Source organism: Nitratidesulfovibrio sp. HK-II, from assembly GCF_003402415.2.
Taxonomy (GTDB): domain Bacteria; phylum Desulfobacterota; class Desulfovibrionia; order Desulfovibrionales; family Desulfovibrionaceae; genus Cupidesulfovibrio.
The window spans coordinates 3,075,873-3,191,215 of sequence record NZ_AP036014.1; the positions used below are offsets into that span (position 1 = coordinate 3,075,873).

A 115,343-nucleotide genomic window follows, 5' to 3' on the forward strand; every position below is an offset into this window, starting at 1 on the left:
GGTGATCTCGGATTCCATGGCCTTGAGCGAGGTCGCGTAGGCGGCATTGGACGCCCGGAGGGTCTCCGCAGTGCTCTGCGCCTCGGAAAGTTCGGCCCGGAGCGCCCTGATCTGCATTTCGCGGATGTAGAGCGCCCCGCCGAGAGCGGCGACAACAAGGGCCACCGTACCGGCTGCTAGGAGCTTGCGACTCAGGCTGCTGGGCAAAAGCGCCATGGCTAGGCCCTCTCCACCGCCATGCCGACCCCGCGCCCGATGGTGGCCGTGTCATAGGGGTGCTGGCCGTTCTCGTGCCGGATGATGCAGGCGACGAGGGTGGGCAGCACATCGGCTACGACAATGGGATCGTCAGGGCCGACGCCGAGACGCTCCGCGACGTGGCGGATGTAGGCTTCGGTGTTGTTCTCGGTCGGGGGTGCCCAGCGCGAGATGATCTGCCGGACCGTCTTGAGCCCGTGCTTGCGCTGGTAGTTGAGCAGGATGACGGCCATCGCACGGATGCCGTCTTCGGGCGTGGCGAACGTGCAGAAGTCGGGATCGCCCTGGATCGGGGCGAGTCCCTTCCACTTGTCACCGTGGCGGATGTTGCCGGGGTTGTTGTTGCGGATGCCGCGCGGGATAGCCATGGCTACGCTCCTGTTTGGAAGAAGCGTAGCGCGGGGAGGCGGGAGAGAGGCAAGGAAAGGAGAGTTGGAAACCCCTGTTTCCAACCACAAAACAGGAGACCCCCTTAACGGGGGGCCACGCATAGTTTTTTAGACATTGTTAATCTTCCATCTCAAGCACACGGTACTCTCCTGCATCGCCATCGTACACTTCAACTTCAACGCCATATCTCGTAGCGCGCACGTCTTCTACATCAACATCTTTATATTGCCCATCGGAGTAATCATAAATTTCTATGGTTTCTCCAGGGCGCACCAAGTTCCCCTTGTCAATCTCAACGTCCGCTCCTCGCTCTTGATCATACCCACTCCACGCATGGGCAACTCCTCCCCAAAAAATCACCATTACCATCGCAAGTAACATGTTACGCATATTTTACACTCCCTTGCCGAGGAGATACCAAACCTTCCCCGCAAAACGAAGCCCTTTATAGCGTTGGGAGTTGTGGGGTGATATTGAGTGGAGACGTCCACCGAATCCACTCGCCCTGAACCTGTTCCCGTCGATCTCCCACGCCCCCACACCCAGGACACGTATAGGTCACGTCCCTGTCGTCAGGCCCAGCTGGGCGTGTCTTCAGGACAAGCAACAGCGTCCCGCACTCCGGGCACCGCACGCCATTCCTCGGCCTCGCCATCAGCACTTCCTCCCGGCGCTCGCGCGCTTTCAGGTTTACCACTCTTTTTCCATACCCTGGCTTGACAGACTGAGCCTTCCCTCATAATTTAACGCTACACGGTAAACGCTGGACGGCAAATGATAGCTTCATTCCGCTGCAAAGAAACGCAGGCGCTCTTCGAGGAGGACGCGCCAAGCAAAAAATTTGGGAGCATAGCCAATCCTGCCCGCCGCAAGCTCGATATGCTTGCGGCGGCGACGCGCTTGGAAGACCTACGCTCTCCACCCGGCAATCGCTTAGAGGCCCTCTCGGGCAATCGCCAAGGACAACACAGCATCAGAGTCAACGACCAATGGCGAATCTGTTTTGTCTGGCTTGCTGGGTCAGCGCACAACGTTGAAATTGTAGACTACCATTAATGGAGGATGCCATGCGCATACGCACGCACCCCGGCGAAATACTGCTTGAAGAATTTCTTAAGCCTTTAAACATGACACCGCACGCATTATCTGTCGAAATACGCGCTTCTGCAACGCGCATAAACGATATTGTACGCCTGAAAAGAAACATTACAGCTGACACAGCCACTAGGCTTGCAAGGTTTTTTGGAACAAGCTCAGAATTCTGGATGAACCTTCAGGCTGCATATGACATATCAATAGTCGAGCATGAAAAAGAAGAAGAACTCTCTAAAATAATACCGCACACAGCACGTGAGATTGAGGCCCACACCACAGCCTATAAAGATCACGTCGCGTGGGAAAAGCCCAGCCACGCGAAAGAAACCGAAACAATAGAGTTGTACCGAGGCCTGCTCGGACAGATGCAGAGAACCATCCCTCTACCGACGAGTATCCAAAGCAATACCTGCGGGCTACAGCGTCCATTGGCTGCCTAGCACACGGATTACAAATGGAAATTAAGAATACCAGAAAGCCGCCCGTGGAAATCTCGGCCCACTTCTTTACTGAGGTCGAGGTTATCGCTGACGCCTCTGCAATCTCGGACATCAATGCCCGGAAACCAATTGGATATGAATTTAAACGAGATGTAGAGCTCGCCCCCCCAATACAGGGTTCAGAAGACTTCCTGGTGACTCTCACTGTTTGGACAGAAGAAGCAGAAGACATGATAAAGGCGTATAATGTCAGGGTTAAGGTTGTCGGCTTCATCAAAGTCGGCAACGAGGTACCCGAAGCAGAACGCCAAGGCATTGCAGCATGCATAGGAGCTTCTCTTCTGTACAGTGCAGCGCGAGAATATATATACACCCTGACCCAACGCGGACCGTATCCTCCAATATATCTCCCCACGGTCTCTTTCCTCCCCAATGGAGATGCACCAAGCGATCAACAGGAAGCGCCACAACTCCCCTCATCCATCTGAACATCTACAGGCCCCACCTCGGTGGGGCTTTTGATTACCCGCCCCTCCTCAACTCGCATTCCTAAATGCGCCTAGAACCTCTCCACGTCCCACTCACCGCGCTTGCCAGGCTTCACGGCCACGAATGTGAACCAGGGCTTCTGCTTGGCCGCGACCTTGATCTTCACACGGGCATCGTCTTCCCAGTGCCCCTTCACCTCGTGAAGCTCGACAACGCCACTCGCCCGGATCACGAGAAAGTCGGGCGTGTAGAACGTCTTGTCGGCGAGCCGCAGCTTGAGCCCCTCGTAGTCCCAGCCCACGATCTTGCCCGCCCGTTCGAGGGCGGCCAGATACTCGGCATACCGGGCCTCGGTCTGGTTCATCCCCTCGTTGCGGTAGGTCCGACCAGGCGCGGGAAGCCGCCCCTTGGCCTTCACCGGCGCCGGGACACCTGCCGGGCGCTGCACGGATGGCGCTGTCTGCACCGGCGCACGGTTGCGCATCCACTTCTCCAGCCCCCCAGCCGCCTTGATCTCTGCTGCGCTGACCGTGCTCATCGTGCGACCCCCGCCAGGGCTTCGGCGCGTGCCCGCTCGTGTTCCGGCCGCTCCTGCCAGTCCACGCCGCCACGCTCGAAGGCCCGCACCGCGCGCGGCACCGGCCCGCCATGGTTGCCCCTGTCCGGGTAGAGCCCGAGGCGTTCGCGCTCGAAGGCGACGGTGCCGCCCACGTAGCCGCGCGGCATGACCATGAGTCCCAGCGCCTCGATGTCGCGTCGGGTCTCCCCGTTGCCGCCGGGATGGCACCGGCACCGGCGGACCAGGCGCTGCCACGTCTCCGTTCCGGTGCGCGGATCGCGGGCCGGTGCCCAGGCGAAGATCACGCCCGGCACATCGCATTCCGGGCAGCAGCGGGAATCGCTGACCACCTGCTCGGGGTGGTTGGCCTGCCACTCCTCCCACAGCACGCGGATAGCCTGGCCGAGGTTGCGCGGCAGCGTGGCGCCGTCGAGCAGACGCTGCCGAATCCACTCCAGCGGTGGCCCCGACGGGACATGCCCGCACTGCTCGAACCAGATGTCGCGGGAACGCTCGCCGGGTGGGTTGCACCCGAACCCCGCGTAGACATCGCTGACCAGCGCCTCGAATGCCGTCCGGCCCATGTTCTTTGGCGTTGCCTTGCTCATGCCCGTACCTCCGTCTGCTCTGCTTCTCTGGCCAGCCTGGCCTCATAGTCGGCGGTGTTGATCTCGTGGAACGACTTGCCCCGCAGGTTGGCGTACGGGTCCGGCGACCGTGGCGGCTTATTGAGCCAAAACCGCCCTGCGAGGAACTTCTGGGGCGACGGGATGAACCGCCCGCCCTCCTTGGCCCACTGCTCGCTGCCCTCCCACTCGGACAGGGCATCGAAGAGCCGGGGGAGGCCGGGGTACGCCCTGGCCTTCTTCATGGCCAGCCACGACGGCAAGACGGCGTAGATCGGCTGCCGGGCCCGCTCAGGGTAGGCGTCGAGGAACTGCTCAAGCTCGATGTCCGGGACATGGCGAGGCGGCTCTGGCGCATCAGGCTCTTCGGGAGGGAGAGAATCGACCGGCCCCAACCCGTCTCCACCCCCCAACGGGGGGGTAGGGGGGGGCTTATCTCCTTCTGTCTCTGTATCTGTCTCTGTATCTTTGGTCCGGAGCGGCTCCGGAGCGACTCCGGAGTTCTTGACCTTCTTCCTCGACCATTCGTCGCGGTATTTCAGTATGTTGGGGATATCGATGGTGAGTGAGTTTTCGGAAAATTCCGCCGAGAAAATTCCAATTTTCGAGCAAATTTCAGCGAAATTCCGCAGTTTTTTCGGAGAAAACCCGGTGATTTTCCGCCAAAACGCAACCGGATAGGTCAGCGCGGTGCGATTGCTCCCGGCCTCGATTTGCCCGGCGATTGTCTCCAGGATGAGCCAATAGAAGCCGTACCCCTCAAGTCCGAGCTCGGACACGAGGCGCGCCATTTTCTCGTCTTGATGCGCACCGGTGAGATGCTTGAACCACCTCATGACAGCCACTCCTTGGTCACCAGCCGTGACCCTAGCCCCCGCGTCCTGCGTCTCATCTCATCCTCTTCCGCGCCGTGTCGGCGCATCCGGCCACGGTGCCCAAAGGTCACCATGGACAAGAGCCAACCATTCGTCGCGGCACAACCACAACCGCCCAGCGGATGGGAGGGAGTACAGCCGGGCCGCGCCAGCCAGCACCCTTCCGCCCCGTTCAAGCAGCACGCTCTGACCCACTTCGGGCAATGTGCCCGGCGTGCCGTCGTACCGCGTCCACGTGAGCGTCGTTTCCAACTTCATGACTATCCTCGCATGTCCGACCCCGGATTTCCGGAACCAGCGCAAGCTATGCAAACGAATTGCGCCCAGCCAAAATTTACTGAGGCTCTTTCTCGGCTACCACGCACCGACCCAGTGGCATTGCAGAACTTTGCCCGTTAATTCTCACACGCATCTCTGCCCTGCCGAATAGCTGTGACCTTGCCGCACGTCTTTTAGCGACGGCGAAAAAAAACGCCTTCCTACCGGACAGGGTGCCCCCCTCTCCCCCTCCCCTCCGGCTCCTGCCCCCTCCTCCCCCAGCAACGGGTCTTGCACCACTCGACGTGCAGCCACTGCCAGGGTGGCTTGGTGAAGGGGCACGGGCGCAGGTGGGGATAGCGGAGATACGCGGCGCGGGCAGCCTCCGGCGTCGTGTAGCCGATCTGCTCGGGCGACTTGGGGCGGTAGGGGCATCCACAGGGCACGCCCTGAGCATCGCCCCGCGCAGGGGAGCGACCAACCCCGGACGCACGCAGGCTTGCCACCCCTGCATCGCAGTGCCGGGAACCACCCGCCAATGGGACTTCACGCTGCCCGTACTGTCCCGTCACACGCGCCCCCTTCATGCATGGGCACACGGCGTCACCGCCGCGCTATCCCGCCTTGCGTATCCCTTTGTGGTTATTGCGCAACATCAGCAATTCATGTTGACCGCACCAGAAGTAGACACTACATCTCTTGAGAGCACATCACCTCCGATGTACTCCCTCTCTGAGGAGCCTCCGTCTGCACCACGGGGGCTTCTCTCTTTTCGGGCCAAGCACTACTGCGTCACAGCCAAAGTGGTTCCACAGTCCGCAGCCACACTACATGCCACAGTGAGCGCCTACCCCGCGCCGCTGTCCCGGTTTCTGGCACGCACAACCACGTCCTCCAGTTCCTTGAGTGCGGCGCGGAGCCTGGGCATGAGGTCGGTGTAGTGCCGCCCGGCCCGCGCGGCCTTGATGAAGTCGGTCACGGCCTCGTAGCCTTGGAGGCACTCGTCCTCCATGCTCCGGCCATCCGGCTCGCCGCCAAGGGGCCGCAGCCCGTAGCCCATGAACCCGGCCAACGCCTCCAGCGGGGCCACGGAGCCGCAGGCCCGCATCAGCGGCACCAGCGACTCGACGCCGAGCTTCGCGCCCGCGTCATAGGGGGAAAGCTCGCGCGAGAGCGTGGACTTGTGCTTGCCGATCTCGGCGGCGATGGCAGTCAGGGTCCGCCCCGAGTTCTCCACCATGTCCGCGATCACATCTTCCAACGCGCGCATTAAACAACCTCCTGACAAGTTTCATTTTCTCTTGGCGTTTGTCGGGGTAACGTGTGAGCATGGAAAAGAAGGTGCATGCCCACGTCACCAGCCGCCGGTGCCTGAACGGCAACCACGTCGCCCTGGTCCGCCTGACCTCGCCGGGAGACGTGGACTGGCGATCCGTCCTGCTCCCCTCCCCCGCGTTGTCCGGCTCGCTGCTTGATGCCGTGGTTGCAACGGCTCTGCGTCACCACGCGGGAGGGCATGGGGCGCGCCTGCGCGCCGAGTACCAGCTACGGCTGCCGATGCACCCTTGATGCAGGATGCTGCACCGCCAGCACCCGGCCAGCCTCCTCCGGCAGCAGCGCCCCGCGTCCTGTAAAAATCATGCTGCATAATTGACCTTGCCCGTGTGCCCGCCCTACCCCACAGGAAGAGATAACTACCCATCAGCACACTCATTCTCGCGGGGCACTTCATGAACGATCTCATCAGTACCGCCATCCGGAACCGCTGCTGCCTTTTCGTCCGCTGCGCAGAGCATGAATGCATGATCGAGCCACACCTTCTGGGACTCAGCGCCAACGGCAAGCTCCTGCTCAAGTCCTATCAATCCCCCATCCCGGACACGCCGTTCCCTGTTGCTGGCTGGCGGACCTACCGACTGGAGGACATCGAGGAGATCGAACTCACAGACATCCCGTTTCCCGGCCCTCGTGCTGACTATGACGCCACGCAACCGGGCCGCATCGCCAAGGTCATCTACCAACTGTAGCGGAGGATCACCCTCCCGCCCGCAACACCGGGGGCAGGTTGCTCCCGGCTGCGAACCCTCGGTATGGAGGCGGTAGCCACTCCAACCTTCTCAACCGAGGGAGGACTTCATGGACGCGAAACCCTACATGTCTGGCCTTTTTGCTCTCGCAGGGGCCGTAATCGGAGCAACAGCCGCCATTGGGACACAGGTATACGAAAGCCGTCAGGCTGATCTCAGGCATGTCCGAGGCCTTGCGTATGAGACCGCCATTGAGGAATGGCGCATTAAGGTTGAGACGATTCGATCCATGGGTGCATATGATTCGCTTCCCTACTTTGAAGACATACTTCTTCGCCATATGGCGTATGCATCACTTGTTTACCATCACGCACCTGACAAATTATCAAAGCAGAAGCGTGATGATTTTCTAGAATATCTTTTCGATGAAAATGCAAAACGCCACGATGAACGAATCAAGAAATCTCCATCCGCAGAAGAGATACATGCTTCCGAACAGGACTCCGACAACAAGACCAAGAAGCGCACTCACCCCTGACGTATGACATCCCGGCATGACAACCCGCCCTCTACACGCCATCGTGATGCAACGCAGAACTTCCTCCGCAATTGGGCCGGGAGCCTCGCCCACAGGCGAGTAACTTCAAGGTGCGTAGCGCCCGCCACAAGCCAGAGAAGTCCAAGGCCGGTGTCGTATAGCCGCCCGCGTGCCAGCCCCATTGCTCACGCAGCCACTCGATTTCCCGCTGGGACAGACCACCGCCTCGAGGGAGTGGCCCAACTTCCGGACGTGCTTCGGCTAATTCGTAGAGAGTGCGACGTACCTGCTTGAAGCGCAGCGAGCCCACGCCCTTCACGTGGAACCAGAACTCGGGCCGGTCTTCGTGCAGGAACTCGAAGTAGGCGTGGATGCTCGGCACAGGTGAGCCCTTGGCCTCCTTGCGCTCGAAGAAGTGGAAGCGCCCGAACATCTGCATGCTGCCTCCTGATGCCGCCCGCAGGCGGGTTGAAGTGACAACGCGGCCCGGCAGCATGGGCATGCCATGCCGTCAGGCCGCGTCGCGGGGTGGAGTGGGGGAAGGCGAGAGAAAAGCAGGGTACAGAAACGGCACCAACTTACCCAAAGTGCGCGAGCTCATGCCCTGTCGCCGTCCGAGCTGAATCCGTCGAATAATGTTAATGTTGACGCCAGATTCCTTTGCAAGGCGGTACGGCGTCCAACCTGACTCAGCCAGAAACCGGTCTATGTCTTGCTTGATGTCCATGGCTCAATGGTAGCCAAACGTAGAAATAGCATCAACACAAAATCTCATCATGGCTAGTAGCCAAGTGCCGACCAACATGTTCAATAGGAATATGGGATTCTACGAAGACTTCATCTCGGGTTTAAACCGCGCGATCGATGAACGGTTCGAGGGAAAGAAGTCTCGGCTGGCCAAGGCCGCTGAGACCCACACCTCCACTTTGTCGCGCCTTCTGGACAAAGAACGTTCCCAATGGCTCAACCAGATTGCCCGCTTAGCGGATAGCGCAGGCTTAACCCTCATTGACAGAGGAGAAAGCCCGTCCCCTCGCGAAGTCTGCTGGGTGGATGCCAAGGTCACCGCTGCCGGGAACGGCCTCCCCACGCCAGAGCATGAGGACTATTACGCCGTCCCGCTGGTGGACGAGGCCGGAGCCGGGCCGGGTATCATCCCTCAAGGACAGTTGCTCTCGTGGTTTCTCGTCTGGAGACATCAGGAAACCATCCGCCACAGGGCAGACCTGATCGCCGTCCGGATTGCCAAGGGGTCGGACTCGATGGCCCCAACGCTGGCCCCCGGCGACATCGTGCTCGTGGACAGGCAGGACAAGAACGCGGACAGGCCGGGGCGTATCATGCTTGTGATGGACCCGGATGGAGCGGGCAAGGTAAAGCGCGTGCATGCGCAACACCTGCCGGAAGAGAAGGACTACCGCCTCACCTACTACTCGGACAACGCGGCGGCCTACCCGCCCGAGGTATACAGCCTCAAGCGCGATTTCGAGGGTGATTGGCACCGGGCCATCGTGGGCCGGGTCATTTGGGCATGGAGTGATGTGAGCGGTAAGTAGCAAGCAAGCGTCTGTGCGAAATGGACATGTTACAAAATTATAAGATTTAATACAGAATAAAAACACACAATTAGATATGCTTGTGTAATTTTTCGTTTGACGCGTGATGCAATGTGTTCCAATGTTGAAAAATGCAGCACGTAACCGAACTTCTCGAAGAGCTCACAGCCATGGCGTCGCGCCGCAATGACCGCGAGGCCCTCACCGTTATTCGCAAAAAATTCAAAAGAATACACGCCGAAAACCCAGACCTTGCTGTGCGGCTCTCTCGCATCATCTCCACAACGGGCGGAACGGGGGCAACCCGGAGCTTCCAGAAGCTCGGCCACGAATTACGCGACCAAGACTCTGGTCTCGAATTAATACAGCGCTTCGAAGTACCCAAAGACTTCGAATGTCCCATCCTGCCCGCAAAAACTAAAGACGAAATATCCCGTTTTGTTTTAGAGAGACAAAACGCCCACCTTCTCAAAGCAAACGGCGTATTGCCACCATCCAGCTTAGCACTCATGGGCAGGCCAGGAACAGGAAAAACCAGCCTGTCCATGTGGCTTGCAAGCCAACTAGAACTGCCATTGCTCAGTCTGAATTTAGCGGCTGTTATTACTAGCTACCTAGGCCAGACTGGGCACAACATTAAAAAAGCTCTGGATGCGGCAAAATCTGAGCGCTGTATACTGCTTTTGGATGAATTTGACGCCTTAGGGGCACAACGTAATAGCGATAATGACGTTGGAGAAATGAAAAGGGTTGTAACCGTCTTACTTCAAGAAATAGAAAACTGGCCTGACGACTCAATAATAATTGCGGCAACAAACATGCCCGAATCAATAGATCATGCTTTCAAGAGGCGGTTTTCAAAATGGATAGAAATACCACTTCCAGACACAGATGTTCGACAAAAAATTCTACAAAAATATATATCAAACAACAAAATATCTCCGACATTGACCCATCTCATTGCAGAGATATTGGAATCATCAAGCGGAGCAGATATAAAAGAATATGCGAGACGATCAAAAGCCCGTGCTATCGTTGACAACATACGGATAGAAGAAGCAATGATGTCAGAAATAGCTGCTGAAATCGACTTCAATGAATTCTCAGAAACAGCAAAAAGATCTTTTGTCACAGCAGCAAGGTCCAGCAACCCTAGATTCTTTACTCTCCGAAAACTCGCAGAAATAATAGGCGTTTCACACACAACAATATCTAGAATTGCAAAATCAACGGAGTGAACAATGAATCAAGACAAGCTACCAATATTAGCCAAAGGAGAACAACTAGCCAGAGAAGTACCATACCAAGGCGGATTCAACGACAAAGACGCAGTATGGACCTACGAAGAGGCGAAAAGCAGACTCCTGCCCCAACTAGAAGCAACAACTCTAGCCGCAGAAGCCATTCCCCAAAACAAAAGAATCAAGAGCGGCGTTTTTTTTGCTGTCGACCTCGACTGCAATTACATTGCGAAGAGCTATTATCCCAAACAGTTCTTTGACAAAGCACAATGGGAACTTCACGGATCAATCGGAATAACCCAAACTGAACGAAACAACAGAATATTTGCAGATCCAAAAACCTCTAGAAGGCTTTTTTTTAAAGCTACCCCAGAAGCACTTAAAAAATCGCTCATCGCATTAAAAGATGATGCTTTCACTACAGACCAGGAAAGGAAGTCCATACAAAGAATATATAACATTAGGATGCATGAGCCTGCTGAAAAACTTATAAATATCAACACCGATTCCCCATCAATCCTAGAACTCATTATCCATCCTCTCGAAACTGACGACTGGAACACGCTCTTGGGAATTTTACAGGAAGAGCTAACGGATAAAACTTATCCCATGGAACTTTTCAAGTGGGATATGGGCGCACGACTCGGAGGCCCTCGCTTCCTCCCGATACGCGCATCAAAACAAATTGCTTTAGCGCTTGCGACACTCAATCCCATCAGATCGATTCGCCCAATGCCGCGAGTTTCATTCCCACGGTTTTCTTCATCCGGAAAAATTGCAGGACCAGAAATTGTTAAACCCATTGGCATACGCGCGGCAGACCTTCCATACATTGGCGTGTTTGACGGCGGCGTTGACACAACTATTCCCCAGCTTGGCCCTTGGGTAACCCAAGAAGAGATAACGCCACAGCCAGCAACCTATGAATCCATCGCACACGGCACAGCCGTGTGCGGCGCAGTCTTATACGGTGACAAGCCACAACTTGCGACAACCCCTCCAGCCTTCCGCGCAAAATCTTTTCGCGTTCTCCCACCCCCTAACCCCACATCGATTCCCGAACTCGACCTCTACGCATTGGTTGAAGCCATCGAACAGACAGTCCGTTCTGATGAAAATCAGAACATTAAAACATATGTTTTAAGCTTTGGCCCTGACCAGCCTATCGAAGACAAAGAAATTGACTACTTCACCTCCACACTCGACAGATTAGCGTTCGAGCTCGACGTACTTTTTGTTGTCGCAGCGGGCAATGCAGGCGAAGCCGCTTCTCCTTGGAACAGAATCCAACCCCCTGCCGACATAGTAAATGGCCTTGGCATCGGAGCCTTTGTACACACCCCAGACAAGAAGCCCGTCAAAACCCCATATAGCTGCCCAGGCCCGGGCCGATCAGGAAACTGTGTAAAGCCAGACCTTCACATGTTCGGCGGTGACGACAAACAACCTTTTACCGTTTTTTTGGCTGGAGACGCGGGGGGGTGCACAGCAACCCAGGGAACAAGCTTTGCCGCCCCACTAGCCTGCAATTTGGCCAGCCACCTTCTCTATAGAGTTGACGACTACTCAACGCTTACCCCGCAAACTGCAAAGGCTCTAATGATCCATAAGGCCATCACCCATGACGCCTGGAAACCTAATTGGGGATGGGGAGCACTTGATTACGACATCACAGAGCTTACGACATGCTCAAAGAACAAGGTCACAATACTTTATAATGGAGACCTCCCAATAGGAAGACGAACAGTTCTTCCCATACCACTTCCATCAGATACGATAGGGAAAAAAACTATACAACTCTCTTGGACAGTCGTGTACGCCACTGACATTGCTCCATCTATGCCTGATGAATACACACTTGGAGGTGCTGACGTAAAGTTCCGCCCACATTGTGACATATATACATATACAGTTGACAAACAACCATACACAGTAAACCGAGAGTTGGAAGCTGAACGGTTCAAAGCTCTTGTTGAATCAAATGTTATCGGTGAACACAAACTTCCAAAGCCGGAGTCAGTAAATTCTAAAAAATTCTACCTCACAGAGGCTGAACGGCGGAAATTTGGCGTATGGGACACCACAAAGCATTACTGGACGAAATTTAAACATTCTAGAACGCTAAAGGATCCCATGCTTGATATCCATGCGCAAGCTCGTTCTGACTGGCAGTACGACAAGTTCCGGCCTAGACATATCAAATACGCCTGCGTCGTAACCATTGAAACTCGCGCTCCTATCGATATATACAGCGCCATACAGGCTAAGATCCCTGCCTTAGTCCCCGTACAACTGAGATCGACGGCAAGAGTCCGGGTATAATGCGCCTCGGCGGGGCCCGCTACGTACCGCCTCCCCTTCATCACCGCCCTTCACCGGGCGGTGATTTTTTTGCCTACACTTTCTACGTATGGCAATTTCGCCTTGCGCAAAACTCTACATATGGCTACTATCTTTTCACCACCACCGAGGAACACCCCGCGAGCAGCGCCACCCCGGCAGAGCGGACGGAAGGAGCCGAGGGCGGTGGTGCCCAGCAAGTACCGAGCACGGCAAGCCGCAAGCCCTTGGGAGCGGGAAGGCACGCGACGGCAGGGAATGGGCCACGGTATCGAACCTGATTCATTACCGGCGGAGGGAACATGGCGACCATCATCACCAGAGTGAACGGCAAGCCCGTCTGGGCGAACAGCGCCGACATGCTGGCCCTGCTCATCGTGGCCATGCAGATCGGGGCGCTCAGCGCACAGGCCCGCACGTGGCAGCGCGCGCAGGGATGGAGGCAGTGACCATGCAGTGGTTCACCATCGCCTACACCCGCGAGGGCGCAGACCGCATCCACCTCGAAACGGTCGAGCACCCCAACGAAGTCGAGGCATGGGGCTACGCCGTGGACATGGCCGACACCGGCTGCGAGGTCGAGATCATGCCCCACTACTTCTGCATCCCCTCGTACCACGGCCACAGCTTCCGGCGCGAAGTCAGGGACGCCAGCGCCCGCGCCGATGCGGTCAACTGGCACCACAAGGGGCTCGCAGCCCGCGAGCGCCTGAAACAGGTGGCCCAGGCAACGGCGACCTAACGCCCCGCGCGGCCCCCACCCGCACCTTTCCCACATCCCTGTCACGGGAGGACAGCATGAACCAGGCACAGACTCTTGCGCCCATCTCGCCTCACGCCCCGGCCCCGGCCAACTACATGCCGGTGACCGACCTTGTGGCGCAGGTGGGGCACATCCAGCAGGTGATGCACGCCGTCATGAAGGACGGCGAACACTTCGGGAAAATCCCCGGCTGCGGCGACAAGCCCACCCTGCTCAAGGCCGGGGCCGAGAAGCTGGCCATGACGTTCCGGCTCGCGCCCGAATACGACATCCAGGAGCGCGAGATGCCCGGCGGGCACCGTGAGTACCGCGTGATGGTCCGGCTCGTGTCCATCCTCACCGGCGTCATGGTCGGCGCGGGCGTGGGCCTGTGCTCCACCATGGAGGGAAAGTACCGTTACCGCGCCGGTGATGGCGAGATCACCTCCGTCCCCGTGCCCAAGAACTACTGGGACACCCGCCGCAGCGACCCCACCGCCGCCGCCCGCATCCTGCGCGAGATCGCCAACAAGGCCGGTCTGCCTGGCTCCAAGTTCGGCACCAAGAAGGACGCGGAAGGGCGCTGGATGATCAGCACCCACGGCGAGCGCGTCGAGCACGACAACCCCGCCGACTACTACAACACGGTGCTCAAGATGGCGAAGAAGCGCGCCCTCGTGGACGCGGTTCTCACCTCCACTGCCGCCTCCGACATCTTCACGCAGGACATCGAGGACATGCCCGAGGTCATTCCCGGTGCCGGTGCCGCCACCTCCTCGCAGCAGCAGAAGCCCCAGGGCACGGGCAAGAAGACCACCACGCCGCAGCAGGGCAACCAGCAGCCCGCCCACAACCCGGACCAGCCCCCGGCCCCCTCTGCCGCACAACTCGCCATGCTGCGCAACGAGGGCAAGAAGGCCGGGCTCGATGAGGTGGCACTGGTCTCCCTCGCGCGCCACATGACCGGCGACGACTCGATCCAGAGCATCGACCAACTCACCAAGCCCGAAACCACCCAGATGATCGACGGCATCAAGTCCGGTGCGCTGCTCAACATCCCGCCCGATGCCAACCAGCAGATGGGCGACATGCCCTCGGGGTTCTAGCCATGACCGAACCGAAGATCACCGAAACCCTGCCCGCCATCTCGTTCAACGCCGAGGAACTCGAAGCGTGGGTGCGGGCCATCGTGGCCAACTACGAGGGGCTCGTGGTCACCGAGGACATGGTGCCCGCCATCAAGTCCGAGATGGCGGGCCTGAACAAGGTGCGCGACCGGCTCGAAGCGGCCCGCAAGGAAGCAGTGCGCCGGGTCAGCGCCCCGATCAGGGAGTTCGAGGACCGGATCAAGGCGGTCACCGCCATCATTGTGGAGGCCCGCGCCGGACTCGATGCGCAGGTGAAGGCGTTCGAGGAACTCCAGCGCGCGGACAAGCGCCGGGAAGTCCAATTCCTCATTACGGCCACCCTCGATGAACACGGGCTGCCCGGCCTCGACATCCCGATTCAGGATGCCTGGCTGAACAAGACCAAGCCCCTCAAGACCGTCAAGGCCGAGGTCGAGGCTATCATCCTGCGCCACATCCAGCAGGAGCGGGAACGCGCCGCCCTCGAACAGGCGCAGCAGGACCGGGCCGTGGCCATCGAACAGAAGGTCGAAGCACTGGCCGAAATCTACGGCTTCTCCCTCCCGGCCTCGTCCTTCCTGCGCTTGCAGGACTTGCAGGTGCCCCTAGCCGAAGCCCTGACCCAGATCGAGCAAGCCTACTCGGCGCGAGCGCAGGCCATGCGCATCGCCCCGGCGGCTCCCGCCGCCACCCCGCCCCGGTCCGCGCAGGTGCTCCAGCCCGTGGCCCCCACTGCCGCGCCCGGACGCCCCCTGCGCAAGACGCTGACCATCACGCTCGAATACGACGCCATGCGCGAGCCCGCTGTACTGGCCTCGCTCCGGCATCTCGAAAGCCTCTGCGCGTCGTTCACCCGCACCCCCGGCATGCGCGCCGCGTAGCCGGAAAGGAGGCCCCATGGCCCGCAAGAAGAAGGAAAAGGCCCCGGTTCAGGCCGATCTTCCCGAGAACACCGTCTTCATCACCATCACCGCCGACATCCTCCAGGAGACCGACGCCGCGATCCTGATCCGCTGCGGCGAGGTCGAGGACTGGTTGCCCCACAGCCAGATCGAATTCATCGGCACCAAGGGCGACACCGGCGTGGTCATCAACCTGCCCGAGTGGCTGGGCGACGAGAAGGGCCTGACCGACGGCATGGGCGCGGCCCCGGCTCCGGTCGATGCCGAGCAGGACGACGCCTCCGGCGAAGACGACGCGGCAACCGAAGAACCCGGCGCGTCGGCAGCCGCCAATGACAGGAACTGGCTGCGGCAGGAAACGATCACCGTCACGCAGGAACTGACGCAAGCCGAGAAGGCCGAGTACGCCGACGAGATGGCCCGGCTCGATGACGAGATCGAGGAACTGGAAACCGAGCGTGACCGGGTGAGCAAGGCGTTGAAGAAGCAGATCGACGCCAAGGAAGATGAACGCCGCGCCCTGTCCAAGGTCGTGCGCGAAGGCACCGAGACGCGCGAAATCTTCTGCGACCTAGTGGCCGACTACAACACCTGCGAAATGGTCTGGACCGACGCCCATCCGCCCCACGAGGAAGTGCGGCGCCGCAAGATGACTGCCGAGGAACGGCAACTTCCGCTGACCATGAACACCCGCCCGGCCCCGGCGGACCAACCTGCGGGCGACGAGGCCGACAACGGCGAGGAAATGCCCGAGGACGCCCCCGGCTTCGATGCCTACGACGACGGGGCAACCGGCGATCACGAGCCGGACGATGGCGGGCCGGATGATTCCGACCTTGATCCCGACTACCCCCACATTCCGCCCATGGCCGCACACGCCGAAGCCGAAGCGGTGCAGTAACCGACCACCCCTGACCCAAGGAGCAAGACATGACTGGTGAAGCTGGTTTTCTGGGAATTCTGGCCAAGATGGGGATGGAGGACTGCGCCTGCGAACGGAAGCGCGCCAACTTCCCGAAGTTCGAGAACGAAGGCGAGGCCCTTGCCTACGCCAAGCGCATCGCCACACTCAAGCCCGGCGAGATCGTGATGTTCGGCAATCAGGCCGAAGACCTCACCACCGCCGTGTACATGCGCCCCATTGAAGGTGGCCAACGGGCGTTTGTCCTCAAGCTGGACGGGGACAAGGAAGTCTCGGGAACGGCGTGCCCCTGGGCCGCCCTGTGGTTCCCCGACATGGTGAAGGCCTCCTGACCCGGCACAGCCGTGGCGACCGGGCATCCTCCCTTCCGTGCCGGGTCGTCACGGCCAACCGGGCAGCGATCACACGCAACTAGCAGGGCCTGTCTCGCTGTCCGGGCTTGAGGAGCCCGCCGGGGGGTGCAAGCCCCCCGGCAAAGGAGGTCACCTGAATGCATGAAGGCAACGAGGCCGCACCGGCCAAGAAGCCCCGCCCCACCAAGAACTTCGCCGCCATCAACGGGGCCTGCAAGATGGCCCGACTGACCGACGGCAGCAAACCCAGGGCATGCCCCCATTGCGGCACCAACTCCAAGCTCCGGACGTGCCCGTTCTGCCACCGCAAGAAATAGTTCCCTCCCCCCAACACCCGCAGCGACAAAACACCCCTCCTCCGTCGCTGCGGGCACTCCGGCCACACCGCTCCGGTATGGTCGGACGGGGGGGGCCAGCCCCCCCAAGCCGCTTGCCAATAGCCCTCAGCAAGGAGATGCAGGACATGAAGCCGACTGCCCAACACCACGACATGACCAAGGTTGCGGCCCTGGCCCTGCGAGTGGGGCAGGAGCGCCAGCGAAAGCTCAAGGCTCTGCGCACGGCGTTCAAGACCGGAGACACCATGCGGGCGTTGTCCATCGCTCGCGAGCTCTGCGGCATCGAAGAGAAGGAAGTGACCGAGCAATGATCCCCGTCGTTGAACTCCTGCGCGTCTCGACCCTTGAACAGGGGGGCGAGGACCGCGCGGGGATTCCCCGCCAGATCGAGGCGAACCGCCGGACGGTCGAACGCTGCGGCCTGAACGTCCTCAGCACGATCCGTCTCATCGACGTGTCCGGGGCATCCGTCATGCATGCCCCTGAGATCGGCGAGATGCTCTCCCTGCTCCGTACTGGCCGGGCGCAGGGCATCGTGTGCGCTGACTTCGACCGACTGCTGCGACCGGACGACTTCCGCTCCCTCGCCATCCTGCAAGACATCAGGGAGGCAGGGGCGCTCATCTACCTGCCCGACCAGATCATCGACCTGAACACCCAGAGCGGCTACCTCATCTCCGGCATCAACTCGATCATCGCCGGGAACGAACTCGCCCAGATCAAGAAACGCATGCACGGGGCCAAGGAGGAAAAGCGGCGCCAGGGGAAGCACCCCGGCAACCACCTCTCCCTCCCCTTCGGCGTGGGCTACGACAGGAAGGCCGAACGGTATTTCTACACCGACGACGCGGAGAAGGTCCGGCAACTGTTCGATCAGTTCCACGGCCACCGGGTGCACAACTACACCGAGTTGGCCCGGCGGCTTGGGTTCTCCTCGAACGTCACCGTGCGGAACCTGCTCTCGAACGAAATCTACATCGGATACCGCCACTACAAGCAGAAGCGCGCCCCCGAACGGAAAGTGCGAGAAGACGGACGACAGAAGGACAAACGGAAGGTGCCCCGCGCGCCGGGAGAGATCATCCGCGTGAAGGTGATCGATAACCCACTGGTGCCCGAAGAGGTGTTCTGGGAGGTTCAGGACATCATCCACAACAGGTGGAACGACTTCACGGACAGGAAAGGCGCGAGCAAGCGCCTCTTTCTCTATGCGGGCCTGTTGCGCTGCGGGATATGCGGCAGTCCCATGTACACGGTGCCAGGCGGAAAGGCTGGCCCCAACAAGGACTATTACTACTGCCGGAACAAGGCCCACCACTGGAGGCAAAAAGGCGTGCCGCCGTGCCCGTCCTCCTACCTCCGCCGTGAACCCGTCGAAGAGATGCTCGCCAGCTTCATTGCCGAGAACCTCTCGAACCCCGACTTCGTGCTTGCCGGGCTGGTTGCCTTGTTTGAGTCGCGCGACGGATGTCATGTCGAACACGAGCGCGCCGATCTCGACCGGCGTCTTGTCGCGCTCAAGCAGAAGAAGGCGAAGCTGGCCACCTTGGTGGTGGATGGGGTGTTCACGCTGGAGGATGTGGCCGGAAAGGCCAAGGCCATGCAAGAGGAGATCGGGCAGCTTGAGGCGCGCCGGGAGGCGTTGGCCGTGCCCCCTGAACCCGAGCGACCGGAGGACTACCGAGAGGCAGTGGAGGCCATGGCCGCCGCGTTCACCGAGTTCCCCTTCTGGTCCAAGGAAGAGCGCCGGGAATTCCTGAAAATTCAGCGGCCGGAGTTCTGGATCACCACCGAAGGGGTCACGCGGTACAGCATTCCTGTCTGCAAGAACTCAAGCCAGATGGGCAGGGGTTCATGGCCGCCACCAGCATGCTGTCCGCCGGGTAGGTCAGCGAGACGGCGGCGCGGGCGATGGTCACCACGCCGTCTTCCAGCGGCTGGCGCATCACCTCCAGCGCGGTCTTGCGAAATTCCGGCAGCTCGTCCAGAAACAGCACCCCGCGATGGGCCAGGGAAATCTCTCCGGGGCGCGGGTTGGCCCCGCCGCCCACCAGGCCGTAGTCCGACACGGTGTGATGCGGCGCGCGAAAAGGGCGGCGGGTGATCAGCCCCTGCCCGTCCAACAGGCCCGCCACGCTGTAGATGGTGGTCACGTCCAGCGCCTCCTCGAAGGAGAGCGGCGGCAGCACCGTGGGTATGCGCTGGGCCAGCATGGTCTTGCCGCTGCCGGGCGGGCCGATGAACAGCAGGTTGTGCGCGCCCGCCGCCGCGATCTCGATGGCCCGCTTGGCGTGCTCCTGTCCCTTCACCTCGGCGAAGTCCACGTGCCAGTCCGGGCCGCGCTCCCACGCGGCGCGCCCGCCCGAAGGCACGGCCGCAATGTCCGCCTGCCCGGCCAGGAAGGCGGCCGCCTCGCCCAGCGAGCGCACCGGGTACACCGGCAGCCCTTCCACCACGGCGGCCTCGGCGGCGTTGTCCGCCGCCACCAGCATGCCGCGCGCCCCTTCGGCGCGGGCGCGCACGGCCACGGGCAGAACGCCCGGCACGGGCTTCAGTTCGCCGGTCAGGGAAAGTTCGCCCAGCAGAAACCACCCGTCGGTACAGCCCTGGGGCAGTATCTCGGCGGCGGCCAGCAGGCCGATGGCAAGGGGAAGGTCGAAGCCGCTGCCGCTCTTGCGGCGGTCGGCGGGGGCGAGATTGACGGTGATGCGCGCGGGCGGCAGGCGCAGGTTGCAGGCCCGCATGGCGGCGAAAACGCGCTCGCGCGATTCGCGCAGCGCCCCTTCCGCCAAACCCACCATGACGAAGGCGGGCATGCCCTGGCGGGCAAGATCAACCTCCAGGTCCACCCGGAAGGCGTCCACCCCTTGCAGGGCGGCGCAGGCCACGCGAACGATCATCAAGCCCCCTGCGCGGAAAGAGTGAGGAGCGGGCGGAACCGGATGCGGACGGCGCGGGCACGACAGGACATGCCAAGACATGGCAGGGTGCGGCGCGGCCGGGGGCGCATCGCGGATGCAGGACATGCACCCGGCGATACCGAACAACCACTAAAGCAAAACGCCCCGCCCCGCAACGGCGCGCGGGACGGGACGAATGTGATGCGAATGCGAAGCGGCTGTCCGCTCCGGCGCGATGCTCTCCCCCGGCCAGCGGCACGGGGACGCGCACCGGTTAGTGCACGGCGTTGCCGATGCGGTCCCACCGCACGTTGCCAAGCCCTTCCCACGACCAGTAGATGACCCACGCCTTGCCACGGATGGCCCCGCGCGAAACGAAGCCCCAGAAGCGGGAATCTTGCGAATCGTCGCGGTTGTCGCCCATGGCGAAGTAGTGGCCCTCGGGCACGGTGACCGGCCCGAAGTTGTCGCGCACGGGCATGACGATGCCGGGCTGCGAATGGCGGATGTACGCCTCCTGCACTGCTTCGCCGTTGCGGTACAGCTGCTTGTTGCGCACCTCCAGCACGTCGCCGGGCACGCCCACGATGCGCTTGATGTAGTCGATGGACGGGTCGCCGGGGTACTCGAACACGATGATGTCGCCGCGCTGCGGGTCGCCCACGGGCAACAGCACCTTGTGGGTGAAGGGCAGCTTGACCCCGTAGCTGAACTTGTTCACCAGCAGGTGGTCGCCGATCTGCAGGGTTTCGAGCATGGAGCCGGAGGGAATCTTGTACGCCTGCACCACGAAGGTGCGGATGAGCATGGCCAGCGCAAAGGCGACGACAAGCGCCTCCACGTATTCCAACAGCAGGCTTTTCTGTTGCATGCGGGTGCCTCCGCCGTCCGTTCGCGCGGCCGCGCGGGGACGGGGATTTGCGGTTCATCGAAAACCCGCCAGGGGCTGACGCCCAAGGCGGGGCCGGTGCGCGCCACCGCTGATGCAGTGGCCGCAGGGGCATGCCCTGCGCCGCGCCCCGCAGCGTGGGGAGGCCGGGGACGGCGCGTTGCAAACTCCGGGCTGCGGCGCATGCTGCGCCTGCGGCCCGGCATTGTTCACGTCATTCTCTTTTCAAACCACCCCTGACCACCCACCGCAATTTCGCGGCAGGGGTTGCCAGGGCTTCGCTCACTTCTTCACGCAACGCACACGCCTGTAGCGGTGCGTACGGTCCGGCTGTATCCCGATAATTTTGCGTCAGGGGCGGCAAGGACAAGGAAAACGGTGGGGTCCGCGAGGGGAGCGTACTCTTTGGTACGTGACCCGAGCGGCACCTCCGTTTGACGCCGTCATTGCCCCCATGGCGCAAAATTACTCGTCGCCCACCTGCAGGGCGGCAAGGAACGCCTCCTGCGGCAACTCCACGTTGCCCATGCGCTTCATGCGCTTCTTGCCTTCCTTCTGCTTTTCCAACAACTTGCGCTTGCGGGTAATGTCGCCGCCATAGCACTTGGCGGTCACGTTCTTGCGCAGCGCGGAAATGGATTCGCGGGCGATGATCTTCTGCCCGATGGCCGCCTGGATGGCCACCTCGAACATCTGGCGCGGGATGGTGCGCTTCAGCTTCAGCGCCAGCGCGCGGCCGTAGTGGTAGGCCTTGTCGCGGTGCACGATGACGGCCAGGGCGTCCACGGCTTCGCCGTTGATCAGGATGTCCAGCTTCACCAGGGCCGACTGCCGGTAGTCGATGAACTCGTAGTCCATAGAGGCGTAGCCCTTGGTGCCCGACTTCAGCCGGTCGAAGAAATCGAACACGATTTCGGCGAAGGGCAGCTCGTAGGTGATGACCACGCGGTTGGAGGCGATGTACCCCATGTTCTTCTGGATGCCGCGCTTTTCCTCGCACAGCTTCAGCACGTTGCCCACGTAGTCGTTGGGCACGTGGATGTCCATGCGCACGTAGGGTTCGTACAGCGAGGCGATCTTGGTGGGGTCGGGGAGCTTCGAGGGGTTGTCGATGTCGCTGCTCTTCCCGTCCACGGTGTCGATCTTGTAGATCACCGAGGGGGCGGTGGCGATGAGCTCCACCTGAAATTCGCGCTCCAGCCGCTCCTGAATGATCTCCATGTGCAGAAGGCCCAGAAACCCGCAGCGGTAGCCAAAGCCCAAGGCCTGCGAGGTTTCCGGCTCGTACGAGAAGGCGGCGTCGTTGAGCTGCAGCTTTTCCAGCGCGTACTTGAGCTGCTCGTAGTCTGCGGAATCGGTGGGGTACAGCCCGCAGAACACCATGGGCTGCACTTCCTTGAAGCCTTCCACGGGCACTTCGGCGGGGCGGTCCACATGGGTGATGGTGTCGCCCACCTTGGCGTCGCCCAGTTCCTTGATGTTGGCGCACAGAAAGCCCACTTCGCCCGCACCCAGTTCGGTCATGTCCACGATTTCGGGCGAGAACACGCCAAGGCGGATGACCTCGTAGGTGCGCTCGGTGGCGAACAACTTGATGCGGTCGCCCTTGCGCAGCACGCCGTCCACGACGCGGAACAGCACCACCACGCCCTGGTACGAATCGTACCACGAGTCGAAAATAAGGGCCTTCAGCGGGGCGTTCAGGTTGCCTTCGGGCGCGGGCAGGCGCTCGACGATGGCTTCCAGCACCTTGTCCACGTTCAGGCCGGTCTTGGCGCTGACGGCCACGGCGTCGGTGCAGTCGAGGCCGATGCTTTCCTCGATCTCGTGCTTCACGCGGTCGGCGTCGGCGCTGGGCAGGTCGACCTTGTTCAGGACCGGGATGACTTCCAGGTTGTGGTCCAGCGCAAGGTACACGTTGGCCAGGGTCTGGGCCTCCACGCCCTGCGAGGCGTCCACCACCAGCAGCGCCCCTTCGCACGCGGCAAGCGACCGCGAGACCTCGTAGTTGAAGTCCACGTGGCCGGGCGTGTCGATGAGGTTCAGCACATACTTGCGGCCATCCTTGGCCGTGTACGGAATGCGCACCGACTGAGCCTTGATGGTGATGCCGCGCTCGCGCTCAAGCTCCATGCGGTCCAGGTACTGGTCGCGCTTTTCGCGGTCGCTGACCAGCCCGGTAACCTCAAGGATGCGGTCGGCCAGGGTGGATTTGCCATGGTCGATGTGCGCGATGATGCTGAAATTGCGGATGTGTTCCTGTCTGGGCATAGCGTGGGTGCCGCCGTGCGGCGGCGCGCCTCCTGAAATGTGTGCGGGATGGGTACGGGAGCGGGCTTTGGGCTAGACGCCCCGGAACGCCGGGGACGCGGTGCGCGGCTGGCCGTGGCCGCCGCATGCGCCGATGGTCCCTTGCGCGCGGACCGGCCAGCGGGTGGCCCCCAGGGTCACGGGGGGATCACGAAGAAGCCACGGGGCGGCATCACGATCCGGCGCGCATCGCCGTACCATTCGAATCGGCTTTCATACTGCATTCAGGGCCGGAAGTCCAACGGCCCCGCAGCCCATCGCCCCGGCGGCCAGCGGATGCCCGGCGGGCCGCGTTCGCCGCGCCGCCGAGCGGATTCCGGCTGGCAAACCCGCCGGGACTTTCTCCGGTCTTCGACCGCCCCTGATGGACACTGCCTGGCCACGCCTGGCCTTGCCTGTGCCTGGAGCCTCCACTGTCCAAAAATCGGACACTTTCACTCCAATTTGCACATCCTGCACATCCATATGTCCAATAATCATACACACGCCGGATGACAGGCGGGCACCATTCTCACATATATCCATTCATTTCATGATTTTGTGAAACATGCACAACATGGCACGGGCCTTGCCTTATGCACTGCACACACCCGGTAAGGGAAACAACACCCAGGAGCAGTTCATGAAGATCACCCGCATTCTCCCGGCCGCCCTGGCCATTTTCGCCATCACCGTCGGTTCGGCCTTCGCGGCGGGCAGCACGGGCGGGCACGATACCCACCCCACGGCCCCGGCCGCGCCTGCCGCCCCCGCCGACAAGGCGCCCGGCGACGCCCAGCCCGCCCCCATGGGGGGTTGCGGCTGCTGCAAGATGATGCAGGAAGGCCACGGCGGCATGGGGAACATGGACGGCAAGCCCGGCGGCGCGGGCCACATGATGCCGGGCAACGACGGCAAGGCCCAGGTCCGTCACAGCTAGGGGCGCACCGCCCGGTCGCCCTCCCCTCCGTTGCCCACCTCTCCGGCAACGGCATCCGGAAAGACCGCTTCCCACGGCAGACATAAGGATTCCCCCGTGGGGCCGCCACCTCCTCCTCGCGCAGGCCCCACGGTTCCGCCTCGCGGCGTATGCGCCCCCTTCACCGGGGGCGCGTTGCGGTGGGGCGGACGCGGTGGGCGGGCACCCCGCCACGCCCTCCGTCACGCAATCGTATGCGGGCGCGCGCCGTCAGCCATTGCCCACCGTCGGCCGGGGGTGCTATACGCACGGACAAGGTATGTGCCGCGCACGCTGCCGGACCGTTGCCGCCCCCTTGCCCTCTTCCAGCCAGACAGCCCGTGCCCGCACCGGCCGCGCGACATCACCCGGCTTTCCCCTTCCGCCCGGCACCAGCCCGGAGCGGCCCCTTCCCCCGCCCGCAGCCGCGCCATCCGGCGCAAGGAGGCATCATGCGTCGCAGGGACTTCCTGAAATGGCAGATTTCCGGCGCGCTGTGGCTGGCCGCCGGGGCGGGCCTGCCCGCCGGGGCATCCATCTTTCCGCCGCTTGCGGGCGAGGCGCGGGCCGCGTCGGCACAGTCCGGCGGCTCCCCCGACATCGTGGTGGCCAAGGGTTCGCCCGCCGCCGCCACCCATGCCTGCGTGGGCATGCTGGGCGGCATGGGCCGCTTCGTGAAAACCGGACAGAAGGTGGTCATCAAGCCCAACATGTCCTTCGCGGCCGACGCCACCATGGGCACCAACACCCACCCGGAGGTGGTGGCCGCGCTGGTGCGCATGTGCCGCGACGCGGGGGCGGCCTCCGTGCTGGTGCTGGACAACCCGCTGGCCCCGGCGGAGCAGTGCATCGAACGTTCCGGCGTCCGCGCCGCGTGCAGCGAATTCGGCGACATCGTGCAGGCCCCCACGGCCGAACGCTTCTACCGCGAACTGGAAATCGCGGGCGCGGCCCAGATGACCGCCAACACCTTCCTGCGCGACGCGCTGGAGGCCGACGTGCTCATCGCCGCGCCCACGGCCAAGTCGCACAGCTCCACCGGCGTGTCGCTGGGGCTGAAGGGCATGATGGGGCTGATCCGCCAGCGCGGGGTGATGCATTCGCGCTACGACCTCGACACCGCCATCGTGGACCTGAACACCAGGCTGCGCGCCGCGCTCACCGTCATCGACGGCACCTACGTGCTGACCACGGGCGGCCCCGGCGGCCCCGGCAAGGTGCTGCAGGAGAACACGGTCATCGCCTCGGCCGATCCGGTGGCCGCCGACGCCTGCGCGGTGGAATCGTTCGAGTGGTACGGACGGCGCTTCGCGGCGCGGCAGGTCAGCCACATCCGCCTGGCCCACGAGCGGGGCCTTGGGTCCATGGATCTGGCCGCGCGCGCCATCGCGCGGGTAACGCTGTAGGACCGGGAAACGCGCGGCATGAATCGGCAACGCGCGCGCCGGGCCAGCCGGTGGCTGTGCCTTACGGCCTTCGTGCTGCTGGCATGGGGGACGGGGCAGGCCCTGCCCGGCGACGGATGGACGCCCGGACGCGACCTGTTCGTGCGGCTGGACCCGGCCGTGGCGCTGGCCGCCAGCGTGGCGGGCCGGGCGTTCATTGCCGCCGCCGTGCCGGGGCTGGTGGTGCTGGCTTCCGCCATGCTGCTCGGCCGGGCGTTCTGCGGGTGGGTCTGCCCGTTTGGGGCCATGGTGGATGCCGGGGACGCCGCGTGGAGCCGCCTGATGAAGGCCCGGCGACGCCCCGCGCGCCGCAGGCAGGACGCGCGCCGCCGCGCCGTGCCGCGCATGCTCAAGTACGGGGTGCTGGCCTCGGTGCTGGCGGCCGCGCTGGCCGGTCTGGACCTGGTGTTCTGGGCCGCCCCGCTGCCGCTGGCCGCGCGGTTCTGGGCGCTGGCCGCATGGCCGCCCCTGGCCCGACTGGCCGAGGCGGGCCTTGCCTTGCTGGCCCCCCTGGCCCGCCAGACGGGGGCCACCGGCCTCTCTTTCGCGGAAATCGCCGTGCCGGGCTATGCGGCCACCGGGTACGTCATCGGATTTTTCGCACTGGTGCTGGCGGGCGGGCTGCTGGCCCCGCGCCTGTGGTGCCGCATGCTCTGCCCCGCCGGGGCCGCGCTGGGCCTTGCGGGACGCATGGCCCCGTGGCGCAGGCGGGTGGATGACACCTGCACCAACTGCGGGACCTGCGCGCTCCACTGCCCGGTCGGGGCAATCGCCGCCGACGCGCCGCAGGCCACGGACCACGCCGAATGCCTGAAGTGCTTGCGCTGCGCCGATGCCTGCCCCGTCGGGGCGGTGCGCTTCACCTTCCGGGAATCTGCCGGAACAAACGCGGTCACTGCGGCCTCGCAGCCCACTCCCACGCCCATTCCCGGCACCCTGCCGCCCCAGGCCCGCTCCCAGCGCCGCGCCCTGCTGGCGGGCCTGGCCGTGGGGGGCTGCGCCGCCGCGCTGGGGCACGCGGCTCCGGCGCTGGGCAGGCCGGAGGGGGTGCTGCGCCCGCCCGGCGCGCTGCCGGAACCGGACTTCCTGGCCCGCTGCGTGCGCTGCGGGCTGTGCGCCGCCGCCTGCCCCACCAACACCCTGCAACCGGCATGGTTGGCGTCCGGCGCGCTGGGCATGTTCAGCCCGGTGGTCACTCCGGCGCGCGGCTTCTGCGACCCGGCCTGCCATGCCTGTGCCCGCGCCTGCCCCACCACGGCCATACGCGGGCTGGCCCACGAGCGCACCTTCGCCAAGATCGGCACGGCCGAGGTGCTGCGCGACCACTGCCTGGCCTGGGCGAAGAAGAAGCGCTGCCTGGTGTGCGACGAGGTGTGCCCCTACGACGCCATCGCCCTTAAGCCGGAACCGGGCTACACCGTGGGCGTGCCCCACGTGGACCCGGCCCGCTGCGCCGGGTGCGGCTTCTGCGAGAAGCACTGCCCGGAAACGGTGCTGGTCAGCGGAGAGAAGGCCATCGTCATCCGGCCGCGCGACGCCCTGCGCATACGCGCGGGCAGCATGCGCGCGGCGGCCGAGGCGCGCGGGCTGCGACTGGTGTTCACGCCGAAAAAGCCGGGGGAAGGATATGGAACGGAAGGCGCGCCACCAACAGACAGCGACGCGCAGTACCCGTCGCCGGGTGCGGATACGGGTCCGTCGCCCGGCGGGCTGCCGCCCGGCTTCACCGAGTGACTTCGCTGTCGGTGAAGCCTAGCGCAGACACTGCACCCCGCCCAGACACCACGGGCAATGCCCGCAGGGCACGGCCACGCCGTGGCAGTCGATGTCGAATTCGCCCATGGCCCCTGTGATGTCGTCGCACGGCCCCGTGGGGCAGTTGGTGCAGTCCGGGTAGCGGTAGGCGCGCACCTCGTCGCGGAACGCCCGCCATGCAGCGCCATTCCACAACGCTTCCAGCGTTGCGTCGGCAAGGTTGCCGAAGGTGCGCGGAAAGACCTGCTTGGGCTCCCCGTCCAGGAAGCAGGCGTAGCGGTGCCACAGAAAGTAGCAGGGATGGACGCTGCCATCGGCGGTGACGAAGGCCGCGCCGTCTTCCACGAAGTCGCAGCGGCGCTCCACGCTGGGGCCGGTGCGCGGCAGGCGCAGTTCCATGCCGGTTTCGGCGGCCGCCGCGCGGGCCGCCTCGAACAGCGGCCCAAGGTCGGGCACGGGGGCGTCCATGCCGTTCACCAGACGTTTGACATGCAGCGAGATGCCCTGCTCCGCCGCGTCCTGCCGCATGTGCAGCACGAAGTCGACCAGTGCCTTTTCTTCCGGCGACTTGGCGAACTTCCACACCACGTCGAAATAGCGGCGCAGGTCCAGCCCCAGCCGGGCGGCATCCGCCGCGCGCCGGTCGAAGAAGGCCCGCGCCTCGTCCGTGTCGGGCACGAACAGCGACTGCGCGGCCGCCGCCGCGTCATACGGCAGCACGTGGGTGACGATGCAGAATTCCGCCCCACGCGCGGCGGCCCAGCGCACCACGCCTGGCAGTTCCTCCGCGTTGTCGCGCATGAGCACGAACTCCACCCCAAGCCGCAGCGGCCGGGCCCGCCCCCGCGCCGCCGCGCGCAGCATGTCCATGGCCCGGCCCACCGACCCGGCATCCATGCCGCCGTGCAGGCAGCCGGGCAACTCCTCGCGCGCGGTCGTCGCCAGCGCGTCCACCGACAGGCACACCCGGTCCACCCCGCCGTCCGTCAGGGCGCGGGCCATGTCCGGCGTCAGCGGCAGGCCGTTGGTCTGAAAGCCGATGTCGGCGTCCGGCCGCATGTGCCGCCGGGCCAGGCGCACCATGGCGGGCAGGTCGGGGTGCAGCAGGGGTTCGCCCACGCCGTTCAGCACCAGCGCGTCAAGGTGCGGCAGGCACGAGGCCAGCCGGTCGAACACGGCCAGCGGCATGTCGCCTTCCGGGATGCGGCAGCCCTCGGCCTGCTTGACGCACATGCGGCAGCGCAGGTTGCAGCGGGTGGTGACCTCTACGTACAGGCGGGCGGGAAAGGATGTGGGCATGGCGGCGTATCCGTGGTGAAAGCTCCGGTGCGGCGTGGCGGCCGGAGAGCAGGTTAGGCTTCCGGCAGGTTGCCGGGCAGGGCCAGGACGAAGGCGCGTATTTCGTCGCGCACGCGGCGGTAGTGGGCCATGGCGGTCTCTTCGTCCGGCGCGTCGCGGGCCAGCAGGGGCGGGTCGTCGAACCCGGCATGCACCCGCGCCGTGCGGGCCGGGAACCAGGGGCAGTTCTCCGCCGCGTGGCCGCACACGGTGACCACGTAGTCGAAGGGAATGTCCGGCAGGTCCGCCACCGCCTTGGACCGCTGGCCGGAAATGTCCACCCCGGCCTCCGCCATGACGCGCACGGCGCGCGCGTTCAGCCCGTGCGCCTCGATGCCCGCCGAATACGCCTCGAACAGGTCGCCGCGCAGGGCTCGCGTGAAGCCTTCGGCCATCTGGCTGCGGCACGAGTTGCCCGTGCACAGGAACAGGATGGTGCGGCGGGGCGCGCCCGGCTGCGGGCGGTCGCCCTGCTCGCCGTGGTTGTTTCGATCGCTCATGCTGCCTCCATGCACGGAAAAGTATCCGTCATTTTGCCAATTGTCCAACACATGAAACGCTCACGCCCGCTGCGCGCAAGGGGGCGGCACGCTCCCCCCTCCTCGCGAAAGCAAAGGGCCGCCGGTTTTCGCCGACGGCCCCGATGGTATCCAATGTTCCTTGACGCTGCCGTGTCGGCACGGCGCAGACACGCCCCAGCCCTCAGCACATGTCGTCGATGATCCCATCCAACTCCTGCGCCAGCCGGGCAAGGTCGCTCACGGCCCCGGCGGAATGGCGCATGGAGTCCGCCGTGTGCCCGGAAATGGAACTGATGCGGTCCACCGCGCGGGTGATCTGCTCGCTGGCGGCGGACTGCTGCTCCGCCGCCGTGGCGATGGCCCGCACCTGGTCCGCCGTGCGGTCCACGGTGCCCACGATGGCCAGCAGCGCCTCGCCGCTGCGCCCGGCAAGGCCGGTGGATTCCCCGACCAGGCGCACCGCCTCGTCGGTGGCGGCGCGGCTGCGCCCCACCCCGGTCTGGATGGCCTGCACGAAGCCCACCACCTCTCGGGTGGCCTGCATGGTCTTTTCGGCCAGCTTGCGCACCTCGTCGGCCACCACGGCGAAACCGCGCCCGGCGTCACCGGCGCGGGCCGCCTCGATGGCCGCGTTCAATGCCAGCAGGTTGGTCTGGTCGGCAATGTCCTCGATGACCCCGATGATGCGCCCCACGCCCTCGGCCTGCACGCCCAGTTCGGCCATGTCGCGCTCCAGCACGCGGGCCTGCTCGGCCACGCGGTTGATGCACGCCACAGCCTCGTCCACCACGGCCGAACCCTGCCGGGCCTGATCGTGGGCCGTCCCGGCCAGGTCTGCGGCGGCCCCCGCGCTGCTGGCCACTTCCATGACCGATGCGTTCATCTGCTCCATGGCCGAGGCGCTTTCCACGGCCAGCATGCGCTGTTCGTCGGCCCCGGTGCTGGCCTCCTCCACCTGGGCGGACAGTTCGCCGGATGCCGAGGCCACCTGCGCGGAAACCTGCCGCGCGGCGTCCGCTGCGCGGGCGATGCGGGCATGCTGTTCTTCGATGCTGGCCTGCTGGCGCTGCATTTCGGTGACGTCGGTGTACACGCTGAACGCGCCGATGAGGTTGCCGTCCAGGTCCAGCAGCGGCGCGGAATCGACCACCATGTGCACCTGCGCGCCCTTGCGGTTGGTCAGCGCCACGCGCTGCCCGGTCAGGGCGGTGCGTTCGCGCAGCACGCGCGCGGTCACGGTGTCGCGCCCGGCATCGTTGTAGAAAAGTTCGCCCACCATGCGCCCGGCGTGGTCGTCCGGGCGGCCATCCGCCCCCACCATGCCCAGCAGGGCCGCGTTGCAGTAGCTGACGCGGCCTTCGGTGTCGGCCACCAGAAAGGGCAGGGTCATGCCGTTCAGGATGCCCTTGGAAAAGCCCAGTTCCTTCTTCAGCCCGCCCACCATGCCGTGCAGGTTGGCGGCCAGGCGGGCCAGTTCGTCGTGGCCGTCCACGGCAAGGTCGGCATTCAGGTCGCCCGCGGCGATGGCGGTGCTGGCCTTGGTGATGCGGTGCACCCGCTGCACGATGGCCCGCCGGATGAACAGGATCACCCCGGCCAACAGGGCCACCAGCCCGGCCGCCGAAATGCCCGCGCTTTCCATGATGCGCCCGTGCACGCCCGCCAGCACCGGGGTGACGTCCTGCATCACCACCAGCTGGCCCAGCAGCGGCTGGGATGCGCCGTGGCAATGGTGGCACGACGGCTCGTTGCGGATGCTGATCACGTGCGCGAACACGGACCGCCCCCCCTGCTCGAACAGCAGCGAACGCTCCAGCGCCTCGCGCCGGGCGCTGACGGCCAGGTCGCGCAGGCCGGGGTCGGGCAGCACGTCGGCGATATCCCGCCGTTCGGCCTCGGGCCGGGTGGAATAGGTGACATTGCCGGTGTAGCTGGCCAGGTGCACCGTGGTGTCGGCGTAGTGGCGCGCCAGTTCGGCGAATTCGGCGCGGGTGCCCGCGTCGTTGCCGAGCAGCATGGGCCGGTCGATGGCCGTCTTGATCATGGCCGATTCGCGGGTGACCACCGACTCCAGTTCTTCCAGGGCCGCGTGGCGTTGCCGCCACGCCCCCATGCCGATGATGACCGCGAACACGGTGACGGCGATGACCGTCACCAGCAGGGATGTGCGCAGGCTGAGCGACCGCGCGAGGGTGCCCCCCATGTCCGCCCCCTAGTGCGCACCGCTGTGCAGCAACGGCTTGAAGCCGAACGAGCGCACCCGGCTTTCATTGTGGCAGCCTTCGCAGGTGGCCATGGTGGGCTTGCCGATCAGCGACGGGTCGCCCGCTTCGGCGTGCGCCGCGCCGGGTCCGTGGCAGGTTTCGCAGCCCACGTCGGCGAATTGCGGCGTGGTGGCGTAATCGACAAAGCCGCCCTTGCCGTACCCGGTCACGTGGCATTCGTAGCAGCCGCGCAATTCTTCCGGCGTCAGCTTGGGGGCCATGGTGGCCACGCTCTTCCACGACTTGGCCTTCTTGGAATACTTCTGGAACTGCTCGTATTCCCCGGCATGGCAGGGCTGGCACGCGGCGCTGCCCACGTAGGGCTGCGCGGCGCGCGCCGATGGGGCGGCCAGCAAGACCCCCGTGACGGCCGCCGCGAGACAGATGGCGATGATCGGACGCAACATGCGGCTCCCCTGAAAGATGCGGGGCACCCCTCTTGCGCCGCCCCGGCATATTGTGAAAAACGGCACAGACGATGTGGACCCGTACTAGGGGAATTGCCGCCACACGTCAATGTTGCGGCGCCACCTTCTTTTATAACGGCGCACACCAATGCCCGGCAAAAAAACGCGCGGCGCGCCTGTCCGGCGGGCCGCGCGCTGTCATGACGCACGGGGGTGACGGGTGCGGGCTTACGCCTGCTTCAGTTCATCCACCAGGCGCTTCAGCACCTGCGACTGGTTGGCCAGTTCGCTCACGGCGGTTGCCGCCTCGCGCATGGCCTGGGCCGTTTCCGCCGAAATGGCGCTTACCTGTTCCACGGCCCGGTTGATTTCCTCGCTGGCGGAGGACTGCTGTTCGGACGCGGTGGCGATGCCCCGCACCTGGTCGGCCGCCGCGTCCACCAGCCGCACGATCTCGTGCAGGGCCGTGCCCGAGCGCCTGGCGAGTTCCGTGGCCCCTTCGATGTTGCCCACGGAACGGTCCACGTGCTCCATGTTGGTGCGCGTGCCCTGCTGGATGCCCCGGATGGCCGCGCCCACCTCTTGCGTGGCGTGCATGGTCTTTTCCGCCAGCTTGCGCACCTCGTCGGCGACGACGGCGAAGCCGCGTCCGGCGTCACCGGCGCGGGCCGCCTCGATGGCGGCATTCAGGGCCAGCAGGTTGGTCTGGTCGGCAATGTCCGAAATGACGTTCATGATCTGGCCGATGGATTCCGCCTGCCGCCCCAGTTCCTCCATGTCGCGCTTCAGCGCCAGCGACTGCTGCTGCACCTGCCCGATGCCGTCCACCACCTGCCCCACGATGGACGCACCCTCGTCGGCCATGCGCCGGGCGTTTTCCGAAACGTCGGCCGCGCCGCCCGCGTTGCGGGCCACCTCGAGCACGCTGGCGTTCATTTCCTCCATGGCCGTGGCGGTTTCCGCCACCCGGCGCGACTGTTCCTCGGCCCCCCGGTCGGACTGCTCGATCTGGGCGGAAAGCTCTTCGGACGCGGACGACACCACCTCCACCACGCCTTCCAGCTTCTGCGCGGCCTGCAACATGCCCTCGCGCTTGGCGCTTTCGGCCTGGCGGCGGGCGTCTTCGGCCTCGCGCATGGCGACCAGGGCTTCCTGCTCCTTCACGGCGGCCTGACGGCTCTTTTCCTCCGCCTCGGCGATCTTGGCCTTCAGGGTGTCCACCATCTGCTGCATGGCGTCGTACACGCCCTTGTACCTGCTGGGCCGGAACTGCACCGCAAGGTTGCCCGCCGCGATCTGCCGCGAAACGTCGTACAGGTAGCCGGGGTCTTCGCCCAATTGAGACAGCGTGGAGCGGATGATGAAGAACGCCGCCGCAAGCCCCAGGCCCAGCGAGACCACCACCAGCACCAGGCTGACGGTGCGCGCCGTCGAAGCATTGCCCTCCGCCTCCACCCCGGACTGTTGCGACCCCTTGTCGTTGAGGGCGATGAGTTCGCGCAAACCGGCCAGCGCCGAGCGGAAAAGGGGCCGCCCCTTGCCGAGGGTCAGCGCCTGGGCCTCTTCCGTCTTCATGGCGCGGGACAGAGGAATAATCTGCGGCAGCAGGCCAAAGTAACTTTCCGCATCCGCCTTCACCTTGGCGAATATGCGCCGTTCCTCGTCGCTGGAAATAAGTTTTTCGTACTTGCGTGAACCATCTTCAAAAGCAGCACGTGCCTTTTCCATGGTACGTTCTTCTGCTTCCATCTGCTCGGGAGTCGATGATATGATATGCACCATCTCCGCCCGACGCACAGAATTCAGCGCGGATTCGACTTCTCCAAGCTGCTTGACGCTGGGCAGCCAGTTACTGGTCACATCCTTCACGTTTCCAAGAATCTCTCCGAACATGTAGTTGCCATACATTCCCATTATGAGCATGAGCACGAGAAGTGCGCCGAATGCTCCGGAAAGCTTGACCGACAATTTCATGACCAGTGCTCCTTGCCTGTGCATGCAACATGTTTCGCCCGCCAGCGCTCACCTTCACCACGCGGATTGCCAGAGCCTCTCCCGCGATGGGGCAACAGGCTTTCGGCGGAGACATTTCCATTTTCCATACTGACAAGGACCGTGGTTATTCGGAATTAGATTCTTGCCGCCATGCCGCGCGCGCCCGCAACAATACAAGCGGCCACCACACCCCGCGGCCCTGCACGCGGCCCTGCGCCTGCCCGCCGACCGGCGCATCGTCATCAGCCAGACCGCGGGCTGGCCCAAAAACTGGCCGCCCGCCGGAGGGAACGGCGGGCGGCTGGGGAGAACCAGAAGCTGTTCGCGGATTCGTGAGAAGCCGGAGCAACCTCCGGAACTGATATGGAACCAGGGGGGCTGTTTCCAGATCGGGAGACAGTCCCTAGAACTTGTAGGTAAGGCTCATGCCCGCCATGTGGGCATGGGCGTCCTCGCGGTCCAGTTCGTCGATGTGGTCGGCGCTGCGGGCGTCGTAGTGGCGGTCGACCATCCACAGGTACCCGTAGAACAGGTCCAGCACCCAGTTCTGGTCCACCTTCCAGCCCAGGCCCAGCGTGACGATCTGCCTGTCCGAGCAGGGCACGGCGAAGTCCTCGTAGTCGTCGTTGATGGGGCTCTGGTCGTAGACGTAGCCCGCGCGCAGATCCACGCTGTCGGTCAGGGCGTATTCCGCGCCGAACTGGAAGCGCCAGGTGTTGTTCCAGTTCTTGGTGCTGCTGACAGAGGAGTACACGCCCAGAAGCTTGGGGTCGTAGTTCATGGTCAGGGCCTGGTAGGCGCTCCAGTGGGTCCACACCACGTCGGCCTCAAGGCTCAGGCGGTCGATGGGCTTCACCATCACCCCGAAGGTGACCGATTCGGGAACGGGTTCGGTGCCGGAAATATCGGCCCGGGCGGGGGCGGGAAACACGCCCTTCTTGGTGAACTCGGAATGCCCGTCCACGGTCATGTCTATCTGGCTGCGCCAGGCCAGCCCGAAGGCCAGCCAGTCGTACGGCCGGTAGCGCGCGCCCGCGTTGAGCCCGTAGGCCCAGCCGTCGGCGTCGATTTCCTGCTTCACGTTCACCGGGGCGATGGTGTTGTCGTACATGAAGCGCAGGTAGGTGGCCTCCACCCCGATGGCCAGCGAGAACTGGTCGGAAAACTTCATGGCCAGGTTGGGATTGAAGGACATGGACTGGATGCCCGCGTACGAGCAGTTGTAGCGCCCGGCCCAGCCGTCGCCGCCGGCGTAGTCGGTGCCCAGGCCCACGCGAGAGAACATGCCGAACCCGAACCAGTAGTGGTCGTTCAACTGCTGGGTGTAGTAGGCGGTGGGCAGGCCCCAGATGGCGTCGGAAAAATCGCGGTCGGCAATGGAGGGGTCCTTGAAGTTCATGGTGGCCGTTGGCTTGATGGCCGTTGCCCCCACCTGCACCTGCGCCCCCGGCAGGTCGGTGATGTTGGCCGGGTTGTAGGCCACGGCCGAGGGGTCGGCGTCGCGGGCAACCATGGCCCCGCCAAGGGCGTTGCCCCGGGCGCTCCATTCGTAGACGCTATAGCCCGAGGCGCGGGCCTGCAGGGGAACGAGAACAAGACACAGCACGATCAACAACTTGCGCATGACAACTTCCCGTATTCGCAGAATGTGCCCGCCGGGAGCATGCGGATGCGCTCCGTATTGACAGGCCGACGGGAGTGTAGCAGGCAGAAGTACAGCGTCAATGAACGAAACATAAAATTACATTCATTTTTCATGAAACGGCGCGCCCGCCGTTCAACCGTGGTGAACCCATGACCGTCAACGATCTCTTGCGGTTCTATGCCCCCCGCCTGGATGCCATGGACGGCCCCGCCCTGCTGCTGGATGGCGGCGGCGCGGTGCTGTACGCCAACGAGCCCGCCCGGCGGCTGCACCGGGGCGGGGGCGATGCGGGGGAAGGAGACAGCGCGGGGAAAGGAAGCGATGACGACTATGGGACGGGCGGGACGGGCGGGCCGCGCGGGTCGGACGGGCCACGCGAATCGGGCAACACGGGTAGCGCCGCACCCGCCCACGGCTGGCGGCATCAGGAAGTGCCCCCCGTGCCTACGGACGGCGCGCCGGTGCGCGAAAGCCGCACCCGCATCACCCTGCCGGACGGCGCGGGCATCCGCCAGATAAGCTGGACCTGCGTGGCCGTGCCCCTGCCCCTGCGCGGGTGGGACGGCGTGCAGGCGGACACCGGCCCCGCCCCCCGCCCCGCCGCACAGGCCGGACATACCGGGCAGGCCACGCATCCACCCCACATCGCCAGCCCAAGCCCCGGCCACCTTCACGCCGCGTATCTGGCCTGGGGCCGCCTGCGCACCACCGAGGGCGGGCAGGAGATGGGCTTCACCATTTTGCCGAGCGGGGTCATCCAGGCGGTAAGCCCGGCGCTGTGCGCCATCTGCGGCTACACGCGGGACGAACTGGTGGGCCGGACCGCGCGGGAGTTCTACTTCACCTCCACGGCGCGCAAGCGCATCGTCAGCCAGCTGATCAAGCGGGCAGAGGTGGAAAACGGCGAGGTCACCCTGCGCCGCAAGGACGGTTCGCCCCTCACCCTGTGGTACACGGCGGAATCCATCCGCGACGCATCGGGCCGCATGGTGGCCTACAGCGGCTACTTTCAGGAGCGGCCGTTCGCCTTTTCATCCAAGCTGGCCAGCGACTTTTCGCGCGTGGTGGACGCCCTGCCCGGCCTTGCCTGGGTGTGCGGGCGCGACCTGCGCATCGTGGCCGTCAACGACGCCTACCTTGCCGCCTACCGCCGCACGCGCGACGAGGTGATGGGCCGCACCGAATACGACTTTCTGCCGCCGGAACTGGCCCGCTACCCCGTGGAGGCGGCGCTGAAGGTGTTCGAGGAAAAGCAGGAACTGGAACACCCGGCGGTGCCGCACCTGCTGGACCCATCGGTATGGTACCGGGTGATCCGGCGGCCCATCTTCGACGACAACCGGCAGGAGGTCATCGGGCTGCTGGGCATTGCGCAGGACATTTCCGCCAAGGTGGTGCAGGAAAACGCCTTCATCGAGCAGTTGCACGCCCACCACGGCGACGTGGTGGTGGTGACCGACGACCAGGGGCGGATACTGCGGCGGTCTCGCCAGACGCTGACCCCGGCCATCTTCGGGCGGCAGGAGCCGTACGACGCCTACACCCTGGACATGGGGCCGGTGCTGGACCTGCTGCACGCGGACGACCTGCCCGCCGTGCGCCAGGCCCTGCTGCGGGCCATGCGCGAACACCGCGAACAGCACTTCGAATGCCGCATCCGCAACCTGTCGGGCAGCTATTCCACCGTGCACGCCCGGCTGGTGTACAACGACACCATCTACGGCGAGCCGCGCGTGTACGTGGTGGCGCGCGACGTTTCCGGTGAGGTGGGGCTGCGGCAGGCACCCATGGTGCTGGAACGCCTGAAGGAGGCGGCGGGGGCACGTACCGACCGGGAGCTGGCGGCCTTCCTGAACGTGTCGGCGGCGTCCATCTCCAACGCCCGCAAGAACGGGCGCATTCCGCCGGACTGGCTCATTGATGCGGGGCTACGGACGGGGAGGTCGATTGACTGGCTGGTGCGGGGTGTTGTGGGGGGAGGGTAGAGGACCTCGCGCCCACGCACCAACCGCTACGCAGGCCATTGTCTATTTCACAGACACCTTTTCACCCAAAAAAGCACAAGGCACCAAAACAAAAGGCACCTTGTGCATAAGGGCAGAGGCGACTCACTCGGCAATACGAATCTCCACGCCGTCTATAACGCCATGCGAAGAAACGCAAATTTTAAACCTTTTAAAAAATCCAAAAAACTCTTCAAGCCGCATATCAAGGCAAATTTCACGAATATCAACATCTTCTCCGGAAGATATGCTATCCTGAAACGCATCAAATCCCTTTACATCAGCAACAAGCACAGAAACTGAAACATTACCATCTTGCACTCTACCATGAACTTCACCAGAAAACATTGAGATACCAACTATCAACTCCCCTTCCTGGACCAAACCCTTTTCTTTAATATATCCCTGCAACGTATGCCTGTCGTGTCCGTCCGCACATGCTGTGCCTTTGTAGTCCCCATACTGCACACTGGCCTGGAATTTTTCCGTCCGCATACTTCCTCCTAATTATTTCAGGACAAATGAAAACCTATTTATTTCATAAAGTATAAACTCTTATGAAATAAATGCAAACACATAAACATCGCCCGCAATGGCAACCTCCTACGATAAAAAAAACCTTGGCATCACACAAAGTGCGACACCAAGGAATCTACAAAATACTACATGGCGGAAGGGGAGGGATTCGAACCCCCGGTGGGGTTCCCCCCACAACGGTTTTCAAGACCGCCGCAATAAACCGGACTCTGCCACCCTTCCGCAGGTGGTGCGGGGCAGGCCGTACCAGAACCGATACGCCACTACCCTGCCTTGCCGGGCGGTTATGCCCTGACCGCCCGTGGCGGTCAAGACTGCGGGGCCGCACATGCCTGCGGCATGAAAATGTCCGTCCGGCGTGGCATCCTCTCGGCGGCCTTGCGGCCCTGGCATCCGCCCCCGTCGCCCGGCCCTGCCATCCCGGTCGCGGGGCACGCCCCAGCGCCCTGCCGTCTGCCCGTTACCCGCCCCGCGTCATCCGCTATCCATCCTCGCGTCAGCCGCTACCCGGCCCCGGTGCCCGCGCCAGTCGCCCCGCCCCGGCGGCACTTCTGGATGTGCTTCAGCAGCAGGCTGCGCAGGTTGTCGGAATTGATGGGCTTGCCGATGTAGTCGTCCATGCCCGCTTCCAGAAACTGTTCGCGGTCGCCCTTCATGGCGTGGGCGGTCATGGCGATGATGGGCACGCTGCTGCTGCTGGCCATGCCCTGCGCCTTGCGCACCATGCGCGTGGCCTCCATGCCGTCCATCACCGGCATGGCGATGTCCATCAGCACAAGGTCGAATTCCTGCCTGCGCAGCGCGGGCACCACCTCGCTGCCGTCCGTCACGGACTGCACCTCGTAGCCCTGCTTCAACAGGAATTTTTCGATGAACATCAGGTTCATGGGGTGGTCTTCCGCCACCAGGATGCGCGCCCGGCACTGCGGCTCCGGCGTCTGCACCGGCGTGCGGGCGGCTTCCTCGCCTTCCAGCCGCGCCGTTTCGAAGCGGGCGGTGAAGAGGAAGGTGCTGCCCTGCCCCGGCGCGCTTTCCACGCGGATGTCCCCGCCCATGAGCAGCGACAGCCGCTTGCAGATGGCCAGCCCAAGGCCGGTGCCCTTGTGGCGGCGCGACAGCGAACCATCGGCCTGCACGAACCGCTCGAAGATGTGTTCGCGGTGTTTGTCCAGAATGCCGGGGCCGGAATCGGTAACGGAAAATTCCAGCATCACCGATTCGGGCGTGGCATCCACGGCGCGCACGGCAAGGGATACGCGGCCCGCCTCGGTAAACTTCAGCGCGTTGTCCAGCAGGTTCACCAGCACCTGGCGCAGCCGCATGGGGTCGCCCACCAGCCCGTCGGGCACGTCTTCCGGCACAAGGAAGGCGAAGCCCAGGCCCTTTTCCTCGGCCCGGTGCACGAACATGGTGTGCAGGGTGGACAGGCGCTTGCGCAGGCGGAACACCTGGCTGTCCAGTTCAACCATGCCCGCCTCTATCTTGGAGAAGTCGAGAATGTCGTTGATGAGCGCCAGCAGCGATTCGGCGGAATTCTGCGCCGCCTCAAGGTATTCGCGCTGCTCCTCGTCCAGCGGGGTGTCCAGCGCAAGGTCGAGCATGCCGAGCACCCCGTTCATGGGGGTGCGTATCTCGTGGCTCATGGAGGCCAGAAATTCGCTCTTGGCCTTGTCCGCCGCCTCGGCGGCCTCCTTGGCCACGCGCAGTTCGCGTTCCATGCGGCGGGTTTCGGTCACGTCGCGCACGTATTCCGCCACCATGGCCACCTGCCCGGCCGCGTTGCGCACCGGAAACACGGTGATGGACCGGAAGGTGCGCAGGTCCGGGTTGTACAGTTCGATGACCTTCTGGCGGCCGGTGTCGAACACCTCGGCTATCTGGCAGGCATCGCAGTTCTTCTCGCCCCGGAAGTAGCAGCCGAAGCAGCTTCTGCCGTGCTGCTCGCCGCCCTGGGTCTCCCAGCGCACGTTGTCGCCCTGCCAGTTGCTGAACACCACCTGCTCCGCGCGGTCGTGCACGGTCAGCAGGTCGGGGATCGAGGTCAGGATGTCGCGCAGCGTGCGTTCGGCCGCAAGCGCCTCGTCGCGCTCGGCCCGCAGCCTTGCGATTTCCGCCTCCAGCGCCGCCTCGCGCGATGCTCCGGCATCATCGAACACCATCCCCATCCCCTGTACGAGCGCTTTCCACGCCGTCTCTTGCTCGCTCATGGTCAACCCGGAAAGTAAAAGCCCCGAAACATGTACCGCACCACAATTGCGCTCCTGTACCCCATTTCAACGGACATGAGCAACGGTTTTGCCAATCCGCGCCCGTAACGCGCCGCGCGGCGCTGCGGCGGCCGCATCCCCCTGCGGCGCAAGGCGGGCATCGCCGGTCCGCCGTCTGGACACCGCCCGCCTGTCCCCCGCCTGTCGCCCGGCCGTCATCGGCCCGTCATCATTGTGGACGCCGCCCCGGCACGACGTGGGCCCCATCCCCTCCAAACCCGCCGCAGTGCGGGTGCGCCTTTGGGCTTCAAAAAACCCGCGCGATTGGGTAAGCGCTTGGGGGATTCCACAGCATATCGGCACCGGAGGGTTCGTGCAGATCATCGAAACCGGCATTCCCGGCCTTCTTCGCCTTGAACCGCGCGTGTTCCGCGACGAACGCGGCTTCTTTCTCGAAACCTACCGCCGCGAACTGTTCGAGCGCCTTGGCGTTGACGCCGGGTTCGTGCAGGACAACCACGCACGGTCGGAACAGCCCGGCGTGCTGCGCGGCCTGCACTACCAGGTGCCGCCCGCCGCACAGGCCAAGCTGGTGTGGGCCACGCGCGGCTCCGTCTACGACGTGGCCGTGGACCTGCGGGCGGGGTCGCCCACCTACGGCAAGTGGTACGGGTGCGAACTGAGCGAGCGCAACTTCGTGCGGCTGTTCGTGCCGCGCGGCTTCGCCCACGGGTACATGACCCTCGAACCCGGCACCGAATTCCAGTACAAGGTCGATGCGTACTACGCCCCCGAGATGGAGGCGGGCATCGCCTGGGACGACCCGGACCTGGCCATACCCTGGCCCGGCATCGCGCCCATTCTTTCGGACAAGGACCGCCGCCTGCCCCGGCTGCGCGACCTCGCTTCGCCCTTCACCTTCGAGCCCGCCCCAGAGGCAAGGCCCGCATGACCATATCCCCCGCCAACCTCACCGCCACCGTCGCCCATTCCCCGGCGGATGCCGCAGCCGCAGCCATTGGCCGCTGCCACGCCGTCATTCTGGCAGGCGGCTCCGGCACCCGGCTGTGGCCCCTTTCGCGCGCGCTGTTTCCCAAGCAGCTGCTGGCCCTGAACGGCGACCTTTCGCTGCTGCAACAGACGGTGCGCCGCGTGCTGTCGCTGTTCCCGCCAGAGCGGGTGCATATCGTCACCAACGAGGAGCACGTGTTCGAGGTGCGGGCGCAGGCGCGCGCGCTGGACGAACGGCTCGATTCGCAGGTGCTGGCCGAACCCGTGGGCCGCAACACCCTGCCCGCCATCCTGCTGGGGCTGGACGCGGCCCTGCGCCACGCGGACGCAGCCGGAAGCGACGCCCCCAACGGCGCGCATGCCGACGACGCCCCCCTGCTGGCGGTGTTCCCGTCCGACCACCTGCTGCACGACGAGGGCCGCTGGCGCGCCGCGGTCACGCGCGGGGCCGGGCTGGCCGCCGAGGGCTGGTCCGTCACCTTCGGGGTGCCGCCCACCACGCCCGAGACGGGCTACGGCTACATCCGCCGGGGAGCCCCTCTGGCGGCCCCCGATGCCGCCGCGAAAGGCGCGGCCTTCGCCGTGGACGGCTTTGTGGAAAAGCCCGACCTGGAAACCGCGCGCGGCTTTCTGCGCCAGGGCATGCATTTCTGGAACAGCGGCATGTTCGTGTTCAACGGCGGCGTGCTGCTGGCCGCCGTGCAGCGCTTTCAGCCCGCGCTGGCCGCGTGGTGGGCGACCAGGGAGGACACCCCCCTGGCCCCGGCCATACCGCTTGCGCACGGCTACTCCACCCTGCCGTCCATATCCATAGACTACGGCATCATGGAGCACGTGGACCGCATTGCCGTGGTGGAAGCCGACTTCGGCTGGGACGACCTGGGCAGCTGGGAGGCGCTGTACCGCCTGGGGGCCAAGGACGAGCGCGGCTGCGTGGTGCAGGGCGATACCCTGGCCATGGACTGCGACGACTGCCTGCTGCTTTCGCGCGGGGGCAAGCTGGTGGCCATCGGGCTTTCCGGGGTCATCGCCGTGCAGACCCGCGACGCCACCCTCATCTGCGCCAAGGACCAGGTGCAGCGGGTGAAGGACGTGGTGGAGCGCCTGAAGGCCGAAAAGAGCCCCCTCGTGGACGTGCACCTTACCGTGCGCCGCCCGTGGGGCAACTACACGGTGCTCGACGAAGGCCCCGGCCGCAAGGTGAAGCGCATAGAGGTGAACCCCGGCGCGCGCCTCTCATTGCAGATGCACCATCACCGCAGCGAGCACTGGGTGGTGGCAAAAGGGGCCGCGCTTGTGCAGGTTGGCAACGAGGAACGCACTTTGACGGAAAATGAGTGGGTGGACATCCCCAAAGCCACCCTTCATCGGTTAACCAATCCGGGACGCATTCCTCTCGAACTCATCGAAATACAAAGCGGTCCGTATTTGGGCGAAGACGACATCGTCCGCTTTGACGACGTGTACGGACGCCGCAAGGAGGGCTGAGCGGCCGTTCAGGCGCTGTGGAATTTCACCTAGTTGCGCGAAATGGAAGCGGATTCGTGAAATATTTCACCTTGACAGGCTTTCAAACTGTCGCCTAGTAAGGTTGTCGTGGCAAGTGTGGGCATTCGTTATTCATCTCTCAAATCAGCTAATGAGGCGAAGGGTATGGAGGACAGGCAGTTAAACAGTTCAGGCTGCGGGACGGACGGCGGCAAATGCTGCGGCGGCGGCATCACACCGTTCCTCGTCGGCCTGGTCGTGTCGCTCATCTTCGGCTGGTGGGTGTTCCCGGACATGATCTACAGCAAGAAGGAACAACCGATACGCTTCAGCCATAAGGTGCACATGGAAGGCGCGGGCATGGAATGCAAGCAGTGTCACGTGCTGCGTGAGGACGGGACCTTCGCGGGTCTGCCCTCCACCGCCAGCTGTGCCGACTGCCATTCCGACGTCATGGGTTCCGACCCCGAGGAAGCCCGCTTCGTCAACGAGTACGTGAAAACCGGCAAGGAAGTTAAGTGGCTGGTCTACCAGATCCAGCCCGACAACGTCTTCTTCAGCCATGCCGCCCATTCCCTTGACGGCTGCAACCAGTGTCATGAATTCAAGGAATCGGAACTCTGCGCGCAGTGCCACCCCGACGTGGCCAATTCCGACAGCGCTCCGACCCACTTTGAAAACAAGCTGACCGGTTACAGCAAGCAAACCATGAAGATGTGGCAATGCGAACGCTGTCACGCCAATGAGAACCACTACGGCGTGACGAGCTCCAGCAATGCCTGCTTCGTCTGCCACAAGTAAAGGGGTGGTGCTATGGCTCTGGACAGAAGAGGTTTCCTGAAGTTCATCGGCGGCGCCACCGCGGGCATTCTCGCCACCCCCGTCGTCTGGAAAAGCCTGGACGACGTATCCATCTGGACGCAGAACTGGTCGTGGATTCCGCGTAACATCGACGGCGCCAACTCCTACGTGCCCACCGTCAGCAAGCTGTGTCCGTCCGGTGTGGGCGTGCGGGTGCGGCTGGTGGACGGCCGCCCGGTGCGCGTGCTGACCAACAACGATCATCCCCTCGGCGGCGGCCTTTCGTCCATCGCCGCGGCGGAAGTGCAACTGCTCTACAGCCCCTCCCGCATGAAGCGCCCCCTGAAGCGTACCGCCGACGGCGCGTACGTGGGCATCACCTGGGAAGAGGCCGAAACCATGCTGGTGGAGGGCCTGAAGAAGGCCAAGGGCGGCGACAAGCTTGCCGTCGTCTCCGGCGACGAAACCGGCACCATCAACGAACTGTTCACGGCGCTGGCCGCCGAGATGGGTTCGAAGTCCTGCTTCCTGATGCCCGGCGAGGCCCAGCCCGCCGCCAAGGCGTGGGAACTGATGGGCGGCGAAGGCCAGGTGGGCTACGACATCGAGAAGAGCGACTACGTGCTGGCCATTGGCGCCAACGTGCTCGAAACCTGGGGCACGGTCATCCGCAACCGCCGCGCCTTCAAGGCGGGCCGACCCCATGGCGAAACGCCTTCGGTGCGCTTCGCCTACGCGGGCCCGGTGCAGAACAACACCGCCGCCGGCGCGGACGTGTGGCTGCCCATCCGTCCCGGCACCGAAACGGTGCTGGCCCTCGGCCTTGCCAACCTGCTGATCAAGGCGGGCGCATCCAGCCCCGCCGCCGACTTCGCCGACTTCAAGGCCCTGGCCGCGAAGTTCACCCCCGAACAGGTGGCGGCGCAGACCGGCGTGGACGCCAAGCGTCTTGCCGCCGTGGCCCAGGAACTGACCAAGGCCAAGCGGCCGCTGGTCATCGCCGGGTCCGAGTTCGGTCAGGGCGGCGGCGCTGCCCCCGTGCTGGCGGGCCTTGCGCTGAACGCTCTGCTCGGCTCCATGAACCGCGAAGGCGGCATCCGCGCCCTGCCCTACGCCCGCAAGGTGGTTCCTGCCGCCATGGACCGCAAGGCCCTGCTGCAGAACGACCTGGTGGGCTGGCTCGGCAAGGTGGCCTCCGGCAAGGCCGCGGCCCCGCAGGCGATTGTCTTCTACGAAGCCAACCCCGTCTACGCGCTGCCCCAGGCCGACGCCATGAAGGCCACGCTGGCCAAGGTGCCCTTCAAGGTGGCCTTCACCAGCTTCCTGGACGAAACGGCCATGGCCTGCGACCTCGTGTTGCCGGTGCCCATGGGCCTTGAACGCTTCGACGACGTGGACACCCCCTACGGCTCCGGCCAGGTGGTGTACGCGCTTGCCGTGCCCGCGCTGGCTCCCCTGGTGGACGCCCGCCCGGCCGGCGACGTGGTCATCGGCGTGGCGAAGAAGCTGGGCGCCGACCTTGGCGTCGCCGCCTTCGCCGACGCCCTGAAGGCCAAGGCCGAAGCCCGCGGCGCGAGCTTCACCGAGCCTTCGGCCACCAACGCGCACGTAAGCGGCGCAGTGTTGCCGGTCAACGGCATCGCCCTGCGCGCCGACGTACTTTCCAAGGCCATCGACGTGAAGGCCCCGGCCTTCCCCGTCGCCCTCGCCCCGGTCGCCAAGCTGAACGTGGGCACCAGCAAGACCGCCACCCCGCCCTTCAACACCAAGACCGTCCGCCGCTGGGAAATCCAGGGCGCGGAACTCTACGTGATGATGAACGGGGTCACGGCCGCCAAGCTGGGCCTGCGGATGCACGACCGCATCGAGCTCTCGAACCCCGCCGGCAAGTTCATGGCGCGGGTGAACCTGTTCGAAGGCGTCATCAACGACACCGTGGCCGTGCCCGCCGGGCATGGGCACACCGCCTTCGACGAGTTCAGCAAGGGCAAGGGCGAAAACGTCATGCGCCTGCTCGCAGCTGGTGCGGAACCCGGCACGGGCCTTTCGGTCTGGAACAGCGCCGGCGTAAACATCGCCAAAGCATAAGGAACGTACGTCATGTCCTCATTCAAGGAATTCAAGATCAAGTGGGGAATGGCCATCGACCTGGACAAATGTACGGGTTGCGGCGCGTGCATGGTCGCCTGCCAGGCCGAGAACAACATCGCCCCCCAGCCGGACGCCAGCAACAAGCTGAAGTCGCTGAACTGGCTGATCGTATACGAACTGAACAACGGCAAGCCCTTCCCCGAGCATGAAGTGGCCTACCTGCCCCGCCCCTGCATGCAGTGCGGCAAGCCCTCGTGCGTATCGGTGTGCCCCGTCATCGCCACCGACAAGAACGAGGAAGGCGGCATCGTCAGCCAGATCTACCCCCGGTGCATCGGGTGCCGGTACTGCATGGCCTCGTGTCCCTACCATGCCCGGTACTTCAACTGGTTCGACCCGACCTGGCCCGAAGGCATGGACAAGACCCTCACCCCCGACGTGTCGGTGCGTCCGCGCGGCGTGGTGGAAAAGTGCTCGTTCTGCCACCACCGCTTCATGCAGGCCAAGGACAAGGCCCGCGTGGAAGGCCGTGACCCCAACGCGCTCAACGACGGCGACTACGTGACCTCGTGCACCGAGGCCTGCCCCAACGGGGCCATCGTGTTCGGCGACGTGAACAACCCCGCGCACAAGGTGCACGACCTCGTGAAGAGCAAGTACGCCTTCCGGCTGCTGGAGCGCCTGGGCACCGAGCCGCAGGTGTACTACCTGAGCCGTCGCGAGTGGGTGCGACGCCTTGGCGACAACTATCTCGAAAACGAAAAGGTCAAAGGGTAGGGGGCGGCCATGGATAAGAACTACGACCTTCCCATCGACGCCGCGCTGTTCCCCGAAGGCTGCACGCGCTGCTCGCTGTCCAAGTTCCTGGTCTGGATCGCGGCCGTCATGGCCGTGTTCGGGTGGGGCCTGTACGCCGCCTACCGGGTGCTGGCCGAGGGCCTGGGCGTTACCGGGCTGGACGACTACTTCGGGTTCGGCCTGTGGATCACCTTCGACCTCGCGGTCATCGCGCTGGGCGCGGGCGCGTTCTTCACGGGCCTCTTGCGCTACATCCTGAACATCGACCCGCTGAAGAACATCATCAACCTCACGGTCATCGTGGGCTTTCTGTGCTACTCGGGCGCCATGCTCGTCCTGGTGCTCGACGTGGGCCAGCCGCTGCGCGCCTGGTTCGGCTACTGGCACGCCAACGTGCACTCCATGCTGACGGAAGTGATCTTCTGCATCACCTGCTACCTCCTCGTGCTGATCATCGAGTACGTCCCGCTGATCCTCGAGCAGAAGCAGCTGAACCGCAACAAGCTGGTGCACGCCATCGCCCACAACTTCCACCTGATGATGCCCCTCTTCGCGGGTATCGGCGCCTTCCTGTCCACGTTCCACCAGGGGTCGCTGGGCGGCATGTATGGCGTGCTCTTCGCCCGCCCGTACATCGCGCGTGACGGCTTCTTCATCTGGCCCTGGACGTTCTTCCTGTACGTCCTCTCCGCCGTGGGCTCCGGGCCGGTGTTCACCGTGCTCGTGTGCACCATCATGGAAAAGATGACCGGCAAGCAGTTGGTAAGCTGGGAGATCAAGAGCCTGATGGGCAAGATCGCCGGCACCATGCTGAGCGTGTACATGGTCTTCAAGCTGGCGGACACCTGGGCGTGGGCCAACGACATCCTGCCCCGCTCCGGCCTGACCTTCGACCAGGTCTTCTACGGCTGGATCTACGGCAAGTGGCTGCTGTGGGCGGAACTGTTCGCCTGCGGCGTGCTGCCCGCCATCATCCTGATCGTTCCGTCCACGCGCAACAACCGCGCGCTGTTCTACACGGCGGCGATCCTGGACTGCATCGGCGTGACCATCAACCGCTACGTCATGACCGTACAGGCCCTGGCCGCGCCGGTCATGCCCTTCGACAGCTGGGAAACCTACGCCCCCAACTGGGCGGAATGGGGCGCCAGCGCCATGATCATGGCCTACGCGGCCCTGGTCCTCAGCCTGTCGTACCGCTACCTGCCGGTGTTCCCGCAGGAAGTGAAGCTGAACAAGTAGTCTTGCGGCCGCAAGGCCGTGATGCCATCGCCTTGCAGGGCGGGACAGGGCAACCTGTCCCGCCCTTTTTCATGACGGCAGGCCCGGAAAGCAGGGCCTGCAAAGGCACGCCCGCTCCGGCGCGCACGGCGGCAATCAAGCGGCGGCTCCTCCGCAGCGCCGCAACGGCCACACGGAAAGACTGTTCGGCGATGCGTCGGGGGGGGGGGGACAGGGCAACCTGTCCCCCCTTTTTCATGCCCGCCGCCGTCCCGGATGCACCGCCCACCTTGGCAGGGGGCGTGTTGCGGCGTATGCTGCGCCCCAGAATGGAAAATTCCCGACACGGCGGGGGCGGCGCGACCCCTTCTTGCTCCGGCACGCAGCCGCCTTCTGCACTGGCGTCCAGTCCGGCGTCCTGGTCGGCGTCTGGATCGACACCTGGGTCGGCGTCCGGCCAATCACCCGGCCATGCTCCCGCCGAAACGCCACCGGCCCGTTCCGGCTCCGCCCGGTGGGCCGTGGCCCGTGACGTGGCGCAGTACTGCTGCGTCATGGGGGCGCTGGCCTGGATTACCCTGCGCGGCACCGCCGCCTCGGGCTATGTCTGGCAATGGAACCGGCTGTGGCGGCACCTGTTCACCATCTCGGCCGACGGCGCATTCCGCGCCGGGCCGCTGCTGGAGGGCCTTGGGGTGACGTTGCGGATTGTGGCGGCCAGCCTTGCGCTGGCGCTGCTGGCGGGGCTGCTGGCGGCGCTGCTGCGCCAGTCCGGCTCGCGCGTGGGCCGGGCGCTGGCCGTGGGCTACGTTGAAACGGTGCGCAACACCCCGCTGCTCATCCAGTTGTTCGTGGTCTATTTCGTGTTCGCGCCCATGCTGGGCATGGGCCGCTACACGGCCGGAGTGCTGTCCCTTTCGCTGTTCGAGGGGGCGTACATCGCCGAGATCCTGCGGGCGGGCATACTTTCCGTGCCCACCGGGCAGTGGGAGGCCGCGCGCAGCCTTGGCATGGACGTTCCCGGAACCTATATGGAGGTGGTGTTGCCCCAGGCGGCCCGCACCGCCCTGCCCCCCCTGACCGGGCAACTGGTCTCGCTGGTCAAGGATTCGTCCCTCGTCAGCACCATCGCCCTGCACGACCTGGCCATGCAGGCCCAGGCGGTGGCCGCCGACACGTTTCTGGTGTTCGAGGTATGGTTCCTCGTGGCGGGCATGTACCTTGCCCTCACGCTGGCCCTTTCGGCCCTGGCGCAGTTGCTGGAAAGGCGTCTGCGCTACGAATTCTGACGCGTCCGGAGCAACGCCCGCACGGACCGGGCCCGGCCGGATGCGGCCAGGCCGCCGCCTTGTCGCACGGCTCTTGGGCGACCAGACGGCGGCCACACAACGGAGGCACACCATGCATACGTCCACTTCCCCCACCCGGCTCCACGCCCCGGCCGTCCTGCGGCCCGTGCTGACGGCCCTTCTGCTTCTGGCGGCTTTGCTGGCGACGCACGCCCATGCCTGGGCCGCCGACGCATCCGTGCGTCAGAAACTGTCCGAGGAAAGCGCCATCGCCGACGTGCTCGAGCGCGGCGTGCTGCGCGTGGGCTTTTCCACCTTCGTGCCGTGGGCCATGCAGGACAAGACCGGCAAGTTCATCGGCTTCGAGGTTGACGTGGCCACCCGCCTGGCCGAGGATCTGGGCGTGAAGGTGGAATTCGTGCCCACCAAGTGGTCGGGCATCATCCCCGCCCTGCTCACCGGCAAGTTCGACGTGATCATCGGCGGCATGAGCGTGAAGCCAGACCGCAACCTGAAGGTGAATTTCACCGTGCCCTACGACCACGCGGGCATGGCCCTGATGGCCAACCGCGCAACGGCCAAGGGCTTCGCCACCCTGGAGGACTTCGACAAGCCCGAAGTGACAATTACCGCGCGCACCGGCAGCACCGCCGCCGCCGCGGTGAAGAAACGCCTGCCAAAGGCCACCCTGCGCCTGTTCGACGACGAGGCCCCGGCCATCCAGGAAGTCCTGGCTGGCCGCGCCCACGCCATGGTCTCCAGCGCGCCCCTGCCCGCCTTCGAGGTGCTGAAGAACCCCGACAAGCTGTTCCTGCCCATGCCCGGCACGTTCACCAGCGAACCGGTGGGCTTTGCCGTGCGCAAGGGCGACGTGGACACCCTGAACGTGTTCGACAATTGGATCCGCCTGGTGGAGGCCGAGGGCTGGCTGAAGGAACGCAAGCATTACTGGTTCGAGACCAATGAGTGGGAAACGCGGCTGAAGTAGCCGCCACGCGGCGGCGCGCAGCCAGACGCGGCCGCCCCGGTCACCGTTCGCGTCACGCCGGGCTCCCATGGGGGTCCGGCGCGGCGCGCCACCACCCGATCCGCCGATGACGTCCCGGTCGGCCGAGGCGCGGGCCTCGCCCGGCAGCCGCCAGCCGCAGTCAGGAGTTGCATGGTCCCCAGGCCGTTTCCCGCCCTGCCGCCGGAACACAATGTACCGGCCTTTCCCCCGCGAGACGGCGACGGCGCGCGACGGTCCCGCGCGTCCGGCGCGTCCGGCGGATCAGGTGCGTCCGGTGCGTCCGGTGCGTCAGGCACCGACGCCGCCCCCCCGGCCGTGGAGGACTTCCTGTCGCCCGCCGCCGCGCTGCGGGTGGACATGGCCCTGCTGGCGCTGCTGCTGGCCGCCGGGGCATGGCTGGCCTGGCGGGGGACCGGACAGTTGGACTACCACTGGAACTGGAATCTGGTGGGGCAATACCTGCTCCGCCACGACACGGAGCAGGGGGCGCAGGCAGGCTGGGTGCCCGGCATGCTGGCGCAGGGACTGCTGGTGACGCTGCGCCTGGGCCTGTGGTCCACGCTGCTGGCGCTGGCCATCGGCACGGGCATGGGCCTGTTGCGGGCCAGCCCGCGTCTGTTCCGGCGCATGGTGGCGCGCACCTATGTGGAAGGGGTGCGCAACCTGCCCCCGCTGGTGCTGGTGTTCATCTTCCACTTCTTCGTGAGTTCCCAGTTGGGCGCGCTGGCCGCCCCGCTGGCCCCCCTGATGGAGGACGCGGCCGCGCTGCTGCCCCCCACCGCCCTGGCCTGGCTGGCCAGGGCCTCGGCCGTGCTGCTGGCCCCACCCGACCAGTTGCCGGTGTTCCTTTCCGGGGTGGTCATCCTGGGGCTGTACGAGGGGGCCTACATCACCGAAATCGTGCGCGCCGGACTGGAAGGCGTGGGACGCGGCCAGTGGGAGGCGTCCGCATCCACGGGCCTTACCCGCCGCCAGCAACTGCGCCACGTCATCCTGCCGCAGGCCTTCCGGTTGATCATTCCGCCGCTGGCCGGGCAGTTCATCTCCACCATCAAGGATTCCGCCATCCTGTCGGTAATCTCCATCCGCGAGCTGACCTTCCAGGGCATGGAACTGATGGCCGCCACCTACCTGACCTTCGAGATCTGGCTCACGGTGGCGGCCCTGTATCTGATGCTGACCGTTGTCTGCTCTCTGGCTGCGCGGCACGTGGAGCGCCGACTGCGCCGGACCATGTAGCCTCGGGCCGCCCGCCCCCCTTCCCCGCAGGCTACGCCATCACCTTGCTTACCCCGGTGGCCGGAATTTCCCCTTCTTCCGCACCCGCTTCCCCGCCCTCTTCCGCTCCGGTGTCCGCCCCGGCGCGAGGCGCAGCCGCATCCGGCACGTCCGGCGCGCGCCCCCCGGCGGCCGCCCCGTCACCGTCAACGAACCGGGCCAGCACCCGACGCAACACGGCCGCATCCACCGGCTTCTCCACGTAGTCGTCCATGCCTGCCGCCAACAGCCGCTCGCGGTCGCCGTCCATGGCATAGGCGGTCAGGGCTATGACCGGCACATGCGGACCGCCAGGGAGATCCGTGGCGGCACGGATGGCCGCCGTGGCCTGCATGCCGTCCATGACCGGCATCTGCACGTCCATCAGCACCGCGTCAAACCGCTCCGACCGCAACGCCTCCAGCGCCGCCGCGCCGTCGCCCACGGCCAGCGCCTGGTAGCCCATCTTTTCCAGCAGCCAAGTCACCGTCAGACGGTTCACGTGATCGTCCTCGGCCAGCAGCAGGCGTCCGCCGGAAACGGACGCCCCGCCCAATCCGTTTTCGGCCGCTCCGGCCAGGGGAGCCCCATCCGTCACGGCGGCGGGCAGGCGCAACACAAGGGTGGTGCCCTGCCCCTCCACGCTGGTCATGGACACCTCGCCGCCCATCAGGGCCATGATGCGCCGCACGATGGACAGGCCCAGGCCCGCCCCGCCGTGCCTGCGCGACGCGGCGTCCTCCACCTGGGTGAACGGCTCGAAGATGGTGGCCAGCATGGATTCTGGAATGCCTATGCCGGTATCCCGCACCTCGATGACCAGCATTCCGGGCATGCCGGAACTGGTACCGGCGCCGGGATTGTCGGCCGGACCGCCGCCGTCGCCGTCCTTACCGTCCTTACCGCCTGGGCCTGGCGCGGGCCGTGCCGCCCCCGTTTCATGCCGCGCCGTGAGCAGCACCCGCCCCACGTCGGTAAATTTCACGGAGTTGCCCACCACGTTCAGCAACATCTGGCGGATGCGCAGCGGGTCGCCCATCAGGCTCGGCGGCACCCCTTCCAGCGCCGCCTCCAGCAGGATGCCCTTGCGGTCGGCCTCTGGCCGCAGCACGGCCAGCACTTCGCGCGCCAGGGCCGTGAAATCGAACGGTTCCTCGCGGATGGCCAGCCTGCCCGATTCCACCTTGGCCAGGTCCAGCAGATCGCCCAGCAGGCGCGTCAGGTTGCTGCCCGCCGCGTGGGCCACCTGCACGTACCCGCGCTGCTCGTGGTCCAGGGGGGTGGCGTCCAGCAGTTGCAGCATGCCGAGCACCCCGTTCATGGGGGTGCGCAGTTCGTGGCTCATGTTGGCGAGGAAGGCGCTTTTGGCCCTGGTGGCGGTTTCCGCCGCCTCGCGCGCCTGGATCAGTTCGCGCTCGGCGCGCTTCCGCTCGGTAATGTCCATGCCGTAGATGTTGACGTAGCCGCCGTCGGCGATGGGGGTCACGGTCATGGCGTAAACGCGCCCGCTGCATTCGACCTCGAAAGTCTGCATGGCCCAGGTGCGCAGCGCCTCGGCAACGAATTCCGCGAACCGTGCGGGAAAGGGGCGCCCCACCTCGGCCCCGAAGCAGTCGAGAAAGGCGCTGCTGGATTTGTTGGCGTGCAGCAGCGCCAGGTTCGGATCCACGCGCATGACGGGGTGCGGGTTCTCGCCCGGAAAGCGGGCCAGGTCGCGGATCTCGCGTTCCGCCCGCAGCCGTTCGCCGATGTCGCGCACGAAGACCAGCGCTCCGTCCTGCGTCCCCATGCGGAAGGGGACGGCGGATGTCTCGGCGTCCACGATGACGCCGTCCCTGCGCCGGATGCGTACGTGCCCCTGCGCCACCGTGCGCCGCTCCTCGTTCAGCAGGCGGATGCGCTCGACCACCCTGTCGCGGTCGTCGGGATGGATGAAATCCAGCACGCCCCGCCCCATGATCCCCTTGGGGTCGTCCACCCCGAACAGGGCCAAGGCGGCCGGATTGGCGTAGGCGAACCGGCCCTCCTTCTGCAGGAATATGGCCTCGGGCGCGTTCTCCACCACCAGCCGGAAGCGCGCTTCGCTTTCCGCCAACCGGCGCTCCGAGGTCTTGCGGTCCTGAATGTCCTGGACCACCGAGATGAAGTAGTCGGGCGTGCCGTCCGGCTTGCGCACCAGCGCCACGGTCAGGTTGATCCACACCGGCTCGCCGCCCTTGCGCAGGTACCGCTTCTCCAGGGTGTACGTATCCGTCTCGCCATCCAGCACCCGGCGTGTCTGCGCAAGATCGGTGTCGAGGTGCTCGGGGTGGGTGATGTCCTGAAAGCGCAGGGCAAGCAGTTCCTCCGCGCTGTAGCCCACTATGGCGCACAGCTTGCCGTTGACGCGCAGCCAACGCCCATCCGGGGCCACCATGGCGATGCCCACGGCCGCCTGCTCGAAGGTGGCGCGAAACCGCGCCTCGATCTCGTCCAGTTCGGCCTTGTGGCGGGCCCGCTCCTTGAGTTGTCCCTGCACGTTGGCCAGCAGTTCCCCCGCCGTGAAGGGCTTCTGGATGAAGCCCTGCACCACCCCGCGCAGCAGGTGCGCGCGCAGTTCGTCATCGGCCTTGGCGGTCAGCATCAACACCGGCACGTCGGCCATGCCGGGGTAACGGCGCATCTGTTCCACCATGCGCCTGCCGTCCACGCGGGGCATCATCACGTCGCACACGATGAGGTCGGGCCGCAGGTCCAGCGCCTTGCGCAGCCCCTCCTCGCCGTCATAGGCCTTGGCCACGTCATGCTGCGGCCGCAGGATGCCCGCGATGTGGTCGATCATGTCATGGTTGTCCTCCACCACCAGAACCAATGCGCCGCCGCGCCTGGCAGGCGGGTCATCCGACCCGGCCAGCGCCACGCTGGTCCACCCCGCCACGGAGGCATGCAGGACCGCGGAAACCCCCGGCGAATCCGCGGCTGCCACCTCGGCTCCCGGCGGGGCGGCGAGCGGCAGTTGCACCCGGAACAGCGCCCCCCCTTCCGCGCCCTGCCCCACGCTTGCCTGCCCGCCGTGCAGTTCTGAAAATTCCTTGACGATGGCGAGGCCAAGCCCCGTCCCGCCATGCAGCCCCCGTTCACCTTCCCCGCTCTGCTGGAACCTCTCGAAGACGGCGCTGCGCAGGCTTTCCGGAACCCCCGGCCCATCGTCGCTCACCGCAAGCATCGCCTGGCCGTCGGCCCGTTCGAGCGATACGGCCACGCTGCCGCCGTCCGGCGTGAACTTGAAGGCGTTGGCCAGCAGGTTGAGCAGGATGCGGCGGAACTTGTCCGGGTCCACCTGCGCGGGCAGACGCAGCGGCACCTGCACCGCGTACCGCATGCCCCGCTGCGCGGCCATGGTTTCAAAGTAGGCGCACGTGGAGCGCGCCAGGGCCGCGAGATCGACCTCGGCGTAGCGCATCAGCATGGAACCGGCATCGACGCGCGACAGGTCGAGCAGGTCGTCCACGTGGCGGTGCAGCAGCCGGGCGTTGCGCATCATGGCGCCGAACAGGCGCTGGCGGTCGTCGTCCTCGGGCGTTTCGCCCAGCAGGCGTTCCAGCGGGTCCAGCAACAGTGTGAGCGGCGTGCGCAATTCATGGCTGATGTTGGCGAAGAAGCGGGTTTTCAGCGCGTCGAGTTCGCGCGTCTTCTCGTACAGGGCCGCCAACTCGGCATTGGCTTCCACAAGGCTGGTGTTGGCCTCGCGCAGGTGGGCATGCGCGGCGCGTTGCGCCTCCAGGGCCTTGGCGGCCCGGTGGGTGGATTCGCGCAGGCGCTGCTGGAACAGGCTGAACAGAACCCCCATGCCCAGAAACATGACCACGGCAACCAGGCTCATGGGCTCCGTCACCGTCAAGGACATGACCGGCGGGATGAAGAAGAACACCACGAGCACCGCCGAAAGCACGGTGGCCATGATGCCCCCGGCCATGCCCCCCGCCCACGAACTGAAGAATACCGCCGGGTAGAACAGAAACCACACATAGGGCCTGATGTAGGACCACAGCGTCCACTGCAGGGCGAGGGCCGCAAGCGGAATGGCCAGGGCCGCCAGCAGGCCGTACCGTGACACGGGAGGGGCCTTGCCGAATGGCGGCGTGATGCCGGGCTCGGAGGGGGGACCGGGAACAGGCGGAGCGGCGGATGGCGTGGCGGACATCGGGCCTCCTTCAGGCGACAATGCCCGAAGCTAGCCCCCGAAAAATCGGCTCACAATTATTACTCTGCCGGTCTGGCCATGCCTGCCCGCAGACCGTGCATGGCCGCACGGGCGGCAGCGGGTGGCCAGGGGACGGCAGGAGGGAATACCGTGGCAAACACGGCGTGCGAACGGTGCGGAAACCGCAGGCTGGCGGCGGCTACCGGGCGGCCGACGCCGTGCCCGCGCCCGCTCCGGCGGTGGACTTCGCGGAGGCCGCAGGCTTCTTTACCGAGGCCGCCTGCGTCTTTACGGAGCCCGACTGCGGCTTGGCGGAACTCGACTGAGGCTTGGCGGGGGCGGCCTGCGAAGGCCTTCCCGCCACCTTGTCCGCCAGGGCCAGGATGGTGTTGGCGTAGGCCGCGCTGTTGTTGTAGCGCTTCAGCACGTTGTAGCGCGCGTCGCGGCGCATGCCGGGCTGCCAGCCGTGCCTGTCGAGATAGTTGGACAGGCTGAACACCGCGTCGCCCACCGAATACAGGTCCACCTTGCCGTCGCCGTCGCCGTCCACCCCGTAGGCCGGGATGTTGGTGGGCATGAACTGGCAGATGCCCACGGCCCCGTAGATGGAGCCGGGCATGGTCAGCGGGTCCTGGCCCAGCGCGTCGGCATGGCGGATGAGGGCCTTCAGTTCCTCGTAGGCCCAGTCCGACTTCTGGCGCATGCGCAGCGAAATCCAGTCCAGGTTGGCGTCCGCGCCGGGCAGCGCGGCGATGTAGCCGGGCACCATGTCCGGCCTGTCGGCCGCCGCCATGGATGCCAGGTTGCGGAAGGCGTTGCCCTTGCCAAGGGCCGTGCCCAGGCGCGTTTCCACGAACAGCAGCGACACGGCCACCTCGCGCGGCACGCTGAAGCGCGATTCCGCCAGCGAGAACCAGCGGGCGTTCTCGGCCAGAAAGGCGCGGCACTTGGCCGCGTTCTCGTCGGTGACCACGCCGGGGTACATGGGCGGGCGCGCGGGCTTGGGCTTCTGGCCGGGCGGGGTGGATTGCGGCACGGGCCGCAGGAACTTGGTGGTGTACAGTTCCTTGACCTTGCGGCCCATGGGGTCTGGCGAAACCTCGTCGCCCAGTTGGGCGAACAGGGCATCCACCCTGCCGCCGGACACGCCGTCCGATGCCAGCCGCCCCAGCAGCGGGCTCCAGCAGGCGGCGGGCCTGCCGGGGGGGTGGGGGGCGCCGGTGGCGGGGGCGGCTGATTCCACGCGCACCTCGCCGGGGGCCGGGGGTGTGGCGGCGCTTTCGGAAGGGGTGGGGGCGGACGCCTGACGGGTGCCGCTGCAGCCCGTCAGCAGCAGGGCGCACAGCGTGGCGGAAGCCAGCGCGCGCCATGCCGCGCGAAGACGGCGCCCCCCGGTGGTGGACGCACTGTCCGTCGTGTCCGTCAAGTGGGGCGCGTGGAGCGCGCACTGCTCGCGCGGCGCGCGATTGCCTGCATCGGGCCCGGTCTGATACGCTTGCATGGGACCATGGTACGAACAGTCCCGGCTCATGGCAAGGGGCTCCAGCGACCCGCGCCGGTCTACCCCCTTTCGGCCCTGTCTGGTCCTGTCTGGTCCAAACGGGGCGGGAAATCCCTGGCGTCGCCGGTCCTCCCCCGGCCGCCGGTCCCGCGCCCTGCCCGCAACCCACAGGAGGCCGGATGCACGGACACACCCTGCGCGACCGCGCCCGGCGCGTGCGCCGCTACGTGACCAGCGACGTGTGGCAGGAGCGCGCGGAAACCGGGCCGCCCGCCCGGCGCGGCGTGATCTGGATGGTGCGGCGCGCCTTTCTGGCGGCGCTGGGCTTCGTGGACGACCAGTGCCTGCTGCGCGCCTCGGCCCTGACCATGACCTTCGTGCTGTCCATGGTGCCCTTCCTGGCCGTGATCTTTTCCATCACCAAGGGCCTAGGCGTACAGAACGCCGAGGTCACCCAGATGTTCCTGCTGCGGCTTGCCGCGGGCAACCAGGACACGGTGACGCGCATCGTCGAATACGTGGAACGCACCAGCGCGGGCCGCATGGGGGCGGTAAGCGCGGCCTTCCTGCTGGTGACGGCGGGCATGCTGATGGCCAACATCGAGCGCTCGTTCAACGCCATCTGGAAGGTGCGGCGGGGCCGCAGCCCGTGGCGCAAGTTCACCGATTTCTTCTCGGTAATGCTGGTCTGCCCGCTGCTGATGGGCGCGGCGGTCACCCTGGGGGCCTCCCTGCGGCGCGCCGACGTGATGGGGCGGCTGCTGGAGGTGGCCCCTGTGGGCGAGGCGTACCTGCTGCTGCTCAGGCTGCTGCCGCTGTTCATGGTCTTCGTGGTGCTGCTGTTCCTGTACTCGTACATTCCCAACACCAAAGTGCGGCCGCGCGCGGCCATGGCCGGGGCGCTGCTGGCGGCGCTGGCCTGGCAGGGCGCGGAATCGGCCTACATGCTCTGGCAGGCCCGCTTCGCCGGATACGGGCTGATTTACGGCAGTTTCGCCCAGGTGCCGCTGTTCCTGATGTGGCTGTACGTCTCGTGGGCGGTGGTGCTGTTCGGCGTCGAGGTATGCCACGCGGTGCAGAACGCGCCCACCTTCGAAAAGCACCTGCGGGCCGGACGGGTGAGCCGCCTCGAGCGCGACCGGCTGGCCGTGCTGGCCATGCTGCTGCTCACCCGCGCCTTCGTGCGCGGCACGGGCGCGGTGCCCGGCCACCGCATGGCCGCCCTGCTGGACGCCCCGGACCACGTGCTGGACGACGTGCTGGACCGCCTGGCCCGCGAGGCCATGGTGGTGCGGGTGTGCGAGGATTCCCCGGCCTGGGTGCTGGGCGCGCCGCCCGACAGCCTGCGCATCGCCGACGTGCTGCTGGCACTGGCCGGGCGCACACGCGGCGAGGGCGAGGAGCGGGTGGCCACGGCCTTCGAATTCATCAACGACACCATGGCCCGGCTGGCCGGGGACATGGCCGCCAGCCCGGCCAACCTGACCCTGCGCGCCTACCACGACACGGCCCTGCCCGACTGGTTCGACGCGGCCCCGGCCGACGCGGGGGACGAGAAGCCTGGGGATGATGCGGGCGATGGCGGCGACGGGGACGGCCCCGCCCTGCCCCAGGCCGGGTTCGATGCCGATGGGCTGCCCCCGTTGCCGCGCGGTCTGACCGGCGGCGACAGGGAATAACGCGGCGGGTACGGAAACGCGCCCCCCGGCGCGCGGGCGCGCCGGGCGAGGCGACACGGGCAAGGCGCGGGAACGGACCTTGCGGAAAATGCTGACGGCGCGGCGGGATGCTTCCCGCCGCGCCGTTTGTCGCTCCGTTGCTGTCGCCTTTCGTGGCCGGGGCTGGCCGCCGGTGCGTCCCACGGGCGTCGCAGTCGCCCGTAGGTGCAATCCCGGCGGAGTGGTCCCTAGGCCGCATGCAGCGTTTGCGCCGGACCCGGCGTCGCAGTCGCCGGGGTCCGTGGCCCGCTGGCAGGGCGCGGCGCGGGATTACGCCATGCCCACCTCCCCGGAATTGCGGGGACGGCCATTTCCGCCGCCCGCATCATGGGCGGCGCGCCACTCCGCCAGCGCCTGCACGGTGAGCACGGGCATGTCCCGTTCCTCCGCGAAGGCCAGGATTTCCGGCAGGCGGGCCATGGTGCCGTCGGGGTTGGTCAGTTCGCACAACACGCCGCAGGGGGCGAACCCGGCCAGGCGCATCAGGTCCACGGTGGCCTCGGTGTGGCCGCGCCGCTCCAGCACGCCGCCGGGGCGGGCGCGCAGCGGAAAGACGTGGCCGGGGCGGCGCAGGTGTTCCGGGCGCGCGCCGGAGGCCACGGCGGCGCGCACCGTGGTCACCCTGTCGGCGGCGGAGACGCCGGTGGTGACGCCCTCCGCCGCCTCGATGGTCACCGTGAAGGCCGTGCCGGTGCGGCTGGTGTTGCACGCCACCATGGGCGGCAGGTCCAGCGCGTCGGCGTGGCCGTCCGTAAGGCACAGGCAGACGATGCCGCTGCCCTCGCGGATCAGCAGGGCCATCTGGGCCTCGGTCAGGGTTTCGGCGGCGAAGATCATGTCGCCTTCGTTCTCGCGGTCCTCGTCATCCACGACAAGAATGCCGCGCCCCGCGCGCAGTGCTTCCAGGGCCTGCTCGACCGTAGCCAGAGGGGCCTGGCGCGGCTGCGGGGCAGGCCCGGCCAGCGGCACGGGCGTGACGGGGAGGCCGGTGGTCCCGGCCTGACGGGGAGAGGGGGACGGCTGATTCATGGCGCATCTCCTTGGCTGGAGGTCCAGAATCAGGGCGTGTGGAAACGCGGCGGAACGGCATGCCCCGCTGGCGCGCAACGCGCCGGTTCACGGGCCTTCGGTGCGCGCGTCGCAGCCGCGCCAGCCGAAAGGCACGTGGTCCGGCACGCCGCACGGGCGGCCATGCCGTCACGCGAATCGCCACGCCAAAACCGCACGCGGAAGGCCCACGGGGTTGGCTGGCGTTGCGCCGCTTCCTCTTTCATCCGGACTGTTACCGTCGGCCCCGGCATCTCACCGGGTCTGCTGACCCCGCTCCACGACGGAGCAGGCGCTCGCGGGCTCTCCGGCGCGGCATGGCCGCGCGGGAATACCGCCGGTGGGGACTTTCACCCCGCCCTGAGGATACGGGCCGGATGCTACATCCGGCGAGCGCGGCAGGCAAGGGGCAATCCGGGCCGGGCACGGCGGAGGGGCCGTGGGGAAACCGCGCGCGCTGGCCGCATGCGCCACGGGTGGGCGTGAGGAACAGGGACGAAACACGGACGGGCGCGCGAACCTGGGAATATCCCGAGCCGCGCGCCCGCTCCGCAAAAGTCGAAAGCCTCCTGCGGGACGGGGGGGTGTCCATGCAGAAGGCTTCCGAAAGGGGGGATCTGAAGTAACACCCCGGAACCTCGGACGGATGGGGGGGGGGATATCCGTCGGGTCCGGCACATCAGAGCCTGTGTCTGACTGCGGGGGTCGGGGGGGGGGGACCGCCGATACGGCTTGTGTCCCGCAGTCGTCTTTTATTTTAGCAAGCCGCGTGCCAGGATGTGAACGGCCACTAGCAGCAAAAAATACTCTTCAAAAACAGTGTATTGCATGAAAGAAAAAGAATCCTGGCCCCCGCCACCATCCGGCGCGCGGCCCTACCGTGCGCAATCGCACGCGCGATTTCGCACGGTAGGGCGTTCCCGCACATATACGGAATGCACCCATGCAAAAGGTAGGGAGCACCGGACAGGCGAACACCCTTCCGCTACTTGGCCAGCCGCCTGTGCAGGGCGAAACGCGAAATGCCCAGATGGGCCGCCGCGCGGCTCTTGTTGCCGCCGAACCGTTCCACGGCCTTGCGCACCAGCGCGTCCACCAGCGCCTCCACGTCGAAGGGGGCGTCGGGCAGGGTCAGGTTGTCGGGGTCCAGCCGCCACGCGCCGGGCTGGCCTTCGCTGCGCCGGGTGGCCAAGGCCGACTCTCCGCTTGCGTCCTCGTCCAGAAAGCCCAGGTGGCGCGCGGTGAGCGCGGGACCGTCGTGCAGCAGCACGGCGCGCTCCACGGCGTTTTCCAGTTCGCGCACGTTGCCGGTCCACGGGTGGCGGCCCAGCAGGCGCAGGGCGTCGGGCGAGAGCGCGGTGAAGCGCTTCTTCTTGCGCACCGCCTCACGCTGCAGGAACAGCCCGGCCAGCACGGGGATGTCCTCCGGCCGTTCGCGCAGGGGAGGAATGCGCAAATGCCCCACCCGCAGCCGGTGGTACAGGTCGCGCCGGAACTGCCCGGCCTCCACCATGGCCGAAAGGTCGCGGTTGCCCGCGCAGACCACCCGCGCCCGAAATTCGCGCCGCTTCACCCCGCCCAGGCGGTAGAAGCCGCGATCCTCCAGCACCCGCAGCAGCTTGGGCTGCAACGACAGGGGCATTTCCGCCACTTCGTCCAGGAACAGGGTGCCTCCGGCCGCCAGTTCCAGCTTGCCGGGCGCGCCCCCGGCGCGGCTGCCGGTGTAGGCCCCCGGCTCGTGCCCGAACAGTTCCGACTCGAACAGTTCATGGGGGATGGCCGCGCAGTTCAGGGCGATGAACGGAGCGTCGTTGCCCGATTCGCCGTAATGAATGAGCCGGGCCACCACTTCCTTGCCGGTGCCCGTTTCGCCCTCGATGAGCACGGGCACGGAAGGCTCGGCGTGGAACACCCGCGTTTCGTCCAGCAGCGCGGACATGGTGGGCGAGGCCGCCACGATCTCGCCGATGCCCGCCACCTGGCGCAGCCGGGTGCGAGCCGATTCCAGCTCGCGCCGCAACGCGTCGGCCCGCTCCTCCACGGCCTCGTCGAGATGCTCGCGCAACTCGCGGTTTTCCATGATCAGGGCCTGGTGCTCTGCGCAGCGCTCCACCACCGCCGCCAGTTCGCGGGCGTTGATGGGCTTGTTCAGGTAGTCGTAGGCCCCGCGCCGCAGCGCCTCCACGGCGGTTTCCATGTCGCCGTGCCCGGTGATGAGCACCACGTCCGCCTCGGCGGTGGAGGGGTCCTCCTTGAGGTGCGAGAGCAGCGTCAACCCGTCCATGCCGGGCATGCGGATGTCGGTGATGATCAGCGGAAACCAGGTGGTGCGGGCCTCGGCCAGCGCGGCCAGCGGGTCTTCGAAGGGCGTGGGCTCGTGGCCCAGGTCGTGCAGGACGAGGCTGAGGCTCTGGAGGCTTGGCAGGTTGTCGTCGACGATGAGTATGCGCATGCGGGATGTCCTTTTGGCGCATTGGTCTGCACCATGCTGTGCACCGGCGCGTGCGTCAGGGCGCGCCCCATGGCGCGCGCCGTGCCGCAAGCGATCCATCCCCCCCGGTTCGCATCTGTTCCGTTTGCCCCCCACCGGCCGGCAACCGGCCGCAGGGGCACGCGGCCACGCTGGCCGCCAGCCGCGCCGCCCCCCGGCGGCGCGACGGTTGACATTCTGGGCCGACTACACGCCGCCCGCACCACCGCCATGTTCCGGCAGCCCGGCCCCATCGCCCCCGGCGTGGCCGTGGCGACTGTCGCGGGTCCGCCCTTCCGCCTCGCCGCCGCCCCCCGGCGGCGAGGCCTGACGCAGGGCCAACGTGAACGCGGCCCCGCTCATGGGCGGCACGCCGCCCGACACGGAAATCTCGCCGCCCCACGATTCCACGAAGCTGTGCACGATGGCGAGGCCGAGGCCGAGGCCCTTGTGCGGATCCTTGGTGGTGAAGAAGGGGTCGAACACCCGTTCCTCCAGCCCTTGCAGGCCCGGCCCGTTGTCGGCCACGGTCAGCAGCACGCGCCCGGTCGGCGCTTCGCCGCTGGCGGACGGGGTGTCCGCCCTCTCGGGCCTGTCGGCAATGTCGGCTCGCTCCGCGCCCCCGAGCCGCGCGGGCCGGTATGCCGCCTCGATGCGGATGCGCCGGTCCGGGCCGTCTCCCGCATCCAGCGCATGCATGGCATTGACCACCAGGTTGATGACCACCTGCTCAAGTTGCACCGGGTTGGCGCGCACGGCGGGCAGGTCCGGCGGCAGGGCGCGCTCCACGGTCACCCGGTGGGCGCGCAGTTGCGCCCCCACCAGGCTGAGCGCGCGATCCACCGCCGCCTCGACCAGGGTGGGCGCCAGCGCCACGTCGCCGTGGGCCACCAGCGCCCGCATGTGATCGATGATGTCGCGAATGCGCGCCGCCTCGCCAAGGATCAGCGACAGGCGCGCCAGCAGGATTTCGCGGTCCGGGGCGCGGTCCTTTTCCGCCAGCATCTCCAGGCTGCCCGCATACAGTTGCAGGGCCGAAAGGGGCTGGTTGATCTCGTGCGCGATGCCCGCCGCCAGGGTGCCCATAGCCTCCAGCTTGCGGGCGCGTTGCAGCCGCTCTTCCACACGCAGGCGGTCGGTTTCGTCCTCCAGCATGACGATGACCGAATCCACACCCCCGTCGCCTGCCAGGATGGGGCACGAGGTCAAGCGGTACGAACGCCGCCCGCCGGAGCGGGCCGTGGCCTCCAGCCGCCATTCGTGGGTCTGGCCGTCGCGGAAGGTGGCCAGGCACGCGCAGCCGGGGCAGCGGGCGTTGTCATCGCCGCAGTGCTCGGCCAGCATGTGGCACAGCAGGCCGCCGGGCGCGGCCGACTCGCCGAACCATTCGCGCAGGCGCGGGTTGGAGGCGGTGACGCCCAGCGCCCGGTCCAGCACGGCAATGCCCAGGGTCAGGTTGTCGGTGATGGAGCGGTAGCGCCCCTCGCTGATGGACAACGCCTCCTGAGCGCGCACGCCGGAAGTGATGTCGATGCCCAGCTTGAGCACCAGGGGCGAGCCGTCAACGTCCTCGAAGGGGTAGGAATAGATGCGGAAAGCCGAGCGTCGTTCCGGGCAGGCCCATTCGCATACGCACAGGGTGCGCGAATCGAACACGTCGAAAGGCGGGCACAGCGTGCAGGGCTGGTTCTGGCCCCGGATCACCTCGTAGCAGGGGCGGCCCACGCCGGGGCCGAACAATTGGCGAAAGCCCCGGTTCTCGTAGCGGATGGAATAGTCCGGCCCCAGCAGCACCACATAGGCGGGCAGGCGGTCCAGCAGGTTGAGCAGGCGGGTGCGTTCGGTCCAGGCCGGGGCCGGGCCTTCGCTGGACAGGGGGGTGGCCGTGAGCGTGGCGCAGAACAGCGGCGCTTCGTCTTCGCCCAACCGTGGCCCGGCGGGGGGGCGCAGGGGGCGCGGGGTGACCAGCAGTTCCACCGGAGTGCCGTTTTCGCCGCGCAGCGACAGGGAATACGGCGTGGGCGCGCCGCCTGCCTGGCGATGCATCTCGCGCTCCAGCACGGAAAGATTGCCCGGCGAGGACAGCTCGCCCACCAGGCGGGGCAGGAATTCCGCCGTGGGCCAGCCGGTCTGGGGCAGGATGGCCGACGCGGCATACGAGAACGCGCCCGGCGCGGCGGCGTCCTGCGGATATGGAGAACCGGGCGGGCGGGCGGAACCGGACGGCTCGGCGGGCGGCGCGCCCGGAGAGACCTGTGGCGGCCAGGTACCGGGGGTGTCGGCTATCTGGGCCAGCAGGGCCGCCACGGGCGGGGGAAGGCGGCGCGGAAGGCGCATCACCCGGTCTGACAACGGCAGCCCCGCCGTTGCCAGACCGGCAAGCCCATCGCCGGGCGCGGCGGCTGCGCCAGGCACGTCACCAGGCACGTCACCAGGCACGTCACCAGGCACGTCACCGGGCACGTGCGGTGAAAAGGGCGCGTCATCCCCCGTGGAATGGGCGGGCGGTGCCGTATGATCGTCCTGGGTGCGCATGGCGATGCGGCATAGTGTTCTTTTTCGCACACAGCGTCAAAGTCTTTTCCACGGCCAGCGCCGCCCGGCGTCGACCATTGTCACCCAGTCCCGATCGGACACGCGCGGCATGCGCCAGCGCCATGCCGCAGCGCGGCGCGGACCGCAGGACGGCGGAGCCAACGGACCAGGGAGGGGAAAGAGTAAGGAACGCAGTGCGGGCGAAAGGCCGCCTACCCCGGCCGGGCCTGCTCCGCCATCCGGGCCACCCGCTCGATTTCCTCGTGGAAGGCGGCGGGTTGGATGGGCTTGGCGATGTAGCCGTCCATTCCGGCGGCCAGCATGCGCTCCCTGTCGCCCGCCAGGGCGTGGGCGGTCATGGCCACCACCGGCAGCACCGGGCTGACGCCGGGATGCATGGAATTGCGGATGCGGCGCAGCGTTTCGAAGCCGTTCATGCGCGGCATCTCCACGTTCAGCAGCACCATGTCGAAGCGTTCCGCCGCAAGCCGGGTCAGGGCCGCCACCCCGTCCTGCACCGTGGCGCAGGTGTGCCCGCGCCGCTGCAACAGGCGCGCGGCGATGGTGCGGGCCACCTCGCTGTCGTCGGCCACCAGCACGTGCAGTGAACGGGCTGGCTGGTCTTCGCCCGCAAGGGGAACGTCCGTGGCATGGACGGGCCTGACGGCGGAGGGCGCAGCCGGCTGCGGCAAGGCCCCTGGGGGCGCGTGCCGGAGCGGATCGGCGGCGGGCGGCGCGTGCTGGACGCGGACCGGCGATGGCCGCGCCCCCTCGCCGTGCACCGAGGGCACGGAACGCAGGCGGCAGGTGAAATGAAAAGAACTGCCCGCATCCGGCGTGCTGCGCGCCCAAATGCTGCCGCCCATCATGCCCACCAGTTGACGACAGATGGCCAGGCCCAGTCCCGAGCCCCCGTAGGTGGTTCCGGTGTCGTCCGAAGCCTGGGCGTACAGGTCGAAGATGGATTCCAGCCGGTCTTCGGCGATGCCGATGCCGGTGTCGCGCACGGTGAACAGCAGCGTGGCCCCGCCAGGCTCGCCGGGTGGGAACAGCGACTCGAACAGGCTCGGCGGCGAGGGCACCGGGGCCACCTCCACCGAGACCACGCCGGCGTGGGTGAACTTCACCGCGTTGCCCACCAGGTTGGCCAGCACCTGAGTCAGCCGCACCTGGTCGCCCGCCAGCACGGGCGGAATTTCCGGGGCCACCCGCCACGACAGGGCCAACCCGCGCCGGGCCGCCTCGGACTGCACGGAGCGCATCACCTTGCGCACCACGGCGGCGGGCTCGAAGGGGCGCTCCACCAGGCGTATCTGACGCGCCTCGAGCCGCGAGAAGTCCAGCACGTCGTTCAGCAGGGCCAGCAGCGTCTCGGCCGATTCCAGCACCGTCACCAGGTAGTCGCGCTGCTCCTCGTCCTCCGCCGTTTCCAGCGCAAGGTCGGTCATGCCCAGGATGCCGTTGAGCGAATTGCGTATCTCGTGGCTCATGCCCGCGAGAAAGGCGCTTTTGGCGATGCTGGCGTTTTCCGCCACGCGGCGGGCCTCGTCCAGATCGCGCACGGCGCGGTGCTTGAGCAGGGCCACCTCTATGGTGGAGTGCAGTTCGCGCTCCTCGAAGGGTTTCACCAGAAAGCCGAACGGCCCGCAGGCCTTGGCGCGCTCCAGCGTTGCCGCGTCGGAAAAGGCCGTCAGGAACACCACGGGCACGCCGAACTCGCCGGATATGCGCCCGGCCGCCTCTATGCCGTCCATGGCCCCGCGCAGGCGGATGTCCATCAGCACGAGGTCGGGCCGCAGTTCGCCCGCCACGCGCACGGCGTCCTCGCCGTCGGCGGCCATGGCGGGCACGGCGTATCCCAGGCGTTCCAGGGTGCGCCGGATGTCCAGCGCCACGATCTGCTCGTCATCGACAATGACCACCGATGGGCGTGAAGACTCGTGAGTGGGCTGCTGCTGTTGCGTCATGGCGCGCTGTCCGGCGGAAGAAAGGTGGTGCGACTGGGCATCGGACCGGCGGGGGACGCCGCATGCTTCGGGTTCATCACAGCGTATGCCGTGTTTCCCCACTCAACGCAAGGGACGTAGCCGCAACAGGCCACCCCGTACCGGGTTTCCCCCATGCAAAAAAAGGGACCGCGCCGCGTTCGCGGCACGGTCCCTTCGGATTGATCTGGTCATGCTCCATTCCCGCTGACCTTGCGACACCGCGGGAAATGGGGATCAGAACCGTTGCAGCACCCAGGACACACGGCCCACGATGCGTTCGGCATGCTTGTCCACGGGCAGGTATTGTTCGGGATGGGCGGGGTTTTCGGAACGCAGCACGAAGCGCCCCTTTTCCGCATCGAGAAAGATGCGCTTCAGCGCCACGCCCTCATAAGGGACGTACACGCCATAGAGTTCGCCGGAAACAACGTTCTTCTGCGCCGTATCTATGCCCACGTAAGCACCCTTGCGCACCAGCGGCTCCATGCTCGAAGCGTCCATGCGCACCACCTGCATGGTGGGGCCGGAGTAAGACTGCGGCACGGACAGCTTGCCGATGGGCTTCAGCGGTCCCCCGCCCTGCTCGGTGACCTCGCAGTGCATGGAGTGCACGGTTACCACGCTGCTCTTGGCGTCCGGGTCGCCGTAGCGGGCCGGATCTTCCAGCACCATGCCCGCCGCCGGGGCGTCCAGCGGCTGGTAGCCCTGCTCGGTGCGCAGGTACATGGGGCCAGAGGCCTTCTTGAGCCAGTCCGGGTTCAGCCCGAACTTCTCGAACAGCTTCATGTACCAGTCGGAGGGCACCGAATTGCGGCGCTTGGCGTCGGATATGCTGGACTGCCGGATGTCGAGCACCTCGGCGAGTTCCACCTGGGTGCGCGTATTGGTGGAAAGCTTGATGCGTTCAAAAACTTCTTCAAAGGTGGACACGATATTCTCCCATTCAAGAATTACGGCCCCCGGCCGCTGCCCGGCGCGATGGAAACCGGTCCCCGGCACACGTACGCCTCACATTCCGGAGGGTTGAGGCACTCCGAGAGTAATGCCTCGCACGGAACGAGCGACACGTCAATGCCATGATGCGGATACTCGCTCGCAAAAACGTGTATCTCCGCTGGCACCGATGCGCCGCTCATCACCGCCCGCAGGCCGGGTCTTTATGTTCAGGATAATACAAGAACGGTGCCACCACTGGATAGGGTCCATGATTTCCAGCGGTAACATTCTGTATAGCGCAACGCGCTTTTCGGTATCGCGCCGCCGGCGCGTAACATGTTACACAACCGTTCCGCAACGAGTGTAACAATGTTACGCTAGCGCCCCTGGAACTGTTTCAGGAACGGGTCGCCGGGGGTAAGTATGATGCGCGTGTTGTCGCGGAACACCTTTCGGTAGGCGTCCAGACTGCGCTGGAAGTCGTAGAACTCCGGCGACTGCGAGAGGGCTTCCGAGAAGATGCGGGCGGCGTCGGCGTCGCCTTCGCCCCGCAGAATTTCGGCCTTGCGGTTGGCCTCGGCCATCAGCACGGTGCGCTCGCGGTCGGCGGTCGACCGGATCTTGGTCGATTCCTCCTGCCCTTCCGAGCGGTACTGCTTGGCCTGGCGTTCACGCTCGGCGCGCATGCGGCCGAAGATGGCGCGCTGGTTTTCCGTGGGCAGGTCGGTGCGCTTGATGCGCACGTCGATGATCTCCATGCCGTACTCGCGCAGCAGTTCCGAAGTGCGGGCCGTGACGGCCCCCATGATTTCGGCGCGCTTGGAAGAGACCACCTCGGTCAGGGTGTTGCGCCCCACGAAGACGCGCAACTGCGAATACACCGTGTCGTCCAGCCGGGCCTGCGCGCCGGGGATGGTGCGTACGTTGCGGTAGAAGGTCAGCGGGTCGGTGATGCGCCAGCGGGCGTAGTTATCCAGCACGATGGCCTTCTTGTCGCTGGTCAGGGCCTCGGCCGAGCGGGCGTCGTAGTCCAGGATGCGCGCGTCGAAGTACACCACGTTCTGCACGAAGGGCAGCTTGAAGTGCAGGCCGGGCGCCACCACGCCGCCCACCGGTTCGCCCAGCTGCAGCACGATGGCCTTCTGGGTCTGGTGCACGGAGAACAGGCACTGGCTGCCCACCACCAGCAGCGCCGCCAGGGCGATGAGCACGGTTATGGTGCGGCGTTCCATGCTATTCGCCCCCCTTGCGCGCCGCTCCCGCGTCGCCCCGGGGCCGCGCCCCGTCCAGCGGCAGGTAGGGCAGCATGCGCGCTCCCGCCTCGCCCGGAATGATGATCTTTTCCATGCCGGGCGCGGAAAGCACCTCTTCCATGGCCTCCAGATACAGGCGTTTGCGGGTCACGTCCTTGGCCTTGTTGTATTCCTTCAGCACGGCCAGAAAGCGGTTGGCCTGGCCTTCCGCCTCGCGCACGCGGGCCTGGCGGTACGCCTCGGCCTGGTTGATCACCTCCGCGGCAAGACCGCGGGTGCGGGGAAGTATCTCGTTCTGGTAGGCCTCGGCCTCGTTGATGATGCGACTCTTGTCCTCACGGGCGCTGGCCACGTCCTTGAAGGCGTCGATGACCTCTTTCGGCGGATGCACGTCCTGCATCTGCACGGCCAGCACGCGCACGCCCACCTGATAGATGTCCAGAATGTCCTGCAACAGCGTGAGGGTCTCGTTCTGGATGAGCTGCTTGCCGTCGGTAAGCGCGGCGTCGATGCGGCTGTTGCCGATCACCTCGCGCATGGCGGCCTCGCCCGCGCTGCGCACCACGGCGGTGGGATTGGTGACGTTGAACAGGTACTGGACGGGATCCTTGATCTGGAACTGGATGCTGAACTGCACGTTGACGATGTTCTCGTCGCCCGTGAGCATGGCGGCTTCCTCGGGCACTATGCGCCCGCCGCCCTGCTGGAACGAGGCGCCCTGCGCCACGGAACGGAAGCCAACCTCGGCCCGCTGCACCTGGGTCACCTTGGGGGTGTACACCGTCTCCAGCGGGAAGGGCAGGTGATAGTGCGGACCTGATTCCACCGTGCGGTCGTACTTGCCGAAGCGCAGCACCACGCCCAGTTCGTCTGGCTCCACGATATAGATGCCGGAGGCCGCCCACAACAGGACGAACACCAGCACCACCACCTTCCCGGCGGGGAAGGGGTATTCGCGGAACTTGCGGAAGGTTTCGCCGAGCTTCTCGAAGTCCGGGCCAGAGGGGTCGTCCCACCCGCCGGGGCCGCCCGGTCCACCGGAACCACCCGAACCACCGGACCCGCCGGAGCCGCCGTCGTCCCCGTCGCCGGAGCCGCCGGAACCACCGCGCCACCCGGAGTGCCGCTGCCGTTTTTCTTGCAGTTTTTCCCAATCCCAGTTCATAATGCCGCAAAAATAGGGCAGATGTGGAGTGCGGTCAAGGCATGACGCCGATTCGAGGCATTTCGCCCACCTGCCGGAGCACCCATGAAACCGATTTCCGACCGGCCGTTCCGGGCCTATGACATACGCGGCATCGTGGATGCCGACTTCGACGCCGAATGGGTGGAGCGCCTGGGCCGGGCCTGCGGCACCTACCTGCTGGAGCGCGGCATCGACGCCGCCGTGGTGGGGCACGACTGCCGCCACAGCTCCCCGGCCTACCACGACGCGCTGGCCGCCGGGCTCATCGCCTGCGGCATCGATGTGGTCAGCGTGGGCATGGTGCCCACGCCCCTCTTGTACTTCGCGGTGCGCCACCTGGAACGCCAGAGCGGCATCATGATCACCGCCAGCCACAACCCTCCGGAATACAACGGCTTCAAGGTATGGGCCGGGCAGACCACCATCCACACCACCGAAATCCGCCGCATTTACGACATCCTCGCCGCCGGGCGCTTCGCCTCCGGCAAGGGCGTGGGCTGTTCCGTGGACATCGTGCCCGCCTACATGGAGGCGGTGACGCGACGCATCCGCCTCGCCGCGCGCGCGGGGGGGCCACTGAAGGTGGTGGTGGACGGCGGCAACGGAGCGGGCGGCGAGATCTGCGCCGAACTGCTGCGCCGCCTGGGCGCCAACGTCATCGAACAGTACTGCGACCCGGACGGGACCTTCCCCAACCACCACCCCGACCCGGTGGTGGAGGCCAACATGCGCGACCTGAAGACGCGCGTGGCCAGCGAGGGCGCGGACCTGGGCATAGGGCTGGACGGCGACGCCGACCGGCTGGGCGTGGTGGACGCCAACGGCCGCCTGCTGTACGGGGACGAACTGCTCTCGCTCTACGCGCGCGACCTGCTGGCCCGTCTGCCCGGCGCCACGGTGATGGCCGACGTGAAGTGCTCGCACCGCCTGTTCCGCGACATAGAGGCGCACGGCGGCACGGGCGCCATGTGGATCACCGGGCATTCGGTGATGAAGGCCCGCATGCTGGAAACCGGCACGCCGCTGGCGGGCGAGATGAGCGGTCACATGTTCTTCAACGAGGGCTGGTACGGCTTCGACGACGCCATCTACGCGGCCGCCCTGCTGCTGCGCATCCTTTCGGCATCGCCCGTGCCGCTCGCCGAACTGCCCGGCTGGCCGCCCTCGCACTCCACGCCCGAACTGCACATGCCCTGCCCCGACGAAATGAAGTTTGCCGTGGTGCGCCGCGCGCAGGAACACTTCCGCGCCCTGTACGACGTGAACGAGATCGACGGCGCGCGCATCACCTGGCCCGATGGATGGGCGCTGGTGCGGGCTTCCAACACCCAGCCGGTGCTGGTACTGCGCTTCGAGGCGGAAACGCCCGAACGGCTGGCCGAAATCCGGGCGCTGGTGGAAACCCCGCTGACCGCCTGGATAGCCGAGGCGCAAGCCGACGCGGCCGCCACCGCCTAGCCCCGTCGCAGACGCCCCACGAGCGTGCCCACCACCGCATGGGGGATTGCGGCACGCGCCCCGCGTGCGCCCGCGTCATGAGAACGGGGGACTGGGGGACCGGCAGGGGGAAGGGAGACTGGAAGAATCAAGGCTCCAGGCAATCAGGGAGATTCGCCATGAAGATACTCAAGGCCAACCGCATGGAACGCTGCATCGGCTGCCACGGCTGTTCGCTCGCCTGCGCCCGGCTGGTGCACAAGCGGCTGTCGTGGGCCACGGCGGGCATCCGCATCACCTCGGCCGGAGGGCTTTCCACCGGATTCGAGGCGCGCCTGTGCCTTGCCTGCAACCCCGCCCCGTGCGCCATGGCCTGCCCCACCGGGGCCTATGCCCAGCGCAAGGGCGGCGGGGTGAAAGTGAACCGCGACCTGTGCATCCGCTGCGGCAACTGCGCCGCAGCCTGCCCGGTGGACGCCATCCACCTGGACGGCGAAACCGGCCTGCCCTACGTGTGCATCCACTGCGGGCGCTGCGTGCCCTTCTGCCCCCACGCCTGCATCGAACTGGTCGACCTGCCGGAGGAGGCGGATGAGGCGGATGAAACGGATGGAGCGGCCGAACCGGACGGCCCGACGCGCGACGCCGGAGAGGAGGCCCGCCATGCCCGCTAACGCCACCGCCTCGCGCGTGCTGCACGTGGATCTGGCCACCGGGGCCTCGCGGGTCATCCCGTTCGAGGGCCGCCCCCTGCACCTCGGGGGCAGCGGCCTGGCCGCCGCCCTGTACGACGCCTACGGCCACCCCGCCGCCCCCGCCACGGACCCGGGCCAGCCGCTGATCTTCGCCATCGGCCCGCTGACCGGCTACTACCCCCTCATGAGCAAGGTGGTGTGCGGCTTCCGTTCGCCCTACCACGGCCAGTGGGCCGAAAGCCACGCCGGGGGCCGCCTGGCCCTGGCCCTGCGTTTTGCCGGGTACGACGCGCTGATGGTCACCGGCGCATCCCGCACCCTGTCCTGCCTGGTGGTGGGTTCGCGCAGGCTGGAGGTGCACGACGTGCACTACCTGCGCGGGCAGGACGTGTTCGTCACCGGCAAGTACCTGCGCCGCTTCGGCAAGGACAGTTCGGGCCACCGCTCCACGGTGCGCATAGGCCCGGCGGGCGAGAAGGGCGTGGCCTTCGCCTGCGCCAACGTGGATTCCTTCCGCCATTTCGGGCGGCTGGGCGCGGGCGCGGTGATGGGGGCCAAGAACCTGAAGGGCATCGTGGTGCTGGGCGACGGCGGCGCGGCCCTGCCCGAGGGCAAGGACTACCCCAAGCTGTTCCGCGACATCTACGGAGCCGTCACCGGCACCGACATGATGCAGAAGTATCACGACCTCGGCACGGCGGAGAACCTTTCGGTGCTCAACGAACTGAAGGCCCTGCCGTGGCGCAACCTGCAGGCCACCACCGACCCGGCCATCGACGGGATTTCCGGCGAGCGGTTCGCGGAACAGCTGCTGCTGCGCCAGACCGCCTGCGCCGGGTGCCCCGTGGGGTGCATCCACATCGGCCTGCTGCGCCAGCAGTTCGCGCGGGACCACGAGTTCCTGTACAAGCAGGTGTCCTACGACTACGAGCCCATCTTCGCCCAGGGATCCATGCTGGGGCTGACCAACGCCTCGGACGTGCTGGCCCTGCTGGACGACACGGAAAAGCTGGGGCTGGACTGCATGAGCGCGGGCGTGGCCCTGGCCTGGGCCACCGAAGCCATGGAGCGCGGCGTGGTTACCGAGGCCGAAACCCTGACCCCGCTGGCCTTCGGCAACGTGGCCGCCTACGTGGCCGCCCTGCATCACCTGGCCAACGGAACCAACGAATTCTGGCGCACCCTGGGCCGGGGCACCCCCGCCGCCACCGCCACCTACGGCGGGCAGGAATTCTCGTGCGTGCTGGGGCAGGAGATGGCGGGCTACGCCACGGGCGAGGTGTTCTTCGTGGCGCAGTCGCTGGGCTTTCGCCACTCGCACCTGGACAGCGGCGGCTATTCCTACGACCAGTCCGCCCCCCCGCGCGAGCCCGGCAGCTTCCGCGCGCCCGAAGAAATCGCGGCCGACGTGGACAAGGCCGTGGCCTTCCTGGCCGACGACGAGCAGAAGCGCATCGCCATCAACTGCATGGTGGCCTGCCTGTTCTCGCGCAAGGCCTATTCGCAGCAGCGCATGCAAGAAGCCCTGGCCGCCATCGGTCTTGCGGCCGAAGCGGACAACCTGCCCCAGGCCGTTCGCGCCGTGCAGGCCGCGCGCTGGCGGTTGAAGCTGCAAACCGGCTACCGGCCCGAGGAAGTGACCATTCCGAAGCGCTTCACCGAAATCACCACCTGGAAGGGCCCCATAGATACCGCCTACATGGATGCGCTGCGCCTGGCCTACGTGGACGCCATCCGCCGCATGGCGGACGAACCCGGCCCCGCGGCCGGGTAGGAAGGCCCCGCGGTGTTCCACTTCTTTCCCAAGCGCGGACGCGGCGAACCGCGCGACCCGTTGATCCATGCCGACACCCCAGGCCAGTTCTTTCTGCGCACCATGCTGCTCATCGCCGTCTTCGCCGTGACGGTATGGGCCTTCTGGGCCAACACCGAACGCCGTCTGGCCGACGTGCGCGGGGCCTCTGCCGTGTGGGACGAGGCGGAACTGCTGACCGACGCGCAGGAACAGGCCCTGCGCGAACTGGTGGACGCCTTTCGCGAAGTGCACGGGGTGAAGCTGGTCATCCACGTCCGACGCGACACCCCCACCCTGCCGAAACTGGACGCCCAGACCATCTTCGTGGGGCTGTGCCCGGCCCGGGGACAGGCGGTCGTGGAACTGCCGCCGCTGGTCCGCAAGGCCCTGGGCGACGACCTGGGCCGCACCCTGGAGAACGACTGGCTGCGGCCCGCGCTGTCCACCGGCCAATGGCCCGAAGGGCTGGTGCGCGCCCTGAAACATTTGTGGGACCAACTGGCGGGAACGTAGCCGCCCCCGCGCGGCCGACCGCCAAGGGCAACCGCCTGCCCCGCCCGCCACGCTCTCCCGCCGGTCCCCGGCGGGCGGAGCATGGGCATCCCGCATCACCCGCAACCTCAATCACCGGACCCTTGCATGACCATGAAGAACGTTCAGGCTTTCACCGACGGATCGTGCCTCGGCAACCCCGGCCCCGGCGGCTGGGCCGCCGTGCTGCGCTGCAACGGCGCAGAGCGCGAGCTTTCCGGCGGCTTCGCCCCCACCACCAACAACCGCATGGAAATCCTGGCGGTGATAGAGGCGCTTCTGACGCTGAAGGAGCCCTGCAGCGTCGACATGCATACCGACTCTCAATACGTATGCAACGCCGTGGAAAAGAAATGGCTGGCGGGTTGGCGCAGAAACGGCTGGAAGACCAGCGACAAGAAACCGGTGAAGAACCGCGACCTGTGGGAACGGCTGTTGCCCCTGCTGGAAACGCACAAGGTGCGCTTTCACTGGGTGCGCGGCCATTCCGGCCACCCGGAGAACGAGCGCTGCGACGTGCTGGCCCGCACCCAGGCATCCCGGCGCGGTCTGCCACCGGACACCGGCTACACGGAATGATGCGGCGCATTTCCGCAACCAGGGGGATGCCCCGGTAGGGTTATTCCCCATTCTTTTTTCCCGGAATTCCAGATAGAAACGCGTATGCTACCCCATACCGCAACCGCCGGACGCCCCACGGAGCGAACCATGGTGTCGAAAACATGCACCGCACAGGCCCTGGATCTGCCCTTGGGCACGCGCATGCTGCTGAACATCGCGGGCACCAAGGAGAACCTGTCCAGCGAAGTGGTGGGGCTGCAGCACTTCGAGTACCTGATCCTCAAAATGCCGCTGGTGCCCGGCATCCGCGCCCGGCTGCTGAACGGCGAGATGGTGACCCTGCGCTACATCTCGGGGGGCACCATCTTCGGCTTCAAGAGCCAGGTGCTGAACCACATCGTGAAGCCGGGGTTCCTGCTGTTCGTGGAATATCCCGACGCCATGGAACAGGTGGACCTGCGCCAGCACCGCCGGGTGAACTGCCTGTTGCCCGCCGCCCTGCATGGCCGCCACGGCGTGTACAAGTGCATCCTGCTCGACCTCAGCGAGGGCGGCTGCAAGGTGTCGCTGGAGTTGCAGCGTGACGACCCCTTTCGCGATACCGCCGTGGACGACATGCTGGTGTTGCAGTGCGGTTTCTTCGGCGGCGAGGGACAGATCCAGACCGCCCTGTCCTGCCTGGTGAAGAGCATCTCCATGGACGGGGGACGGGTACAGCTGGGCCTGAAGTTCAACGACCTCAGCACCGAAACGCAACTGGAACTGTCCACCTACCTCGACAGCGTGGCCTGCCTGGGGTGAGGCTGGCCGGGCACCGGGCCGCCCCTGGCTGGCGCTGTTTGCCCGACGCGGATAGGCGTGCCCCAAGATTGCCCACTTCCGGCCAGATTACGATCCCGTCGCGGCCGCATCGGCGCCGCATTCCCCGCACCGGGCTTTCGCCATGCCACCTTCCGCCGCCCTGGCCGCTTGACGCAACTCCCCCAGGCCACTACCTGAATCCTCGACGTGCGGGCGCACCGCAGCGCCCCGGCTCCGCGATCCGCCCCACGCCCATTCCGCCGCATGGAGTTCCGCATGACCGACGCCCAGACCGCATGGCACCTCTGGGACGGCCTTGGCCGCCCCCTGCTGCGCCTCGTGCTGTCCATGTCCGCCGGGCTGTTCGTGGCCAACTGCATCGAGGCGCTGAACTGGACGCGGGGCGTGGCGCGCCTGGCCGCGCCGCTGGTGCGGCTGGGCCACCTGCGCGACGTGGCCGGGGCCTCGTTCTCGCTGGCGTTCTTCTCGTCCGTGGCGTCCAACTCGCTGCTGGCTGAAAGCTACGAAAAGGGTGAACTGACAAAGCGCGAACTGCGTTTCGCCAACCTTTTCAACAGCCTGCCCAGCTACTTCGTGCACCTGCCCACGCTGTTCTTCATCACCTGGCCGGTGCTGGGCTTTCCCGCCGTGGTCTACGTGGGGCTTACCCTGCTGGCCGCCTTCCTGCGCACCACGCTTACCGTGGCCTTCGGGCGTATCCTGCTGCCCCCGTTGCCGGAAGGCTGCGTCACCTGCCGCCTGGACGGGCATGAACCGAAGGGCTGGCGGGCCGGGCTGCGCACTGCGTGGCAACGCTTTCGCAAGCGCATGCCCAAGGTGGTCTTTTTCACCGTGCCCACCTACGCGGCCATGTACGCCATGCAGAAGGCGGGCTGGTTCGCCCTGGCCGAGGCGTGGATGGCCCAGCACATGGGCGCGCTGTCCTTCCTGCGGCCGGAGGCGCTGGGCATCGTGCTGCTGCACCTGGCGGCGGAATTCGGCGCGGCGGTGTCCGCCGCCGGGGCCGTGCTGGGCGGCGGCGGCCTGACCGAGCGCGAGATCGTGCTGGCCCTTCTGGCGGGCAACGTGCTGTCCACGCCCATGCGCGCCTTCCGCCACCAGTTTCCGTCCTATGCCGGATACTTCACGCCCGGGCTGGCGGCGGAACTCATCGTGGTCAACCAGGCCCTGCGCGCCGCGTCCATCACGCTGGTGGGGGTGGGGTACTACTGGCTGACACTTCCCTGATTCGGCCCCGACGCGACCCTGACGCAGCCCCCCCCCTGCCCATGGCCGCACCGGCTTGCCGGTTCATCGGCGCGTCCGCGTCATTCCCCGATGATCTTCACCAGCACCCGCTTGCGGCGGCCGCCGTCGAACTCGCCGTAGAACACCTGTTCCCACGGGCCGAGATCCAGCGCGCCCTCTGTAACGGCCACCACCACCTCGCGGCCCATGATCTGGCGCTTCATGTGCGCGTCGGCGTTGTCCTCGCCCACATTGTGGCGGTACTGGCGCACCGGCTCGTGCGGGGCCAGCCTCTCCAGCCACTGCTCGTAGTCGTGGTGCAGGCCGCTCTCGTCGTCGTTGATGAACACGCTGGCCGTGATGTGCATGGCATTGACCAGGCACAGCCCCTCGCGGATGGAGCTTTGCGCCAGCGCCTCGTCCACCTGCGGGGTGATGTTGATGAACGCCCGCCGCGTGGGCACGTTGAACCACAATTCCTTGCGCCACGATTTCATGCAGCCTCCCTGGGCGTGATCCGTCTTCTGTTTTGCATTTTTCTACATTTTGAGCATATCAAGGATATGCTTGCCAGCCTCCGGCGATATGCCCGTTGACCCGCCTTACGGCAGAGCGGCTGTGCGCCATGTCAACTTTTTGTAACAAAAATGTCACTTATGGGCATTTTTTGCGACAAAAATGTATCACGCCGAAATTGTAAAAATCACGCATTCACGTGGTTGCTCTCGGGAATACGGGTAGGCACGACACTGCAACACCACCCCACCATCACTGCCTTCCGCACCGGAGAAACGTGCGCGGGCAAAAAATCACCCGCCACACCATGCCCGTACACGCCATTACGGCGCCACCAGCCCGCCCCCGCCGCGCCGCCGCATGCGTGGTACATGCCTAGCCGCGCGTTCCATGCCCGCAACGCCTTGCACATCCGCGAAACACCCCCTCCGCAGCGAAGGCCCTTCCGTGCACGCCCGCGTTGCCTTGCAACGGTTTCGGGCGGTATGGCCCGTTTTCCATCACCTGGACAATCACGGACCATCCCGGAGGAAGGAAGCATGTCTCAGTGGCTCAAGAGCAATGACGTCCTCGGCACCACCAACCGCGGCAACACGGCGGAATCGGGCCTGTGCACCCTGTGCCGTGCCGACTGCATGGGCAAGTGCGAAACCTGGCTGTCGTGCATGAAGGGGCGGGAAACCCTGTACCCGCGCGACTTCGGCATCGTCACCGCGGGCAGCGGCAACACCACTCATGTGGGCGTATCGTACAATTCGCTGCGCATCCAGGGCTACAACTACGGTGCCTGCGGCGTGGGCGAGAAGGCCGCCACCGGCGATGCCCTGTTCACCGACGTTTCCCTTGCCACCGCCTTCGGCGCGCAGCACAAGACCACCTGCCGCTACCCCCTGATGACCGGCGCGCTGGGCTCCACCTTCGTGGCGGCCAAGTACTGGGACGCCTTCGCCACCGGCTGCGCCATCTGTGGCGTGCCCATCGTGGTGGGCGAAAACGTGGTGGGCATCGACCGCGAAGCCGAGCTGCAGAACGGGCGCATCACCAAGGCCCCCGAGCTGGAACGCCGCATCGACAACTACCTGCGCTACTACGACGGGCACGGCGCCATCATCGTGCAGCTGAACGTGGAGGACACCCGCAACGGCGTGGCCGAATACGTGGCGGGCAAGTACGGCGACAAGGTGATCATCGAGCTGAAGTGGGGCCAGGGCGCCAAGGACATCGGCGGCGAGATCGAGGTGAAGAGCCTGGAGTACGCGCAGTTCCTGAAGCAGCGCGGCTACCTGGTGGACCCCGACCCCACCCGTCCCGAAGTGCAGGAAGGCTACCGCAGCGGCGCGGTGAAGGGCTTCGCCCGGCACAGCCGCCTGGGCTACACCGACCTTTCCGGCTACGAGCAGGTGCGCGAGAACTTCATGACCCAGGTGGCCTACCTGCGCTCGCTGGGCTTCGGCCGCATCTCGCTGAAGACCGGCGCCTACGGCATGGAGGCGCTGGCCATGTCCATCCGCCTGGCCTCCGAGTGCGAGCTTGACCTGCTGACCATCGACGGCGCGGGCGGCGGCACCGGCATGAGCCCGTGGGACATGATGGAAACCTGGGGCGTGCCGTCCATCCTGCTGCACGCCAAGGCCGCGGAATACGCGGCCCTGCTGGCCGCCAGCGGCCGCAAGGTTGTGGACATGTCCTTCGCGGGCGGCTTCGCCAAGCCCAGCCAGATATTCAAGGCGCTGGCCCTTGGCGCGCCCTACGCCAAGATGATCTGCATGGGGCGGGCCATGATGATTCCCGGCTTCCTCGGGTCCAACATCGAGGGCGTGCTGAAGCCGGAAAACCGCGCACGCGTCAGCGGCAACTGGGACACGCTGCCCAAGACGGTGACCGAGCACGGCAGCACGGCCGAAGAAATCTTCGCCGGGTACCACGACGTGCAGGCCAGGATCGGGCGCGAGGCCATGAAGGACCTGCCCTACGGGGCCATCGCCATGTGGACCCTGCTGGACAAGCTGGGCGCGGGCGTGCAGCAGCTAATGGCGGGCGCGCGCCGCTTCTCGCTGGACCAGATCCGCCGCGAGGACATAGCCTCGGGCAACCGCGAGACCGAGCGCGAGACCGGCATCCCGTTCATCACCGACGTGCAGGACGAGTTCGCCAGAGCCATCCTGAAGGGCTAGCGCCACCGCGCCGCACGCGCGGCTCGACAATAGAAACGGGGCGGAAACCGTGCAGGTTTCCGCCCCGTCTTGCGTGCGGTCATGGCGGTCATGGCGGTCATGGGCTGGCCACCGCTTTCGGCGGTGCACCTTACGGAATCAGGGGTTGCCCTTCCGCCAGCCGGGCGTCGATCTCGGCCACCGCCCGGGCCAGCCGGGCGGCGCGGGATTGGGCATCGGCCTGCGCGCCCTGCGCGACCTGCCCGACCTGCGCGACCTCCGCATCGGGCTGCACACGTTGCGACGCGGGCCGCGCCTCGCCCTGCAACACGGCCCGGCGCGACGGCGGCATGGCCGCCAGCGCCTCGAACGCGGCCCCGGCCCTGCGGTGGTCGTAGCCCGCGCGGGCCATGCAGAACAGGGCCAGCCGGTCGATGTCGTATTCGCGCGGCAGCATGGCCGTGCCCGATGCCTCCGGCCGGGCCAGTTCGCCCGCCGGGGGCATGCCGTAATACCCGTGCACGCCCGGCCTGTCCGTTCTGTCGCCTTTGGACGACACAGCGCCCGGCGCGGCCGACGTGGCCCCGCCGCCCTTGGGCTGGCGGATGTGCCGGGCCATCTCGCGGCTCAGCACGGCGGCCAGGTCCGCGTCGTCGGAAAAGTGTTCCAGAAACCCGATGGTCACGTGAATGGACTGGCCCGTGGTGAAGGCGTCCACGCTGTCGCGCACCTCCACGTCCATGACGGTGTCGCACACGCGATGAAAGCGCACCGGCACGTCCATGCGCAGGCCGTCCCGCTCCACGGTGTAGGTCACGGTGTCGCCCGCGCCCAGCGCCTTGGTCACCTGCCAGCGCAGGGTGCGCGCCGCCAGCTTGCCCGTGGGCAGGGGCTGGCCGTTGACGGCGACCAGCACGTCGCCGGGGCGGATGCCCGCCTCCTCGCCGCCGCTGCCGAGCAGCACGCTGATGACCCGATGGCGCGCGTCCAGCCCGTACTCGCGCGCGTAGGCCTCGCGCCAACGGCGCATTTCCACGAAGGCCCCCAGGTCGCCCCAGCGCACCGAGGACAGCATGTCGTCCAGAGTGTCGGTGCTTACCACCATCACGCCGTCGTCCAGCACGGTGCGGCCCGCGCACAGCGGCGCGTTGGATTCACGCAGGGCGTAGCCCACGTTCCACAGCCGCTCGCGCTGGCACATCCGCCGCTCCACGGAAGCGACAGGCTGGGGGCACTGCTCCTTTTTGGCCTCTACAACGGGGGCCGGGGCCACGGCCCTGCGGCCGCATCCGGACAACGCCAGCATCAGCAGCACTGCCGCAAGGGCAACCGCAAACAGCGGGGCGAAGCCCGAAACCCACTGCATCCTTCCCCGGAATATCGCCATGCCACCTCCATTCCGGTGCATATTCACGCTCGGGCGGCTTTTTCCCCGTCCGCTGCGAGACATTTTCTACGCGGAACAACCGCCCCGCTGTCGCCGCATACCGTGTCACGGCAGTTCATGCAAGTCTTCCGTGGAACATCGGGCCGGACAGCACAACCGCACCGCGACATCACATCGTAATACGGCAGAACATGCCGCCCCGAAGCATCCTGGAACACGAAGCAAACGCCGTGCCTTGCACGCAGGCACCGCAACAGGTGCGCATGAACGCCACTCCGAGCCCTGGCATGGCATTTCCGCGCGCCATCATGTGCCCCGCGCACTCCCGCAACCCGTCCGGCATGTTATGCTGGCGACAGGCTGCGCCGCATCTGCGGAAGCAACGTCGGCAGTGTGCCGGAAACGCACGGCGACGGGGGCCGCAGATCCATGTCACGCAAACGTAACATCCGGAATATCATTGTAACGCTGCCGCCACCGTCCAGCCATCAAGGCCCGCCTTGCCCGCGTGTACATGACCGGAAGATCGCGTTCCGGAACCGTCACACGGCGCGAGGAAAGACACTTCGCCCGCGCCGCCGCGCCAGGCGACAACAACGGCAGTTGTGACATCCGTGACAACTGCGGCAACTGGCGGCACGCCCGGCATGTTCCGCGCGGAACGGGGCGGCGCGCCCGCATCGGGGTATCCATCATGGGCAGCAGAAAGACATCCTTCTCCATCACCCGGCAGGAACTGCCCGCCGTGCTGCGGCGCATTGCCGGCGCACTGGAGCGGGACGGCGCGGCCGAGGCCCCGGCCGGTGGCGAGATCGGCGGCGAAACCGACCCGCTGCTGGCCGCAGGGCTGGGCGAATTCCGCAAGTTCAAGCTCAACGCCAAGCACGCCTTCGACCACATGGAGGTGGTGCTCAAGGTCAAGACGCCCGACGCGTCCGCCTTCGGCCCCGATGCCGCCGGAGCGGCAGCGACAGACGACGGCCCCGGCGGCGCGCGCGCGTCCCGTCTTCCTCACTTGTCGGGCCGCCCCTCGTACAAGTCGCTGAAGAAGCGCATGCGCTCGTCGTTCAAGGCGCTGCGCCAGGCCGTGCAGGCCGGGACCATGCCCCATCCAGAGGCCGCCGCCTCGTTCCTGGCCGATTCGCTGCTGATGGTGGAATACCCCGGCTACGGCGACGAGCACTACGCGGCCTACCGCACGGCCACAGAGGCCCTGCGCGCGGCGCTGGAAGCCGCGCGGCAGACAGCGGGGGCGCAACCCGGCCCTTCCCCCGACGCTGGGGCCGACGCCCCGCACGATGCTTCCACGCCCACCGCCGCGTCCCCGGTTACGCCCACCGCCGCGCCCCCAATCACGCCTGAAGTCCGCCACGCCGTGGAAGAGCTCTACCGGCTCATGGTGCTCTGCCATGACCGCTACAAATAGGCCGCCCGCCATGAAGATCGTCAAGCCCGTGGCGCGCCAGTGCGCCGACCTGGAAGAACGCCTGAGCGCCCTTCCTGAAGACGTCACCGAGCAGGAGGACGCCCTGTTCCGCTCGCTGATCGTCACCGACCTGGCCCCGTGGCAGGCCGAGCAGGTAGCCACCCCCTCGGCGGTCCACGAGGCCCAGCGCGAGGTGCTGGCCACCCACTGGCACCCGGAATTCGTGCCCATGGGCCTCATCCGCCAGCGCTTGGGGGCCATGTTCCCCGGCCGCGAGGAAGAACTGATCATCCCCACCCAGCACAACGAACTGACCAGTTGGGACGGCTACACCGGGGTGGAGGTGGACTGCTACTCCAGCGGCTTCAACCAGAAGGTCCAGTTGCTGCTGCATTTCGAAAGCCACCGCGTGGCCTGCGACCACGCCGTGTCCACCGTCGCGCCCGTCGCGCCCGGCGCGCCCGCCCCTGCCCTGACCGCCCTCGGCGACAAGGCCCACACCCTGCGCTCCATGCTGGCCCACACCCGCAAGTACCGGGCCTCGCAGTTGTACGACTACGTGCGCGCCGTGGTGCGCCCCGACGACGACGTGGCCGGGCCCGCCGTGCGCGAGACCGGGGCCGACGACGACGTGCTGGCCTTCGCCAGGGTGATGACCGGCAAGTTCTCGCGCCTGCTGGAAACGCACGGCGCGGACCTACCCGAGGACATGGTCAAGAACAAGCTGTTGCGCAACTTCATCGACGGCTTGCGCGGCGAATGGGAAGCCACCTTCATCGACAGGGTGCAGGCCTATCTGAAGGCGGTGAAGGAACAGGTGAAGCGGCGCTTTCCGCTCGACTACTTCTACCGGGCCACGGAATTCATCGAAGAAGCGCACGGCCTTGGCGGCTGCGTGGTCATTCCGCACCCGGAGCAGTTCTGGCCCATCCTGCTCGCCGAGTACGACGTGGACGGCTACGAGGTGTGGAACCCCCAGTCCAGCCGGTACACCGAATTCCTCATTTCCGTGGTCAACCGCAAGAACCGGGGGCCGGGTCTTTCGCGCCGTGAAATCCTGGTGTTCATGGGCGACGACTGCCACCTGGGCGAAAAGACCCGCCCGCGCGAGCAGCAGGATACGGAAAAGGCCGCGCGCGAGGTGGGCCTGCAACCGGCCTGGGACGACCCGGCCGTGCGCAAGCGCCTTTCGCTGACCGGGGTGAGCCGCAGCCGCGTCATCCGGGACTACCGGGCGCGCCTGGCGGGCTAGGCCCCAACTTGTCTTTTCGCCCGCTGGCTTCGTCAAACTTCGTCTGCCATATCGGCCAAATACAACAAGAGTATATTCCCTCATGGCTGACTTGTTTTCCTCGCCAACGAACGAAAATCCTGCGTTGGGAACGGACCACGGGGGGCATAGGACGCAGCGTCACCCGACCTTCACCCGCGCGGCACGCCGTCGCCCCCGGCGAGCGGCATACACAACGCAGACAGGAGACACCCATGAGTTCGGAAGAAAAGTTCGTCTTTGAATCGTTGCAGGACTGCGAATCCATCCGCGCCTTTCTGGAAGCCCTCACCGAGGGCGTGGGCAGCAAGCACCTGGTGCTGTCCTCGGGCGGCGAGCGCATCGAACTGTACCCGCAGGGCCTCTTGCAGGTGGAGGTGAAGGCCCGGCGCAAGGGCGGGTCGAGCAAGGTCAGCCTGAAGCTGGAATGGAAGGACGCTCCCCGTGTGGAAACCACCGACAGGACGCTGTCCGTCAGCAGCAATTGACGCCCGCGGCATGGCCGGGGCCGGTGCGCCGCCCCTGGCATGCGCAGGGGCGGCTCCGGCATGGGCAACCGAACGGGCCTGATGGCCTCGGCCCGCACTCTTCAACGGACAGTTCCAAAGGCGAGATGATCCGCACATGATCACCTTCGAAGGACTGAGCGAAAACTTCAGGTTCCTGGTGCTCGAGGTTTCGGGCCAGCTGCGCGCCACGCACGAGTTCATGCGTGCCCCCACGCGCGAGCTGTTCGACCGCATCACCGGGCGCGACGACTACATCGACAACCTGAAGACCATCATCGAGAACAAGTGCTTCTCGCGCATCCATACGGACAACTCGCTGGACCGGCGCGAGATACACCGCATCCGGGCCATCCACACCATTGCCGTGAACCTGGAGCGCATCGCCGACTTCTGCGTGAACATCCTGGGGCAGATGGGCCACCTTTCCGACCCCAACAGGCTGCGGGCCGACGAGTACGCCCCCATCTTCGCGGAGATAGAGGCCAGCCTGAACCGCATCATCCCCGCGCTGGAAAAGGAAGACCTGCCCGCCGCCCTGGCCATCTGCCGCAGCGAATACGAGCTGGACCGGCTGTACGAGGCGGTGTTTCACCGTATCCTGGCCGAAATGTCCGACGGCCGCAGCGTGCACGACCGCATCACCACCATCTTCATTTTCCGGTACCTGGAACGCATCGGCGACAGCCTGCTGAACGTGGGCGAGGCGCTGATCTTCAGCGTGCTGGGAGAAAAAATAAAAATAAAACAGTTCGAAGCGTTACAGAAGACGCTATCCACTTCTGGCTTCGGCGATTCGCTGTCGGACATCGACTTCCGCTCCATCTGGGGCACCCGGTCCGGCTGTCGCATCGGCCGGGTGGAGCGGGTGCGGGGAGCGCGCAGTTCCACCGGAGACGCGGAAGGCGGGGGCGGTCCGTCCTGTGACACCGGCGTCGGCGGGGGCAACGGCAATCCCGCGCAGACGGGGCCGGACGGCCAGCCCAGGCCCGCGCCCGGCGGCCTCGGGTCCATCTACAAGCAGGGCAACAAGAAGAAGATCATCAAGGAGCGGGACAACATCGCCCGCTGGTCCACCCTGTTCCCCAACCTGGTGCCGGAAATCTTCGGCTACCACGAGGACGACGATTCCGCCGCGCTGCTGGTGGAGTTCCTGCAGGGGTGTACGCTGGACGAAATCGTCCTGACCGGCGACGTGGAAATCCTGCAGAACGCCATGTTCGTGCTGCTCCAGACCCTGCACGAGATCTGGGAAAAGACGGCCGCGCCCGGCCCGGTTCCCACCGACTTCATGCGCCAGATGCGTTCGCGCATGGAGTCCGTGTTGCAGGTGCATCCGGGCCTGCGGCGCGACGGGGTGGACCTGTGCGGCGCGGGGGCCCTGTCCACCGAACAGCTCATGGACCGCTGCGAGGCCATCGAAAAGACCCTGCCCGCGCCGTTCACCGTGTTCATCCACGGCGACTTCAACGTGAACAACCTGGTCTACGACCACGCCCGGCAGGCGGTGCGCTTCATCGACCTGTACCGCTCGCGCGACTGCGACTACGTGCAGGACATTTCGGTGTTCCTGGTCTCCAACTACCGGCTGCCGGTGTTCGAGCCCGCCCTGCGCCAGCGCATCCGCTGGGTGATGCGCGAATTCCTGCTGTTCGCCACCGGGGTGGCCGCCGAGCGCGGCGACGCCACCTTCCAGGCGCGGCTGGCGCTTGCGCTGGCCCGCTCGCTGTACACATCCACGCGGTTCGAGCTGAACCATCATTTCGCCAAGGACATGTACCTGCGCTCGCACTACCTGATGGAGCGCATCGTGGCCCATCGCGGTTCGTGGGAAAGCTTCCGTCTGCCGACGGAGGTGCTGGACTGCGGCTGCAACGCCATCATGAGGGAGGAAACGCCGTGCGCATTGGCGTCGTAGGAACCAAAGGCGGCTGGTCGTCGGAACTGCTGGCCGACACCGTGGGCAGGGCCACCGGGCACCGCCTGCTCATCGAAATGGACAAGGTGCGGCTGGACCTGCCGTCGGGCCGCTGCATGTACGAAGGCACCGACCTGTCCACGCTGGACGCGCTGATCATCAAGAAGATCGGCGCGTGGTACTCGCCCGACCTGCTGGACCGCCTGGAAATGCTGCGCCTGCTCAACGAGCGGGGCTTGCCCATGTTCTCCAGCCCGCTGCGGGTGCTGCGGGTGCTGGACCGGTTGAGCTGCACCATCACCCTGCAGTCCGGCGACATCCCCATGCCGCCCACCACCATCACCGAAGACGTGGACCACGCGGTTGCGGCCGTGCGCGACTATGGCCGCGCGGTGTTCAAGCCGCTGTACTCCACCAAGGCGCGGGGCATGACCATCATGCAAGACGGCCCCGACCTGCGAGACAGGGTGGCGGCCTACAAGGCGGACAACTCCATCCTGTACATCCAGAAGACCATAGAGCTGGAAGGCGGCAAGGATCTTGGCGTGGTGTTCCTGGGGGGAAAGTACCTGACCACCTATGCCCGCTGCCGCACCAACGGCAGCTGGAACACCACCACGGTCAACGGCGGCAAGTATGCCCCGTTCGAGCCCCCGGCCGAAGTCATCGCCATGGCCGAAAAGGCCCAGGCGCTGTTCGGGCTGGACTTCACCTGCGTGGACGTGGCCCTGACCGATGCCGGCCCGTTCGTCTTCGAGGTGTCGGCCTTCGGCGGGTTCCGCGGCATTCTGGAAACCAGCGGGCTCGACGCCGCGCAACTGCTGCTGGACCATGTGCAGGACTGCCTGGGAACGGGCGGCTGCGGCACCGCCCCCACCATCATGGAGCCCGCCGCATGAACGCCACCCCAGCCCGTTCCCTTGCCCAGCACCTTACCCGCGCCACCCTGGCCGCCGACGTGCGCGGCTGGTACCCCGCCAGCCACGAACTGGCCCTGCGCATCAACGATGTGTACGTGCGCGTGGCCACCAACGCGCCGGAGCTGCACCACAAGCTGACCCGCTACTTCGGCGAGTTCCTGGTCGAAGACGTGCTGTCGCTCGGCGTGCCCGCCGGGGCGGAGGTCATCCGGGTCACCGCGCACGAGGCCCCGCGCCGCGACTGGGGGCTGCCCTTCACGGCAAAGCAGCCCGACGCGGGCAAACGCAAGATCAAGGAAGAATACCTGGACCTGCCCGACGGGCGCATGGTGCACAAGCGGCTGACGGGCATGCTCTTCGCCTTCGGCCACGGCGACAACATGGCCGTGGGCCCGTGCACCGCCAACGACAACCAGGTGGTCAACTTCATCAACAACCGCTACCTGGAACTGATGCTGAACCGGGGCTGTCTGCTGGGCCACGCCGCCGCCGTGGCCCACGCCGGGCGCGGTCTTGCCGTGGCGGGCTTTTCCGGCATGGGCAAGTCCACCCTCTCCTTGCGGCTCATGAGCCGGGGGGCCACCTTCGTCAGCAACGACCGTGTGCTGGTTGAACGCAGCGGCGACAGCGCCGCCCCGCGCTGCCTGGGCATACCCAAGCAGCCGCGCATCAACCCCGGCACCATCCTGGCCAACCCCGACCTGGCCCCGGTGCTGACCGAAGAGGAACGCATCACCCTTTCCGCCCTGCCCCCCGACGACCTGTGGCACCTGGAGCGCAAGTACGACGCCATCATCGCCGACTGCTTCGGGCCGGGTCGCTTCGTGCCGCAGGCCCCGCTGGACGCGCTGGTGATCCTGAACTGGCGGCGCAACACCGGCGAACCGCTGCGGGTGCGCATGGACAGCGCCGAGAACCGCCCCGATCTGCTGCCCGCGTTCATGAAATCCACCGGGGTGTTCTACCTGCCCGGCCCCGGCGGCTGGGACGAGGACCCCGGCCACGCGGAGTACGCGCGCGGGCTGGCCGGAGTGCCGGTCATCGAGCTGTCCGGCGGGGTGGACTTTGACGCGGCGGCGGATGCGTGCATGCACTTTCTGGCCACCGGAACCGTGTAGAGGTTTGCGCCGCATGGCCCGGCTGCTGCTGACCCGGCAGGTCACCCTGCCCGACCCGGTGAAGGTGGAACGCTTCACCCGCGCGCCCGACCTTGGGCCGCGCATCCTGTTCTTCAGCGGGGGCACGGCCCTGCGCGACGCCTCCACCGACCTTGCGCGGTACACGCACAACTCGGTGCACCTGATCACCCCGTTCGACTCGGGCGGCAGCTCCGCCCGGCTGCGCCAGGCCTTCGGCATGCCCGCCGTGGGGGACCTGCGCAACCGGCTGATGGCCCTGGCCGACCGCAGCCTGCACGGCAACCCGGCGGTGTTCCGGCTGTTCGCCTTCCGCCTGCCCGCGGAGGGCGACCGCGGCGAGCTGGCCGACACCCTTGTCGCGCTGGCCCAGGGCAGGCACCCCCTTGTACGCGCCATACCCGACCCGTTGCGCAAGATCGTGCGTTCGCACATCGGCACGTTCATCGAGCATGCCGGGCTGGACAAGGACGGCGGCTTCGACCCGCGCGGGGCAAGCCTTGGCAACATCGTGCTGGCCTCCGGCTATCTGCAGAACCGCCGCCACCTGGACCCGGTGATCTTCATCTTCTCCAAGCTGGTGCAGGTGCGCGGGGTGGTGCGGCCCATCGCCAACGCCGACCTGCACCTGGCCGTGAAACTGGCCGACGGCCGGGTCATCGGCGGGCAGCACCGCTTTACCGGCAAGAACGGCACGCCGCCGCTCACCGCGCGCATTGACGACATATGGCTGTGCAAGTCGCCCGACGACACCGCCCCGGCCGACCTGCGGCTGCGGGCCAAGGTGCGCGAGATCATCGCCACGGCCGAGCTGGTGTGCTATCCTGTGGGCAGCTTCTATTCCAGCGTCATCGCCAACCTGCTGCCCTCGGGCGTGGGCGCGGCCCTGGCCGCCACCCGCTGCCCCAAGGTCTTCGTGCCCAACACCGGCAACGACCCGGAACTGCTGGGCCACACCCTGGAATTGCAGGTGGAGCGGCTGCTGCGCCATCTGCGCGGCGACGCGCCCGACGCCATCGCCCCGCGCGACGTGCTGGACTTCGTGCTGGTGGACACCAAGGGCGGCCGCTACCCCGGCGGCATTCCCAGGGCCATGTTGCAGCGTCTTGCAGAGCTGGGCATCCGCGTGCTGGACTGCCCGCTGGTGAGCCGCCAGTCGGCCCCGTACATCGACGAACGCCTGCTCAACCCGGTGCTGCTCTCGCTGTGCTGACGGACCCGTGCGGGCAACGCCCGCCACGGGAAGGGCACACCGGCAACAACCGCTACCAACCGAATGGAGGTTTCCCATGGACGGTGAAAAGCAGAAGGTGAGCATTGAACAGCAGATGGCCTACACCGATGCGGTGGCCTATCTGGAAGCCCTGCTGAAGGGCTTCAAGGAAGGGCGCATCGTGGTGGAGCGCGGCGGCGAGGCCGTGGTGCTTACCCCGCCCCAGAGCGTGAACGTGGAAATCGAGGCGCGCCGCAAGGGCGACAAGCAGAAGTTCTCGCTGGAGCTGGAATGGAGCGCGGCCCCGGCCGTTGTCGAAGACCCGCTGACCATCTCCGCCGACCTGCCCAAGGCCGACGCCGCGAAGCCCTGCGACAAGGGCTGCCCAACCACCGCCCCGGCGGGAACAGCCAAGCCCGCCGACGCCAGGCCCGCCGCAACCCCGGCCAAGCCCGGCCCTTCGGCCCCCGCGTCCACGGTGAGCTACGGCAAGGCCGAGCCCGCCAAGCCCGCCGCAGCACCCGTCAAGCCGGATGCGGGCAAGCCCGAAGCCCCCAAGGACACGCCCAAGCCCGGCGGCAAGTAGCCCGAGCCAAGCAGAAGAGACAAAAGAAAACCGCCCGCCGGAGCATTCCGACGGGCGGTCTTTTCATCTCGTGCCCGACAGGCCCAGATTTTGGCCTGCGGCCCCTCAAGGACTGTTTCCCAATGTCCAGCCCGCCTGGCGGCGCATGTCCGCTTCGCGCCCTTTGGGTCGGAAGCCCGCAGGCAAAAGGACGGCTTGCGCCTACGCGGTCATGTTGTGAATGATCCCCCGCAACTGCCCGGCCATGTCGGCCAGCGCGCTCACCGCCCGCCCGGCCTGTTCCACCTCGGACGTGACCTTGGACGAGATGTCGCGCACCTCGGCCACGGAACTGCTGATGTGCTCGCTGGTGGAAGACTGCTGCTCCGCCGCCGTGGCGATGGCGTGCACCTGATCGTTGGTGGCCACCACCAGGGTGACGATTTCGGACAGGGCCGCGCCCGATTCGGCGGACAGCCCGCGCGAGCGTTCCACGGCGTGCACCGCCGCCTCCATGCCCGTCACCGAATCGCGGGTGCCTTCCTGGATGGCCCGGATGGCCTCGCCCACCTCGCGGGTGGCGTTCATGGTCTTTTCGGCCAGCTTGCGCACCTCGTCGGCCACCACGGCGAAGCCGCGCCCGGCGTCACCGGCGCGGGCCGCCTCGATGGCCGCGTTAAGCGCCAGCAGGTTGGTCTGGTCGGCAATGTCGCTGATGACCTCCATGACCCGGCCAATGCCCTCGGCCCGGGTGCCCAGCGCGCCAAGGTCGGCTTTCAGCCGCGCGGCCATGGAACTCACCTCGTCGATGGCGGCCATGGCCTTCTCCACCACGCCCGCCCCGGCTTCGGCCTTGGCGCGGGCGTCGGTGGCCTGGCGCGCGGCGTCCGAGGCGCTGCGGGCAACCGCCAGCACGGCGCTGTTCATCTCGTCCATGGCGGCGGCCGTCTCGCCGATGCGGCTGGACTGACGGTCGGTCAGGTTCCCGGCGTTGCGCATCTGCCCGGCCAGGGTGGCCGAGGTGCGGGCCACCTCTCCGGAAATTTCCTCCGACTGGCGGGCCGCTTCGGCGATGCGCTTGTTGGTGGCCTCCAGTTCGGCCTCGCGGGCGCGCAGGTCGGTAAGATCCTGGTAGATGCACAGCGCGCCCATCAGCTTGCCCTCTATGTCGTACAGGGGCGAGGCGTTGATGAAGATGCGCCGCTTGCCGCCCTTGCGGCCCATCAGGTCCACCTCGCGCCGGGCGATGGTGCCGTTCTCGATGCAGTCGCGCAGCACCGTGCGCCGCGTGGCGTCGCCGTAGAAGAACTGGGCCACGTTCTGGCCGTAGAAGCTTTCCGGCTTGCCGTCGTGTTCCAGGATGTGCAGCAGGTTGGCGTTGGTGTAGGTGAGCACCTCCTTGGGGTCCACCACCACGAAGGGAGTGTCGATGCCCTTCAGCACGCCCTGCGCAAAGGATAGGTTTCTGCGCAACTGGCCGATAAGCCCATCAAGGGCGATGCGCATCTCGACCAGTTCGTCGCCGCCGTCACAGGTGAAACAGATGGAATGATCCCCGGCCTTCAGGCGGTCGAGCCGCCAGGTTATTTCGGCAAGGGGTTTCACCACCTTGGCATTGAGCAGCAGGGCGAGGGCAATGGCCAGCGCCACCGCGCACCCCACGGTGATGCCCCCGGCCAGCCATATGGTGCCGGGGGTGATGGACCCCGCCCCGACGGAGCCAAGCCAGGCGAAACCGCCCAGACAGACCAGGGGAACGAGCGAGAGAAGGAAGATAAGTGTCCGGATGCGCAACCCTTGCATCATCGAGGCATCTCCTTTGTGACAAGGCACGGCAAAATGGCGGTACAAGTCTGGCGGCGCCGCCCCGCGCCGGGAACATGTGCTGCGTGCGCCCGCAACGGATGCATTTGGCGGCATGCATCACGTTACTGCCTATCGGCGCAACCGGGGCAAACGTTAGCCGAGCAACCGCATGCTTTCAAGAAATTCCCGGTATTCGTCCTCCGTCGCCGCGGCCTGCCGGATGCATGCCGCAGGCCCTTTCCTTCACGGCGCGACAACGGTATGTTCGCCACGCGACAACACACTCCTTTCCGGTGGGCTTTGCCCGCCGTTGTGTAACATCCCATGAAAGAAACCATTCCCTCACATACTCCGGCGGGCGACCCGCGCTTCTTTCCGGTTTCGCCCCTGATGATCTTTCCCAAGGCCGTGGGGTCGTTCAGCGTGTATCTGCGGCAGGGCAACACCCTGGTGTTGTATGCCGCAGCGGGTGAAGCCTTCACCGAACGGCATCGCACCAACCTGTTCGAGAATGGCGTGCGCGAAGTGTACGTGCGCCTTGAACAGCGCGAGAACTACACCCGCTACGTGGAAGAGAACCTGGGCGCCATATTGCGGGACGAATCCATCCCCCTGCCGGAACGGGCGGGCACCTTCTACCGCGCGTCCACCGAAATACTGCGCGACGCCTTCGAGGCGCGCATGCCCGTGCCGCTGGACAGCGAAACCTTTCGGCGGCTGCAGCACTTCGTCACCCAGTCCATCCGCTTTCTGACCAGCGCCGATTCGCTGAAGGCCCTCGGCGAATTCATCGCCCACGACTACAAGACCTACACCCACTCCCTCAACGTGTTCATCTACACCATGCCCCTGGCGCAGACGCTGGGGCTGGACGAGGCGGCGCTGATCCGCGTGGGCATAGGCACCCTGCTGCACGACGTGGGCATGACCCGCGTGCCCAGGCAGATCATCGAGCGCGCCGGGCGGCTGACCCCGGACGAGGACGCCGTGTACCGCACCCACCCCGCGCAGGGCGTGGCCACCATCGCCCACGTGCCCCTGACGCAAGAGGCCATCAACTGCATCCTGTTCCACCACGAGCGCATGGACGGTTCCGGCTACCCCACCGGACTTTCGGGCGACCAGATTCCGCCCGTGGTGCGCGCGCTGGCCGTGGCCGACACCTTCGACACGCTCACCTCCACGCGCAGCGGGCTGCCCTCGGCCACGTCCGCCTTCGAGGTGCTGAACCGCATGCGCGCCGAAATGGCGTCTTCGCTGGACATGGAGATGTTCCGGCGCTTCGTGCTGGTGCTGTCCGGAGCCATGCTGGACGGCGGCTTCGGCGCGGAGATGGACTGACCGGCGGGCGGGCAGGAGGAGCCGGGCCGGACGCTTCCGGCGCAAGCGTGCGCAGCCGCACGCCATGGCGCGCCAGCAACGCCCCAACGCCCCGCATCGGCGCTGCGACACCCCGTTCGCGCCACCATTGCCCCCTTGATTGAAGAGAAAGTCTAGAAAAAGTTGACAATGCTTGTGCTTTCCGTCATGCCTTTGCGAGGGGAGAGGTGCGTCCTCAACGGCCCGGCACCACTGCAACATCCAGGAAATTCTTGGAAATGACACAGGCATCGGCTGCGCAACAGGACCCCTCGGAATTCTTCGCGGTGCCCACCACGATGCTTCTGCCTGACATGTCGGGTTCTTTCGGCGTGTACATCAAGCAGGAGAAGGGGTTTGTCCTTTACGCCCACGAAGGCGAGCAGTTCACGCCGCGCCATCGCCTGCAACTGCGCGCGCACGGGGTGGAGCACATCTACGTGCACAGGGCGCAGCACCCGCTGTACCGCGAGCACCGCGAACTGTACCTTGGCACCATCCTTTCCGACGAAACCATTCCCCTGCCCGAGCGGGCGCGCCTGTTCTACGCCACCTCCACCGAAATCGTGCAGGAGGTGTTCGAGCGCAAGCTGCCCCGCAGCCTGAAACGCGCCACCTTCGACCGCATCCTGGCCCTGGTCACCGAAGGCATCAGCTTCCTGACGCTGGAGAATTCGCTGAAGACCGTGGCATCACTGGTGGCGCACGACTACCACACCTATTCCCATTCGCTGCACGTCTTCGTGTATTCGCAGGCCATCCTGCAAAGCTACGGATTCGACGAGGAAAGCCTGGTGCAGTTCGGCCTTGGGGCCATGCTGCACGACATCGGCAAGACCTACGTGAACCCCGACATCCTGGCCAAGCCCGGCGCGCTCAGCCTTGAAGAACGCACCGAGGTCAACCGCCACCCGGTGTTCGGCGTGGGCGCGTGCACGCTGATGCCCCTGTCGCAAGACGCCATCAACTGCATCCTGTTCCACCACGAGAAACTGGACGGCTCCGGCTACCCCTGCGGGCTCACCGCTGGCGAAATCCCCCTGCCGGTGCGGGCCATCACCATCGCCGACATCTACGACGCCCTCACCTCCAACCGCCCCTACGCCCCCGCCATGAACGCCTTCCAGGTGTTGCGCCTGATGATGAACGAGATGCGCGACCAGATCGACCTCGACATCTTCAAGCGCTTCGTGATGATCCTTTCCGGGGCCAACGTGGTGTAGAAGCAAATCACCCAGCTTTCCATGTCCGGTAAAATCATCCCCTCGCACAAGCTGCTAGAGGGGATTTCTCGTTCCTTCACACGCCATCTTCATTTCAGCAAAATACATCTTCCCATGCCCTTCTAAGGCTCCGCGAAAACCATTCCATTGCGCATTAAGCCCCCCTACTATCAAATCAAGATCCTTAATCGCCTTATCACTTTCAAAGTCAAGACGCTCAGTAGCTATGTGAGATATCTGCTTATTGCACCTTTTCCAACAATCAGCGACATCAAACAGTGGCTTTTCTGGCTTCCAAAATTCTACATACTTATCATGAGCAACATCATTAGCGAGAACCTTACTACCTAAAAAAGTGTATCATATTTCTGATATGAATACACATTGATTCAAAAACCATATTTTTAAGATACAAGTCACAACAAAGACACCTCTGCATCGACCGAAAACGTACATACGCCTTGTTCATCATTTCCCATTCGTATGAGACATGCGTTGCCATACGTGCCAACTTTTCTTCCGACAATGAGTGCTCTTTATTCCTCTTCACAAGCAACACCTATAATTTAAGGATATTACTACACATACCGCATCGTCCATACGAGACAGACCATCCCACATCCTGAAACTCCGGGCAATGCCTACACCTTTTCCATCCAATCCTGACCGGAAAAATCCGCTCCGCCCCTTCCCCGGCCGGACGCGCGTTGTTATATGCCCGATAATGACGCGCCATGAAGTGCCAACGGCCCTGCCAGACGCGCTAACGCCCCCCCGGAGGAACAACAAGATGTGGGAGTATACCGACAAGGTGCGTGAGCACTTCCTGAACCCGCGCAACGTGGGCTCCCTTGACGACGCCAACGCCATCGGCGAGGTCGGCAGCCTTGCCTGTGGCGACGCCCTCAAGCTCTATCTCAAGATCGACGGCGACCGCATCGTGGACGCCAAATTCCAGACCTTCGGCTGCGCCAGCGCCATCGCCTCCAGTTCGGCCCTCACCGAACTGATCAAGGGCATGACGGTGGAAGAAGCCCTGAAGCTGACCAACCGCGACATCGCCGAATTTCTGGGCGGCCTGCCCAAGGAAAAGATGCACTGCTCTGTCATGGGGCAGGAAGCGCTGGAGGCCGCCATCCGCAACTGGCGCGGTGAGCCCGCCGTGGAACACGCGCACGAGGGCCAGCTGGTCTGCAAGTGCTTTGGCGTCACCGACGAGCAGATCGTGCGCGCCATCCGCGAGAACGGCCTGAAGACCGTGGAGGAAATCACCCACTACACCAAGGCCGGCGGCGGCTGCGGCGAATGCGTGGGCGAATTGCAGAAGCTGCTGGACGCGGAACTGGGCAAGGCCCCGGTGTGCGAAACCCCGCTGGCCGCCGCGCCGAAAAAGCTCACCAACGTGCAGCGCATGCAACTGGTCCTGAAGGTGCTGGAAGGCGAAATCCGCCCGCGCCTGCAACAGGACGGCGGCGACATCGAACTCGTGGACATGGACGGCTCCACCGTCTACGTGGCCCTGCGCGGCATGTGCACCAGCTGTCCCTCCAGCCGCCTGACGCTGGAAGGCTTTGTGGAAAAGACCCTGCGCGACCATGTGGACGAGAACATCGTGGTCAAGGAGGCGGCAGCGTGAACACCGTGTACTTCGACAACAACGCCACCACCCGCGTGGACCCGGCCGTGCTTGCGGCCATGCTGCCCTATTTCGGCGAACTGTACGGCAACCCCTCGTCCATGCACACCTTTGGCGGGCAGGTGGGCCGCGCCGTGCGCGAGGCGCGCGAGCAGGTGGCCCGGCTCATCGGGGCCACGCCGGAAGAAATCGTGTTCACCTCGTGCGGGACGGAGGGCGACAACACCGCCATCCGCGCCGCGCTGGCCGCCCAGCCCGAGAAGAAGCACATCATCACCACCCGTGTGGAGCACCCCGCCGTGCTCAGCCTTTCCCAGCACCTGGAAAAGAACGGCTACGAACTGACCCTGCTGGGCGTGGACGACAAGGGCCGCATGGACATGGACGAACTGCGCGAGGCCATCCGCAAGGACACGGCCATCGTGTCCATCATGTTCGCCAACAACGAGACGGGCACCATCTTCCCCGTGGCCGAGGCCGCCGCCATCTGCAAGGAGCGCGGCGTGCCCTTCCACACCGACGCGGTGCAGGCCGTGGGCAAGCTGGCCATCGACGTGCGCGAGCTGCCCGTGGACTATCTGGTGCTGTCCGGCCACAAGCTGCATGCCCCCAAGGGCATCGGCGCGCTGTACGTGCGGCGCGGGGCGGCCTACCGGCCCTTCCTGCGCGGCGGTCATCAGGAGCGCGGACGCCGGGGCGGCACCGAAAACGTGCCCTCCATCATCGGCCTTGGCGTGGCCTGCGACCTGGCCGCCGCCAACATGGCGGAAGAGAACACCCGCGTGCGCGCCCTGCGCGACAGGCTGGAATCGGGCCTGCTGGCCGCCATCCCCGACGCCATCGTCAACGGCGACGTGGCCAACCGCCTGCCCAACACCACCAACATCTCGTTCAAGTACGTGGAGGGCGAGGCCATCCTGCTGCTGCTGGACCAGTTGGGCGTGTGCGCCAGTTCCGGCTCGGCCTGCACCTCGGGCAGCCTGGAACCCTCGCACGTGCTGCGGGCCATGGGCGTGCCGTTCACCTACGCGCACGGCTCCATCCGCTTCAGCCTTTCGCGCTTCAACACGGAAGCAGAGGTGGATCACGTGGTGCGCGAACTGCCCCGCGTCATCGCCCGCCTGCGCGAGATGTCGCCCTTCCGGGCGGGCAGCGAGGCGGAGGCGGCGCTGGGCAAGAAGCCCGCGTGCAGCTGTTAGGAACCTGGTTCCGGAAAGGATGATCCCGGCGGCCATGCCGCCCCTATACGCGCGGGGGCGTTTGTGGCATCCGGGAACATCGCCATGCTTCCGGCCAGGGCCGACGACCATTCCGGGGGAAGGGGCCACCTTCCCCCGTTTCGCAACACACGGGGCGCGCCGCCACGGCACGCGCCCCCGGCCATCCGCACCGGACACCCACAGGAGGCTCGCATGAAGATCGCCCGCGACATGACGGAACTGGTCGGCCGCACCCCGCTGGTGCGCCTGAACCGCGTCAGCGAAGGCTGCGCGGCCGAGGTGGTGGCGAAGCTGGAATTCAACAACCCCTGCGCCTCGGTGAAGGACCGCATTGCCCTGGCCATGATCGACGGGGCCATGGAGCGCGGCGAACTGGCCCCCGGCGGCCTGCTGGTGGAGCCCACCAGCGGCAACACCGGCGTGGGCCTGGCCTTCGTGGCGGCGGTACGCGGCCTGACCCTGGTGCTGACCATGCCCGAAAGCATGAGCAACGAGCGCAAGGCGCTGCTGCGCGGCTTTGGCGCGCGACTGGTGCTTACCCCGGCCTCCAAGGGCATGCGCGGGGCCATCGAAGAGGCCGAGCGCATCGTGGCCGAAACGCCCGGCGCGGTGATGCTGGGCCAGTTCGTGAACCCGGACAACCCCATGGTGCACCGCAAGACCACGGCGGAAGAAATCTGGGCCGACACCGGCGGCAAGGTGGACGCCTTCGTGGCGGGCGTGGGCACCGGCGGCACCATCACCGGCACCGGCAGGCGGCTGCGCGAACTGAATCCGGCTGTCAAAATATTCGCCGTGGAGCCGGACGAATCGCCCGTGCTGTCGGGCGGCGCACCCGGCCCGCACGCCATCCAGGGCATTGGCGCGGGCTTCGTGCCCCCGGTGCTGGACACCAGGGTGTATGACGAGATCGTCCGCGTGCCCGGCAAGGACGCCCTGGCCACCGCCCGGCGGCTGCTGCGCGAGGAAGGCATTTTGTGCGGCGTCTCGTCCGGGGCCAACGCCTTTGCCGCCATGGCCGTGGCACGCCGCCCGGAAATGGCGGGCAAGCGCGTGGTGTTCGTGGTGTGCGATACCGGCGAGCGGTATCTTTCGACCCCGCTCTTTACCGAAATGCCGGACTAATCGACGTATCACGACACGGCAGCCCCCCATCACCTTAAACCCGACGGATCGCACGCGCATGAAGAAACTCGACGACCTCGACGCCCGCTCGCTGCAAGGCATGCCCGAACTGGAACGCATCGTGGACGAGCTGTGCGCGCCGGAATCGTACGAAGCGGTCTACCACCGCTCGCTGCACGACGCGCCCATGCCCTCGCTGGAGGCGCTGGCCGAAATGGTCAGCCGCCTGCGCGCCGCGCTGCTGCCCGGCTTTTTCGGCACCGCCACCGTGCACCTGGAATCGATGCGCTACCACCTGGCCGCCAACCTCGATTCCATCTTCCGCATCCTGTCCGAGCAGATCCGCCGTGGGGCGTGTTTCACCTGTGCCGACTTCGCCCGCGAATGCAGCAGTTGCGAACTGCACTCGCGCGACAAGGCCATCCAGTTCCTGCGCAGGCTGCCGGAAATCCGCCGCATGCTGGCCAGCGACGTCAAGGCCGCCTACGAAGGCGACCCCGCCGCCAAGAGTCCCGGTGAAACGGTGTTCTGCTACCCGTCCATCGCGGCCATGATCAACCACCGCATCGCGCACGAGCTGTACCGCATGGAGGTGCCGCTGATCCCGCGCATCATCAGCGAGATGGCCCACTCGCGCACGGGCATCGACATCCACCCCGGCGCGCGGATCGGCGAGGAATTCTTCATCGACCACGGCACCGGCGTGGTCATCGGCGAAACGAGCGTCATCGGGCGCGGCTGCCGCATCTACCAGGGGGTGACGCTGGGCGCGCTGTCCTTCCCCAAGGACGGTGACGGCGTGCTGATCAAGGGCAACCCGCGCCACCCCATCCTGGAAGACAACGTCACGGTGTACGCCGGGGCCACCATTCTCGGCCGGGTGACCATCGGCGCGGGGTCCATGGTCGGCGGCAACGTGTGGGTGACCCACGACGTGCCGCCCGGTTCCAAGATTGTGCAGCAGCGTTCGGCCAAGCCCAAGCCCGACGAAGAACTGGTGGGGCGGAAGTAGGCGCACGCGGGGCGTCCCGTGTCGCGCGCCCTACTGTACCCGCGCGGCGCATGGGGGTAGTCTGCCCTTTGCCCCCCGTGTTCGACGTCCACCGCAAAGGAGGCCCCATGCCCATTCCCCGTATCTGCCTGCTGACGCTCGGCGTGGCCGACCTTGCCCGCAGCCGGGCCTTTTACGAGGCCCTGGGCTGGAAGCCCGCCTACCCGGACTGCGACAAGATCGTGTTCTTCCAAGTGGGCGAACTGGCCGTGGCCCTGTACCCGCGCGAGGAACTGCTGGAAGACTGCGGCATGGCCGGGGCCAACCCCGCGCCGGGGGGCATCACCCTGGCCCACAACGTGGCCGAACGAGGCATGGTGGACACCCTGATGGCCGAGGCCGTGGCGGCGGGCGGCACGGTGCTGGACGCCCCGCGCGACAAGCCGTGGGGCTACACCGGCTACTTCGCCGACCCGGACGGCCACCCGTGGGAGGTTGCCCACGTACCTTCGCTGCAACTGGACGAAGCGGGGCGGATCATCCTCGGCGGACCGGCTGCGTCCTGATCTCCGCCTCTCCTGCCCCGTACAACGACCACGGGTCCCGCGCACATCCGGCGCGGGACCCGTTTTCTTTCAGGGGGATGCACATTTCAGATCCACGCATATTAAAACGGCTTGTACCGGAATGAAACGGACGGAATGATTTTCATCCGATTTTCCTTGCCTTCCGCTTCCGAATAGCCTACCGGAAAAGTAGGCTATCAGCAGGAGGAACCGACATGCCGTTCCAGTTACTTGCCGATTCCATGGTCACCATTCCCGGCGTCACCTGCACGGGAACCCGCCGTCTGCTCGCCATCAACGAAAACTGTTTCGCCATCCACCGCAGCGGGGTGCGCTGCCGCCGCACGGACACCTACCACCGGGCACGGGTGGAGGTGTTCCGCCTGTTCGCGCGGCGGGACGACACGCTGGCGCCCGCCCGGTCTGACGGCACCGAAGGGGACTGGACCAGCGTGCTGCTGTCCTTCCGCCTGCGCGGCGAACCGTCCATGCCCAAGCGAAAGAAGGGCGCGCCACCCCTGCCCGCCGTGGCGCGGCTGCCGTGGTGCCGCAGGCCCGCGCGCATCCTGGGCCTGAACGACGAGGCCGTGGCGCTGGCCATCCGCATGGACGGCGGCCCGGCCATCGGGGTGTGGGCGCTGCCGCCGGGGTACGTTGCGGGTCTGGGGGCAGGCGATGCGTCTCCGGCTGTCCCGGAGGACGCGCTGGACCTGCCCCTGCGCCGCGAGGACGTGCTGCTGGCCTGGCCACGGTAGCAACGTGCAGTACCTGCGCTGACCTGAAGAGGTCGGCACGAGACCATTACGGATTCCCTGCCGTCCGTCTGGATTGTCTTTTCCTTGCATCCCGCGACGAGCTTCCGTCGCGGGATGCTGGTGCGGGCGCGCGCCACCCCCGATCTGTCCGGACTCATTGCACCGTCGCCTGCTACGCCCCGCCTTCGCCCTGTGCCGCGTCATGCCGCCCGAACACCTCGCGCGCGGCGGCAATGCCGTTAAGCGCGGCGGGAAAGCCCGCGTACACCCCCATCTGCATGATCACCTCCATGATCTCCTCGCGGGTCAAACCCACGTGCAGACCGGCGGCAATATGCACCTCCAGTTGCGGCCGCGCCGTGCCCATGGCCGTCAGCGCGGCAATGGTGGCGATCTCGCGCTCGCGCAGGCCAAGCTGCGGCCGCGCGTACACATCGCCAAAGGGAAACTCCACCAGCAGCCGCGCGAAGTCCGGCGCGAATTCCGCCAGCTTCGCCACCACCTGCTCGCCCGCCGTGCCGTCCACCTGTGAAAGCACCCGCAGGCCGCGCTGGTAGCGGGTTTCCTCCACGTCCGCTTGCGTCGTCTGCCCCGTCCGCCCTGTCCGCACAGTCGTCTTCACGCCGTCATGCATGGTCGTCCTCCTGCCCGCGATACCAGGCAATCTTGTCATCCAAATGGGTCAGACATGCCGCCAGCCGGTCCATGCGCTCACGCACGCGCTGGCGGTGTGCTTCCAGCAGTTCCCGCCGGGCGGCCAGTGTGGCATCGCCTTGCTCTCGCAGTTCCGCGTAGCGCACCATCTCGCGCACGGGCATGTCCATCTCGCGCAGCCTGCCGATGAATTCCAGCCAGCGCAGGTCGTCCTGCGTGAACAGCCTGCGCCCGCCCCGGTCGCGCTCCACCGAACGCAGCAGGCCGATCTTCTCGTACCAGCGCAGGGTGTGGGCGGTAAGCCCGGTGGCTTTCGCCACGTCGCGAATGCGCATGGGCGTTCCTCCTTTTTCCGGAGCCTACAAGTTGGAGTGCGCTCGAAGTCAAGCGGTTTCGCGGGCCGCGCAAAAAAACACGCCCGAACCACCACAAAATGGACCGGGCGTGAATACGTGAACGCAGGGCAGGACGCGACGAATGAGGCCAACCGGGCGGGCAGCCCTTACATGCCGAACAGCAGGGCGCTGGGACGGCGCAGCACGGCGGGCAGCGGGTCCAGTTCGGCCCGCAGGGTTTCGCGCAGGGCGCGCAGGCCGCCGGGATCGTTCTCGGCGGGGGCCTGCCCCATCACCCGCAGCAACCGCCCGCGCAGGGTATTGCCGTAAGTGTAGTTGGCCGTGAGGTAGACCAGAAACTTGCCGAACCTGCGCACGGCGCGGACCGGGCCATGGCGGCGGTCCAGCGCGTCCAGCAGGGCCAGCGGGGCCTCGCGCCACGGGGCGGGGTTGCGGTCCGGGTCGTCTGACGCGCCGGGCAATCCGCCAGTCAGCACACCCGTCCAGGCCGCGAACACCCACGGACGGGCCACGGCGATGCGGCCCAGCGACACGCCATCGCAGCCGGTGGAGTCCAGCAGGCTGGCGCAGTCCTCCGGCGTGAATACGTCGCCGTTGCCCATGACCGGGATGGACACCGCCGCCTTGACCAGTCCGATGTGCACGCGCCGGGGCGGCTGGGTGCGCCGGTCCGGGGCCACGCGGGGGTGAAAGACCAGGCAGTCGGCCCCGGCATCCTCGAAGCGGCGGGCCAGATCCACGGCGGGTTGCGGGTCCGGCGACCAGCCGGTGCGAAACTTGACGAACACCGGAATGTCCACCGCGCGGCGCACCTCTGCCACCATGCGCACGGCGCGCTCCGGGTCGCGCAGCAGGTCCGCGCCGCAGCCGCGCTTGACGATGGCCGACACCGAGCAGCCCATGTTCAGGTCCACGCCGAAAAAGCCTTCGGCCTGCACCCGCCGGGCGGCGTCGGCCATCACTTCCGGCTCGGCCCCGAACAACTGGCAGACCAGGCGGGCGGGTTCGCCTTCGCGCCACGAGAACGCCTCGGACTTGTCCGGCCGCTCCGTGGGCACGGCGCGGGCGTTGCACATGCCGGTGAACAGCAGCCCGCAGCCGCCGTAGCCTTCCACCACCTCGCGAAAGGCGGCGTGGCCCAGCCCGGCCATGGGGGCCAGCCACAGTCGCCCCGGCAGGGTGCGACCGCCCACGGTCAGCGGCGCGCGCAGGCGCGCGGCAAGGGCGTCGCCGTGTCCCGGTGGGGATAAGGCCGGACCGGCGGCCGGGGCATCGACGGGATGGAGTCCGGCCGCAATGTCGGTGGCTGCTTCGGGGAGAGGCCCGGCAGGGATGTCTGGCGGCAGCGAGTTGGGCACGGGCATGTCCGGGCGCTACGCGCCGGGGGTGTGGCGCAGCACTTCGTTGCCGTCCAGGTCGCGGATGGACAGGGTGCCCGACTCGTACAGCCCGTAGGAGGCCACGTAGCCGTCCTTGGGCAGGGTGGTGGAGCCCACGTTCCAGATGTGCAGGCCGTCCACGGTTTCCGCGCGGGGGATGTGGGTGTGCCCGCACAGAAACACGTCGCCGGGCGCAAGGTCCGGAAAGCGGTCGGGCAGTTGGTGATGGTGCCCGTGGTTGGCCCAGATGCGCAGCCCGTCCGCGAAGATCCACGCCGCCTCCGGCAGGGGAAAGCGCAGGACCATGGTGTCCACTTCCGCGTCGCAGTTGCCGCGCACGGCGATGATGCGCGGGGCCCAGTCGTTGAGCAGGGACGCCACTTCACGCGGGGCGTAGCCTTCCGGCACGGGGTTGCGCGGGCCGTGGTACAGCAGGTCGCCCAGCAGGACGAGGGCGTCGGGGTGGTGGGTGCGGGCCAGTTCGAGCACCAGTTCGGTGCGCGGCAGCGAGCCGTGCAGGTCGGAGGCGATGAGCAGCTTCATGGTCTGATGGTTCCTGATGGTGTGCGGTGCGCGGCAGGCATGCGGGCCGCGCCGGGGAAGGGAAAGGGCCGCCGCCCTGCGGCGGTGGCCCGGTACGTTGGCATGTTCGGAAAGATGGACTTTCGGCGGCAATCCGCCGACGGGCTGCGGACTACAAGCGCTCCACCGCGATGCGCCGGGGCGCGGCGGCCTCGCGCTTGGGCATGCGGATGGTCAGCACGCCGCTGGCCAGTTGGGCCGAAATGCGCGCGGCGTCCACCATGTCCGACAGGGTGAACACGGCGTGGTACTCCACGTCGCCGAATTCCATGGCGTGCACCCGGGGTCCGCCCGCCGCGCCGCAGGCGCAGCTGGCTTGCGCCGGGGAATCCTTCGCGCCGGGGGCGGACTCGCCCGCGTCGTCGCGGCCTGCATCGCGCCCCATGTCCCGCCCCATGTCCCGCCCCATGTCGCGGCAGTCGCCGAAGCGGGTCACGCCGCGCACGGTCAGTTCGTCGCCCTCCACGTCCAGCACCAGGTCGTCGTGGGCCACGCCGGGCATGTCCAGATACAGGTGAAAGCCGTCCTCGCGTTCCACCAGATCTGCCTGGGGACGCATGCGCGGCGGCTGCGGCGACTGGGCGAACCGGCCCTGCCGGGCACGACTCTCCGCGCCGCCCCGTTCGCTCTGGCGGGCAGGACGCGCGGCGGGGTGCGGAAAGCGGGGGCGACGGTCTGGGGGCGTCATGGCAGCCTCCTATCGAACATCTATATGAACAGTGCGTGGCCGCACGGCCTGCGCCTTGGGCAGCACGATCTCCAGCACCCCGTCCTTCATGGTGGCCGTGGCCCGGTCGCGGTCGATGGGCACGTTCAGGGTCACCACGCGCTGAAAGGGGCCGGTGGGCCGTTCCTGCCGGTAATACCGGCCGCGCACCACGGGCAGTTCGCCCTTCAGCACCAGCGTCTTGTCGGTGAGGGTGATGTCCAGCCCGTCCATGTCCACGCCGGGCACCAGCGCGCGCACGCGGATGGCCGCGTCGTCCTCGCCGATGTTCAGCGGCGGAAACTGGGCCCGCCCGCGCGTGGCGGGCAGGGCGCGGCCCGCGTCGCCCGCGAGGCGGTCGAGCAGGTTGGGAAATTCATAGAACGCGCTGAAGTCGATGACCATGCGCACCTCTTCGTGACTGGCCGGATATGGGCGTTGCTGGCCGGGAATGACAGGATGCCGGATGCGGCTGCGGGGCGCCCGCAAAGGCCACACCAGCATAGCTAACACGCCCGGCGGCGCTGTCAATGCGCGCGCGACGGCGGCGCGCGCCCGCGCTACTTCACGCTGCGCTGCCCCTGTTCCCACAACTCGGCGGGCACGGCCTCTTCCACCAGCATCACGGGAATCTCGTCGCGCACCGGGTAGACCACCTTGCACTGGGCGCACTTCAGGCCGCGCTCGTTGTCCACGGGTTCCACGGGCTGGCGGCATTTGGGACAGGCGAGGATTTCCAGCAGTTCCTTGTTCAGCGACACGGCGCACTCCTTGGTTGCATTGTGCGCGCACCATAGCCCGAAGCCGCCGCGTGCTCAAGCGGGGCGGGCGCGGCCGCCGCCGGCTCCGTCCGCCCTGCCGCCCTGCCGCCCTTTCGCGCCCGTCCTCACCCGTCTGGCCCGTCTGGCCCGTCTGGCCCGTCTGGGCCCGTCTGGGCCCGTCCGGGATGGCGGACAGCTTTGTTGACACCCACCGGGGCGAAACGTAGCATCATCCCGTACCCCGCATTCCGCCCCGCGCCGCGACCCCAGTCGCGTCGCATGGCGGACGCGGGGCTTCAGGCACCCGGAGCAGACATGTCCATCCGATTCATAGACCTGCATTCCCACTCCACCGCCTCCGACGGCAGCGACAGCCCGGCCGAACTGGTGCGCAAGGCGGCCGCCGCCAAACTGGCGGCCATCGCCCTCACCGACCACGACACCACGTCCGGCCTCGGCGAAGCCGTGCGCGAAGGACGCCAACACGGCCTGGAGGTCATCCGGGGGTGCGAGCTTGGCGTGCGCTGCGAACACGGCGAACTGCACATCCTGGGGCTGTGGCTGCCCGAAGGCGAGGACGGGCCCACTGCGCTGGACGCCACCCTGGCCCAACTGCGCGACCACCGGGCCGCCCGCAACCGCCGCATCGCGGCGCAATTGCGCCAGTGCGGCGTGGACATAGAGTACGCCGAGGTGGAAGCCATTTCCGGCGGCGAATCGGTAAGCCGCCTGCACTTCGCGCGCATCCTGCACCAGAAGGGCTACGTGCCCACGCCGCAAGAGGCCTTTGCCCGCTACATCGGCCCCGGCGGCCGCGCCTACGTGGCCAAGGAAACCCTGTCCCCGGCGGACGGGGTACGCCTGCTGCATTCCGTGGGGGCCACCGTGTCCCTGGCCCACCCCATGCTGTTCCGCTACCCCGGCAACGGCTTTGCCGAATGGCTGGACGACACCGTGGCCGACCTGAAGCGCCACGGGCTGGACGCCATAGAGGCCTACCACAGCGAGCATTCCCAGGCCGACACCCGCCGCTGCGTGGATATGGCCGCCCGACACGGGCTGGCGCTTACCGGCGGCTCGGACTACCACGGCGCGGGCAAACCCGGCATCTCGCTGGGCCGGGGGCGCGGCGGCCTGCGCGTGACCACCGCCGTGCTCGACGACCTGAAGGAACGCCGACGCCGCCAGGGCCTGCCGGTGTAGCCCGCCGCGTCCACAAGAACCGACCCGCGGACCTCGCTGGCAGTACGATCCCCGACTTCGCGAAACCCGGCGGGCCAACGCCGCCAAACCATATCGAACCGAAGACATGACCATCGGCAACGGCACCAACATTCCCGCCCCCGCGCGCCCCGCCCTGCCCGAACTGCTCGCCCCGGCGGGCGACATGGAAAAGCTGGACGCGGCCCTGCGCTATGGCGCAAGCGCCGTCTACCTGGGCGGGCGCGGCCCCAACCTGCGCGCGGGCGCGCAGGGCTTTTCGCCCGACCAACTGCCGGAAGCGGCCCGGCGCGCCCATGCCCTGGGCGCGCGCGCCTACTACTGCCTGAACAGCCTGCCCCACCAGCGCCACCTGCGCGACGTGGAAGCCGCCATCGAAGAAGCCGACGCCGCCGGCATGGACGCCCTGATCGTCGCCGACCCCGGTGTTGTCCGCATGGCCCGCCGCCGCGCCCCGCGCCTGCCGCTGCACATCTCCACCCAGGCCAACACCGCCAACGCCGAGGCCGCCCTGTTCTGGCAGGACATGGGGGCCACGCGCGTGAACATGGCGCGCGAACTGGATGCCCCCTCCATCCGCGCCCTGCTCCGGGCCTGTCCGGGCCTGGAATTCGAGGCATTCGTGCACGGGGCCGTGTGCCTGGCCGTGTCCGGCCACTGCCTGCTCTCCGCGTGGATGAACAACCGCCCGGCCAACCTCGGCCAGTGCACCCACCCCTGCCGCTTCGAGTACCAGGGCATGGCCCTGGCCGTGGAGGAAAAGACCCGCCCCGGCGAAATCGCGTGGGAGGCGGTGCAGGACGGCCCCTTCCATTCCAGCTTCTGGGCCCCCAACGACCTGTGCCTGGTGAAGTACGTGCGCTGGTTCGCCGCCGTGGGCGTGGCCTCGCTGAAGATCGAGGGCCGGGTGAAGAGCGCGGGCTACGTGGCCCAGGTGACGGACGCCTACCGCACCGCCCTGGACGACCTTGCCCGGCGCACGTTCCGGCATGAAGACTATTTGTACGAACTGCTGAACACCGCCAGCAGGCCGCTGTCCACGGGCTTTTTCCTGCCCGGCGGCAAGCGGCTGAACCGGGGGCTGCCGCACGACGCCATGCGCCGCCCGGTGGTGGCGCGCATCGAGCAGCCCGCTGGCGACGGCGCGTGGCACGTTTCCGTGCGCGCCCCGTGGCGCGCGGCTAAGCCCATGGAAATCCTGCTGCCCGGCCTGCGCCGCCCGGAACTTTTCCCCGGCGATTTCAGGCTGGAAAATCACAAGGGCGAAACCGTGGACCAGTTGCACCCCGGCATGACGGGGGTGCTGCACTGCGCCCACGAGGGGCTTGCCCCCGGCCTGTTCGTGCGGGCCTGACCGGGCCTGACCGGGCCTGACCGGGCCTGACCGGGCCAGTTCCCGGCATCCTGCCCCCGCTACCCTGGTAATTTTCGCAAGCAGACCCGCAATCGGCCCCGACACCCACGGAACACCCATGGCCCACGTGCTGATCATCGACGCCGACGCCGCCTTCGCCCAACTGGTGGCGGGCATTGCAGAGGGGCTGGGGCACCGGGCCTCGCGCGCGGGCGGGCTGACCGAGGGCCGCCTGCTGGCCGACGACGCCGACGTGGTATTCCTGGCCGCCACCCTGCCCGACGGCAACGGCGTGGAGGCCATGCCCGGCCTGCGCGCCCTGCCCGGCCAGCCGGAAATCATCGTCACCGCAGAAGGGGGCGACCCGGACGGCGCGGAGCGGGCCATCCGCCACGGGGCGTGGGAATGGCTGCGCAAGCCCCTGCCCGCCGACCGGGTGGTGCTGCCGCTGTTGCGCGCCCTGGACTACCGCGCCCGGCTGCCCGCCCAGCGCCCCTCGTCGCGCCTGAAGCATTCCATCGTGGGGGTGAGCGCGGCCATCCGCCGCTGCCTGGACGTGGTGGCAGAGGCGGCGGGCAGCGACGCCGCCGCGCTGGTCACCGGCGAAACGGGCGTGGGCAAGGAACTGTTCGCCCGGGCCATCCACGACAACAGCCCCCGCGCCGCCGCACCCTTCGTGGCCGTGGACTGCGCCTCGCTGCCGCGCTCGCTGGCCGGGTCCATCCTGTTCGGCCATCGCAAGGGGGCCTTCACCGGGGCGGACTCCAACCGCGACGGGCTGGTGCTGCAAGCCGACAGGGGCACGCTGTTCCTGGACGAGGTGGGCGAACTGCCGCTGTCGATGCAGAAGATGTTTCTGCGCGTGCTGCAGGAGCACCGCTTTCGCCCGGTGGGCGGCCGCACGGAAATCACCAGCGATTTCCGCCTCATCGCCGCCACCAACCGTGACCTGGAAGACATGGCCGAGCGCAGCACCTTCCGCAGCGACCTGCTCTACCGCATGCGCACCGTGGTGGTGAGCATTCCGCCGCTGCGCGAACGGTGCGAAGACGTCACCGCTCTCGCCGGGCACTACCTGCCGCGCATCTGGGCGCGCTTCGCCCTGCCGGAAAAGGACATCTCGCCGGACTTCCATGAAACGCTGCTGGCCTACCACTGGCCGGGCAACGTGCGCGAACTCATCCACACCCTGGAACGCGCGGTGCTGGCCTCGCAGGACGCGCCCAAGCTTTTCGCCCGCCACCTGCCCGACTACCTGCGCATCTGCCTGGCCCGCGCCGCCGCACGCAACGGCGCGGCGGCAACGGCCGGGCTGGCAGGACTGGCCGGATTCGCCGGACTAGCTGGACAGGCGGGATTGGGCGGACCATCCTGCCTGTACGGGCCCGGGCAGGCCCCCGTCGGCAAGGCCGCTACCGACACGACCGACTTGACCGGCACGACCGACTTGACCGGCACGACCGTCACGACGGGGCCGCACACGGCAGTCCTTGACATGGCGGGACCGGAACTGACCCGGCACGCCACGGACGATGCACGGCGACCGCCGGACAGCCTGGGGGAAACGCCCGGAACGAGCGGGAACGAACCGGCCGCCCAGACTCCCCACGCCGCCCCTACCGAGCGAACTGCCGGTACGGGAGCGAAGTGCGGGACCGGCGGACCGGGCGCCCCACCCGGATGGGGGCCTCGCGCGCCCTACGCCATATACACCTCGCCCCATTACGCACCCCCGCCGGAGCGCGCCGCCGCGCCCCATGCCAGCACGGACGGCGGGGACGGCGCGGCACGGGCCGCATACTCCCGGCACGATACGGACGGCACCATGTCCGACGCCCAGCAGGCGTTGCAGCCGCACTGCTTTCCCGGCGAACTGCCCCGCTTCTTCGACTTCCGCGACGCCCAGTTCGCCGCTTACCTGCGTGAACTCATGCGCCGGGCCGGGGGCGACATCCGCGCCGCCTGCGACCTTTCGGGGCTTTCCCGCTCGCACCTGTACGATCTGCTGCGCAAGCACGGCGTCTCGCCGCGCTGATGCGCCGCTTGCCGCGTGCTCCTGGCAGCCACGCACCGTCACCGCCTCCCCCGGCCCGTCTCCACTCCCTTCCCGTGCCGCGCCCGACTTGGGCGACCAGCACTGTCCGCCATCCCGGACAATGCCGCGCGCGCAGCTATCCGCCATCACGGACAGGCACCCCTTCAGCCGCGTCCGCGATGCCGGACACCCCGTGTCCGGCGTGGCCCCGCATTGCGCGCCGACATACCAATTCGCAAGCAATGCTTTGCAATATTTACACATAAACAAAAGACGCCAACTCGCGGCACAGGTGGCACGCTTCTTGGTAAGTATATGGCAACAGACAACGGGCATGTCGGTCGATGCCCGATCCGTTCCGGAAGGCGGTTGGACAAGGCCAGCCGGTACGGGGGAATGCGTTGGACGCATTCCATCGCAGGGGTCCGTGGCGCAGTCGGTGCGTCGCGGGCGAAATCAGGGCGCGTCGTTCCAAAAGGAATGACGCGCCCTGCACGCATTCCGGGCAAAAGATCAGGCAGAGTACGGGCGGAGGGTAGCGAACGCGGGACGATGGCGCGCGGGGGCGGGAAGTCGGCCGGGAACGATGAAAAAACGCCCCGAGGCCAAGCCCCGGGGTACGAAAGGAACAGAGGCGGGACAAGAAAAACGGGCGGCCTACGCGAGGAAAAAACGCGCCCGCCCCGGCATTGCCAACGGCAGTTTTCTAAACCTGCTCACCCAGCAATTCCAGCATCTTCTGACTGAGCGATTGCAGGTCCGGCTTGGCGAACTGGGCGTCCGCGCCCACGGATTCGCCCTTGTGGCCCAGCCGCTCCGACACCAGCGACGAGAACAGCGCCACCGGCAGCGCGCGCAGGGCCGGATCCTCCTTGATGCGGCGGCACAGGGTCAGGCCGTCCATGCGGGGCATCTCGATGTCCGAGATTACCGCCTGCACCAGATCGGACAGGGGTGCGCCCTTGGCGTCGGCCTCGCGCCGCAGCCCGTCCAGCATCTCCCACGCCTCCTGCCCGTCGTTGGCCTGCAGCAACTCGAACCGCCCGCCAGCCTCCATCAGGCTGCGCACCAGACGGCGCACGCTGCCGGAATCGTCGGCATGCAGGATGCGATAGCGGCGCGGGGGCTGACTGGCCACGCCATCCGGGGCGGCGTCCGGCGCTTGCTGCCCACCGGCGGGCGACGCCGCAAACGGCCGCTCCATGCGGATGGACAGTTCCGGATGCATCTCGGCCACGATGCTTTCCATGTCCAGCAGAAAAACCACCCGCTCGTCCAACCGCACCATGCCGGTAATGGAGTTGCGGCTGGCCTCCTGCAGGAACCGGCCGGGGGCCTCCACGGAGGTCCAGCTGATGCGGTGGATGCGGTTCACCCCGGAGACGAGAAACCCGGTGATGACGGTGTTGAACTCCGTGACGATAATCTTGGGCTCGCCGTGCGGGTCGCGCTCGATGCCCAGATACGTCGCCAGGTCCACCAGCGGGATGACCCGGCCGTCGCGGTGCGGAAAGGCCCCCATCACCGCCGGGTGGGGCATCTGGGGCAACGCGGTGACCGGCTGCATGCGGATGATTTCCAGCACCTTGGCCACGTTGACGCCGTACCGCCGCCGCAGCGAGCCGCAGGGCGGCGCACCGGCAATGCCGAAGGCCGCCACCCCCCCGGGCGCGCCACCCCCGCACGCCCCGGTGTCGATGTCACCGTCCTTTGCGACGTCCGGCTGGGCATCCGCCCCACCCCTGGCCGTTCCGCCGGGCGCGGCCTCATCCACGAAGAACTCGACGATTTCGAGTTCGTTGGTGCCGGACTCCAGAAGAATGCCGGTCTGCCCCATTGATCCCTCCCGGCCGGACGTCGGCGTTGCCGCCGCCCCTGTGACCCAGATAGAGATGCCGCGCTTGCCGTCCCGGCCGCATTCCGGCCACGTCAGGCATGCTACTTCGCTACCGTCCACGGATAATGTCGCCCGTGTGTCGGCGCGGCGGCGAACGCGTTCACCCCGCACTGCGCCTGGCACACAGCGGAATATAGCGCCTTTCCCGACAAAGGGCCACCCGGCCCCATTGCGCCCCATTGCGCTCGATTGCGCCCTATTGCGCACGGTCGCGGGCTCCGGGAACCACCGAAATGGCCACACGCCGCAACGGACAGGGATTCCTGCGCATTATGCAGTCCCACGACGAGCACAAGCAAACCGGCCGCGCACGGAGGCAGGCTGCAAGCGCAGCGGGCCCCGACGGGGCGATGGGAGGGGACGGAAGCGGATGGGAACGAATGGGAACGGGCGGGGGTGGTTTTTCCTTGCGCGCGGCCGCCGCCGGGCCTACAACCCCCGCAGCATCCTCACCTGACCGCTGGCCCTCGCCATCCGCCGCGACCCTGCCGCGTCGGCGCAACCCGCAGCGCATCCCCAGCCAAACATGACTACCCCGCCCTCCCGCCATCGCGATGCCTCCACCCCGCACCTGCCGCCCGCCGCGCAGGGCGTTCCCTCGTCATCCGCGACCTTGCAGGAGCATGGGCCGGTTCGCGGGCCGGGCGGACGGAGCCGACGGGAAAGGGGCGGACGCCGGGTTTCGCGCATGGGGCTGGCGTTGCCGCTGCTGGCCTGCGCCGTGGCCCTGGGGGCCATACTGGCCCGCGACCCCGGCCTGCTGGCCTGGCACGCGGCATGGCCGGGGCTGGTGCGCCCCCTGCTGCACATGCTGGTGACCATGGGCCTGGGGCTGGCCATGGGCCTGGCCGTGGAAGCCTTCGGGTGGACGCCGCTGCTGGCGCGGCTGGCCCGCCCGGTAACCCGCTGGGGCCGCCTGCCCGACGACAGCGGCGCGGCCTTCGCCACGGCCTTCCTGTCCGCCGCCGCGTCCAACGCGCTGCTCATGGAGGCCCACGCGGCCGGGCGGCTTTCCGCAGGCCAGTTGCGCCTGTCGTACCTGCTCAATTCCGGCCTGCCGGTGTTCCTGCTGCACCTGCCCACCACCTTCTTCGTGGTGGGGCCGCTGGCGCGCACGGCGGGCATCATCTACCTGACGCTGAACGGCGTGGCGGCCCTGCTGCGCACGGCGCTGGTGCTGCTGCTCACCAGGCGCACGAACGGGGGCACGGGGGGCGCGGACGGGGGCATGCCGTCCGGCGATACCCGCGCCACATCCCCCGGCCCGGCCGCACCCGCCTCCCTGGCGGAACGCCTGCGGGCGGCGCTGGCGCTTGTCGGCACACGATTCCGCAAGCGCATCGGCAGGTTGGCGCTGTTCACCGCGCCCACCTACCTTGCCATGTATGCCCTGCATCAGGCCGGAGTGTTCGATGACCTGCGCGACCTTGCGATAGGGGCGATAGGGGCGGCAGGGGCGACAGGGGCGACAGGGGGCCTTGGCCTGGGCATCCTGCCGGTGCAGGCCGCCGGGGTGGTGGTGTTTTCCGCCGCCGCCGAATTCTCGGCCGGGGTCGCCGCAGCGGCGGCCCTGCTGGACGCGGGTTCGCTGGACACGGCCCAGACCGCCCTGGCCCTGGTGCTGGGCACCATCATCGCCACGCCCATCCGGGCATTGCGCCATCAATTGCCCTCGCACACCGGCATCTTCACTCCCCGGCTGGGGCTGGCGCTGCTGGTGCAGAGCCAGGTGTTCCGCGTGGCCAGCCTGGCCGTCGTGACCGCCGCATGGTGGTGGGCCGCGCACTAGCGCGGCAACGGGCCATCCCCCCCACGCCCCCCAAAAAAAGGGAACGCGAACGGGGCGGACACGGCAACCGCCGCATCCGCCCCGTCCGAAATCCCGCATGGGCCGGGTGGCCCCTCCGGCCCGGCGGCCGGAATGCCCACCTACTTGGTGGAGTCCTTGGTCACTTCGTCCGGCTCGTTCATGGCCCCGCGCAGTTCACGCACGGCCTTGCCCAACGTTCTGCCCAACTGGGGCAGCTTGTCCGGCCCGAACACGAACAGCGCCACGATGCCGACCACCAGCAGATGCATCGGCTGGAACAATTCTCCGATCATGTTTTCCACCCGTTCCGGCGCATGGTGCGCGCAAGAGTTCCGCCCGCCGCGCGCGGTGCATGCCGGAACACGCTTCCGACACCGCACGCGCATGCGGCCTCATACGCCCAACCGGCAATCTGCGCCAACTTGTGCAATCTTTCCAAGCATTGTGCGGGCAACCTGCACAAACTGCCGCAGACCCTGCATGACCTTGACCATGCACCACAACAAATTGTGTACTGAAAACGCGAAGAAAGACGCCCCGCCGCAAGGTTCACCGCCGCGCCCTACGGACACCCCCCGCCGCCGGTCGCCCAACGGGGAAGGGACCATTGGGCCGCAGCCCTAGCCGTCCACGGCCTGCTCCGCGGGCAAGCGAACCGTGAACCGCGCCCCCTCGCCGGGCACCTCGTCGCAGGTGATGCTGCCGCCGTGGGTGCGCGTCACGATGAAATAGCTCACCGCAAGGCCAAGCCCCGTGCCCACTCCCGGCGGCTTGGTAGTGAAGAACGGCTCGAACACCCGGCGGCGCACCTCTGGCTCCATGCCCGGCCCGTTGTCCTCCACCACGATGACCACCTCGTCCCCTTCGCGCCGGGTGGCCACCCGCAGGGCGGGAGCCTGTCCTTCTGGGTAGCGCTTTTCCGCCATGGCGTGGGCCGCGTTCTTGAACAGGTTCAGCAGCACCTGCTCGATTTCGGTGGGCACGCAGGTCAGGGAGTCTTCGGCTTCGGCATATTCGCGCAGCACGGGCAGTTTGCGGAAATCGTACTGGCGGCGCAGATCGTAGTCGCTGCCCGCCAGCGCCAGCGCCCGCTCCACCAGCGCGTGCGCCCGCGCCGTGGTGCGCCGTCCCTGCCCGGGCCGCGTGAACTCGAGCATGGTGGAGATGATGTCCGCCGCGCGTGCTCCCGCATCGCGGATGCCTTCCAGCATTTCGGAGATGCGCCGGGACTGCATGTAGGCGCGCATGGCCTGCAGCGATACCCCGGCGTCGCGCGCGGCCTGCTGGTTGGCGGGCATGTCCGGGTCCAGGCGGCGCATGATGTTCTGCACCCCTTGCAGCACCGCGCCCAGGGGATTGTTCAGCTCGTGCGCCATGCCGCCCGCAAGGCCGCCCACCGACAGCATCTTTTCGGTCTGCACCAGCATGTCCGCCATACGGGTGCGCTCGGTGACGTCGTCCACCCGCACGACCACGGCCCCTGCTCCGGCCCCTGCTCCGGCCCCTGCTCCGGCCCCTGACCCGTTCTCTGGCCCGTCCGCCGCATCGTCCCCGCCGGGCCTGGCCAGGGGGAAGAGCATCACGTCCAGATGGCGCAACCGACCGCCCACCACGCGGGGCAAGCTTTCGAACCGGGCCGCCTGCCGCAGGGCCACGGCCGCGTGCACTTCCGGCGCGCCGCCCACCAACCGGGAGAGCACCTCTGCGGCAAGCCTCCCGCGCGCTTCGTCGCGGGGGAGGCCGGACGCATCCTCGGCCGCGCGGTTCCAGTGGATGATGCGCCCATCCGGCCCCACGCCGACAAGCGCCGAGGGCATG

General features: G+C 66.7%; 99 protein-coding genes, 1 tRNA gene, 2 pseudogenes and 1 riboswitch (2 of these 103 cut by a window edge). Of the genes and pseudogenes, 60 read left to right on the forward strand and 42 right to left on the reverse strand.

Going from position 1 to position 115,343, the window contains the following annotated elements; all coding sequences use genetic code 11:
- The 3 genes from RVX_RS12915 to RVX_RS12925 form a co-directional block, all read right to left on the reverse strand.
- Positions 1-216: the 5' portion of a hypothetical protein gene (locus RVX_RS12915; RefSeq protein WP_012612787.1), read on the reverse strand. It extends 168 nt beyond the left edge of the window; the window shows 216 of its 384 coding nt (coding positions 1-216); the start codon lies at positions 214-216; the stop codon falls past the left edge of the window.
- A gap of 2 nt (positions 217-218) precedes the next feature.
- Positions 219-626: a structural protein gene (locus tag RVX_RS12920; protein WP_116306272.1), complete on the reverse strand. Its 408-nt coding sequence runs from the start codon at positions 624-626 to the stop codon at positions 219-221.
- Between the two features lie 139 nt (positions 627-765).
- A complete protein-coding gene (locus tag RVX_RS12925) occupies positions 766-1,038 on the reverse strand; it encodes a DUF5334 family protein (protein WP_116306274.1) in 273 nt (90 codons plus the stop codon).
- A 384-nt stretch (positions 1,039-1,422) separates the two neighbouring features.
- On the opposite strand from RVX_RS12925, the gene RVX_RS12930 reads away from it, so the two are divergent.
- From RVX_RS12930 to RVX_RS12940, 3 genes are read left to right on the forward strand one after another with little or no spacing between them, the layout of a single operon-like run.
- Positions 1,423-1,704, forward strand: a complete 282-nt coding sequence (locus RVX_RS12930) for a type II toxin-antitoxin system RelE/ParE family toxin (RefSeq protein ID WP_116306276.1) — start codon at positions 1,423-1,425, stop codon at positions 1,702-1,704.
- Between the two features lie 11 nt (positions 1,705-1,715).
- On the forward strand, positions 1,716-2,183 hold the full coding sequence (locus RVX_RS12935) for a HigA family addiction module antitoxin (protein ID WP_116306278.1): 468 nt from the start codon (positions 1,716-1,718) through the stop codon (positions 2,181-2,183).
- A 14-nt stretch (positions 2,184-2,197) separates the two neighbouring features.
- Positions 2,198-2,671 (forward strand): protein-export chaperone SecB, encoded by a 474-nt coding sequence (locus RVX_RS12940; RefSeq protein ID WP_116306280.1) that lies wholly within the window; start codon positions 2,198-2,200, stop codon positions 2,669-2,671.
- 71 nt (positions 2,672-2,742) lie between these two features.
- Here the strand turns inward: RVX_RS12940 and RVX_RS12945 are convergent, their stop codons facing one another.
- The 4 genes from RVX_RS12945 to RVX_RS12960 all read right to left on the reverse strand — a co-directional run bounded on the left by RVX_RS12945 (position 2,743) and on the right by RVX_RS12960 (position 6,260).
- A complete protein-coding gene (locus RVX_RS12945) occupies positions 2,743-3,210 on the reverse strand; it encodes a DUF1064 domain-containing protein (RefSeq protein ID WP_230404637.1) in 468 nt (155 codons plus the stop codon).
- Positions 3,207-3,839 carry a hypothetical protein gene (locus RVX_RS12950; protein WP_116306282.1) on the reverse strand — a complete coding sequence of 211 codons (633 nt, stop codon included), beginning with the start codon at positions 3,837-3,839 and terminating at the stop codon, positions 3,207-3,209. Before RVX_RS12950 ends, RVX_RS12945 begins: the two co-directional genes overlap by 4 nt.
- Positions 3,836-4,693, reverse strand: a complete 858-nt coding sequence (locus RVX_RS12955) for a DUF4373 domain-containing protein (RefSeq protein WP_196610375.1) — start codon at positions 4,691-4,693, stop codon at positions 3,836-3,838. The genes RVX_RS12950 and RVX_RS12955 overlap by 4 nt, the downstream gene beginning before the upstream one ends.
- A gap of 1,144 nt (positions 4,694-5,837) precedes the next feature.
- On the reverse strand, positions 5,838-6,260 hold the full coding sequence (locus RVX_RS12960; RefSeq protein ID WP_116306290.1) for a phage regulatory CII family protein: 423 nt from the start codon (positions 6,258-6,260) through the stop codon (positions 5,838-5,840).
- A 59-nt stretch (positions 6,261-6,319) separates the two neighbouring features.
- Here RVX_RS12960 and RVX_RS12965 point away from each other — a divergent pair, with 59 nt between their 5' ends.
- The 3 genes from RVX_RS12965 to RVX_RS12975 all read left to right on the forward strand — a co-directional run bounded on the left by RVX_RS12965 (position 6,320) and on the right by RVX_RS12975 (position 7,555).
- Complete coding sequence (locus RVX_RS12965) at positions 6,320-6,559, forward strand: hypothetical protein (protein ID WP_012612796.1); 240 nt, start codon at positions 6,320-6,322, stop codon at positions 6,557-6,559.
- A gap of 161 nt (positions 6,560-6,720) precedes the next feature.
- The gene (locus RVX_RS12970) at positions 6,721-7,017 is read left to right on the forward strand and encodes a hypothetical protein (RefSeq protein WP_116306292.1); all 297 of its coding nucleotides are present in this window, start codon (positions 6,721-6,723) and stop codon (positions 7,015-7,017) included.
- Positions 7,018-7,126: 109 nt separating this feature from the next.
- A complete protein-coding gene (locus RVX_RS12975) occupies positions 7,127-7,555 on the forward strand; it encodes a hypothetical protein (RefSeq protein ID WP_147307526.1) in 429 nt (142 codons plus the stop codon).
- Between the two features lie 31 nt (positions 7,556-7,586).
- Here RVX_RS12975 and RVX_RS12980 read toward each other — a convergent pair whose 3' ends face one another.
- Positions 7,587-7,994, reverse strand: coding sequence for a hypothetical protein (locus tag RVX_RS12980; protein ID WP_116306294.1), 408 nt, complete (start codon positions 7,992-7,994; stop codon positions 7,587-7,589).
- A gap of 610 nt (positions 7,995-8,604) precedes the next feature.
- Between RVX_RS12980 and RVX_RS12985 the strand changes: the two genes are divergently transcribed.
- The 12 genes and pseudogenes from RVX_RS12985 to RVX_RS13040 all read left to right on the forward strand — a co-directional run.
- On the forward strand, positions 8,605-9,111 hold the full coding sequence (locus RVX_RS12985; protein WP_230404638.1) for a S24 family peptidase: 507 nt from the start codon (positions 8,605-8,607) through the stop codon (positions 9,109-9,111).
- Between the two features lie 131 nt (positions 9,112-9,242).
- On the forward strand, positions 9,243-10,349 hold the full coding sequence (locus tag RVX_RS12990) for an AAA family ATPase (protein ID WP_116306298.1): 1,107 nt from the start codon (positions 9,243-9,245) through the stop codon (positions 10,347-10,349).
- Between the two features lie 3 nt (positions 10,350-10,352).
- Entirely contained in the window at positions 10,353-12,674 is a 2,322-nt protein-coding gene (locus RVX_RS12995) for a S8 family peptidase (RefSeq protein WP_116306624.1), read from the forward strand.
- Between the two features lie 320 nt (positions 12,675-12,994).
- Positions 12,995-13,141: a hypothetical protein gene (locus RVX_RS13000; RefSeq protein WP_172596576.1), complete on the forward strand. Its 147-nt coding sequence runs from the start codon at positions 12,995-12,997 to the stop codon at positions 13,139-13,141.
- A gap of 2 nt (positions 13,142-13,143) precedes the next feature.
- A complete protein-coding gene (locus RVX_RS13005; protein ID WP_116306625.1) occupies positions 13,144-13,434 on the forward strand; it encodes a hypothetical protein in 291 nt (96 codons plus the stop codon).
- Positions 13,435-13,490: 56 nt separating this feature from the next.
- The gene (locus RVX_RS13010; RefSeq protein WP_116306300.1) at positions 13,491-14,540 is read left to right on the forward strand and encodes a hypothetical protein; all 1,050 of its coding nucleotides are present in this window, start codon (positions 13,491-13,493) and stop codon (positions 14,538-14,540) included.
- Positions 14,541-14,542: 2 nt separating this feature from the next.
- Positions 14,543-15,442, forward strand: coding sequence for a DUF1351 domain-containing protein (locus RVX_RS13015; protein WP_116306302.1), 900 nt, complete (start codon positions 14,543-14,545; stop codon positions 15,440-15,442).
- Between the two features lie 16 nt (positions 15,443-15,458).
- Complete coding sequence (locus RVX_RS13020; RefSeq protein WP_116306304.1) at positions 15,459-16,364, forward strand: hypothetical protein; 906 nt, start codon at positions 15,459-15,461, stop codon at positions 16,362-16,364.
- Between the two features lie 29 nt (positions 16,365-16,393).
- Positions 16,394-16,717, forward strand: coding sequence for a hypothetical protein (locus RVX_RS13025; protein ID WP_116308222.1), 324 nt, complete (start codon positions 16,394-16,396; stop codon positions 16,715-16,717).
- A 158-nt stretch (positions 16,718-16,875) separates the two neighbouring features.
- Positions 16,876-17,055, forward strand: coding sequence for a hypothetical protein (locus tag RVX_RS13030; protein WP_116308221.1), 180 nt, complete (start codon positions 16,876-16,878; stop codon positions 17,053-17,055).
- Positions 17,056-17,201: 146 nt separating this feature from the next.
- A complete protein-coding gene (locus RVX_RS13035; protein ID WP_147307552.1) occupies positions 17,202-17,387 on the forward strand; it encodes a hypothetical protein in 186 nt (61 codons plus the stop codon).
- Positions 17,384-18,454: pseudogene (locus RVX_RS13040) on the forward strand (recombinase family protein); the annotation flags it as partial. The gene RVX_RS13035 and the pseudogene RVX_RS13040, both read left to right, overlap by 4 nt.
- Before the next feature lie 427 nt (positions 18,455-18,881).
- On the opposite strand, the pseudogene RVX_RS13045 reads toward RVX_RS13040, so the two are convergent.
- From RVX_RS13045 to lepA, 3 genes and pseudogenes are all read right to left on the reverse strand, one after another.
- A pseudogene (locus tag RVX_RS13045) lies at positions 18,882-19,976 on the reverse strand (YifB family Mg chelatase-like AAA ATPase); the annotation flags it as partial.
- A 274-nt stretch (positions 19,977-20,250) separates the two neighbouring features.
- Positions 20,251-20,847 (reverse strand): signal peptidase I, encoded by a 597-nt coding sequence (lepB, locus tag RVX_RS13050; protein ID WP_007526767.1) that lies wholly within the window; start codon positions 20,845-20,847, stop codon positions 20,251-20,253.
- Positions 20,848-21,330: 483 nt separating this feature from the next.
- Positions 21,331-23,136 carry a translation elongation factor 4 gene (lepA, locus tag RVX_RS13055; protein ID WP_116308218.1) on the reverse strand — a complete coding sequence of 602 codons (1,806 nt, stop codon included), beginning with the start codon at positions 23,134-23,136 and terminating at the stop codon, positions 21,331-21,333.
- 661 nt (positions 23,137-23,797) lie between these two features.
- Here lepA and RVX_RS13060 point away from each other — a divergent pair.
- The 3 genes from RVX_RS13060 to RVX_RS13070 all read left to right on the forward strand — a co-directional run bounded on the left by RVX_RS13060 (position 23,798) and on the right by RVX_RS13070 (position 27,291).
- Positions 23,798-24,094 carry a hypothetical protein gene (locus tag RVX_RS13060; protein ID WP_116308217.1) on the forward strand — a complete coding sequence of 99 codons (297 nt, stop codon included), beginning with the start codon at positions 23,798-23,800 and terminating at the stop codon, positions 24,092-24,094.
- Between the two features lie 470 nt (positions 24,095-24,564).
- Positions 24,565-25,518, forward strand: coding sequence for a DUF362 domain-containing protein (locus RVX_RS13065; protein ID WP_116308216.1), 954 nt, complete (start codon positions 24,565-24,567; stop codon positions 25,516-25,518).
- 18 nt (positions 25,519-25,536) lie between these two features.
- Positions 25,537-27,291, forward strand: a complete 1,755-nt coding sequence (locus RVX_RS13070; protein WP_116308215.1) for a 4Fe-4S binding protein — start codon at positions 25,537-25,539, stop codon at positions 27,289-27,291.
- A gap of 18 nt (positions 27,292-27,309) precedes the next feature.
- On the opposite strand, the gene RVX_RS13075 is transcribed toward RVX_RS13070, so the two are convergent.
- From RVX_RS13075 to RVX_RS13100, 6 genes are all read right to left on the reverse strand, one after another.
- Complete coding sequence (locus RVX_RS13075) at positions 27,310-28,611, reverse strand: radical SAM/SPASM domain-containing protein (protein WP_116308214.1); 1,302 nt, start codon at positions 28,609-28,611, stop codon at positions 27,310-27,312.
- 53 nt (positions 28,612-28,664) lie between these two features.
- Positions 28,665-29,150, reverse strand: coding sequence for an arsenate reductase ArsC (locus RVX_RS13080; RefSeq protein WP_116308213.1), 486 nt, complete (start codon positions 29,148-29,150; stop codon positions 28,665-28,667).
- A 202-nt stretch (positions 29,151-29,352) separates the two neighbouring features.
- Complete coding sequence (locus RVX_RS13085; RefSeq protein ID WP_116308212.1) at positions 29,353-31,374, reverse strand: methyl-accepting chemotaxis protein; 2,022 nt, start codon at positions 31,372-31,374, stop codon at positions 29,353-29,355.
- 9 nt (positions 31,375-31,383) lie between these two features.
- Complete coding sequence (locus tag RVX_RS13090) at positions 31,384-31,842, reverse strand: cytochrome c family protein (RefSeq protein ID WP_116308211.1); 459 nt, start codon at positions 31,840-31,842, stop codon at positions 31,384-31,386.
- A 228-nt stretch (positions 31,843-32,070) separates the two neighbouring features.
- Entirely contained in the window at positions 32,071-33,816 is a 1,746-nt protein-coding gene (locus RVX_RS13095; protein WP_116308210.1) for a methyl-accepting chemotaxis protein, read from the reverse strand.
- A gap of 424 nt (positions 33,817-34,240) precedes the next feature.
- Complete coding sequence (locus RVX_RS13100; protein WP_116308209.1) at positions 34,241-35,461, reverse strand: OmpP1/FadL family transporter; 1,221 nt, start codon at positions 35,459-35,461, stop codon at positions 34,241-34,243.
- A gap of 170 nt (positions 35,462-35,631) precedes the next feature.
- Between RVX_RS13100 and RVX_RS13105 the strand changes: the two genes are divergently transcribed.
- Entirely contained in the window at positions 35,632-37,467 is a 1,836-nt protein-coding gene (locus RVX_RS13105; protein ID WP_116308208.1) for a PAS domain-containing protein, read from the forward strand.
- Between the two features lie 123 nt (positions 37,468-37,590).
- Here RVX_RS13105 and RVX_RS13110 read toward each other — a convergent pair whose 3' ends face one another.
- The 3 genes from RVX_RS13110 to RVX_RS13120 all read right to left on the reverse strand — a co-directional run bounded on the left by RVX_RS13110 (position 37,591) and on the right by RVX_RS13120 (position 40,181).
- Positions 37,591-37,980, reverse strand: coding sequence for a hypothetical protein (locus tag RVX_RS13110; RefSeq protein ID WP_147307551.1), 390 nt, complete (start codon positions 37,978-37,980; stop codon positions 37,591-37,593).
- Between the two features lie 172 nt (positions 37,981-38,152).
- Positions 38,153-38,244: transfer RNA gene (locus RVX_RS13115), tRNA-Ser, on the reverse strand.
- 281 nt (positions 38,245-38,525) lie between these two features.
- Positions 38,526-40,181, reverse strand: a complete 1,656-nt coding sequence (locus tag RVX_RS13120; RefSeq protein ID WP_116308207.1) for an ATP-binding protein — start codon at positions 40,179-40,181, stop codon at positions 38,526-38,528.
- Positions 40,182-40,602: 421 nt separating this feature from the next.
- Here RVX_RS13120 and rfbC point away from each other — a divergent pair, with 421 nt between their 5' ends.
- From rfbC to RVX_RS13165, 9 genes are all read left to right on the forward strand, one after another.
- Positions 40,603-41,181: a dTDP-4-dehydrorhamnose 3,5-epimerase gene (gene rfbC / locus RVX_RS13125; protein WP_116308206.1), complete on the forward strand. Its 579-nt coding sequence runs from the start codon at positions 40,603-40,605 to the stop codon at positions 41,179-41,181.
- A complete protein-coding gene (locus RVX_RS13130; RefSeq protein ID WP_116308205.1) occupies positions 41,178-42,728 on the forward strand; it encodes a mannose-1-phosphate guanylyltransferase/mannose-6-phosphate isomerase in 1,551 nt (516 codons plus the stop codon). The genes rfbC and RVX_RS13130 overlap by 4 nt, the downstream gene beginning before the upstream one ends.
- Positions 42,729-42,893: 165 nt before the next feature.
- On the forward strand, positions 42,894-43,529 hold the full coding sequence (gene qrcA / locus RVX_RS13135; protein WP_007526729.1) for a menaquinone reductase multiheme cytochrome c subunit QrcA: 636 nt from the start codon (positions 42,894-42,896) through the stop codon (positions 43,527-43,529).
- Positions 43,530-43,541: 12 nt separating this feature from the next.
- Positions 43,542-45,617, forward strand: coding sequence for a menaquinone reductase molybdopterin-binding-like subunit QrcB (gene qrcB, locus RVX_RS13140; RefSeq protein ID WP_116308204.1), 2,076 nt, complete (start codon positions 43,542-43,544; stop codon positions 45,615-45,617).
- Positions 45,618-45,629: 12 nt separating this feature from the next.
- Positions 45,630-46,397 (forward strand): menaquinone reductase iron-sulfur cluster-binding subunit QrcC, encoded by a 768-nt coding sequence (gene qrcC, locus RVX_RS13145; protein ID WP_116308203.1) that lies wholly within the window; start codon positions 45,630-45,632, stop codon positions 46,395-46,397.
- A 9-nt stretch (positions 46,398-46,406) separates the two neighbouring features.
- Complete coding sequence (qrcD, locus tag RVX_RS13150) at positions 46,407-47,660, forward strand: menaquinone reductase integral membrane subunit QrcD (protein WP_116308202.1); 1,254 nt, start codon at positions 46,407-46,409, stop codon at positions 47,658-47,660.
- Positions 47,661-48,160: 500 nt separating this feature from the next.
- Positions 48,161-48,928 (forward strand): amino acid ABC transporter permease, encoded by a 768-nt coding sequence (locus RVX_RS13155; RefSeq protein ID WP_371682120.1) that lies wholly within the window; start codon positions 48,161-48,163, stop codon positions 48,926-48,928.
- Positions 48,929-49,040: 112 nt separating this feature from the next.
- Positions 49,041-49,916, forward strand: coding sequence for a transporter substrate-binding domain-containing protein (locus RVX_RS13160; protein ID WP_116308200.1), 876 nt, complete (start codon positions 49,041-49,043; stop codon positions 49,914-49,916).
- Positions 49,917-50,087: 171 nt separating this feature from the next.
- Positions 50,088-51,176 (forward strand): amino acid ABC transporter permease, encoded by a 1,089-nt coding sequence (locus tag RVX_RS13165; RefSeq protein ID WP_116308199.1) that lies wholly within the window; start codon positions 50,088-50,090, stop codon positions 51,174-51,176.
- Positions 51,177-51,207: 31 nt separating this feature from the next.
- Here the strand turns inward: RVX_RS13165 and RVX_RS13170 are convergent, their stop codons facing one another.
- Both RVX_RS13170 and RVX_RS13175 read right to left on the reverse strand, forming a co-directional pair.
- Positions 51,208-55,377, reverse strand: coding sequence for a PAS domain S-box protein (locus RVX_RS13170; RefSeq protein ID WP_116308198.1), 4,170 nt, complete (start codon positions 55,375-55,377; stop codon positions 51,208-51,210).
- 199 nt (positions 55,378-55,576) lie between these two features.
- Positions 55,577-56,803, reverse strand: coding sequence for a lytic murein transglycosylase (locus tag RVX_RS13175; protein ID WP_268914483.1), 1,227 nt, complete (start codon positions 56,801-56,803; stop codon positions 55,577-55,579).
- 254 nt (positions 56,804-57,057) lie between these two features.
- Between RVX_RS13175 and RVX_RS13180 the strand changes: the two genes are divergently transcribed.
- Positions 57,058-58,557 carry a YihY/virulence factor BrkB family protein gene (locus RVX_RS13180; protein WP_116308197.1) on the forward strand — a complete coding sequence of 500 codons (1,500 nt, stop codon included), beginning with the start codon at positions 57,058-57,060 and terminating at the stop codon, positions 58,555-58,557.
- A 309-nt stretch (positions 58,558-58,866) separates the two neighbouring features.
- Here RVX_RS13180 and ribB read toward each other — a convergent pair whose 3' ends face one another.
- The 7 genes from ribB to hflK form a co-directional block, all read right to left on the reverse strand.
- Positions 58,867-59,625 carry a 3,4-dihydroxy-2-butanone-4-phosphate synthase gene (gene ribB / locus RVX_RS13185; RefSeq protein WP_230404848.1) on the reverse strand — a complete coding sequence of 253 codons (759 nt, stop codon included), beginning with the start codon at positions 59,623-59,625 and terminating at the stop codon, positions 58,867-58,869.
- Positions 59,626-59,854: 229 nt separating this feature from the next.
- A riboswitch (FMN riboswitch) is annotated at positions 59,855-60,015 on the reverse strand.
- Between the two features lie 613 nt (positions 60,016-60,628).
- Positions 60,629-62,095 carry a sigma-54-dependent transcriptional regulator gene (locus tag RVX_RS13190; RefSeq protein WP_116308196.1) on the reverse strand — a complete coding sequence of 489 codons (1,467 nt, stop codon included), beginning with the start codon at positions 62,093-62,095 and terminating at the stop codon, positions 60,629-60,631.
- Positions 62,096-62,320: 225 nt separating this feature from the next.
- The gene (locus tag RVX_RS13195; RefSeq protein WP_230404847.1) at positions 62,321-64,648 is read right to left on the reverse strand and encodes an ATP-binding protein; all 2,328 of its coding nucleotides are present in this window, start codon (positions 64,646-64,648) and stop codon (positions 62,321-62,323) included.
- 212 nt (positions 64,649-64,860) lie between these two features.
- Positions 64,861-66,615: a response regulator gene (locus tag RVX_RS13200; protein ID WP_116308194.1), complete on the reverse strand. Its 1,755-nt coding sequence runs from the start codon at positions 66,613-66,615 to the stop codon at positions 64,861-64,863.
- Between the two features lie 255 nt (positions 66,616-66,870).
- Complete coding sequence (locus RVX_RS13205) at positions 66,871-67,566, reverse strand: LexA family transcriptional regulator (protein ID WP_007526710.1); 696 nt, start codon at positions 67,564-67,566, stop codon at positions 66,871-66,873.
- Positions 67,567-67,949: 383 nt separating this feature from the next.
- Entirely contained in the window at positions 67,950-68,804 is an 855-nt protein-coding gene (gene hflC, locus RVX_RS13210) for a protease modulator HflC (protein ID WP_116308193.1), read from the reverse strand.
- A 1-nt stretch (position 68,805) separates the two neighbouring features.
- Positions 68,806-69,990 carry an FtsH protease activity modulator HflK gene (gene hflK, locus RVX_RS13215; RefSeq protein WP_007526702.1) on the reverse strand — a complete coding sequence of 395 codons (1,185 nt, stop codon included), beginning with the start codon at positions 69,988-69,990 and terminating at the stop codon, positions 68,806-68,808.
- A gap of 84 nt (positions 69,991-70,074) precedes the next feature.
- On the opposite strand from hflK, the gene RVX_RS13220 reads away from it, so the two are divergent.
- The 7 genes from RVX_RS13220 (at position 70,075) to RVX_RS13250 (ending at position 77,079) form a co-directional block, all read left to right on the forward strand.
- On the forward strand, positions 70,075-71,469 hold the full coding sequence (locus RVX_RS13220; RefSeq protein WP_116308192.1) for a phosphomannomutase/phosphoglucomutase: 1,395 nt from the start codon (positions 70,075-70,077) through the stop codon (positions 71,467-71,469).
- Between the two features lie 158 nt (positions 71,470-71,627).
- On the forward strand, positions 71,628-72,122 hold the full coding sequence (locus RVX_RS13225; RefSeq protein WP_116308191.1) for a 4Fe-4S binding protein: 495 nt from the start codon (positions 71,628-71,630) through the stop codon (positions 72,120-72,122).
- Entirely contained in the window at positions 72,112-73,917 is a 1,806-nt protein-coding gene (locus RVX_RS13230) for an aldehyde ferredoxin oxidoreductase N-terminal domain-containing protein (RefSeq protein WP_116308190.1), read from the forward strand. The genes RVX_RS13225 and RVX_RS13230 overlap by 11 nt, the downstream gene beginning before the upstream one ends.
- 12 nt (positions 73,918-73,929) lie before the next feature.
- Positions 73,930-74,451 (forward strand): TPM domain-containing protein, encoded by a 522-nt coding sequence (locus RVX_RS13235; RefSeq protein WP_116308189.1) that lies wholly within the window; start codon positions 73,930-73,932, stop codon positions 74,449-74,451.
- A 126-nt stretch (positions 74,452-74,577) separates the two neighbouring features.
- Entirely contained in the window at positions 74,578-75,048 is a 471-nt protein-coding gene (gene rnhA, locus RVX_RS13240) for a ribonuclease HI (protein ID WP_043609778.1), read from the forward strand.
- A gap of 129 nt (positions 75,049-75,177) precedes the next feature.
- A complete protein-coding gene (locus RVX_RS13245; protein WP_116308188.1) occupies positions 75,178-75,831 on the forward strand; it encodes a flagellar brake protein in 654 nt (217 codons plus the stop codon).
- A 276-nt stretch (positions 75,832-76,107) separates the two neighbouring features.
- Positions 76,108-77,079, forward strand: a complete 972-nt coding sequence (locus RVX_RS13250) for a hypothetical protein (protein ID WP_116308187.1) — start codon at positions 76,108-76,110, stop codon at positions 77,077-77,079.
- Between the two features lie 80 nt (positions 77,080-77,159).
- On the opposite strand, the gene RVX_RS13255 is transcribed toward RVX_RS13250, so the two are convergent.
- Entirely contained in the window at positions 77,160-77,576 is a 417-nt protein-coding gene (locus tag RVX_RS13255; RefSeq protein WP_116308186.1) for a secondary thiamine-phosphate synthase enzyme YjbQ, read from the reverse strand.
- A gap of 558 nt (positions 77,577-78,134) precedes the next feature.
- On the opposite strand from RVX_RS13255, the gene RVX_RS13260 reads away from it, so the two are divergent.
- Positions 78,135-79,769, forward strand: coding sequence for a glutamate synthase-related protein (locus RVX_RS13260; RefSeq protein ID WP_116308185.1), 1,635 nt, complete (start codon positions 78,135-78,137; stop codon positions 79,767-79,769).
- A 130-nt stretch (positions 79,770-79,899) separates the two neighbouring features.
- Here the strand turns inward: RVX_RS13260 and RVX_RS13265 are convergent, their stop codons facing one another.
- Complete coding sequence (locus tag RVX_RS13265; RefSeq protein WP_116308184.1) at positions 79,900-81,135, reverse strand: M48 family metallopeptidase; 1,236 nt, start codon at positions 81,133-81,135, stop codon at positions 79,900-79,902.
- A gap of 694 nt (positions 81,136-81,829) precedes the next feature.
- Between RVX_RS13265 and RVX_RS13270 the strand changes: the two genes are divergently transcribed.
- The 8 genes from RVX_RS13270 to RVX_RS13305 all read left to right on the forward strand — a co-directional run bounded on the left by RVX_RS13270 (position 81,830) and on the right by RVX_RS13305 (position 90,110).
- Complete coding sequence (locus RVX_RS13270; RefSeq protein ID WP_172596677.1) at positions 81,830-82,561, forward strand: GAK system XXXCH domain-containing protein; 732 nt, start codon at positions 81,830-81,832, stop codon at positions 82,559-82,561.
- Positions 82,562-82,571: 10 nt separating this feature from the next.
- On the forward strand, positions 82,572-83,813 hold the full coding sequence (locus RVX_RS13275; RefSeq protein ID WP_116308182.1) for a hypothetical protein: 1,242 nt from the start codon (positions 82,572-82,574) through the stop codon (positions 83,811-83,813).
- 233 nt (positions 83,814-84,046) lie between these two features.
- Positions 84,047-84,319: an amphi-Trp domain-containing protein gene (locus RVX_RS13280; RefSeq protein ID WP_035068282.1), complete on the forward strand. Its 273-nt coding sequence runs from the start codon at positions 84,047-84,049 to the stop codon at positions 84,317-84,319.
- A gap of 136 nt (positions 84,320-84,455) precedes the next feature.
- The gene (locus tag RVX_RS13285) at positions 84,456-86,255 is read left to right on the forward strand and encodes a PhoU domain-containing protein (RefSeq protein WP_116308181.1); all 1,800 of its coding nucleotides are present in this window, start codon (positions 84,456-84,458) and stop codon (positions 86,253-86,255) included.
- Positions 86,237-87,154: a GAK system ATP-grasp enzyme gene (locus RVX_RS13290; RefSeq protein ID WP_116308180.1), complete on the forward strand. Its 918-nt coding sequence runs from the start codon at positions 86,237-86,239 to the stop codon at positions 87,152-87,154. Before RVX_RS13285 ends, RVX_RS13290 begins: the two co-directional genes overlap by 19 nt.
- Positions 87,151-88,293, forward strand: a complete 1,143-nt coding sequence (locus RVX_RS13295; protein ID WP_116308179.1) for an HprK-related kinase B — start codon at positions 87,151-87,153, stop codon at positions 88,291-88,293. Before RVX_RS13290 ends, RVX_RS13295 begins: the two co-directional genes overlap by 4 nt.
- Before the next feature lie 13 nt (positions 88,294-88,306).
- Positions 88,307-89,524: a GAK system CofD-like protein gene (locus RVX_RS13300; RefSeq protein WP_116308178.1), complete on the forward strand. Its 1,218-nt coding sequence runs from the start codon at positions 88,307-88,309 to the stop codon at positions 89,522-89,524.
- A gap of 76 nt (positions 89,525-89,600) precedes the next feature.
- Positions 89,601-90,110 (forward strand): amphi-Trp domain-containing protein, encoded by a 510-nt coding sequence (locus tag RVX_RS13305; protein WP_116308177.1) that lies wholly within the window; start codon positions 89,601-89,603, stop codon positions 90,108-90,110.
- 201 nt (positions 90,111-90,311) lie between these two features.
- Here the strand turns inward: RVX_RS13305 and RVX_RS13310 are convergent, their stop codons facing one another.
- A complete protein-coding gene (locus RVX_RS13310) occupies positions 90,312-91,895 on the reverse strand; it encodes a methyl-accepting chemotaxis protein (protein ID WP_230404843.1) in 1,584 nt (527 codons plus the stop codon).
- 324 nt (positions 91,896-92,219) lie between these two features.
- Between RVX_RS13310 and RVX_RS13315 the strand changes: the two genes are divergently transcribed.
- The 8 genes from RVX_RS13315 (at position 92,220) to RVX_RS13350 (ending at position 100,770) form a co-directional block, all read left to right on the forward strand.
- The gene (locus RVX_RS13315) at positions 92,220-93,236 is read left to right on the forward strand and encodes an HD-GYP domain-containing protein (protein WP_116308176.1); all 1,017 of its coding nucleotides are present in this window, start codon (positions 92,220-92,222) and stop codon (positions 93,234-93,236) included.
- A gap of 257 nt (positions 93,237-93,493) precedes the next feature.
- Positions 93,494-94,477: an HD-GYP domain-containing protein gene (locus RVX_RS13320; protein WP_116308175.1), complete on the forward strand. Its 984-nt coding sequence runs from the start codon at positions 93,494-93,496 to the stop codon at positions 94,475-94,477.
- Between the two features lie 790 nt (positions 94,478-95,267).
- Positions 95,268-96,113, forward strand: a complete 846-nt coding sequence (gene nifU / locus RVX_RS13325) for a Fe-S cluster assembly protein NifU (RefSeq protein ID WP_116308174.1) — start codon at positions 95,268-95,270, stop codon at positions 96,111-96,113.
- Positions 96,110-97,312, forward strand: a complete 1,203-nt coding sequence (gene nifS, locus RVX_RS13330) for a cysteine desulfurase NifS (protein WP_116308173.1) — start codon at positions 96,110-96,112, stop codon at positions 97,310-97,312. Before nifU ends, nifS begins: the two co-directional genes overlap by 4 nt.
- A 213-nt stretch (positions 97,313-97,525) precedes the next feature.
- Positions 97,526-98,458 carry a cysteine synthase A gene (cysK, locus tag RVX_RS13335; protein WP_116308172.1) on the forward strand — a complete coding sequence of 311 codons (933 nt, stop codon included), beginning with the start codon at positions 97,526-97,528 and terminating at the stop codon, positions 98,456-98,458.
- A gap of 58 nt (positions 98,459-98,516) precedes the next feature.
- Positions 98,517-99,470 (forward strand): serine O-acetyltransferase EpsC, encoded by a 954-nt coding sequence (gene epsC / locus RVX_RS13340; RefSeq protein ID WP_116308171.1) that lies wholly within the window; start codon positions 98,517-98,519, stop codon positions 99,468-99,470.
- A 107-nt stretch (positions 99,471-99,577) separates the two neighbouring features.
- Complete coding sequence (locus RVX_RS13345) at positions 99,578-100,015, forward strand: VOC family protein (protein WP_116308170.1); 438 nt, start codon at positions 99,578-99,580, stop codon at positions 100,013-100,015.
- Positions 100,016-100,230: 215 nt separating this feature from the next.
- On the forward strand, positions 100,231-100,770 hold the full coding sequence (locus RVX_RS13350; RefSeq protein WP_116308169.1) for a hypothetical protein: 540 nt from the start codon (positions 100,231-100,233) through the stop codon (positions 100,768-100,770).
- A 172-nt stretch (positions 100,771-100,942) separates the two neighbouring features.
- On the opposite strand, the gene RVX_RS13355 is transcribed toward RVX_RS13350, so the two are convergent.
- The 7 genes from RVX_RS13355 to RVX_RS13385 all read right to left on the reverse strand — a co-directional run bounded on the left by RVX_RS13355 (position 100,943) and on the right by RVX_RS13385 (position 105,208).
- Positions 100,943-101,404, reverse strand: coding sequence for a carboxymuconolactone decarboxylase family protein (locus tag RVX_RS13355; RefSeq protein WP_371682119.1), 462 nt, complete (start codon positions 101,402-101,404; stop codon positions 100,943-100,945).
- Positions 101,397-101,759 carry a MerR family transcriptional regulator gene (locus RVX_RS13360; protein WP_116308167.1) on the reverse strand — a complete coding sequence of 121 codons (363 nt, stop codon included), beginning with the start codon at positions 101,757-101,759 and terminating at the stop codon, positions 101,397-101,399. The genes RVX_RS13355 and RVX_RS13360 overlap by 8 nt, the downstream gene beginning before the upstream one ends.
- Positions 101,760-101,926: 167 nt before the next feature.
- Positions 101,927-103,144 (reverse strand): tRNA dihydrouridine synthase, encoded by a 1,218-nt coding sequence (locus RVX_RS13365; RefSeq protein WP_116308166.1) that lies wholly within the window; start codon positions 103,142-103,144, stop codon positions 101,927-101,929.
- A gap of 9 nt (positions 103,145-103,153) precedes the next feature.
- Positions 103,154-103,702 carry a phosphodiesterase gene (yfcE, locus tag RVX_RS13370; protein WP_116308165.1) on the reverse strand — a complete coding sequence of 183 codons (549 nt, stop codon included), beginning with the start codon at positions 103,700-103,702 and terminating at the stop codon, positions 103,154-103,156.
- A gap of 151 nt (positions 103,703-103,853) precedes the next feature.
- Positions 103,854-104,429 (reverse strand): Hsp20/alpha crystallin family protein, encoded by a 576-nt coding sequence (locus tag RVX_RS13375; RefSeq protein WP_230404841.1) that lies wholly within the window; start codon positions 104,427-104,429, stop codon positions 103,854-103,856.
- A gap of 9 nt (positions 104,430-104,438) precedes the next feature.
- A complete protein-coding gene (locus RVX_RS13380) occupies positions 104,439-104,852 on the reverse strand; it encodes an Hsp20/alpha crystallin family protein (protein ID WP_007526637.1) in 414 nt (137 codons plus the stop codon).
- Positions 104,853-105,007: 155 nt separating this feature from the next.
- A complete protein-coding gene (locus RVX_RS13385) occupies positions 105,008-105,208 on the reverse strand; it encodes a Trm112 family protein (RefSeq protein WP_007526635.1) in 201 nt (66 codons plus the stop codon).
- Between the two features lie 315 nt (positions 105,209-105,523).
- Here RVX_RS13385 and RVX_RS13390 point away from each other — a divergent pair, with 315 nt between their 5' ends.
- From RVX_RS13390 to RVX_RS13400, 3 genes are all read left to right on the forward strand, one after another.
- A complete protein-coding gene (locus RVX_RS13390) occupies positions 105,524-106,411 on the forward strand; it encodes a PHP domain-containing protein (RefSeq protein WP_116308164.1) in 888 nt (295 codons plus the stop codon).
- A 106-nt stretch (positions 106,412-106,517) separates the two neighbouring features.
- Positions 106,518-107,783: a peptidase U32 family protein gene (locus RVX_RS13395; protein WP_116308163.1), complete on the forward strand. Its 1,266-nt coding sequence runs from the start codon at positions 106,518-106,520 to the stop codon at positions 107,781-107,783.
- A gap of 118 nt (positions 107,784-107,901) precedes the next feature.
- Positions 107,902-109,818 (forward strand): sigma-54-dependent transcriptional regulator, encoded by a 1,917-nt coding sequence (locus tag RVX_RS13400; protein WP_116308162.1) that lies wholly within the window; start codon positions 107,902-107,904, stop codon positions 109,816-109,818.
- Between the two features lie 706 nt (positions 109,819-110,524).
- Here the strand turns inward: RVX_RS13400 and RVX_RS13405 are convergent.
- Positions 110,525-111,655 carry a chemotaxis protein gene (locus tag RVX_RS13405; protein ID WP_116308161.1) on the reverse strand — a complete coding sequence of 377 codons (1,131 nt, stop codon included), beginning with the start codon at positions 111,653-111,655 and terminating at the stop codon, positions 110,525-110,527.
- A 748-nt stretch (positions 111,656-112,403) separates the two neighbouring features.
- On the opposite strand from RVX_RS13405, the gene RVX_RS13410 reads away from it, so the two are divergent.
- Positions 112,404-113,504 carry a nucleoside recognition domain-containing protein gene (locus tag RVX_RS13410; RefSeq protein ID WP_116308160.1) on the forward strand — a complete coding sequence of 367 codons (1,101 nt, stop codon included), beginning with the start codon at positions 112,404-112,406 and terminating at the stop codon, positions 113,502-113,504.
- Positions 113,505-113,644: 140 nt separating this feature from the next.
- On the opposite strand, the gene RVX_RS13415 is transcribed toward RVX_RS13410, so the two are convergent.
- Entirely contained in the window at positions 113,645-113,818 is a 174-nt protein-coding gene (locus RVX_RS13415) for a twin-arginine translocase TatA/TatE family subunit (protein ID WP_116308233.1), read from the reverse strand.
- 327 nt (positions 113,819-114,145) lie between these two features.
- A protein-coding gene (locus RVX_RS13420; RefSeq protein WP_230404839.1) for a PAS domain S-box protein crosses the window boundary here: on the reverse strand, positions 114,146-115,343 show its 3' portion. The gene runs 1,616 nt beyond the window's last position; 1,198 of the gene's 2,814 nt are visible here — the last part of the coding sequence; its start codon lies beyond the right edge, outside the window — the gene reads right to left on this strand; it ends in the stop codon at positions 114,146-114,148.

Bases quoted from the DNA above. Each gene is read 5' to 3' on its own strand.
- RVX_RS12965 (WP_012612796.1), top strand. From the start codon at position 6,320: ATGGAAAAGAAGGTGCATGCCCACGTCACCAGCCGCCGGTGCCTGAAC.
- RVX_RS13400 (WP_116308162.1), top strand. From the start codon at position 107,902: ATGGCCCACGTGCTGATCATCGACGCCGACGCCGCCTTCGCCCAACTG.
- RVX_RS13225 (WP_116308191.1), top strand. From the start codon at position 71,628: ATGAAGATACTCAAGGCCAACCGCATGGAACGCTGCATCGGCTGCCAC.
- RVX_RS13190 (WP_116308196.1), bottom strand. From the start codon at position 62,095: ATGCGCATACTCATCGTCGACGACAACCTGCCAAGCCTCCAGAGCCTC.
- RVX_RS13360 (WP_116308167.1), bottom strand. From the start codon at position 101,759: ATGCGCATTCGCGACGTGGCGAAAGCCACCGGGCTTACCGCCCACACC.
- RVX_RS12995 (WP_116306624.1), top strand. From the start codon at position 10,353: ATGAATCAAGACAAGCTACCAATATTAGCCAAAGGAGAACAACTAGCC.
- RVX_RS13410 (WP_116308160.1), top strand. From the start codon at position 112,404: ATGGGGCTGGCGTTGCCGCTGCTGGCCTGCGCCGTGGCCCTGGGGGCC.
- RVX_RS13065 (WP_116308216.1), top strand. From the start codon at position 24,565: ATGCGTCGCAGGGACTTCCTGAAATGGCAGATTTCCGGCGCGCTGTGG.
- RVX_RS13305 (WP_116308177.1), top strand. From the start codon at position 89,601: ATGGACGGTGAAAAGCAGAAGGTGAGCATTGAACAGCAGATGGCCTAC.
- RVX_RS12935 (WP_116306278.1), top strand. From the start codon at position 1,716: ATGCGCATACGCACGCACCCCGGCGAAATACTGCTTGAAGAATTTCTT.
- RVX_RS13165 (WP_116308199.1), top strand. From the start codon at position 50,088: ATGGTCCCCAGGCCGTTTCCCGCCCTGCCGCCGGAACACAATGTACCG.
- RVX_RS13025 (WP_116308222.1), top strand. From the start codon at position 16,394: ATGACTGGTGAAGCTGGTTTTCTGGGAATTCTGGCCAAGATGGGGATG.
- RVX_RS13080 (WP_116308213.1), bottom strand. From the start codon at position 29,150: ATGAGCGATCGAAACAACCACGGCGAGCAGGGCGACCGCCCGCAGCCG.
- RVX_RS13320 (WP_116308175.1), top strand. From the start codon at position 93,494: ATGACACAGGCATCGGCTGCGCAACAGGACCCCTCGGAATTCTTCGCG.
- RVX_RS13285 (WP_116308181.1), top strand. From the start codon at position 84,456: ATGATCACCTTCGAAGGACTGAGCGAAAACTTCAGGTTCCTGGTGCTC.
- RVX_RS13280 (WP_035068282.1), top strand. From the start codon at position 84,047: ATGAGTTCGGAAGAAAAGTTCGTCTTTGAATCGTTGCAGGACTGCGAA.
- RVX_RS12920 (WP_116306272.1), bottom strand. From the start codon at position 626: ATGGCTATCCCGCGCGGCATCCGCAACAACAACCCCGGCAACATCCGC.
- rnhA (WP_043609778.1), top strand. From the start codon at position 74,578: ATGACCATGAAGAACGTTCAGGCTTTCACCGACGGATCGTGCCTCGGC.
- RVX_RS13020 (WP_116306304.1), top strand. From the start codon at position 15,459: ATGGCCCGCAAGAAGAAGGAAAAGGCCCCGGTTCAGGCCGATCTTCCC.
- RVX_RS13275 (WP_116308182.1), top strand. From the start codon at position 82,572: ATGAAGATCGTCAAGCCCGTGGCGCGCCAGTGCGCCGACCTGGAAGAA.
- RVX_RS12950 (WP_116306282.1), bottom strand. From the start codon at position 3,839: ATGAGCAAGGCAACGCCAAAGAACATGGGCCGGACGGCATTCGAGGCG.
- RVX_RS13120 (WP_116308207.1), bottom strand. From the start codon at position 40,181: ATGGTGTTCGATGATGCCGGAGCATCGCGCGAGGCGGCGCTGGAGGCG.
- RVX_RS13265 (WP_116308184.1), bottom strand. From the start codon at position 81,135: ATGGCGATATTCCGGGGAAGGATGCAGTGGGTTTCGGGCTTCGCCCCG.
- RVX_RS12930 (WP_116306276.1), top strand. From the start codon at position 1,423: ATGATAGCTTCATTCCGCTGCAAAGAAACGCAGGCGCTCTTCGAGGAG.
- RVX_RS13260 (WP_116308185.1), top strand. From the start codon at position 78,135: ATGTCTCAGTGGCTCAAGAGCAATGACGTCCTCGGCACCACCAACCGC.
- RVX_RS13375 (WP_230404841.1), bottom strand. From the start codon at position 104,429: ATGACGCCCCCAGACCGTCGCCCCCGCTTTCCGCACCCCGCCGCGCGT.
- RVX_RS13075 (WP_116308214.1), bottom strand. From the start codon at position 28,611: ATGCCCACATCCTTTCCCGCCCGCCTGTACGTAGAGGTCACCACCCGC.
- RVX_RS13000 (WP_172596576.1), top strand. From the start codon at position 12,995: ATGGCGACCATCATCACCAGAGTGAACGGCAAGCCCGTCTGGGCGAAC.
- RVX_RS13195 (WP_230404847.1), bottom strand. From the start codon at position 64,648: ATGCGCACCCAGGACGATCATACGGCACCGCCCGCCCATTCCACGGGG.
- RVX_RS13350 (WP_116308169.1), top strand. From the start codon at position 100,231: ATGCCGTTCCAGTTACTTGCCGATTCCATGGTCACCATTCCCGGCGTC.
- RVX_RS12955 (WP_196610375.1), bottom strand. From the start codon at position 4,693: ATGAGGTGGTTCAAGCATCTCACCGGTGCGCATCAAGACGAGAAAATG.
- RVX_RS13085 (WP_116308212.1), bottom strand. From the start codon at position 31,374: ATGGGGGGCACCCTCGCGCGGTCGCTCAGCCTGCGCACATCCCTGCTG.
- RVX_RS13380 (WP_007526637.1), bottom strand. From the start codon at position 104,852: ATGGTCATCGACTTCAGCGCGTTCTATGAATTTCCCAACCTGCTCGAC.
- qrcA (WP_007526729.1), top strand. From the start codon at position 42,894: ATGGAGGACAGGCAGTTAAACAGTTCAGGCTGCGGGACGGACGGCGGC.
- RVX_RS12990 (WP_116306298.1), top strand. From the start codon at position 9,243: ATGCAGCACGTAACCGAACTTCTCGAAGAGCTCACAGCCATGGCGTCG.
- RVX_RS13245 (WP_116308188.1), top strand. From the start codon at position 75,178: ATGGTGTCGAAAACATGCACCGCACAGGCCCTGGATCTGCCCTTGGGC.
- RVX_RS13095 (WP_116308210.1), bottom strand. From the start codon at position 33,816: ATGAAATTGTCGGTCAAGCTTTCCGGAGCATTCGGCGCACTTCTCGTG.
- RVX_RS13060 (WP_116308217.1), top strand. From the start codon at position 23,798: ATGAAGATCACCCGCATTCTCCCGGCCGCCCTGGCCATTTTCGCCATC.
- cysK (WP_116308172.1), top strand. From the start codon at position 97,526: ATGAAGATCGCCCGCGACATGACGGAACTGGTCGGCCGCACCCCGCTG.
- nifU (WP_116308174.1), top strand. From the start codon at position 95,268: ATGTGGGAGTATACCGACAAGGTGCGTGAGCACTTCCTGAACCCGCGC.
- yfcE (WP_116308165.1), bottom strand. From the start codon at position 103,702: ATGAAGCTGCTCATCGCCTCCGACCTGCACGGCTCGCTGCCGCGCACC.
- hflC (WP_116308193.1), bottom strand. From the start codon at position 68,804: ATGGAACGCCGCACCATAACCGTGCTCATCGCCCTGGCGGCGCTGCTG.
- ribB (WP_230404848.1), bottom strand. From the start codon at position 59,625: ATGAATCAGCCGTCCCCCTCTCCCCGTCAGGCCGGGACCACCGGCCTC.
- RVX_RS13110 (WP_147307551.1), bottom strand. From the start codon at position 37,980: ATGCGGACGGAAAAATTCCAGGCCAGTGTGCAGTATGGGGACTACAAA.
- RVX_RS13355 (WP_371682119.1), bottom strand. From the start codon at position 101,404: ATGCATGACGGCGTGAAGACGACTGTGCGGACAGGGCGGACGGGGCAG.
- RVX_RS13300 (WP_116308178.1), top strand. From the start codon at position 88,307: ATGGCCCGGCTGCTGCTGACCCGGCAGGTCACCCTGCCCGACCCGGTG.
- RVX_RS13170 (WP_116308198.1), bottom strand. From the start codon at position 55,377: ATGTCCGCCACGCCATCCGCCGCTCCGCCTGTTCCCGGTCCCCCCTCC.
- RVX_RS13405 (WP_116308161.1), bottom strand. From the start codon at position 111,655: ATGGGGCAGACCGGCATTCTTCTGGAGTCCGGCACCAACGAACTCGAA.
- RVX_RS13255 (WP_116308186.1), bottom strand. From the start codon at position 77,576: ATGAAATCGTGGCGCAAGGAATTGTGGTTCAACGTGCCCACGCGGCGG.
- lepB (WP_007526767.1), bottom strand. From the start codon at position 20,847: ATGCAACAGAAAAGCCTGCTGTTGGAATACGTGGAGGCGCTTGTCGTC.
- RVX_RS13180 (WP_116308197.1), top strand. From the start codon at position 57,058: ATGCACGGACACACCCTGCGCGACCGCGCCCGGCGCGTGCGCCGCTAC.
- RVX_RS13270 (WP_172596677.1), top strand. From the start codon at position 81,830: ATGGGCAGCAGAAAGACATCCTTCTCCATCACCCGGCAGGAACTGCCC.
- RVX_RS13200 (WP_116308194.1), bottom strand. From the start codon at position 66,615: ATGACGCAACAGCAGCAGCCCACTCACGAGTCTTCACGCCCATCGGTG.
- RVX_RS12945 (WP_230404637.1), bottom strand. From the start codon at position 3,210: ATGAGCACGGTCAGCGCAGCAGAGATCAAGGCGGCTGGGGGGCTGGAG.
- RVX_RS13090 (WP_116308211.1), bottom strand. From the start codon at position 31,842: ATGTTGCGTCCGATCATCGCCATCTGTCTCGCGGCGGCCGTCACGGGG.
- RVX_RS13070 (WP_116308215.1), top strand. From the start codon at position 25,537: ATGAATCGGCAACGCGCGCGCCGGGCCAGCCGGTGGCTGTGCCTTACG.
- RVX_RS13295 (WP_116308179.1), top strand. From the start codon at position 87,151: ATGAACGCCACCCCAGCCCGTTCCCTTGCCCAGCACCTTACCCGCGCC.
- RVX_RS13015 (WP_116306302.1), top strand. From the start codon at position 14,543: ATGACCGAACCGAAGATCACCGAAACCCTGCCCGCCATCTCGTTCAAC.
- qrcD (WP_116308202.1), top strand. From the start codon at position 46,407: ATGGATAAGAACTACGACCTTCCCATCGACGCCGCGCTGTTCCCCGAA.
- RVX_RS13230 (WP_116308190.1), top strand. From the start codon at position 72,112: ATGCCCGCTAACGCCACCGCCTCGCGCGTGCTGCACGTGGATCTGGCC.
- qrcC (WP_116308203.1), top strand. From the start codon at position 45,630: ATGTCCTCATTCAAGGAATTCAAGATCAAGTGGGGAATGGCCATCGAC.
- RVX_RS13010 (WP_116306300.1), top strand. From the start codon at position 13,491: ATGAACCAGGCACAGACTCTTGCGCCCATCTCGCCTCACGCCCCGGCC.
- RVX_RS13315 (WP_116308176.1), top strand. From the start codon at position 92,220: ATGAAAGAAACCATTCCCTCACATACTCCGGCGGGCGACCCGCGCTTC.
- qrcB (WP_116308204.1), top strand. From the start codon at position 43,542: ATGGCTCTGGACAGAAGAGGTTTCCTGAAGTTCATCGGCGGCGCCACC.
- RVX_RS12960 (WP_116306290.1), bottom strand. From the start codon at position 6,260: ATGCGCGCGTTGGAAGATGTGATCGCGGACATGGTGGAGAACTCGGGG.
- RVX_RS12940 (WP_116306280.1), top strand. From the start codon at position 2,198: ATGGAAATTAAGAATACCAGAAAGCCGCCCGTGGAAATCTCGGCCCAC.
- RVX_RS12975 (WP_147307526.1), top strand. From the start codon at position 7,127: ATGGACGCGAAACCCTACATGTCTGGCCTTTTTGCTCTCGCAGGGGCC.
- RVX_RS13035 (WP_147307552.1), top strand. From the start codon at position 17,202: ATGAAGCCGACTGCCCAACACCACGACATGACCAAGGTTGCGGCCCTG.
- RVX_RS13005 (WP_116306625.1), top strand. From the start codon at position 13,144: ATGCAGTGGTTCACCATCGCCTACACCCGCGAGGGCGCAGACCGCATC.
- RVX_RS13310 (WP_230404843.1), bottom strand. From the start codon at position 91,895: ATGATGCAAGGGTTGCGCATCCGGACACTTATCTTCCTTCTCTCGCTC.
- RVX_RS13160 (WP_116308200.1), top strand. From the start codon at position 49,041: ATGCATACGTCCACTTCCCCCACCCGGCTCCACGCCCCGGCCGTCCTG.
- RVX_RS13130 (WP_116308205.1), top strand. From the start codon at position 41,178: ATGACCATATCCCCCGCCAACCTCACCGCCACCGTCGCCCATTCCCCG.
- RVX_RS13100 (WP_116308209.1), bottom strand. From the start codon at position 35,461: ATGCGCAAGTTGTTGATCGTGCTGTGTCTTGTTCTCGTTCCCCTGCAG.
- RVX_RS13030 (WP_116308221.1), top strand. From the start codon at position 16,876: ATGCATGAAGGCAACGAGGCCGCACCGGCCAAGAAGCCCCGCCCCACC.
- RVX_RS12925 (WP_116306274.1), bottom strand. From the start codon at position 1,038: ATGCGTAACATGTTACTTGCGATGGTAATGGTGATTTTTTGGGGAGGA.
- RVX_RS12970 (WP_116306292.1), top strand. From the start codon at position 6,721: ATGAACGATCTCATCAGTACCGCCATCCGGAACCGCTGCTGCCTTTTC.
- RVX_RS13345 (WP_116308170.1), top strand. From the start codon at position 99,578: ATGCCCATTCCCCGTATCTGCCTGCTGACGCTCGGCGTGGCCGACCTT.
- RVX_RS13390 (WP_116308164.1), top strand. From the start codon at position 105,524: ATGTCCATCCGATTCATAGACCTGCATTCCCACTCCACCGCCTCCGAC.
- hflK (WP_007526702.1), bottom strand. From the start codon at position 69,990: ATGAACTGGGATTGGGAAAAACTGCAAGAAAAACGGCAGCGGCACTCC.
- epsC (WP_116308171.1), top strand. From the start codon at position 98,517: ATGAAGAAACTCGACGACCTCGACGCCCGCTCGCTGCAAGGCATGCCC.
- RVX_RS13250 (WP_116308187.1), top strand. From the start codon at position 76,108: ATGACCGACGCCCAGACCGCATGGCACCTCTGGGACGGCCTTGGCCGC.
- lepA (WP_116308218.1), bottom strand. From the start codon at position 23,136: ATGCCCAGACAGGAACACATCCGCAATTTCAGCATCATCGCGCACATC.
- RVX_RS13415 (WP_116308233.1), bottom strand. From the start codon at position 113,818: ATGATCGGAGAATTGTTCCAGCCGATGCATCTGCTGGTGGTCGGCATC.
- RVX_RS13395 (WP_116308163.1), top strand. From the start codon at position 106,518: ATGACCATCGGCAACGGCACCAACATTCCCGCCCCCGCGCGCCCCGCC.
- RVX_RS12980 (WP_116306294.1), bottom strand. From the start codon at position 7,994: ATGCAGATGTTCGGGCGCTTCCACTTCTTCGAGCGCAAGGAGGCCAAG.
- RVX_RS13220 (WP_116308192.1), top strand. From the start codon at position 70,075: ATGAAACCGATTTCCGACCGGCCGTTCCGGGCCTATGACATACGCGGC.
- RVX_RS13365 (WP_116308166.1), bottom strand. From the start codon at position 103,144: ATGCCCGTGCCCAACTCGCTGCCGCCAGACATCCCTGCCGGGCCTCTC.
- RVX_RS13105 (WP_116308208.1), top strand. From the start codon at position 35,632: ATGACCGTCAACGATCTCTTGCGGTTCTATGCCCCCCGCCTGGATGCC.